We start from the raw sequence: 114872 nt of genomic DNA on the forward strand, positions 1-114872 counted from the left end.
CGCAGCTGGCCAAGAGTTTTCACGTCACGCGCGGGGCGATGACCAACACGCTGAGCAAGCTGGAATGGGCGGGTTATGTGCATATCCGGCCCGACTGGGACGATGCGCGGCGCAAGATGGTGTCGATCAGCCCGGCCGGTACACGCGCCCGGGATGCCGCGATTTCCGCGATCATGCCGCTGATCACCGAGGTGGTCGCAGAGTTGGGCGAGACCAATGTGCGCGCCACCCTGCCCGTTCTGCGCGAGATGCGGGCCAAGCTGTCGGACGAAAGCTAGACCCTAATTCAGGGTTTTATGCTGGTCGTGACGTAATTCACGGCAAGGTCGCGATCCGACAGGGACCAGGACCAGCTGATGGGACTGAAGACGAAGCCCTTGCGGTCGACCGGGTCGAGGCCTGCGTCGCGCAGAAGGTCATAAAGCTCTTCCGGGGTGATGAACTTGTTCCAGTCGTGAGTGCCTTTCGGCAGCCAACGCATGATGAACTCCGCGCCGACGATGGCGGCGGCAAAGCTTTTGGCGGTGCGGTTGAGGGTAGAGCAGATGTGCAGGCCGCCCGCTTTCAGCAGGCGCTGGCAGGCAGTGAGGTAGGTGGCGGGGTCGGCCACATGCTCGACCACTTCCATGTTCAGAACGACGTCGAACTGCTCGCCCGCCGCTGCCAGGTCCTCGGCGGTGGTGTTGCGGTAGTCGATGTCGAGGCCGGATTGCGCGGCGTGGACCTGTGCCACGGGAATATTGCCTGCCGCGGCGTCGGCGCCGACGACCGTCGCGCCAAGGCGGGCCATTGGTTCGGCCAGCAAGCCGCCGCCGCAGCCGATATCCAGAAGGCGCAGGCCGGTGAACGGTTTCGACGTTTTCAGGTCGCGATCGAATTCCGCCGCGATCTGGGAGGTAATGTAATCCAGCCGGCATGGATTGAGCATGTGCAGCGGCTTGAACTTGCCGTTCGGGTCCCACCATTCGGCGGCCATCGCCTCGAACTTGGCGACTTCTTCGGTGTCAATCGTGGTCGAGTTGGGTTGCATTCCGCGTTCCATGTGCTCAATGTCTCAGACGGTCTATATAGGACATTCATGGACAAGTTTTCGAGCCAAAAGAGCGCAGCGCAATTCCTGTATCCGTCGATCGAGCCGTTCGACCGGCGAATGATGGACGTGGGCGACGGGCACACGATCTATGTCGAGCAGTCGGGCAATCCCGACGGCACGCCCGTCGTGGTGCTGCATGGCGGACCCGGCGGCGGGTGCAGCCCGGCGATGCGGCGGTATTTCGACCCGAACCATTACCGGATCGTGCTGTTCGACCAGCGCGGCTGTGGCCGGTCGAAGCCGCATGCGAGTGTCGAGGACAACACGACCTGGCACCTTGTGGCGGACATCGAGCGGATCCGCGACGCGCTGGGCATCGAGACGTGGATCGTCTTTGGCGGAAGCTGGGGCGCGACGCTGGCGCTGATTTACGGTCAGAGCCATCCCGAGGCGGTGGCGCATCTTGTGTTGCGCGGCGTCTTTACCATGACCCAGCGGGAGCTGGACTGGTTCTATGGCGGCGGCGCCGGGCGGTTCTGGCCCGAGACATGGGCGAAATTCCGGTCGCTGATCCCCGAGGATGAACAGGGCGACATGATCGGGGCCTATAACAAGCGCCTGTTTTCCGGTGACCGGGCCGAGGAGGTCCGGTTCGCCAAGGCGTGGAGCGCGTGGGAAAACGCGCTGGCGACGGTCAATTCCAACGGCCAGAGTGGTGACAGCCCGGCGGATTACGCGCGCGCTTTCGCCCGGCTGGAGAACCATTATTTCCGGCATGGCGGGTTCCTGGGGCAGGACGGCTATATCTATGACAACATGGACAAGCTGGCGGATACGCCCGGCGTGATCGTGCAGGGGCGGTACGACATGATCTGCCCGCCGGAGGCGGCGCACCGGCTGGCGGGGCTGTGGCCCAAGGGTGATCTGCGAGTTATTCCGGTGGCGGGGCACGCCTTGTCGGAGCCGGGGATCAGTGCCGAGCTGGTGAAGATCATGGACCGGATGGTAACCGGGCGGTAATAGGCGGGGTCTTGGAGTGCCGTTACCCTCTGGCTTGACCAGAGGATCTCTGACCGCGCGAGATCACCGATCAAGTTGGTGATGACGTGCGCGGGAAGGGCTGACATGTGCGCAACCTGCTTTCCCCCTTGCAGACTCAGCCATCGAGTCGTATATCCCCTTTCAACAGCGGCGCGCTGGGGTCCACACCCGACGCTCCACCGGGAAAGACCGACGGGCCGCGCGCCCGTTTTTTTGTGTTTGAAAGACCCATGAGCAACGACCTGATTGCAAAATCCTCGATGGATCGGCGGCTGGCCGAGATCGTCACCCCTGTCATAGAGGACATGGGGTTCGAGCTGGTGCGCGTGCGTCTGATGGGCGGCAAGACCGCCACGCTTCAGATCATGGCCGAGCGGCCCGAAGGCGGCATCGAGGTGGACGAGTGTGCCGAGATTTCCACCGCCATCAGTGCCGTGCTGGATGTGGAAGACCCGATCGTCGATGAGTACACGCTGGAAGTGTCCAGCCCCGGCATCGACCGGCCCCTGACACGGCTGAAGGATTTCGACGAGTTCGAGGGCTACGAGGCGAAGCTGGAGACCCACGAGCTGATCGACGGGCGCAAGCGGTTCAAGGGCGTTCTGGCCGGGACCGAGGGCGGCGAAGTGCTGATCAACGTCGAGGAAGGCACCATCGGGCTGCATTTCGACTGGCTGGCGGATGCCAAGCTGGTTCTGACCGATGAGCTGATCAAGGACATGCTGAAGGCGCGCAAGGAAGCGGGCGTTCTGAACGAAGACAATTTTGACGACATAGAGACTGACTCGTCCGAGGAGACCTGAGACAATGGCTATTACCTCTGCCAACCAGCTTGAGCTTTTGCAGACCGCCGAGGCGGTGGCGCGGGAGAAGATGATCGACCCGAGCCTCGTGATCGAGGCGATGGAAGAAAGCCTCTCGCGCGCGGCCAAGAGCCGGTACGGCGCCGAGATGGACATCCGCGTCAGCATCGACCGCAAGACCGGCAAGGCGACGTTCACCCGCGTGCGCACCGTGGTCGAGGACGAGGAGCTGGAGAATTACCAGGCGGAGTTCACCGTCGAGCAGGCCAAGCAATACCTGGACGATCCCAAGGTCGGTGACACCTTCGTCGAGGAAGTGCCCCCCGTGGACATGGGCCGGATCGCCGCGCAGAGCGCTAAGCAGGTGATCCTGCAGAAGGTGCGCGAAGCCGAGCGTGATCGCCAATACGAGGAATTCAAGGATCGTGCCGGCACGATCATCAACGGTGTGGTCAAGCGCGAGGAATACGGCAATGTCATCGTCGACGTGGGTGCGGGCGAAGCGATCCTGCGCCGGAACGAGAAGATCGGCCGTGAAAGCTATCGCCCGAATGACCGGATCCGCTGTTACATCAAGGATGTGCGCCGCGAGGCCCGGGGGCCGCAGATCTTCCTGAGCCGTACCGCGCCGGAATTCATGGCGGAACTGTTCAAGATGGAAGTGCCGGAAATCTATGACGGCATCATCGACATCAAGGCCGTGGCGCGCGACCCGGGTAGCCGCGCCAAGATCGCGGTGATTTCCTATGACAACTCGATCGACCCTGTCGGCGCCTGCGTCGGTATGCGCGGCAGCCGCGTGCAGGCCGTGGTGAACGAGCTTCAGGGCGAGAAGATCGACATCATTCCGTGGAACGAGGACCAGCCGACCTTCCTGGTGAACGCGCTGCAGCCCGCCGAGGTGAGCAAGGTGGTTCTGGACGAGGAAGCCGAGCGGATCGAGGTCGTGGTGCCCGAGGACCAGTTGAGCCTGGCCATCGGTCGCCGGGGTCAGAACGTGCGGCTGGCGAGCCAGCTGACCAACCTCGACATCGACATCATGACCGAGGCCGAGGACAGCGAGCGCCGTCAGAAGGAATTCGAAGTGCGCACGAAGCTGTTCATGGACACGCTGGACCTGGACGAATTCTTTGCCCAGCTTCTGGTGTCGGAAGGCTTTACCAACCTCGACGAGGTTGCCTATGTCGAGATCGACGAACTGTTGGTGATCGACGGCGTCGACGAGGACACGGCCAACGAACTGCAGGCGCGTGCGCGTGACGTACTGGAGGCACAGGCGAAGGAAGCGCTGGAAAAAGCCCGCGCGTTGGGAGCCGAGGACAGCCTTATTGAATTCGAAGGCCTGACACCCCAGATGGTACTGGCGCTGGCCGAAGATGACGTGAAAACGCTGGAAGATTTCGCCACCTGCGCCGACTGGGAATTGGCAGGCGGCTGGACCACCGTGGATGGCGAGCGCGTCAAGGACGACGGTGTGCTTGAACCCTTCGAAGTATCGCTGGACGAGGCGCAGGACCTTGTGATGACCGCGCGGGTCATGCTGGGCTGGGTCGACCCGGATGATTTGCAGGCTGACGAGGAAGCCGAGGACGAAGACGGCGCTGAAGGCGACACCGCAGAGGAGGCCGAGGCCTGATGCGTCAGGTCTCGTAGGCGTTGATATGGGGCGCGGTGGACAGCCCAAGGACCGGACGAATGGTCCCGAGCGCAAGTGTATTGCCACGGGTGAGGTGCGTCCGAAGCACGGGTTGATCCGGTTCGCCATCGGTTCCGAGGGTCAGGTGGTGCCGGATATCCTGGAGAAACTGCCGGGGCGGGGCATCTGGGTGAGCGCCTCGCGGCAGGCGCTGGAAACGGCGGTGAAGAAAGGCCTGTTCTCGCGCAGTGCGAAGCAGAGCGTCACGGTGCCCGACGGGCTGGTCGAGCAGGTCGAGGCGATGCTGGCGCGGCGGGTCGTGGAGTTGCTGAGCCTGGCGCGGAAAGGTGGCCAGGCGGTGGCCGGATACGAGAAGGTCAAGGACTGGCTGGCCAAGGAAGAGGCCGAGGTTCTGATCCAGGCCAGCGACGGGTCCGCGCGCGGGAAGACGAAACTGAGCACGCCCTATGGCGGTAGCTGGATCGGCTGGATCACTGCCGATGAGCTGGGCCAGGCCTTTGGGCGTGAAACAAGCATCCACGCAGCACTCGCTGCTGGCGGTTTGTGCGAGCGTGTTGTAGAGGAGGCGGCAAGACTCAAGGGCTTGCGCGTCACGGACGGGGACCGACCCCGCCGGAAAGGAAGTTGAGATAGATGAGCGACAACGACGGAAAGAAAACTCTGGGTGTGCGTGGTGGTGGCGGTCCTCGGTCGGGGAACGTCAAGCAGAGCTTTAGCCATGGCCGCACCAAGAACGTCGTGGTGGAAACCAAGCGCAAGCGCGTCGTGAAGCCCAAACCGGGTGCTGCGGCGCCTGCGCCGGGTGGCGCCAAGGCGGGTGCGCCCGGATCTGCATCGAAACGGCCGGCGGGGATCTCTGACGAGGAGATGGAACGCCGGATGAAGGCGCTTGCCGCCGCCAAGGAACGCGAGGCGGAAGAGGCCGCCCAACGCGAGGCCGAGGCGAAAGACCGCGAGGAAGAGAAACAGCGCCGCCGCGAGGAAGCCGAGGCCAAGGAGCGCGAACAGCGCGAGGCCGAGGAACGCGCCAAGGCGAAAGCCGACGAGGAAGAGCGCAAGAAGCGCGAGGAAGCGGACGCTGCCAAGCAGGCTGCTGCCGCTGCCGCGGCACCGCCGGCAGAAGAGACGCAGGCGCGTGCCTCCAAGCAGGCGCCACGCAGCAAACCGCCCGAGCGCGACCAGCGCGGTGACGATGGCCGTGGCAAGGGCAAGGGCCGTGGTGGCGACGATGGTGGCCGCCGGTCCGGCAAGCTGACGCTGAACCAGGCGCTGTCGGGTGGCGAAGGCGGCCGGCAGAAATCCATGGCCGCCATGAAGCGCAAGCAGGAACGCGCCCGGCAAAAGGCCATGGGCGGCACGCAGGATCGTGAAAAGGTCGTGCGCGATGTGCAGGTGCCCGAGGCGATCGTGGTCAGCGAGTTGGCCAACCGGATGGCCGAACGCGTGGGCGATGTGGTCAAGGCGCTGATGAACAACGGCATGATGGTCACGCAGAACCAGTCGATCGACGCCGATACCGCCGAGCTGATCGTCGAGGAATTCGGTCACCGTATCGTCCGGGTCAGCGATTCGGACGTGGAAGACGTGATCGATTCGGTCGATGACAAGGAATCTGATCTTCAGCCGCGTCCGCCGGTGATCACGATCATGGGTCACGTGGACCACGGCAAGACATCGCTTCTTGACGCGATTCGCGACGCCAAGGTCGTGGCAGGCGAGGCCGGTGGCATCACCCAGCATATCGGCGCCTACCAGGTGACGACCGATGGCGGGGCTGTTCTGAGCTTCCTCGACACACCGGGTCACGCCGCGTTCACCAGCATGCGCGCCCGCGGTGCGCACGTGACGGACATCGTGGTTCTGGTGGTGGCTGCCGACGATTCGGTGATGCCGCAGACGATCGAGGCCATCAACCACGCCAAGGCCGCCGAAGTGCCGATGATCGTGGCGATCAACAAGTGCGACAAACCCGAGGCGAACCCCGACAAGGTGCGCACCGAACTGCTGCAGCACGAGGTGATCGTCGAGGCGATGTCGGGCGACGTGCAGGATGTCGAAGTGTCTGCCCAGACGGGTCAGGGCCTGGACGAGCTACTGGAAGCCATCGCGCTGCAATCCGAGATCCTGGAGCTGAAAGCGAACCCGGACCGCGCCGCCGAAGGTGCGGTGATCGAGGCGCAGCTGGACGTGGGCCGTGGCCCCGTGGCGACGGTTCTGGTGCAGCGCGGGACGCTGAAACAGGGCGATATCTTCGTCGTGGGCGAGCAGTACGGCAAGGTCCGTGCGCTGATCAACGACCGCGGCGAGCGCGTGAAGGAAGCCGGGCCGTCGGTGCCTGTCGAGGTTCTTGGCCTCAACGGCACGCCGGAGGCGGGTGACGTTCTGAACGTGGTGAAATCCGAAGGCCAGGCGCGTGAGATTGCCGAGTACCGCGAGAAGGCCGCGAAGGAAAAACGCGCGGCTGCCGGTGCGGGTACGACGCTTGAACAGCTTCTGGCGCAGGCCAAGGAGAACGAGAACGTCAAGGAACTTCCGATCCTGGTCAAGGCCGACGTGCAAGGCTCTGCCGAGGCGATTGTTCAGGCGATGGACAAGATCGGCAATGACGAGGTGCGGGTGCGTGTGCTGCACTCGGGCGTTGGCGCGATCACCGAATCCGATATCGGCCTGGCCGAGGCATCGGGTGCGCCTGTGATCGGCTTCAACGTGCGGGCCAATGCGCCGGCGCGGAATTCAGCGAACCAGAAGGGCGTCGAGATCCGCTATTACAGCGTGATCTATGACCTCGTGGATGACGTGAAGGCGGCCGCGAGCGGTCTGCTGGGTGCGGAAATTCGCGAGAACTTCATCGGTTACGCCGAGATCCGGGAGGTCTTCAAGGTCACGGGCGTCGGCAAGGTTGCGGGCTGTCTGGTGACCGAAGGCATCGCCCGCCGGTCGGCCGGTGTGCGCCTGCTGCGCGACGACGTGGTGATCCACGAAGGCACGCTGAAGACGCTGAAGCGCTTCAAGGACGAAGTGTCCGAGGTGCAATCCGGACAGGAATGCGGCATGGCGTTCGAGAAGTACGAGGACATCCGCGAAGGCGATGTAATCGAAATTTTCGAGCGCGAGGAATTCGAGCGCAAACTCGATTAAGCCTTGTCAGAGACTGTTTTGGAAAGGGGCGGCCTGTTTGGTCGCCCTTTTTCGTGCGGCGCGCCAAATCTTTTATGAAAAGATTTGGCAAAAGCTTTGTGAAAGCTTTTGCCGTCGTCAGAGCCAGTCGCGGAGGATCGGAATGAGGGGGATGTCCGCGGGTGGCATTGGGTAGTCGCGCAACGCGTTGGGACGGACCCATTTCAAAGCCTGTTCCTCACGCGATTGGGGCATGCCCTCCCACTTGCGGCAGGCAAAGAGCGGCATCAGCAGGTGAAAATCGTCGTAGCTGTGGCTGGCGAAGGTCAGCGGCGCGAGGCAGCTTTCCCAGGTGTTGATGCCAAGCTCTTCTTCCAGTTCGCGGATAAGCGCGACCTCGGGCGTTTCACCCGGCTCGACCTTGCCGCCGGGGAATTCCCAGAGGCCGGCCATGGATTTGCCCTCGGGGCGTTGCGCCAGAAGGATGCGGCCATCGACGTCGATCAGGGCGACGGCGGAAACCAGAACGGTCTTCATTGCCGCAATCCCGGACGGAAAACCGGAGCCCACTTTTCCTGTGATTGCTTCGGTTTCAAGACCGATAATCCGCGTTGATCGAGATGTAGCCGTGGGTCAGATCGCAGGTCCAGACGTGGGCGGTGCCGCCGCCCAGACCGAGATCGACATGGATCGTGATCTCCTGGTTCTTCATGTGGGCGGCGCCGTCTTCTTCGCGGTATGAGGGACTAACCCAGCCTTTTTCGGCTACGAGCGTGTCGCCGAACCAGATCGACAGCGTGTCGCGATCGGCTGGCGCGCCGGATTTGCCGATGGCCATCACGATCCGGCCCCAGTTGGGGTCTTCGCCGGCGATGGCGGTTTTCACCAGCGGTGAGTTCGCGATGGCGAGGCCGTGGGTCTTGGCGTCATTGTCACTGGAGGCGCCGGTGACGGAGATGGTGACGAACTTGGTTGCCCCTTCGCCGTCGCGGACAACCTGGTGGGCGAGGTCGAGCATGACGCCGCGCAGCGCCTCCATGAAGCCGACGCTGTGATCGGTGACGCGCACGCCCGAGGCGCCGGTGGCGGCGACCAGAAGCGTGTCGGAGGTGGAGGTGTCGCTATCTACGGTGATGCAATTGAAAGTCTTTTCATTCAGCGCCGAGACCATCTGTTGCAGGTGCTCGCGGTCGATGGCGGCGTCCGTGAAGATGTAGACCAGCATTGTCGCCATGTCGGGCGCGATCATGCCGGAGCCCTTTGCGATGCCGGCGATGCGCACCTCCTGCCCCTCGAACATGAGGGTCGCACTGGCCCCCTTGGCGAAGGTGTCGGTGGTCATGATCGCGCGGGCGGCGTCCTCGATGCCGTCGGGGGAAAGCTTGTCATTAAGTTCGGACAGTTTCGCGGTGATGCGGTCGTGTTTCAGAGGCTCTCCGATGACGCCGGTAGAAGAACTGAAAATACGCGATTCCGGCAGGGATAGGGTCTGTGCGACGGCATTCGTCACCGCCTTGACCGATTCCACCCCGTTGCGCCCGGTGAAGGCGTTGGAGTTGCCGGAATTGACGATGATCGCCGCGCCCTCCGCGGACTGGAAGGCGATCTTTTCCTGGCAGTCGAGCACCGCGGCGGAGCGCGTCGCGGACCGGGTGAAGACCCCCGCCATGGCCGTGCCCGGCGCCAGCCGCGCCAGCATCACGTCCGTGCGACCGGCATAGCGCACGCCGGCCTCGACGCTGGCGAATTCCACGCCGCCGATGGCGGGAAGCTCGGGAAATGTGGCAGGCGCCAGTGGCGACACGGCGAGGGTCTTGGCCATTGTCAGTTCTCCAGGAGTTCGAGCGCGTCGATCACGGTGGGGTCTATTTCCTCGAGGTCGATCCGGTCGATCTCGGCGTTGGACTCCAGGCTTTCGATATGGGCTTCGAGTGCGCCCTGTTGAAGCTGCGCTGTCAGTTCCTCGCGCACGGTCTCAAGCGCAGGACGTTCCTTGTTGCGAGTCTCGGCCAGCGTGATCACGTGCCAGCCGAACTGGGTTTCGACCGGGTCGGACACTTCGCCGGGTTCGAGCGCGGCGACGGCATCGAAGAACGGTGCGACCATGTCGCTGGCGCCGAACCAGCCGAGATCACCGCCGGAGGCGCCCGAGGGCCCGGTGGATTTTTCGCGGGCCAAAGCGGCGAAATCGGCATCGCCTTCGAGCGCGGTCACCAGTTCCTGCGCCTCTTCCTCGGTTTCCACCAGGATGTGCGAAGCGCGGTATTCGGTTTCCTGCACATCAGCGGGGTATTGCTCTTCGTAGGCCGCTTGCAGGTCCTCGTCAGAGGGGGCCTGCTGCATCACGCCGGCCATGACCTCGCCGGCGATGATGGCGCGTTCCTCGTTCTCGATCGAGACCTGGCTGCGCAGGGAAGGCTCGCCCTCCAGCGACTGGTTCAGCAGGGTATGCTGGATCAGTTGGTCGACGATGCCCTGCAACAGCAAGTTCGGAGGGAACTGGTTGTATTGCTGCGGCAAGGTGGCGCGGAGCGCTATGACGTGGGCCAGCGTGATCTCGGTGCCGTTGACCGTGGCGACGACCTGGCCGACATCGGCGTCCGGTGCCGCGTCAGTCTCTGTCTCGGCTGCATCTTGGGCCAGGGCGCCATGAGCGAGCATGGCGGTGGCGCAAGCGGCGGTCAGAAGCGACTTAATCGGATGTGACATGGAAAACCCTTTGCTTTCTCGCGCCAAGACGTGGCGCGTTGTGACGTTGACAGTCCATGAGCGGCCCCTTACATCGCCTTATGATCAAAGGCAGGGCCGTCCCCTTGGGCCCGTTCTAGGGCGGTGCGGCGGACGGGGCAAGCGATTGCCTTTCACGAGATAGTCAAAGACCGGAACGGATAGGATATGCTGGGTATTGGAACGGTTGCCAGAAAGGTTTTTGGCACTCCGAACGACCGAAAGGTCAAGACGACCCGCCCGCTGGTGGAAAAGATCAACGCCCTGGAGCCCGAGTACGAGGCTCTTGACGACGCCGGGCTGATCGCCAAGACCCAGGAGTTCAAGACGCGTATCGCGGACGGTGAGAAACTGGACGCGATCCTGCCCGAAGCCTTCGCCAACTGTCGTGAAGCCGCCCGACGGGCGCTGGGCCTGCGGGCCTTCGATGTGCAGTTGATGGGCGGGATCTTCCTGCATCAGGGCAACATCTCGGAGATGAAGACGGGTGAGGGCAAGACCCTTGTGGCGACCTTTCCGGCCTATCTGAACGCGCTGACCGGCAAGGGTGTGCATATCGTCACGGTGAACGATTACCTCGCCAAGCGGGATGCCGAGTGGATGGGCAATGTCTTTTCCGCGCTGGGGATGACTACGGGCGTCGTCTATCCGCAGCAGCCGGATGACGAGAAGAAAGGCGCGTATGCCGCCGACATCACCTATGCCACCAACAACGAGCTCGGCTTCGATTACCTGCGCGACAACATGAAATCGAGCCTCGAGGAAATGGCGCAGCGCGGGCATAATTTCGCCATCGTCGACGAGGTGGACAGCATCCTGATCGACGAGGCCCGGACGCCGCTGATCATCTCGGGCCCGGCGCAGGACCGCAGCGAGCTGTACGTGACCATCGACGGGCTGATCCCGAGCCTGGAAGAAGACCACTACAAGATCGACGAAAAGACCAAGAACGTCACCTTCACCGACGAAGGCAACGAATATATCGAAGAGCTGCTGCACCAGAAGGGTCTGCTGGAAGAGGGTCAATCGCTTTACGATCCCGAAAGCACGACCATCGTGCACCACATGAACCAGGGCCTGCGGGCGCATAAGCTTTTCCTCAAGGACAGAGACTATATCGTCCGCGACAACGAGGTCGTGCTGATCGACGAGTTCACCGGGCGGATGATGGCCGGACGCCGGCTGTCGGATGGTCTGCACCAGGCGATCGAGGCCAAGGAAGGCTGCGAGATCAAGCCCGAGAACGTGACGCTGGCGCAGGTGACGTTCCAGAACTATTTCCGCCTGTATGACAAGCTTTCGGGCATGACCGGGACGGCGACGACCGAGGCCGAGGAGTTTGGCCAGATCTACGGGTTGGGCGTGGTCGAGGTGCCGACGAACAAACCGATTGCTCGCGTGGACGAGGACGATGCCGTCTACCGCACCGCGCAAGAGAAATTCGACGCCATCGTCACGTCGATCAAGGAGGCGCACGAGAAAGGCCAGCCGATTCTTGTGGGCACGACGTCGATTGACAAGTCGGAGATGCTGAGCGAGTTGCTGAAGAAGGCGGGGGTGAAGCACAATGTGCTGAACGCGCGCCAGCACGAGAAGGAAGCGCAGATCGTCGCGGATGCCGGCAAGCTGGGCGCGGTGACGATTGCCACCAACATGGCCGGGCGCGGCACCGACATCAAGTTGGGCGGCAACCTGGATTTCCAGATCATGGAAGCGATTGCCGCCGATCCTGAAGCCGACACCGAGGAGCTGCGCAAGCGGCTGGAAGCCGGGCACAAGGATGACGAGCAGGCGGTGATCGATGCCGGTGGTCTGTTTGTTCTTGCCACGGAACGGCACGAAAGCCGCCGGATCGACAACCAGCTGCGCGGCCGGTCGGGCCGCCAGGGCGACCCGGGGCGGTCGGCGTTCTTCCTGAGCCTGGATGATGACCTGATGCGCATTTTCGGGTCTGAACGGCTGGAAAAGGTCCTGTCGACGCTGGGCATGAAGGAAGGCGAGGCGATCATTCACCCGTGGGTGAACAAGAGCCTGGAACGCGCGCAGGCGAAGGTCGAGGGGCGCAACTTTGACATCCGCAAGCAGCTTCTGAAGTTCGACGACGTGATGAACGAGCAGCGCAAGGTGATTTTCCGGCAGCGTCTGGACATCATGGAGGCGACCGACCTGTCGGAGACCGTCAAGGACATGCGTGGCGAGGTGATCGACGACCTGATCGACCAGTACATGCCGCCCAAGACCTATGCCGACCAGTGGGACATGGAAGGGCTCTATGCCGCGGTGATCGAGCGGCTGAACCTGGACGTGCCGGTGATGGCCTGGGGCGACGAGGAAGGCGTGGACGACGACGTGGTCGCCGACCGGCTGGAAGAAGCCGCCGACGAGATGATGGCCGAAAAGACCGAGGCGTTTGGGCCGGAACAGATGCGGATGATCGAAAAGCAGGTCCTGCTTCAGACCATCGACAGCAAATGGCGCGAGCACCTGTTGACGCTGGAACACCTGCGCAGCGTCGTGGGTTTCCGTGGCTATGCGCAGCGCGACCCGCTGAACGAGTACAAGAACGAGGCGTTCCAGCTGTTCGAGACCATGCTGGACAGCCTGCGGCAGGACGTGACCCAGCAGCTGGCCCGGATCCGCCCGATGACGGACGCGGAACAGCAGCAGATGTTGCGTGACCTGCAGGCGAAACAGGCCGCGATGGCACCGAATCCGTCCGAGACGGAAGAGCGCGAGCCCGGTGCGGTGACGCTCGAAGACCCCACGGGCGCCGCCCTGCCCGGGTTCGACGAAAACGACCGGTCTACCTGGGGCAACCCGGGGCGGAACGAGGCCTGTCCCTGCGGTTCGGGCAAGAAATTCAAGCATTGCCACGGGCGGCTGGGCTGACGCCGGACGCCACAACACGGCCCAAATGACACCCACTGGTTGCCTTCAAGCAGCCATGTTCATCGACTAGCGATCTTTTGACCTATGAAGGTGTGGGAGATCGTTATGATCAAGTTGGGGAATTCGAAACGTATCGCCATGGCCGGCGTGACCTTGGGCTGCGCCCTTGGGATTGGCTATTTCATGCAGTTGTCGAGTGGCGATCGCAACGTGCCTTCGGCGCAGGCATCCGCGATTGATCCCGCGTCTGCCGATGCGTTCGCGCAGGCGTTCGTGGGAGCGACACCCAAACCGGCAGATACGGCGCAGTCGCCTGTCACGGTTCCTGTCGAAGAAAAGATTGGAGTGACCGCGCGGGCGGAAGAGCGCGAGGCGCCGGTCCTTGCCGCCGACGCCGGGAAAGATGAGCTTTTGCAAAAGGCTGTTATGGTGACCGGGCAGAGCTTTGAGGCGGATGGCCTTGAAGTTCAAAGCGTCACGCTGACGTCGGCCGAGCCGGTTCCACCGGCCGCGGCTCCGCAGCCCAAGGCGCTGCCCGATGCGCCGCTGCAATTGGCCGCGTTGCAGGACGCGCCGATCCGGACCTTCCCGAAGGAAGAAAAGGCCCCGGCTCTGGCGGCGTGTGAAGGCGAGATCGAGATGGTCGCGCGCCCCGACGCAGCAGCGATGGTTCAGCTGGAGCTGACCGCGCCTTGCCATGCGGACACGCAGTTCACTCTGCACCACAATGGCATGATGTTCAGTGCGATCACCGATCTCGATGGCACATGGTCGATGCAGGTGCCAGCCCTGACGCAGAGCGCGGTGTTCATCGCGGCCTTCGACAATGGCGAAGGTGCGGTGGCGCAGGCCGATGTCGATATGCTGGATTATTACGACCGTTACGTCGTGCAATGGCAGGGCCGCAGCGGGCTGCAGATTCACGCGATGGAATACGGCGCGAACTATGGCGAGCAGGGCCACGTCTGGCGCGATGCGGCTCGGGATGTATCCAGCGCAGCGACAGGCGAGGGCGGTTTCCTTCTGCGCCTTGGCGACGGGGTGATCGAGGAGACGACCCTCATGGCAGAGGTTTACACCTTCCCGACGCAGAACGCGCTGCGCGAGGGCGATATACAGGTGAGCCTCGAAACCGAGATCAACGCGGCCAATTGCGGCCGGGATATCGCGGCGCAGGCATTGATCAAGCCCGGGGCTGGGGAAATCTCGGCGCGCGACCTGACGATGGCGATCCCGGATTGCGATGCGGTGGGTGACTTTCTGGTGTTGAAAAACCTGTACGAAGACTTGAAGATCGCGCGCAACTGACGCTGCGATCCGAGGGCATCCATGAAAATGCTACGTGCGGCGGCTTACGCCGCACTTTTCCTTTTTGCGGGCGCGTTCCCGGTCAGCGCGCAGGATGTGACGCTGACGTCGCGTGACGGAAATGTCGAGATTACCGGTAACCTTCTGGGATTTGATGGCGAGTTTTACCGGGTCGATACGGTCTATGGCGAGCTGACGGTAGACGGCTCGGGCGTGGATTGCGCAGGGCCGGGCTGCCCCAATCTGGATACCTACGTGGCGCAGGTGGTGTTTTCCGGGGCGCCGACGATCGGACGGCTGTTGATGCCGGCGCTGGTCGAGGCCTTCGCCATCCGCGAAGGTTATGAAATGAGCCGCGAGACGCTGGAGGACGGCAGCTTGCTGTTGTCGATCCACGACCCGGCCGAGGCGCGCGTCGTGGGCGAGTTCCAGTTCCGGTTGACCAATTCCGACGAAGGTTTTGCCGACCTGATCGCGGATGTGGCGGACATTGCCATGTCGATGCGCGAGATCCGCCCCCGAGAGGTGCGGCTGGGCAAGGATGCGGCGCTGGGCGACATGTCGGCCAATGGGCGCGGGCGGGTCATGGCGCTGGAGGCGCTGGTGCCGGTGGTGGCGCCGTCGAACCCGGTGCAGCAGGTGACGCTGACGCAATTGGCCGAGGTTCTGTCGGGCAAGATCGATAATTGGAACGCGCTGGGTGGGCCGGACGCGCCGATCGCGGTACATCTTTTCGATGCGCGGTCCGGGCTGGGACAGGCCAGCGAGGATCTTGTGGTGCGCCCGGCGGGCGTGAGTTTTGCCGAGACCGTCACCCGCCATGCCGACGGCGTGTCGCTGGCCGAGGCGGTGGCGGAGGACCCGTTCGCAATGGGCCTGATGGCGCGGGCCGAGACGGGGAACACGCTGACGCTGGCGCTGAGCGGAGAATGCGGGTTCGCGTTGCGCGCCACGCGGCGGGCGGTCAAGACCGAGGATTATCCTTTGACCGCACCGATGTTCCTGTACCTGCCGGCGCGGCGCCTGCCAAAGCTGGGGCGGGAGTTCCTGGCATATCTGAAGGACCCGTCGGCGCAGCTGGTGATCCGGAGGGCAGGTTTCGTGGATCAGGCGCCGGAGGAGATCGGGATCAACGAACAGGGCGACCGCTTTGCCAATGCGATTGCGCAGGCGGGCGAGGAGCTGGGGCTGGAGGAGCTGCAGCGCATGGTGTCGGCCCTGACGTCGCTCAAGCGGCTGACAACCACGTTCCGGTTCGAGGCCGGGTCGGCGCGGCTGGATGCACAGTCACGCTCGAACGTGGCACAGCTTGCGCGGGCGATGGAAGTTGGCAAGTACGATGCGCGGCGGCTGGTCTTCGTGGGGTTCAGCGACGGGGCGGGTCCAGCCGACAACAATCGGCGGATCGCGCTGCGCCGGGCCGAGGCGGTACGCAGTGCTGTTGTCGCGGCGGCGGAGATGGCGAACATGGATCGGATCACGACAGAGCTGGAAGCCTTTGGCGAGGCGATGCCGATGGCCTGTGACGGTACCGGCTGGGGCCGGCGGATCAACCGGCGGGTCGAGGTTTGGGTGCGGTAGCGCCCTAGATCAGGCCTTTGCTGCGGAAACTGGTTTCGCAGGATTTGCCGATGATGATGTGATCGTGCAGCGTGATGCCAAGCGCGCTTGCCGCCGTCTCGATCTGTATGGTCATGTCGATATCGGACTGGGAGGGCGTGGGATCGCCCGATGGGTGATTGTGCACGAGGATCAGCGCGCTGGCGTTGAGATGCAGGGCACGTTTGACCACTTCGCGCGGATAGACCGGCACGTGATCGACGGTGCCGCGCGCCTGTTCCTCGTCGGCGATGAGCGTGTTGCGGCGATCCAGGTAGAAGACGCGGAACTGTTCGATATCCCGGTGCGCCATGGCCGTGTGACAATAGTCCAGCAGGGCATCCCAGCTGGAAACGATGGGGCGCTGGGCGACGCGGGACCGCGCGAGGCGGTGGGCGGCGGCCTCGACCACCTTGAGTTCGCAGATCACGGCCTCGCCCACACCCGGAACGGTGCAAAGCTGATCGAAGGGGGCGGAGATCACGGCGTTGAAGCTGCAGAACTGTTCAAGCAGGGCATGCGCCAGCGGTTTGACATCGCGCCGAGGGATTGCGCGGAAGAGCACGAGTTCGAGCATCTCGTAATCCGGCAGCGCTTCGGCGCCGCCGGCCATGAAGCGGTCACGCAGGCGCTTGCGGTGGTCGCGGATGTAGGAAGGTTGTTTGCCGGGCACGTTCGCGGAAACGGGAACCTCGTCGCTGTCGAAGAGCGGCAGGGACATTTCCTTGAAGGCGCGCGAGTCGGGCATGGCCCGAAGGTGACGCGGGAAGGTTAGTGAATGGTTAATGCCGGAAGAGAGGCCCCGGGTCAGGCCCGGGGCGGGGCTTTGCGTTGGCGTGACGCCATCCCGGACCTGATCCGGGATCTCATGCAGTCAGAGATCCGCAGGTCAGACCCGAGGATGAGGTTTGCGCTTTAGCTTTTCATCGAGTCCCAGAAGCCCTTCACCGATTTGAAGAAGCTCTTGGTTTCCGGGTTGTTGTCCTCTGACAGCGTGTCGAACTCCTTGAGGATTTCCTTTTGCCGCGAGGTCAGGTTGACGGGTGTTTCCACCGCCAGTTCGATGAACATGTCGCCGTGACCGCCGCCACGCAGGGCGGGCATGCCCTTGCCGCGCAAGCGCATCTGGCGCCCCGATTGCGAACCCTCGGGGATCTTGACCCGGCTGCGGCCGCCGTCGATCGTCGGCACCTCGATATCGCCGCCGAGCGCGGCCTTGGCGACCGAAACGGGGACGCGGCAGAAAAGGTTGGTGTCCTCACGCTCGAATATCTTGTGCGGCGCGACCTCGAGGAAGATGTAAAGATCGCCTGCCGGACCGCCGCGCATTCCGGCCTCGCCCTCGCCGGCGAGGCGGATGCGGGTGCCAGTTTCGACGCCTGCGGGAATGTTCACCGAAAGCGAGCGGTCCTGTTGCGTGCGGCCCTGGCCGCCGCAGGTGTTGCAGGGGTTCTTGATGATCTGGCCGAGGCCCGAGCATGTTGGGCAGGTGCGTTCGACCGTGAAGAAGCCCTGTTGCGCACGAACCTTGCCCATGCCCGAGCAGGTCGGACAAGTCGTCGGTTCGGCGCCGCCTTCGGCCCCGGACCCGTCACAGGAATCGCATTTGACCGAGGTGGGCACATTGATGGTCTTTTGCAGGCCACGATACGCGTCGTCCAGATCGACGCGCAGGTTGTAGCGCAGATCGGCGCCACGCGCCGCACGCTGGCGTCCGCCGGGACCACCACGGGCACCGCCGCCCATGAAATCGCCGAACAAGTCGTCGAACACGTCGGAAAACGCGCTGGCAAAATCGCCCTGACCGGGACCGCCTGCGCCGCCGAACCCGCCACCGGGTCGCGCACCGGCACCCGTGCCGCCCTCGAAGGCCGCGTGACCGAAACGGTCATAGGCCGCCTTCTTCTCGGCGTCCTTCAGGATGTCGTAGGCCTCGCCCGCTTCCTTGAACTTCTTCTCGGAATCGGGGTTGTCCTTGTTGCGGTCGGGGTGAAGCTCTTTGGCCTTGGTGCGGTAGGCTTTCTTGATCTCGTCGGCACTGGCGCCCTTGGACACGCCAAGAACCTCGTAATAATCGCGTTTGGCCATCGGATGTCTCCTTTATATCGGAGAGCAGGGGGCGCGGATGCGCCCCCTGCCTGTCCGTTTGACGCTTAAGCGCGTTTATCGTTGTCGAGGTCCTCGAAATCGGCGTCGACGATGTCTTCGTCGTCTTTGCCCATTTCGTCGGCGCCCGCAGGTTCGTCATCGCCGTCGTCCTGGCTGGCCTTGTAGATCGCCTCGCCCAGTTTCATGGCGGCCTCGGTCACGTTCTGGATGCCGGCCTTGATCTTGTCGGCGGTGGCATCCTCTTTCTCGAGGTCGTCCTTGAGGGCCGAGATGGCCAGTTCGATGGCCTCGATGGTGGACGGATCGACCTTGTCCGAATGCTCTTCCATCGACTTCTCGGTCGAGTGGATGAGGCTTTCGGCCTGGTTGCGGGCCTCGACCAGGGCGCGGCGTTCCTTGTCCGCGTCGGCATTGGCCTCGGCGTCCTTGACCATCTTGTCGATGTCCTCCTCGGACAGACCGCCCGATGCCTGGATGGTGATCTTCTGCTCCTTGTTCGTGCCTTTATCCTTGGCGGAAACAGAGACGATGCCGTTGGCGTCGATGTCGAAGGTCACCTCGATCTGGGGCATGCCGCGCGGGGCCGGCGGAATGTCCTCGAGGTTGAACTGACCCAGGATCTTGTTGTCCGCGGCCATTTCACGCTCGCCCTGGAAGACGCGGATCGTCACGGCCGACTGGTTGTCTTCGGCGGTGGAGAAGATCTGCGACTTGTTGGTCGGGATCGTGGTGTTGCGGTCGATCAGGCGGGTAAACACGCCACCCAGCGTTTCGATGCCGAGCGAGAGCGGGGTCACGTCGAGCAGGACAACATCCTTGACGTCACCTTGCAGAACGCCGGCCTGAATGGCGGCGCCCATCGCGACCACCTCGTCGGGGTTCACGCCCTTGTGCGGCTCCTTGCCGAAGAACTTGGTCACTTCCTCGACGACCTTGGGCATACGGGTCATGCCGCCGACGAGAACGATCTCGTCGATGTCGCCAGCCGAGAGACCCGCATCCTTGAGCGCGGCCTTGCAGGGCTTGAGCGAGTTGGTGATCAGGTCACCGACCAGGCTTTCCAGCTTGGCGCGGGTCAGTTTCATGACCATGTGCAGCGGCGAGCCGTCGGAGCCCATCGAGATGAACGGCTGGTTGATCTCGGTCTGGGACGAGCTGGAAAGCTCGATCTTGGCTTTCTCGGCCGCCTCTTTCAGACGTTGCAGCGCCATCTTGTCCTTGGTCAGGTCGACGCCGTGTTCCTTTTTGAACTCGTCGGCAAGGTAGTTGACGATGCGCATGTCGAAGTCTTCACCGCCGAGGAACGTGTCGCCGTTGGTGGATTTCACTTCGAAAAGGCCCTCGTCGATTTCGAGGATGGTCACGTCGAACGTACCGCCGCCAAGGTCATAGACCGCGATGGTGTGCGTGTCTTCCTTGTCGAGGCCATAGGCCAGCGCGGCCGCGGTCGGCTCGTTGATGATGCGCAGCACTTCGAGACCGGCGATCTTGCCGGCGTCTTTCGTGGCCTGACGCTGGGCGTCGTTGAAGTAGGCGGGCACGGTGATGACGGCCTGCGTCACTTCCTCGCCGAGGTAGCTTTCGGCGGTTTCTTTCATCTTGCCGAGGATGAAGGCCGAGATCTGGCTGGGCGAATACTTGTCGCCCTTGGCGCGCACCCAAGCGTCGCCATTGCCACCGTCGATCACTTCGAACGGCATGTTCTTCTTGTCCTTGGCCAGATCGCTGTCGTCCGCACGACGACCGATCAGGCGCTTGACGCCGAAGATGGTGTTTTCGGGGTTGGTGACCGCCTGGCGTTTCGCCGGCTGGCCGACAAGGCGCTCGTCGTCGGTGAAGGCGACGATCGAGGGCGTGGTGCGTGCACCTTCGGAGTTCTCGATGACGCGCGCTTGCGAGCCATCCATGATGGCGACGCAGCTGTTGGTGGTTCCGAGGTCAATACCAATGACTTTGGACATGTTTTTCGATCCCTTCTGTTCTTAAGGCGATTGAGGGGCGACCGGACCCGTCAAAGGCATCTGGCCACCATGTGAGTTACAGATACCGAAAGCGGTCTCTGCGCTTCGGACGGTATATAGGCAGGGGACTATGACCCTGCAAGCGGTTGAAAAGCGGTGAATCGCAGGATTCGGGTTTTAATTTGACGGATTCGATGGAATTCGGGGTACATGGCACAGGAGACGCTGGAGATACGCGGTTTCCGCATTTTCAAGGGATTCCTTGAAGCGGCGGAGCAGGCTGCGCTGGTGGAGGCGCTGCGGGGCGTGGTGCGCGCCGCGCCGCTGTTTTCGCCGATGACGCCCTATGGCAAGCCGATGCGGGTCAAGTTGACCTCGGCCGGACGCTATGGCTGGGTGTCCGACAGGCGGGGATACCGGTACGAGCCGCGGCATCCGGACGGTATGGCGTGGCCGCCGATCCCCGAAGAGGTGCTGCAGATTTGGCGCGATCTGGTGAGCAGTGAGCGCATGCCGGATTGCTGCCTCGTAAACTTCTACGATGCAGATGCGCGGATGGGGATGCACCAGGATCGGGACGAGGCCGATTTCAGCTGGCCGGTGCTGTCGGTATCCTTGGGGGACGAGGGGCTGTTCCGGATCGGGAACGCGACGCGGGGCGGCAAGACGGAATCGCACTGGCTGCAATCGGGGGACGTGGTGGTGATGGGCGGTGACGCGCGGCTGACCTATCACGGGATCGACCGGATCAAGCCGGGCACCTCGATGCTGCTGGAAAAGCCGGGGCGGATCAACCTGACATGCCGGGTCGTGGATTAACGCCGGAAGTTGGTCAGCGTGCAAGGTTGCAGCAGCCTGTGAGGTAGGTGACACCGGACTCTTCGGTGACGAAGAGATCGACGCTCATTCCATAAAAACGGTCGGACATGCCGTCGGTGCAGGCGTCACGCTGGAACATGAAGGTAAAGACCTGGGTTTGCGCCTGGCCGAAAATCGCATAGCGGTCGGTGCGGTTTTCAGAGGTGACGGGATCGAGAGTCGCGACAGAGATGGGATCGTCGTCCATGCGGTCGAGCGTGGCCGTGGAGGTCCTGGCAACATCGAGCGACCAGAACGGCTCGGTTCCGGCGCACATCAGCGGGCGGGGCAGCTGATCGTCCGGCTGATCCGGGCGTCGGTCCAGGAAGCGCAGGGCGACCCAGCCCGACGTCTCTTCCACATTGACGCGAGCCCATTCTCGGCTTTCGTCGAATGCGACGACTTCGATGAAGCGGGCGTCGGCGGTCAGCTTTGCGACGATGGAGTTTCCGACGCCGGGACCTGCGCGGACATTCAGGACGTCGTCAGGTGCGACGCCCGAGACATCGTAGAAGGCAGGTAGCGCCTGAGCATGGGCGAAGGTGGCGCACAGTAGAAGGGCACAGGTCGCGAGAAGTGTTCTCATCTGCGGGCGTACCAACTGCTGGAGGCGAATTGCCGGGTGTAGAATTCCGCCAGTAGCCCGATGACGAGAAGAACGCAGCCTACGATAACCGCGTATTCGACACTGGTGTTGCGCGGGAAGTAGTTGGCGAAGACGTACCCACGGCACTGATCGATGGCGTGAAAGAGCGGGTTCCAATCGAACATCGCCAGCATGTAGCCGGGCAGCGTATTGGCGACGAAAAGCTTGCCCGAGGCGATCATGTTGGCCCGGGTATAGACGATCTGGATCAGGTTCACGGCGGTCGGGAACCACGGCTTGGCCGCCATGACCAGCAGACCCACGCCGCAGCCGGTGAACCAGGCCAGCAACAGCATTCCGAAGGCGCCGATGGGATCGGCGATCTCGATCCGTTGAAAGGCGGTGTGATAGATGAACAGGATCACCAGGGCCGACAGGACCTGTATGTAAAGGGAGCCAAGCGCGGCGGAGGTGATCGATATGATCGTGTTCATCGGCGCGTGCTGCATCATCGGCGATGACGGGCCCGCCGCACCCGCCACGGCGCCCAGCGCCTTGACGTGGGTAAGGTAGAGAAACACGCCGGACATCATGTAGAGCAGGAAGTCGCCGCGCAGCTTGGCCCCGCGCAGGCCAAGGACCGAGAACATGAAGTAGAAGGCAAGAACGAAGATGATCGCGGTGCTGATGTTGAGGAAAAGCGCCATGAACGCGTTGCCATGCGCGCTGCGCACGTCGCGGACCGTAGTATGATAGATCAGCTCGCAAATCGTCATGATGGACGAAAGAACCGATTTCTTGCGCGTATTCTGGAACATGACCTGTCTGAAGCAACCGCCTTGTTGTGAAATTCTCGCACGGAATTCTTGCTGTCCCGTTAGTGACATATCATAAGGGGCGCGCATCAGTCCCGCAACAAACGCCTTTGTGCGTTGGACAAAAGAATTGGAGCAGGCATTGGATTACGACAATCTTGTCACGGTCATGCGGAGGCTGGCGCTGGAAGCCGGCGACCGGATCATGGAGATCTACGACATGGACGATTTCGACGTGAAGGTGAAATCGGATGACAGCCCTGTCACCGCGGCGGACGAGGCGGCGGACAAGATCATCTCGGACGGCCTGCGGGCGACGTTTCCCGATGTGGCCCTGATCACCGAGGAACAGGTCGCGACCCATGGCGAGCAGGCCGACACGTTCCTGATCGTCGATCCGCTGGACGGAACCAAGGAATTCATCCATCGGCGCGGCGATTTCACCGTCAACATCGCCTATGTCGAGAACGGCGTGCCGACGCGCGGCGTGGTCTATGCGCCGGCCAAGGGACGGATGTTCTTTACCCGCGCCGACGGGGTTTCGGTGGAGGAAACCGGACCCTTCGCACGGCACAGGTCGGGCGCGCTGAAAAAGATCAGGGTGTCCGATCCGGACAACGCGGCGCTGATGGTCGTGGCCAGCAAGTCGCACCGCGACCAGGCGACGGATGATTACATCAACAAATATGCCGTGAGAGACATGAAAAGCGCCGGATCCTCGCTGAAGTTCTGCCTGATCGCGACGGGAGAGGCAGACATCTATCCGCGCCTTGGCCGGACCATGGAATGGGATACCGCCGCCGGGCACGCGGTGCTGTTGGGCGCCGGGGGCCAGGTGGTGCGATTCGATGACCAGACACCGCTTCGCTATGGCAAGGAGGCTTACGCCAACCCGTTCTTCATTGCCTATGCGCCCAAGGTGGAGCTGAAGCCCGCCTGATGAGTGTGTTGGTGGTCATCCCGGCACGCTATGCCTCGAGCCGCTATCCGGGCAAACCGTTGGCCGTTCTGCGTGGTGCGGATGGCACGGAAAAGAGCCTGATCGAACGCAGTTGGCTTGCGGCCACGAGTGTCTCGGGTGTCGACCGGGTGGTCGTGGCCACGGATGACACGCGGATCGAGCAGGCGGCACGCGGTTTTGGTGCCGAGGTCGTGATGACCTCGCCGGACTGCGCCAACGGGACGGAACGCTGTGCCGATGCGCTGCGAAATCTTGGTGGCGATTACGAGATCGTGGTGAACTTGCAGGGTGACGCGCCGCTGACCCCGCATTGGTTCGTCGAGAACCTGATCGCGGGAATGCGCGAAAACCCGGAAACCGATGTGGCCACACCGGTGCTGCGCTGCGACGGCCGGGCGCTGAATGGTTTCCTGGAAGATCGCGCGAATGGCCGGGTCGGCGGCACGACGGCGGTTTTTGGCCAATCGCGCCACGCGCTCTATTTTTCGAAGGAAGTGGTGCCCTATACGTCGCGTGTGTACGGCGACGGGGAAGAGACGCCGGTGTTTCACCATGTGGGGGTCTATGCCTACAGGCCCGATGCATTATATGCTTACGGCACTTGGCCGGCTGGCCCTCTGGAGACGCTGGAAGGGCTTGAACAACTACGCTTCCTCGAGAACCGGCGGTCGATCCTGTGTGTCGAGGTCGAGGCGCGCGGCCGACAATTCTGGGAACTTAACAACCCGGAAGATATTGAAAGGATAGAAGGCATGATGCGGGATATGCACATGTCATGAGCAGATCGAAGAAAAGGCGCCGCCTAGTGTCGGTTTGCCGCTTCGGACCGCTTGTGTTCCGGTCTGAGACGTGGGCCTTTTCGATTGTGTTGCCAGGAAAGCGGCAAAGGAGTTCTAGATGCGCAAGAAACTGACAAAGGCGATTTTTCCCGTCGCGGGGCTGGGAACGCGATTCTTGCCGGCAACCAAATCGGTTCCGAAAGAGATCATGACGCTGGTCGACCGCCCGCTGGTGCAATACGCCATCGACGAGGCGCGCGAAGCAGGTATCAAGGAATTCATCTTTGTCACGTCCCGCGGCAAGGGCGCGCTGGAGGATTATTTCGACAATGCGCCGCAGCTTGAGCAGGAGTTGCGCAAGAAGGGCAAAGACGAGCTTCTGGAAATTCTGAAGTCGACCAACATGGACAGCGGCGAGATCGCCTATACCCGGCAGAACAAGGCGCTGGGCCTGGGCCACGCCGTGTGGTGCGCGCGGCGCCTTATCGGCAACGAGCCTTTCGCGGTGATCCTGCCCGACGATGTGATCGCGGCGGAAAAGTCCTGCCTGGCGCAGATGGCCGAGGCGTTCAAGGAAACCGACGGCGAGAACAACATGGTCGCCGCCATGGAGGTGCCCGAGGACAAGGCGTCGGCCTATGGTGTGCTGGACGTGAAGGAGGATATGGGCCGGATCGTTTCGACCAAGGGCATGGTGGAGAAACCCGCCCCCGGCGAGCAGCCATCGAACCTGGCCGTGATCGGGCGCTATATCCTGACGCCGACGGTTTTGCAGAAACTGAACAAGAAACAGACCGGCGCCGGCGGAGAGATCCAGCTGACGGATGCCATTGACGCGGCCCGGGGCGAAGGCGAAGAGGTCCTGGGGTATCGGTTCGAGGGTGAACGGTTCGACTGCGGCTCGAAGTCCGGGTTCCTTCAGGCGACAGTGGCCTTTGCGTTGAACCGGCCCGAGTTGCGCGACGACCTGCTGAACTATATCACGGATGTGGTGCAGCCCGCCAAGGCCGCGCAATAACGAAGGAGTGCGGCGCCCCTTGCCTAATGTTCTTGTCACCGGCGGCGCGGGCTATATCGGTTCGCATGCCTGCAAGGCGCTGGCAGGTGCCGGCTATACCCCCGTTACCTATGACAACCTGAGCACTGGTTGGGCGGACGCCGTGAAGTTCGGCCCGTTCGAGCAGGGCGACCTGCGTGATCGGGCGCGGCTGGACGCGGTGTTTGCGGCCTACCAGCCCATCGCGGTGCTGCATTTCGGGGCGCTGAGCCAGGTGGGCGAGAGCATGCGCGAGCCGGGCCTCTATTGGGATAACAACGTCACGGGCTCGTTGGTTCTGCTTGAGGCGGCGGTGGCGGCGGGCTGCGAACGGTTCGTATTTTCCTCGACCTGTGCCACCTATGGCGATCAGGATAACGTCGTGCTGAACGAGGACAGCCCGCAGGCCCCGATCAACGCATATGGCGGGTCGAAGCGGGCGATCGAGAACATGCTGCGTGATTTCGAGGCGGCACACGGGTTGCGGCACGTGATCTTTCGGTATTTCAACGTGGCCGGGGCGGACCCCGAGGCCGAGGTGGGCGAGTTCCACCAGCCGGAAACGCACCTTGTGCCGCTGATCCTGGACGCGATCGACGGCAAGCGCGACGCGCTGACGATATTCGGCACGGATTACGACACGCCCGACGGTACGTGCATACGCGATTACGTGCATGTCTGTGACCTGGTGGATGCGCATGTGCTGGGCTTGAAATGGCTGGAGGACGACAAGGGCAGCCGGGTGTTCAACCTTGGGACCGGAAGCGGTTTCTCGGTGCGCGAAGTGGTGGAGCATGCGCGCAGCATCACGAACAAGGAGGTGCCCGTTGTCGAAGGTCTGCGGCGGCCGGGGGACTGTACCAAGCTGGTGTCGGGCTCGGAGCGGGCGGTGTCGGAGCTGGGCTGGACTCCGGGCCGCTCGACCCTGGACGAGATGATCCGCGATGCGTGGCGGTGGCATCAAACTGGACATTACGAAAAATAACGCCGACCCTGAGGTCGAAGGAAGGGTCAGGCAGGACGAATGAGCGTGCTGTTGCAAGCATGGGAGGCGTACAGGCTTCGGTGGAAGCGCCGGCGCCTGTTGTTTCGCGCGCTGCGCAAGCGGCGGCAGTTGCGCCCGGTTGTGGATCGCACCGACCGGATCGCGCCGGGAGACATCCTGTGCTTTTCCACCGTGCGGAACGAGGCGGTGCGCCTGCCGTTCTTCCTGCAGCATCACCGCGCGCTGGGCGTGCGACATTTCCTGTTCGTGGACAATGACAGCGACGACGGCACGCGCGACTATCTGAAGGCGCAGGAGGATGTTTCCCTGTGGTGGACGCAGGCCAGCTACAAGCTGTCGCGCTTTGGCGTCGATTGGCTGACATGGTTGCAGATGCGGCACGGGCACGGGCATTGGTGCCTGACGCTGGATGCAGACGAGATCCTGATCTATCCGCATCACGAAACGCGCCCTTTGCCTGCGCTGGTCGAAAGGCTGGAGCAATCGGAGCGTGACTCGTTCGGGGTGCTGATGCTGGACATGTATCCCAAGGGGCCGCTGGCGCAGCATGACTATGCTGCCGGGGCAGATCCGTTCGAGCGGCTGTGCTGGTTCGACGGCGGGAATTACATGATCCAGAAAAAGCCTGACCTGCATAACCTCTGGATCCAGGGGGGTGTGCGGGCGCGGAAGTTCTTTGCCGACCGGCCCGAGCGGGCGCCGACGATGGGCAAGATGCCCTTGGTGAAATGGAACCGACGCTATGCCTATGTCAGCAGCGCGCACTCGCTGTTGCCCCGTCGGCTGAACCGAGTTTACGACGAGGACGGTGGCGAGCGTCTGTCGGGGGTCTTGCTGCATACGAAGTTTCTGAACACGGTGGTGGACCGGTCCGCCGAGGAAAAGCAGCGGCAGGAGCATTTTGCCAACAGCGACCTTTACGACAGCTACTATGACGCGCTGACCGGGAACCCCGATCTTTGGTGCCCAGCCTCGACGCGGCTGATCGGATGGCGGCAGCTGGAGGCGATGGGCCTGATGTCAAAGGGCAATTGGATCTGAGGGCCAGAATTGATTGCGTTTTGGAAACAATCTCTTATACCGATTGAAGGGGAACGGAACCGGCCTTTGCGGCGGTGTACCATTTTGGAAAAGAATGTATTAACACGATGCGTGTATGGTGGCGGCTGGTCAGTCCGGTGGCCCAGAGGATGTGAGTAGTGAGTTTGTTGCAGTCATATGCCATGCGGCTGCGCCGGAAGCGGCACAGGGTGCGCGCATTTCGCAAACATTTCTCGCTCAAGCCCGTGGTGGATCGCACGCGAAAGATCCGGCCTGGCGACATCCTTCTGTTCAGTACGATGCGCGACGAGTTCGTGCGCCTGCCGTTCTTTTTGCAGTATTACCGCAACCTTGGCGTTTCGCATTTCCTGATCGTGGACAACGACAGCACCGATGGCGGGCGCGAGTTCATGGCCGACCAGGAGGATGTGTCGATCTGGACCACCAAGGCCAGCTACAAGGGGTCAAAGTTCGGGGTCGACTGGCTGAACTGGTTGCAGCGCAAGTATGGCCACGGGCACTGGACGCTGGTGGTCGATCCCGACGAGCTTTTCATCTATCCGTTCTGCGACACGCGCCCCATTCGGGCGCTGACCGACTGGCTGGACACCAGTCAGGTCAAATCCTTTGGCGCGATGCTGTTGGATATGTATCCCAAGGGGCGCATCGACGACGTGCGATATTTGCCCGGACAGGACCCGTTGGAGGTTGCGGGATGGTTCGACCCCGGCAATTACGTGATCCAGAAGAATCGGCAATACGGCAACCTGTGGATCCAGGGCGGGCCGCGCAGCCGGGTGTTCTTTGCCGACCGGCCCAAGAAGGCGCCGGCGCTGAACAAGACGCCGCTGGTGCGGTGGGACAAGCGGTACACCTATATCAGCTCGACCCACACGCTTTTGCCGCGGGGGCTGAACCTGACCTATGATGAATGGGGCGGGGAAAAGGCCAGCGGGATCCTGCTGCACGCGAAGTTCCTGAACACGTTTACCGCCAAGGCCGAGGAAGAGTTGCGGCGCGGTCAGCACTATGCCGGAAGTGTCGAATACAAATCATACGCCGAGAAATTTCAGGACAGTCCTGACCTTTGGTGCAAATGGTCGGAAAAATATATAAACTGGCGGCAATTAGAAATTCTTGGGCTGATGTCCAAGGGGAACTGGGCATGAGGATGGGCAGAGGGTGAGCGTCGGCATCATAATGCTGGTCCACACGGCCTTTGACCGGGCCGAGCAGGTGGCGCGCCATTGGGCCGCCTCGGGCTGTCCTCTGGTCATTCATGCCGACCGCAACGTGCCCAACGCGACCTACCGGAAATTCGTCAACGCCCTGTCGGACCTCGATCAAGTGGAATTCGCCAGGCGCCACCGCTGCGAGTGGGGGACATGGGGGCTGGTGGCGGCGACGCAGGAAGCGTCGGAAATCATGCTACAGAGTTTTCCGGATGTGCGGCACGTCTACCTTGCCTCCGGCTCCTGCTTGCCGCTGCGCCCGGTGCAGGAGCTGATCGACTATCTGGCAGAGCGGCCTCAGACGGATTTCATCGAAAGCGCGACGACGGCGGATGTGCCTTGGACGATCGGGGGGCTGGACCACGAGCGGTTCACCCTGCGCTTTCCGTTTTCGTGGCGGCGAAATCGCAAGCTGTTCGACCGTTATGTCCGCCTGCAACGCAAGATCGGTTACAAACGGCGCATTCCAAACGGGATCGTGCCGCATATGGGCAGCCAGTGGTGGTGCCTGACGCGGCAGACCCTGTCGGCGATCCTGACGGACCCGGAGCGGGCGACCTATGACAGCTATTTCAAGCGGGTGTGGATCCCGGACGAAAGCTATTTCCAGACGCTGGCAAGGCTCTATTCCCGGCAGATCGAAAGCCGGTCACTGACCCTGTCGAAGTTCGATTACCAGGGCAAGCCGCATATTTTCTACGACGATCACCTGCAACTGCTGCGGCGGTCCGATTGCTTCGTGGCGCGCAAGATCTGGCCCTTTGCCAATCGGCTCTACAATGCGTTCCTGACCGACGCGGCAGGCGCGATGAAGCGGACCGAGCCCAACCCCGGCAAGATCGACCGGATCTTTGCCAAGGCCGTGGAACGGCGTACCCGCGGGCGGCCCGGCCTGCTGATGCAGAGCCGGTTCCCAGTGGAGGGGCGCGAGAACGGGCTGACCTGTGCGCAATACTCGGTGTTCGAGGGGTTCAGCGACCTGTTCGAGAATTTCGAGCCGTGGCTGGCCAAGGTCACCGGCACGCGGGTGCACGGCCACTTGTTCGCACCGGAGCGCGCCGAGTTTTCCGACGGCCAGACCGTGATGAACGGCGCGCTGAGCGACAGTGCGAAGTTGCGCGATTACAACCCTCAGGCGTTCCTCGCGAGCCTGATCTGGAACACGCGCGGCGAGCGGCAGTGTTTCCAGGTCGGACCGCGCGACCACATCGAGAAGATCGAGTGGTCGCTAGCCAAGGATCAGAACGCTCAGATCTCGGTGATTTCGGGCGCGTGGGCGGTGCCGCTGTTCAAGTCGAACATGAACTTCGCCGATATCCGGCAGGAGGCCGCGCTGTTGCAGCAGGTCGAAAGCAAGCACCTGGACGTTCTGCGGTCGCAGTGGGGCAAGGCGCGGGTGCGCATCTGGACCATGGCGGAATTCATCGAGGCCCCGATGGAACCCTTGCAGACGATCATCGACGAGATCGGCAAGCAAAGCGTGCATGGCCTGGCCGAGGTGCCCAAGATGGCCGACCTGACCGGGTTCGGGCAGTTCCTGCAGAACCTCAAGAATCAGGGGATGCATCCCTACCTGATGGGCGATTTCCCGGTGGAGCATCGCCTGCATGAGCCGCAGGGGCAGACGCGCAAACCCTACCTGGTGCGATAGATGGCAGGCCAATTCGACTATTTCGTCGTGTTTGCAGAGATGCGCACCGGGTCCAACTTTCTCGAGGCGAACCTGAACGCATTCGAAAACTTCGAGTGCTTCGGCGAGGCGTTCAACCCGCATTTCATCGGCTATCCCAACCGCGACGAGATCGCGGGGGTGGCGCGGCACACGCGCGATGCCGATCCGATGCAGCTGATCAAGGCGGTGCGGGACGTGCCGGACAAGATGGGCGGGTTCCGGTATTTCCATGACCACGATCCGCGCATCCTTGACGTGATGCTGGATGATCCGCGCTGTGCCAAGATCATCCTGACGCGCAATCCCCTGGACAGTTATGTCAGCTGGAAGATCGCGCAGGCGACGGGCCAGTGGAAGCTGACCAACGTCAAGCAGCGTAAGGACAGCCAGGTGCGGTTCGACAAGGCCGAGTTCGAGACGCACGTGACCAAGCTGCAGGAGTTCCAGGTGTTCCTGCTGAACCGGCTGCAAGCGTCGGGTCAGGCGGCGTTCTACATCGCCTACGAGGACCTGCAGAACCTTGATGTGCTGAACGGTCTGGCGAAGTTTCTGGGCAGCGACGAACGGCTGGAGGCGCTGGACGCGTCGCTGAAAAAGCAGAATCCCAGCGGGCTTGAAGACAAGGTGTCCAACTTCAGGGATATGGAACAGGCCTTTGCCGGTCTGGATCCGTTCAACCTGACCCGGACGCCGAATTTCGAGCCGCGCCGGGGGCCGGCGGTGCCCGCTTTCGTGGCCGGGGCGCATGCGGCACTCCTGTATATGCCGATACGGTCGGGGCCGGAGGCGGCGGTATGCGACTGGCTGGCCGGGCTGGATGGCGTGGCGGTGGACGACCTGCCAACCAAGCTGAACCAGAAGGAGTTGCGCCAGTGGAAACGGCGCAAGCCGGGGCATCGCGGCTTTACCGTGTTGCGGCATCCGGTGGCACGTGCCCATGCGGCATTCTGCGACAAGATCCTGCAAACCGGGCCGGGATGCTTCTTGGACATCCGCAAGACGCTGCGCAATTTTCACAAGCTGCCGCTGCCGGGGAAGATGCCGGACGAGGGGTATGATCGCGAGACGCACAAGCTGGCCTTTGCCGCGTTTCTGCAGTTTCTGAAGGCGAACCTTGCCGGGCAGACGAATATCCGGGTGGATGCGCATTGGGCCACACAGTCGTCCATCATGCAGGGTATGGCACAGTTCAGCCTGCCGGACATCGTGCTGCGCGAGGACGAGCTGGCCGAGGCGCTGCCGCGCCTTGCGGCGTCGGTGGGATATGACGCGGCCGCGGCGCCTGCGAGACCGGCGCCAGATCAGCCATTCTCGATCGACGAGATCTATGATGAAGAGATCGAGTCGCTGGTCAGCGACATCTACCAGCGGGACTACATGATGTTCGGGTTCCGGGCCTACGCCGCCTGAACCGACTGCGATTCCGTTATGATCGTGTGCAACGTCGCCGGGTCGTCATTGGCGCGCAGCTTGGCGCAGATCGAAGGATCGCGCAGGGTTCGCGAGACAAGCGCCAATGCCTTGAGATGCTCTACACCGGCATTCTCGGGCGCGAAGAGGGCGAAGGCGAGGTCGACCGGCTGGCGGTCGACCGAGTTGAAATCGATGGGCGTGTCCAGAAGCACGAGCGCACCGACGACCATGTCGATGCCCTCCAGCCGCGCGTGCGGCAGGGCGACGCCATGCCCCACGCCGGTGGGCCCAAGGTTTTCCCGTTCGATCAGGGCATCCACCACCTTTTGCGGATCGAGGCCATAGACGGACTCGGCAATGCTGCCGAGTTCGTGCAACAGCCGCTTCTTGCTGGACACGGAGGAGTAGACCCGGACCGCGTCAGGCCGCAAAATCTGAGTGAACTGCATTCAGCTATGCTCCATCGGCGGCCGGCGCCGCCTTGCTTGCTCGATAATTTAAGGGTCGATCCATCCGATATTGCCATCATCGCGGCGATACACGACGTTCAACCCTTCTTTCCCTTCATTTCGGAACACGAGCACCGGTGCGCCGGCAAGCTCCATCTGCATGACTGCTTCGCCGACCGACAAAGAGGGAATATGATGTTCCATCTCTGCAACGATAACGGGCTGGAGGCTTTCTGGTTCCGATTCTTCCCCTTCGCTTTCGGAGGCGAGGATATAGGCGGATGCCTGAGAAAGTTCAATAGGTTCCGCCCGCTCTCGGTGATGGTCCTTCAATCGGCGCTTGTACCGGCGCAACTGCTTTTCCAGCTTCTCGCTGCAATCGTCGAAGGCGGCGTAGATTTCATGCGCATGGGCCTTGGCCGTGGCCGTCATGCCCGTGGACAGGTGAATCGTCGCTTCGCAGACGAATTCGCTCGCGCTTTTTGAAAAGAAGACATGCGCGTCCGTGGGGCGTTCGGCGTATTTTTCCACAATGGAGGTCAACTCGTTCTCGACATGAGTCTGCAAAGCCTGGCCGACATCGATTTGTTTTCCACTGATTTGATAGCGCATTCAGAACCTCCAAGATGCGGACAGAAGTGACCTTCGGGGCGGTGTTTCGCCCTGATCTGGGTCAATTCTGTGAGGGATAAAATGACGTTTTCTGTGTGCTCGGCCTCGGCCCAAGTGATGGGTCGCACGGTTCGAACAGTGCAAAAACCGAAAGCGTCATACCTCATTTGATCCGCGATATGGGCGTCTTGTCAATGGAGATTGCGTTAACGTGTGGCGTAACATCGCTCAGGATATACGAAAATTTTCGCCGAGGTAGACGCGGCGGACGTTTTCGTTCGACACGACCTCGTCCGGGGTGCCAGACATCAGGACTTGGCCGTCATGCAGGATATAGGCGCGGTCCACGATTTCGAGCGTTTCGCGGACGTTGTGATCGGTGATCAGCACGCCGATGCCGCGTTTCTTGAGATCCGCGACCAGGTGGCGGATGTCACCGACCGAGATCGGGTCGACCCCGGCAAAGGGTTCGTCGAGCAAAAGATACTTGGGCCGAGCGGCAAGGCAGCGGGCGATTTCCACCCGGCGGCGCTCCCCGCCAGACAGCGCCAGGGCAGGGGCGCGGCGCAGGTGTTCAATGGAGAATTCCGACAAAAGCTCTTCGAGCCGTTTGCGGCGTTTGTGCCGGTCGTCCGTGGATATATCGAGGATGGACATGATGTTGTCCTCGACCGACATGCCGCGAAAGATCGACATCTCCTGCGGGAGGTAGCCCACGCCAAGCTTGGCGCGGCGGTACATGGGCAGGGCCGTGACATCGCGTCCGTCTATCTTGACGTGGCCGCCTTCGGGGTAGATCAGGCCGGCGATGGCGTAGAAGGTCGTTGTCTTGCCCGAGCCGTTGGGGCCAAGCAGGGCCACAACCTCACCCTGCCGCAAGGACAGGCTGACATCGCGGATCACGACGCGCTTCTTGTAGCTTTTGCGCAGGTTCTCGACCGACAGACCGGTGCTTTCGTGGGCAATATGCAGGTCGGGACGTGCCATTTACTGATCGCCATTCTCGGGTTGCAGGATGGTCTTGACCCGGCCGGTGACGCGGGCGGTGCCCGCGCGCGTGTCGACGAACATCTTGTCGCCGGTCAGTGCGTTGGGGCCCTGCACGAGAAGCACGTCGCCCTGCATTTCGATCAGGCCAGTGTCGACGTTGTAATCGGCCTGCGACGCCTCGGCGGCATCCTCACCGCTGACGAGGGTGACACCTCCGGTTGCCTGAAGCTGCTCGATCCCGCTTTGATCATCCTTGTACACCACAAGGACGCGCGGCGCGGACAGACGCATTTCACCTTGTCCGATCAACACATTGCCAGTGAAAACAGCGGAGCCGTCTTGCTGGTTCACGTCGAGGTTGTCGGCGGTAACCTCGACGGGAAGCGTGCTGTCCTGCGCGGTGTTGCCGAAGGCGATCTGCGCTCCTTGGGCCAGAGCGGCAATCGGATGGCACAACAGGATGAGTGCGATCAAAATGCGAAACGAATGGGTCACTGTTCAATGTCCTCGGCGGGCTGAGGCGTATATATCAGCTTCACACCGTCGGTGAAAACCAAATGTGCTTCACCGGTTTCCTCGTCCCCGGTCAGCACCATGCGTCCAGCCGTAAGGTCACCGGGCGGACCCTTGCCAGAGACCTGGCCCGGCGTTTCGGCGTACAGCACATCCAGCCTGGCATCGAGGCGTTCGGTCGTCATCTTGTAGCCGGTGGAGGTGTCGACGTTAACATTGCCGATCAAAGAGGCGTTCAGATCGGATTGGTGCACGTCGCCACGGTCCGAGGTCACCGTCACGACGCTGCCTGATACGAGGTGCATTTCAGCGGTGACGTCTTCGGCATTGATCAGGCGGGGATCATCCGGCGCAGGGCGGGCGGTGTCAGCGGCGATCTTCACCTCGTCCCCGCCGCGGGTGACGCCGGCGAAGGCCGCGTTGGTGGCGCCCTGTTCCTGCGCGCGCTGTTCCAGGTCGATCTCGGCGATGGGTATGGATTTCGTGGGGTCGATGTGGCGCGATATCAGGAACAGGGTGGACAAGATTCCAAGCGCGGTCAGAGGCAGGATGATCTTCATCCATGCCACCAGCCGTGAATAGAAATTGTCCGTTGCTGCCATGATCAATGCGCGAAGATGTCCGTTTCGGGCCAGCCGGCAAGGTCCAGACGCGCGCGCGTCGGCAGAAAATCAAAGCAGCTTTCGGCAAGCTCCGTACGGCCTTCGCGCGCCAGGCGGGCGTCGAGTTCGGTTCGCAGCTGATGCAGGTAAAGTACGTCGGACGCTGCATAGTCCAGCTGTGCCTCGGTCAGATCGGACGCGCCCCAGTCCGACGATTGCTGCTGTTTCGAGATATCGATGCCGAGCAGTTCCTGAAGCAGGAATTTCAGGCCATGCCGGTCGGTATAGGTGCGGATCAGCTTGCTGGCGATCTTGGTGCAGTAGACCGGCGCGGCCAGGGCACCGAAAGCGTTGAACATCGCGGCGATATCGAAGCGGCCAAAATGAAACAGCTTCAAAACGCTGGCGTCCGTAAGAAGGCGTTCGAGGTTGGGTGCGCTTGTCTGACCCTGCATCACCTGGACGATATGCGCGTCTCCGTCACCACCCGAGAGCTGCACCACGCAGAGCCTGTCCCGGTGCGGATTCAGCCCCATCGTTTCACAGTCGATGGCGACGACAGGACCGAGGTCGAGGCCGTCTGGAAGATCGGATTTGTAGAGATGGTTGGCCATGGTCCGCCGCAGTTGTTTCAGATCTATATAGTGCGCTGCCGCGCAATTTGAGCCTGCTTAAGCGAAAAGATGCGAACGCTCAACGAAAAGCCGGACAATACTGCCGTCAGCAAAGCTGGGCTGCCGTGCCGGGAGATCCAGCGTTCGTGTCTCCATGTCAGAATGCCCATTTTTATCTCGTCCTGGGGCAAGTTCCTGTTTGATGCTCCGGCGAGAATTTATTTTCCGGCCCGTTTTAAGCCGTGATACAGGATTGCATGATAGTGGCTAACCTGCTGTCAAAAAACGAATATTTAGTCGACGGTGCCAAAGCTGGACGCTCGGGGTCGCCTTGGCGCGCTTTGTAATGCATCATTGACAGGCCAAAAGGTTGAACGCAGCCTAGACGAAATCACGAGATATTAAGGAGATTGAATATGGCTAGATACTCGCACACTTCCATGGCGATGGCCGTTGCAGGCAGCATGATGTTGAGCGCGAGCGTTGCTCAGGCAGACACTTGGCGCTACGCCTTTGAGGAGGCGCTTGACGAGGTGCAGGGCGTCTATGCTCAGAAGTTCAAGGAAGAGGTCGAGGCCAATTCCGACCACACTGTCCAACTTTTCCCCTATGGCACGCTGGGCGAATCTGCCGACACGATGGAACAGGCGCAGACCGGCATCCTGCAATTCGTCGATCAAAGCCCGGGCTTCACCGGTTCGCTGATCCCCGAGGCACAGGTCTTCTTCGTGCCCTACCTCTTGCCGCAGGACACCGAGAAGCTTGGCGAGTTCTTCCGCACCTCCAAGGCCATCAACGAGATGTTCCCCGAACTTTACGCCGAACAGGGGCTGGAACTGCTGACCATGTTCCCCGAGGGCGAGGTCTGCATGACCACGCAGGAACCCGTGACCGGGCCGCCTGACCTCGACCAGGTCAAGTTCCGCGTCATGACCAACCCGCTTCTGGTGGAAAGCTACAAGGCCTTTGGCGCGACGCCCACGCCGCTGCCCTGGGGCGAGGTCTACGGCGCGCTTCAGACCGGCATCATCCAGGGCCAGGAAAACCCGATGTTCTTCATCGAGTCGACCAAGATGTACGAGGTGACCGAAGTCATCACCTGTGCCGGCCACAACAACTTCACCACTGCGGTCATGGCCAACCAGGAATTCTATGAAGGCCTGTCGGAAGAGGACCAGACAGTGATCCAGAACGCGATCGACGTCGCCTTCGACCACATCATCGACTACCAGAAAGGTCTTCACGAAGAGAGCATCGAGAAGATCAAGGAAGCCAAGCCTGACATGCAGGTCAACACGCTCAGCGAGGAAGAGCGTCAGCCCTTCGTCGAGGCGGGCGCGTCGGTCGAGGACACGTTCCTTGAAATGACCGGCGACGGCGGCAAGAAAATCCTCGATCAGCTCAAGGCCGACCTGGAAGCCGTGCAATAACGAAATGGCTCTTCGGCGGCTGTGCCAGTTGGGCATGGCCGCCGTTGCACGCAACGGACGTGGGGACAGGTTATGTCAGACGAACACGGCTCTCAGCTACAGTCGCAGACCGACACGACGGGGATGGATGACGAACCCACGGGCGAATACGTCTCCACGCTACCCGGATTTCTCGGCACCATCGACATCCTGATAAGCAAGATCGAGGCGGTAATGCTCGCCGTCGGTGTCCTGCTGATGGCGGCCAACACCATCGCCAACGTGGTCGGGCGCTTCGTCTTTCAGAACAGCATCTTCTTTTCCGAAGAACTCAACCGCATCCTCATCATCCTGATCACCTTTGCCGGGATCAGCTATGCCGCCCGCCACGGTCGGCATATCCGCATGTCGGCAATCTATGACACCATGCCGCCCAAGGCCCGCAAGCTGATGATGATCGTCATCACGCTGGTCACCGCGGTCTTCATGTTCGGCCTGGCCTACTACGCCTATACCTACATCCTCACCCAGTCGGGCCGCGGCCGCGTCCTGCCGTCGCTTCAGATCCCGGTCTGGATCACCCTCGTATGGGTGCCCGTCGGCTTCTTCATGACCGGGGTGCAGTACCTGCTGACCGCGATCAAGAACATCATCGACAAGGATATCTACCTCTCGACCGCGGTGCTCGAAGGGTATGACGACACCGAGAAGGAGGTCTGACAGATGGCCCTTACCATCTTTTCCGTCATGGTCGTCCTTCTTCTGTTGGGCTTCCCGATGATGATCCCGCTGATCGTCGCCGCCTTCATCGGCTTCTACACCATGTTCGGCGGCTTCGGTCAGCTTGAAACCATGATCCAGCAGATCATGGCGGGTATCCGGCCGGCCTCGCTGATCGCGGTGCCGATGTTCATCTTTGCGGCCGACATCATGACACGCGGCCAGTCCGCCAATCGCCTGATTGACCTGGTGATGGCGTTCGTGGGGCATCTCAAGGGCGGGCTTGCGGTGTCCACCGCGGCCGCCTGCACCATGTTCGGCGCGGTATCCGGCTCCACCCAGGCGACCGTGGTCGCCGTCGGCTCGCCACTGCGCCCCCGGATGCAAAAGGCGGGCTACAATGACAGCTTCATTCTTGCGCTCATCGTCAACGCCTCGGACATCGCCTTCCTGATCCCGCCCTCGATCGGCATGATCATCTATGGCGTCGTGTCCAACACCTCCATCGCCGAGCTTTTCATCGCCGGCATCGGGCCGGGCCTGCTGATCCTTTTCCTGTTCTCGATCTACGCCTGGATCTACGCGGTCCGCAACAACGTGCCGACAGAGCCCAAGTACAGCTGGGGCGAACGTTTCAACGCCGGGCGCAAGGCGCTCTGGCCGCTGGGTTTCCCGGTGATCATCATCGGCGGTATATACGGCGGCATCTTCAGCCCGACCGAGGCGGCGGCGGCCTGCGTGCTCTACGCGCTTGTGCTCGAGGTCATCATCTTCCGCGAGATGGACCTCAAGGGCGTCTATGAGACGGCCAAGTCCACCGGCCTCATCACCGCCGTCGTGTTCATCCTCGTCGGCGTCGGCGCGGCCTTCTCGTGGGTCATTTCCTTCGCCCAGATCCCACAGGAAATCCTGGGCTCCATCGGCATTGACGAGATGGGCCAGATCGGGGTGCTCTTCGTGATTTCCGTTGCCTTCTTCGTCGGCTGCATGTTCGTGGATCCGATCGTGGTGATCCTCGTTCTGGTTCCGATCTTTGCGCCGGTGGTCGAATCCGTCGGCCTCGATCCGGTGCTGGTCGGCACGATCATCACGCTTCAGGTCGCCATCGGCTCGGCCACGCCGCCCTTCGGCTGTGACATCTTCACGGCGATCGCGGTGTTCAAGCGGCCCTACATGGAAGTGATCCGCGGCACGCCGCCCTTCATCTTCATCCTGCTGTCGGTCGCCGTACTGCTGATCTTCTTCCCACAGATTGCCCTGTTCCTGCGGGACCTGGCCTTCGACAAGTAACCGGAGGAGAGACATGTACAAATCCATACTGGTGCCCTTTGACGGGTCGCCCAATTCAGAGTTGGCCGTCGACAAGGCCGTGGAGATGGCCGCGCTTTGCGGCGGGGCCGCGCTGACGATCCTGACAGTCTATCGCCACCATTCGATGCTGGAGGCATCGCTGTCCATGGTCCGGCCGGACGATCCGGGCAACATGGACGACGCCATGCGCACCCACGCCGAAGAGGTTGTCGGAACCGCCAAGGAACGCGCAAAGTCCGCGGGCAAGACCGACGTCCGCGCCTTCGTCAAGGCCGGTCCCACGTCGCGCAATATCGTGAAGTTCGTCGAGGAGCACGGCATCGACCTCGTCGTGATTGGCCGCCGCGGCATGGGATCAATGGAAGGCTATCTTCTGGGCAGCGTTTCGCAGAAGGTCACATACCTGTCCCCGGTTCCCGTGCTGATCGTCTGACCAGATCGGGTACGGTTTCGACGCTCACCTGCGGGCGCTGGCTGAGACTCGGCGCGCGGAGCCGGGTGGCATAGCCGGTCTTGAGTGATTTTGAGCAAAGGCCGCTCAAGCTAGCTAAAGGTTGCTGTCAGCGACGAAGGAAGCGATCGCACAAGAATTTCGGCACCTTACGAATTTAAGAAGCCGCAGGAGCGACAACGCAAGGGTGGATGTTCAGGTGGATAGAATTAGGCAGCCTGCAAACAGAAACTGATCTTCAGTCGTTTGCATAAGTTTCGTGGTGCCGCTGAAGGGACTCGAACCCCCGACCCCATCATTACGAATGACGTGCTCTACCAGCTGAGCTACAGCGGCCCCGTGGAGCGCGGCTATAGCACTCCAATTCGTATCCGAAAAGAGCTATTTTTCGGTCTTTTCGGGACCGGTGTCCTCGACGATCTCCGCGTCGGCGACCTCGGCGTCGGTGATCTTGTCGCTGTCATCTGACTCGTCCGGGGTATCCGCACCATGATCCTCGATGGAGCCGATGATCAGGGGCAGCATCTCGATCCCTGTCGAAGAGGATACCGACGACGCCGGAGGCGCGCGCCAGCTCAGGGTGTCGAACGCGTCGCAATTGTCGCAGGACGGGGCCCATTGCGCGTGAATGTGCTGGCAGTTCTCGCAAACCCATTGCGGTCCGCGGGGTGCCGAAAGCGCACGGGCGAGCCAGCCCTTGACCACGCTGTCGGACGCGCCTTCGCCGCGCTCGATGGCGGCCATGATGGTCAGCGCGCGGGCGTCGGGATCTACCTCTGCCAGATCTCCCAGCGCACGGCGGGCTGCCGGGAAATCCTCGGCGGCAAGATGCAGTTCGGCGTCGATCAGGCGGGTTTCGCGGTGATCGGGATGGATCTTGAGAAGCTTGGCGAAGCGCTTGATGCGGGCCTGCGGCGTCTCTTCGGGTTCGATCTCGGCGAAGGCGGCCGCGAGGTCGGGATGGGGTTGGGCATCCCATGCCTTTTTGATCACGCGGGTGGCGTTGCGCTTGTTGCCCTGCTCGATGTAGCCGCGCGCTGTCAGGACGGCGGCGGGCACGAGGTCGGGCGAGAGGCGGTTCGCTTCGATCGCGGATTCGCGCGCTTCGATGCTTTTGCCTTCCTCCAGAACATCGCGCGCCTCGGACAGGGCCAGAACGGCGTCGCGGCGGCGGTGGACGGCACGCGGCAGGTTGCCGGATTTCAGCTTGGCGCTCAGCGTTTCGCGTGCGCCTTTCCAGTCGCCGGTCTGAGCCTGAAGTTTCAGCAGCGTGTCCTGCACCTCTTCGTGCTTGGGTTTCAGCGCGAAGGCGGTCTTTGCCAGCTTCAAGGCTGTCTCGGTTTCGCCGTTCGCCAGTTTCTGGCGCATGATGCCGCGCACGCCGACGAAGCGGGTCTTCTCGTTGGTCAGCAGCCGCTTGTAAGTCTCCTCGGCCTTGCGACGATTGCCGGAGATCTCGGCCGCCTGCGCGGTGATCAGGTTGGTCAGCGCGGGCTTGTTGAGATACCGTTCGGCCTTGCCGGCCTTGGCCATTGCAAGCTCTCCTTCGCCCGATGCGAGAGCCATCAGGCCCTCGGACAGCGCCTGATACCCCTTTTCCTGACGATTGCGCTGGAAATAGCGTGACAGCGCGGTGTCGTCGCCGTTGATAAAGTGCAGTACGGCCACGAGCAAAGACACGAGCTTGAGCAAGAGCCAGACCGCGACGACCAGGAGGACCAGTACGATGACAGCCATAAGCGGGGTCAAGTTGAATTCCTGCCCGGCCATGACGATGCGCACCCCGCCGTCAAGTTCCAGCAGGTAGATCGCCCCCCAACTGGCCGCGGCGACGAGGCCGATGAAGAGGATAATCTTGATTACGGACCACAGCATTCTCTGAGTTCCCCCGGCGTTAATTCAATGTCTCGCTCAGCGACTGGGCCGCGCCCACCGCCTCGCGCCGTTGTGCCGCTTGACCGGCCCAATCGGAGAGTTCGGCGCGGCCCTCTTCGGGGAGCGCCTCGATTTCCGCCAGAGCGTCCTGAAGCCGACCATCGCGGATCGCCGCTTCGGCGCGGGACAACACTGCGTCCGGATCGCTGCCTTCGCGCGGCTCGAGCGACCGTGCCCCAAATTGACTGCGCAGGAAACCTGTCAGCCCGGTGCCTTCGCCGGTGGCGTCGCGAGACGTGTCGAGCGCGGCGCGGGCAGCCTCGGGAAAGCTTTCCTGCAAGCTGGAGAGTGTCGGCACACCGGCGTCGGCGGAGGACACCAGGACTTCGGGCACGTCGACGCCGGTATCCTGAAGTTCGGCCACGGAACCGGCGAAGCCTGCGCCGTTGTCCAGAGCGGCCAGGATACGGCTGATCGCGGCCCGTTGCATTGCGGCGACCGCTGCTTCGTCGGCTGCGGTTTCGGTGTTCATCGCCTCGTCGATGAGGGCCTGCAGGTCTTCGCGCTGCGCGGCAAGTTCCTCGCGGGCGGCGTTCAGTTCGTCCTCGTAGGCGGCGATGGTTGCGGCGTCGGCACTTTCGGTGACCGGGCGCTGTTCGACGTCGCGCAGCCGCGCATCGATCGCTTCCAGGGTGTCCTCGGCCTCGGTGACGCGTTCTGACAGGGTGCCAAGCGCCTCGATCTGCGCCTCGAGCGCGGAGTCGTCGGTGTTGGCGATGCCGCCGACCTTTTCAGTGAGCGCGTCGATTGTATCGGCCTGTTCGTCGAGACGGCGCGCGGCTTCGCTGACTTCACCGACGAGCGCTTCGTCACGTGGGGGTGGATTTTGCGTCAGGCCGAAGTAGGCTGCGGCGAAACCGATTGCGCCTGCGACGATGCCACCCAGAATAAGCGCGCCTGCGCCGGGACCTTTCGCCGGTTGCGGCGTTGTCGCGGGGACAGAGGCGGACATCGGCGCGTTGGGCGCGGAGTCGCTCGTTGTATTTTCGTCGGGCTGCGCGTCCTGCGGCTCGTCCGCTGCCGCGTCGGCAGACGTTTCGGTTTGCGAATGTTCTGCCGCGTCGTCAGGGGTATCAGGCGCATCGTCAGGAAACGCTGGCGTGTCGTCGGAAGACTCTTCGTCCGCCTTCGTGTCGTCAGGCGTCTCGCCGGGCGTGACGGTCCCGCTATCGTCCTGCGGCGCGTCCTCGGAGCTCTCGGTGGCTTTGCCCGCCTCGTCGGCGGTTTCGTCCGTCTGCGATACATTCTTGTTTAGCGAGATATTCGCCTTGGACGGTGGTTTCTTTGCCACTTGAAAACCTCTTTCGAATCTTGCCACTAGTGCCTGGCGTGCCAAGCTTACTGTGGCCTGTCTCTGCCCTCAAGCCGGTTGGCATGGGACCATAGTCTTGCAACGCACGCGAGCATTGCCGGCCCGTCGGGCGTTTCCGCGACCTCTATCCTATGCGCCTTGGCCGAAGGGATAACCTCCGCCACGGCGTTGCTGATCGCCGCGATTTGCAAGTTAGTGCCATTTGGCAGCGCATCTAGCAAAAGCTGCGCGCTGCGCGGTGAAAAAACCGGAACGACAATGGTGTGCGCCTGGAGGACACGGGCAATGACGTCGTCCGGCAAGGGGAGAGGAACCTGTTCGTAGATGATGGCATCATGCGTCTCTGTTCCCGCGGAATTCAGGCAACCTGCGATATCAAAGGCCACGTGATCGCCCCGAAGATGAAGGCAGGGCGTTGCTGGCGCATCGTTCCGGATGCGTATGGCCAACTCTCGGCCGGTGCCCGGGCCGACAATGGGGGACAAGCCGCATGCGCTGGCTTTTTCGCCCGTCGCCTTGCCCACAGCGTAGCAGGTAAAGTCACGGCACGTTGTGGCCTGAGCGAAAGCGTCAACCGCGTGGGAGGAGGTAAAAATCAGCGTGCGGTAGACCGACAGCGCGGGCAGGTCCGGCAATTGCCGAATTTCCATAAGGGGCGCGAGAAGGATTTCGGCTTGGGGTCCCAGCTCCGCTGCCAGACGGGCGGCAAAGCTATTGGCCGCCTCGATGGGTCTGGTGATCAGGATCAGCGGCGGCATGAACGCTCCGGAGTTGTCTGAGTGTCTCCGCGGTGTTACCTGCGACGAGGGCTTGGCGCAACGGGCGTGACATGACGGACAATCTGGTGATCCTTGGATTGGAAAGCAGCTGCGATGATACGGCTGCGGCAGTGGTATCCCTGTCGGGGGACAGCGCCGAGATCCTGTCTTCGGTCGTACTGGGGCAGGATGCGCTGCACGATGCGTTTGGCGGCATCGTGCCGGAAATTGCGGCCCGCGCCCATGCCGAGAAACTGGATATCTCGGTGAAACAGGCTCTGTCGCAGGCGGGAGTTGGGCTTGGCGATGTCACCTTGGTGGCGGCGACCGCAGGGCCGGGGCTGATCGGCGGTGTGCTGTGCGGGGTGACGACAGGCAAGGCCATCGCCGCCGCGCGCGGCATTCCTTTGGTCGGAGTGAACCACCTTGCGGGACACGCGCTGACGCCGCGGCTGACCGATGGTCTGGCCTATCCTTACGTGATGCTGCTGGTTTCTGGCGGGCATTGTCAGTTCCTTGTGGTCGAGGGCTGTGACCAGTTCACGCGTCTGGGCGGCACGATTGACGATGCACCGGGCGAGGCGTTCGACAAATCGGCCCGGCTGCTTGGCCTGGGCCAGCCGGGAGGGCCGGCGATCGAGTGCGCTGCGCGCGACGGTGACCCGGGGCGTTTTCGATTTCCTCGCCCGCTTCTGGACAGGCCGGGATGCGATATGTCTTTTTCCGGTCTCAAGACCGCGCTGTTGCGGGCCAGGGGCACGGTGATCGCAGAAAAGGGTGGCCTGACGCGGCAGGATCGGGCCGATCTCTGTGCAGGGTTCCAAAGGGCGGTCGCAGATGTGCTGCAGGAAAAGACGCGACGTGCCCTCACCGAGGCGCGCAGGCAACTGGCCGAACCACCCGCACTGGCCGTGGCGGGCGGCGTTGCGGCGAACACCGAAATAAGGACTGGACTAGAGACTGTTTCAGGCGAATTCGGCGTGCGGTTCGTGGCGCCGCCCCTGGCGCTTTGCACTGACAATGCCGCGATGATCGCTTACGCTGGTGGGGAACTCTTTCGTGCGGGGCGCATTGACGACATGACGTTGGCCGCGCGTCCGCGCTGGCCGTTGGACAAGCGCAGTCCGGCCTTGCTGGGCGGTGGAAAGAAAGGGGCAAAGGCATGATCTTGGTGATCGGCGCCGGTGCATTCGGCACGGCCCTTGCAGTATCGCTGGCGCGCAATGGTCCGGTGGCACTTTGGGCGCGGGACGAAGAGCACGTGCGGGAGATGAACGCGACCCGGGAGAATGCGCGGCGATTGCCGGGGGTCGCTTTGCCGGAGAATGTAAGCGTTTCAGCAGAGTTAGAGACTGTTTCAGAGGCGGAAATCGTTCTCTTGTCGGTCCCGACACAGAAACTTCGCACGTTTCTGGAAACGCACGGTCGGTCGCTGGCGGGAAAGCCCTTGGTCGCCTGTTGCAAGGGGATGGAGCGCGGCACCGGGCTGAGACCGACACAGATCATCGCGGAGCACGTCCCCGACGCCGTCCCGGCCATGCTGACAGGTCCGTCCTTTGCCCATGACATTGCGCGGGGTCTGCCGACGGCGCTGACCTTGGCCTGTGCCGATGAACGCGTAGGCGAGAGCCTGCAACAGCGGCTGACGACGCCCAATATCAGGCTCTATCGCACTATGGATGTAACAGGTGCAGAGCTGGGCGGCGCGCTAAAGAACGTGATTGCGATTGCGTGCGGCGTGGCGATTGGCGCCGGGTTGGGCGAAAGTGCACGTGCGGCGCTGATGACTCGTGGTTTTGCCGAACTGGTCAAGGTGGCGGAAATGCACGGCGCCAGGGCAGAGACGCTGGCAGGGCTTTCGGGATTTGGTGACCTGGTGCTGACCTGCACCTCCGAGCAATCGCGCAACTACCGCTACGGCCAGAGCCTGGGACGCGGAGAGACATTCGATACGGGCGTGACAGTCGAAGGGGCCGCGACGGCGCAGGCGCTGGAAAAGATGGCGCGGGAGGCGGGGCTGGACCTGCCGATCACGCGCGTGGTGACCGGATTGGTGCGCGGTGAATTGAACGTTCGCGACTCGATGGATATGCTGCTTCAAAGGCCATTGAAGGAAGAATGATGCTGATCGCTTTGATTGCCCGGGACAAGCCCGGCGCCTTGCAAACCCGTCTCGACAACCGTGACGCGCACGTGGCCTACCTGAAGGAGACGGGCGTCGTGAGCCAGGCGGGTCCTCTGCTGGATGCGGATGGTGACATGATCGGCTCGCTGGTGGTGCTGGAGGTCGAGGATATGGCGCAAGCCGAGGCCTGGGCCGCAAAGGACCCGTACAAGGCGGCGGATCTGTTCGAAAGTGTCGAGCTGATCCCCTGGAACAAGGTAATCTGACCGATGCGGTATTGGCTGTTCAAGTCCGAGCCGTCGACATGGAGCTGGGATCAGCAGGTCGCGCGGGCGGAGGCCGGCGAGGAATGGGACGGCGTGCGGAACTACCAGGCGCGGAACTTCATGCGCGAGATGGCGGTGGGCGATCGGGGCTTTTTCTACCATAGCCAGACGGAAAAGGCGGTGGTCGGTACCGTCGAGGTGATTGCCGAGGCGCATCCCGACAGCACGACCGACGACGATCGCTGGGACTGCGTGGATATCAAGGCGGTGGAAACAGCGAAAACGCCGGTGACGCTCGATATGATCAAGCAGGATCCCCGCCTTTCGGAGATGGTGCTGGTGCGCAACTCACGTCTGTCGGTGCAGCCTGTAACCGCTGAAGAATGGAAGATTGTCTGTGAAATTGCGGGTCTGACGGCGTAGCCGCTTCAGCATTTCGGCGGCGATAATCCCGTGAGTTCGTACGGAGGGTATCGCGCGTATCGGCCGATACCCTCCGTTGCCCCACGTGCTCCCTACGCACCACACGTGTCTCTGGAAATGGTTTCGGCCATACTGGCGCGATCATGAGTTGGATATCACTTTCTCGCCCGATTCACAAAAACCGAATGCCCGGCATTTCACTAAAATGCAGTGGTTGCCCCGCGGCGATGCGCGACCCGATAAAGCGGACAAATTGATCTGTTAACAGCCGAGTAAGACCTGGTCTGCTAACGATCGTTTCGGGTGAGTGAATAGGTGGTGAGATGAGTGCGTCTGGTGACAATGCCGCGCCAGTCATCATCAAACGGAAAAAGGTCACGGGCGGTGACGGGCATCATGGCGGTGCCTGGAAGGTCGCGATAATAGCATAGTCCTTTTGCTGCGACGCTTTTGCGCCGATACATGTCCACCGCCCCGGGGCGGTGGTTTCGAAAGTCGTTCTGACGTTTGCGATGCACGTTGTCGGCATCGCGCCATCCACCTTGGGATGCAGGCCGAGAAATGCCTTGAAAGTACTAAGAGAGTCCTAAAACGGCTGTGGGTCTGTGACTGGCATTTGAGACAAATTCTCTTGAAAAAAGTCCCGGGAATTATGCTCGCTTTTCCAACTGCCGCGTGACCTGGGCGTCGATCGTCTTCTTCTGTCCGTCCTCGCCGTAGGTCTCCAGCGAACGGCGCACCTTTCTCACGGCGGCAAGCCGTGCGGAGGCCCGTCTTATTCCCTGCAGCGCGCCATCGAGCAGCACCTGGTTCCGGGCAAGTTTGTCCTGAACTTCCGATATCGCGGCGGCATCTGCCGCGTCGAGTTCGCTCAGCGCGTCGATCAGGCTCTCTTTGCGCGCCAGCAGTCGTGACATGTCGTCGAGGTTGCCGCCGAGGACGGCCTCGCGCTCGGCCTCCAGCAGATTGTCCAGTTCGTCGACCAGGTCTTGTGCGGAATGTTTAGTCATTGCTTGTCTCCAGCATCGCGTTCAGGAAATGTTCGGAAAGGCCGATGCCCCCGGCCTCCGCGATCTTATCCGCGACCGCCTGACGGTGGAACGAGGCGAACTGATCTTCGCCGGTCCCGCCGGAAAACGAGTTCACCTGTTCGCCGAAACCGGCGGCCTTCAGCATCTCGGCGAGAAACGTCGCTTCCAATTTCTGTGCCGCCTGCTGCGCAGCGTGCAGTGACGTGCGTGCAACAGGGGGCGGCAAAGGGCTCACGCCCAGCTTGGGTTTCATCGGTAAATGATCGGTCACCAGAATCCCTCGAATGCTGTGAACTTTTCGGGATAGGACACCAAAGCGGTAAAGAACTGGTAATCACGATCTGCGAAGTTCGACGGGCTGAGGAAGAAATCCCGGAGCTCAAGAATGTTTTACACGGTCACAAGCGAGACGTCTGCCGCACAGACAAACAGCGGGAATGGGGTAAGGAATGTGCCTGCCGCGGAGGACGGCAAAGCCGAGGGCAATACGCACCGCCCCAGCTTTGCTTCCGTGTTTGTCGAGGCAGTACCGCGTCCCTCTGAGGCCGACTCTCCCAAGCAGAAAGCGAAAATCGATCTGCAAGTGGAGGATCCCGACGCGCACACAGAGGCATCGGGCGAGGCCATCGAATCCGACAGTGGTGAAACCGATGCACCGGTTGAGGATGAGCACCCGACCGCCACGGAGGCCGCAGAAGAGTCTCGCCTTGTCGCCGGGGTGAGCGAGGCGGAAATCGAAGAGCAGAATGCCGCGCTGAAACATGAATCGCTTCACCAGGACAGAACGGCACTGACAGCGTCCTTGCCTTCGAAACCGGCCATAGCGTCGGACGGGAAAGGTGAGGTCTCTTGGGCGGGCAACGCCCGGGACCACAAGGTTGAGGGCCGGAACGCTGCGCCGCAAGCGAGGCACCAGGCTCCGGCTGAGCCATCGCAGAACCCGGTGCGCAGCCCTGATGGTTTCGGTGCCGAGCGTGACCTCGCTCAGGGCAAAGGCCCATCGGATCCGGCGGGCCGGACAAGTTCTGCTGCGCCTTCGCCGGGGGCCGCGAAGTCTGCAGAGTTTCTTGCCACAGCGGGCGTGAGACCTCAGGTCGGGTATTTCGCTCCTTCGGCAGACGGCGAGTTTCGTGCGGACGAAGCGCTGACACGAAGTCCGACAGTCAATTCCAGGCCAGAGAATTACATGCTGGTACCCCAATCTGGCGACAAAAGACCCAATCAGGCTGTTGTGATTTCATCGGATCAAGCGGGCGAGGCCGACAATACCGTCTCCAGGCAAGAGCGGGATATTCGCTCGGTTCCGAATGTCCAGAATCGCGTCGGCGCTGGCACGCTATCCCAGTTCGTGGTGCCAGACGGCGGGGTCGCCGCGCCGCCAACGCAAAGCATCGTGAAGTCCGAACCTTCGGTCGGCATGGGTCGTGGATGGTCATCGGCCGTTCCGGCATCCGATACATTCGCGCGTCAGATCGCGATGTCGAAGCCCGCGGCCGAAGTGCAGCAGGTCCCGAACTCGGAACCGGCCGACTATCGCAGGCTGTCCGCGGCGGAGGCGCGAACAGCCAACCAGGGCACTCTACAGCCGGACCTCGCGCCAGCCTACGGCAGCAAGCCGGTTTCCAGCCCCCCGATTGTCACATCCGCAGTCGTTCCCGAGAACTTGGATGCGCACAGCAAAGGCGAGGATTGGGCTAGGACATTCGAACCGGACAGTAGCCGCATGAATACCGTCGGCGCCTTGACAAGCCAGGTCGAGACCAGCGCGCCGTTGCGCACAAGTCTTGTTGGCTTGGCGCGAATGCCGGATCTTCCGCGCCATGTTTCGGAACAACTGGCAGCGGGCTTGCGCCGGGCGACGGAACAATCCGCCGAAATTCGCTTGAACCCGGCCGAGCTTGGGCGGGTCCGGATCAACCTGCACACCAGCGATACCGGCGTCATCGTGAGCGTATTGGCTGACAGGCCGGAAACGCTGGACCTGCTGCGGCGAAACTCCGACATCCTGGCACAGGAGTTCCGTGAGATCGGCTATGGCGCGGCAGAATTCTCGTTCGGACAAGGCGGCGACCCGCAAACCGGTAAGAAGAGTGACGCGGATCGCGGCTCGTATCGGCATGACGTGGCCGAACCGGATGGTGATGCGACGCCCGACGTCGCGCCACTGGATGTATCGACCCGGATAGCGCTGGACCGCGTCGATATTCGGCTCTGATCTATTTCAAAGGACAATATCATGGATATCTCTGCTCTTTCCGCAAACACCGCTGGTGCGTCCGCAAGCGGGGCCGCAACTACTGCAAGCGGCTCATCCACACTGAGTTCGGATTTCGAGACGTTCATCCGCATGCTGACAGTGCAGATGGAGAATCAGGATCCGCTCAACCCGATGGAGTCGACGGAGTTCGCGACACAGCTTGCGACCTTCTCTGGCGTGGAACAACAGGTAAAGTCCAACGACCTGCTGTCGGCCCTCGGAGCGCAAATGAGTCTTCTGGGCGTGTCGCAAATGTCGGGCTGGATCGGTATGGAGGGCCGCGCGATCGCCCCGGTCAGGTTTGATGGAACTCCGGTGAATTTGACAATCTCGGGCGACAACCTCGCTGATCGGCACGACCTGGTGGTTCGTGATGGCTCAGGCAACGAAGTTCAGCGCCTTGCCGTCTCCGGCGAGCGGCAAGAGATTGCCTGGCTGGGCAGCGATCCTGAAGGTAACCAACTGCCGCCCGGAACATATGACCTGAGCGTCGAGTCTTTTACCGGGGAAGAGATCGTCGAGACGACACCGGTGCAGGTCCATGGCAGAATTGTCGAGGCGAGGAGGGAGTCAGATCAAACCGTACTGGTGATGGAGAACGGTCAGGAAGTGGGGGCCTCCGACATTCTGGGGCTTCGTTTGCCGAGGTAAGATGAAAATATTGGCGAATTGGCCACATTCGGGCGCTAATAACCGGATTCTTTTCGATCTCTACGGATTGGGTTTTATTCTCTTTAAAATTGTGGGATATAAGGGTGAATTCGGTGCATTGGCATCACGCAACCATATGATTGGAGACTGTCATGAAGAAACTTACGACACTTATCGCAGCAAGCGCTGTCGTTGCAGCTTCGGTTGCGCCGGCCATTGCACAGGAAGCGACCTCGACCAATGATCCTTTCGTTTCGACGCAAGCGACTGAAGGTTCGATGCTGCAAATCGGCGGCGTGACCTATGTTGTTGTCGGCGTCGTCGCTGCAGGACTTATCGTTGCTCTTGCAGACGGCTCTTCCAGCACGACGAGCCTTGTGACGCAATAACTGGCTGACATCGCAAGCAGGTTTCAGCGGGCCTTTCCGGGCCCGCTTTTCTTTTGTTTGAAGCAAGGCGCCTGCTCGCATGCATGGATGGAATGGGCACGCCCGCTACGTGCCTGACGGTTCCTTGGCAAAACAGGTGCTTTTTCTTGGAACGACCTGCTTAGCGCAGGTGGCTAAGCACGAAATACCCAAGGCCCTCGCCAAGCCAGGTGCGCGACTCGACGATCCGACCACTGTCGCTGACCAGATAGTAGTTGTCGAAGGTGCCAGTATCCGTCTTGCAGAAAACATCGACACGCGTCACCTGCAGAGCGAGCGCGCCGGCCTGATAGGCTTGGCGCTGATCCGGGGTAAAGGCACAGTAGGCTTCGGTTTCCTCGATCTGGTTTTCGCCGTCCAGGTGACGCAATACCTGCTTCGTAATTCCGTCTTCGCGCCGCGATAGCATTCCAAGCAAGCCGTTGACGCTGGAAGACATAAGATCGGTGCCAAGGCCGCGCGTTGATGTGATCACGCCGCCGCGCGTCGATACGCTTCGCCTTTCGGAGGTGCCCCATGCAGACCATGTACTGTAGGGACCGTTGGTTTCGATCACCCGCAAGACGGCAACGCTACCTGTTCCCTCGATCCGCATCAGCGCAAATGGACCGTCACTCGAATTCAGCGCACGGCGGATCTCCCGCTGAACAACCGCGTCAGGAATCTCCCTGGTTGGCTCTCTTTGAGAGCGCCTGGAATCGATCAGCGTCTTGCCGACAGACAGCACGGAAACGCCCTCGCGCGTATTCGTACAGCCTGTGACAGCCAGAGCGGACAATACCCAGACCGCGAAAATAAGCATTCTGCTCGGCATCATCTCCAGTATTTCCCCCAGCTTTTGGCAACTTCCGGCCGGTGCGATCCACGGATGGTTTCATAGAGCCGACCGTCGACCTCCAACCGTTGACCACCGTCGCGGGTAAGGGGGCGCAGGACACCGCTCGCTTTCTGCTTGGTCGGTTTGCCCACCAACCAGGACAGCGGAACGGTGAACCGGAGGCCCTTGTCGAAAGACCCCTCGCCGAATTGGCTGGCCGAAACGTCGGTGAACGTGGCGAATGCGCCGATTTTCCAGCCGTTTGCGAACTCTCGGTCGATGGTGATCGTGCCACCCCAATCCCCGGCGAGATAGCGCCCGGCGTCGATCTGGCCGTGAAAACCGTTGCCAAAATCGTAATACGCGGACACGTGGCCGTTGAACTCGGGGATCGTACCCCCGGGCGTTACGCGGGAGCGAAGGCCGAACTGCTGATCGAAGTCGCGCGGATGCGTATAGTTGACCTCGGCGCCAAGCGCCAACCGGCTGTTCACGGGCTTCCAAAGGACTTCGCCGGAAATGCCGGCATACATGCGTTCAAGATAGCCTGCGGTGACGCGGCTGTAGAAATCAGGCCCGAGCCGCCCGTATTTCGCCACCGTGAGATTCTCCAGGAACGGCTCATCCGTTCGGTTGTAGAGGGCGACGTCCGAGCGGACCCGCGGTAGCTGAGAGTTGTTTGGCTTGACCGCGCTATCGAGATTGCCGATCACTTTTTGCCCAAGAGACCCGGACACGATCCAACCCGAGCCGAGGTGATATTTTCCCTTGGCGCGGATGCCGATATCGCCCCGAAGCGGATCGCCAGGATCAAACAGCGACGTGCGCAGATAGGGGCCGATTGACCATTCGAAGCGCGGATAGTTGCCTGGCAACGGTTCGGGGTAGTCGCCAAAGCGCAGCGTGTCGGTGAACTGCGCGGCGGCTAGCGCCTCGCGCGCCGGCCGGTGCTCCAACCGCTCCAGGTCGGTGCGGCTGAGTGACATCGTGCTGGCCGGGATGCCGTTCTCGATCAGGGTGACGTGAAGCATCTCGACCGATGCAGGCAGTTCACGGCTCATGCTGCGCAGGGTGCGGCCCAGTGCCTGAGACGTGGCGTCATATTTTTCGTTTCGGATGCGCACATGCGCGGAGCGCCCGCTCAGGGTGATGCCTTCAAAATCGAGATCGGATTGCTCAAGGCTACTATCCAGCGAAGCCGTGATCGCTTTTTCGCGGCCCGGCTGAGTGGTCCAGCCCAGATCCTCGGCGCTGCGCGGACCGCGGACCGCGACGGGCAAGGGCGCAAGTTCGGTGCCGCCTTTTATCGAGGGCGACCTGGGATTGAGATTGAACGTGAGCGCCGCGCCGAATTCCTCGCCATGCAGGGCAAAGGCCCGCAGCGAGGTGTTCTCGCTGACCTGGTAAGTCGCCGCAAAGTTCCACGGTATCGACCGCTTAAGGATGCCGGCAGATTGCGCGATGTCGTAATTGTCCGAGGAATACTCCGCGCTCAGCAACAGCTTGTCGGTCACCTGATAGCTTGCACCGCCAAAAAGCGCGTAGTCGCCCTGGAACCAGTCATCGATGTTGAACTGCCCGCCCGTGCCGACCCCGGCAAAGCTGAAGGGTGCACGCGACCCGATGCTGCCGTCGCTGCCGTAGCTGCCCAGACGCCCGAAACCCAGACCACCGGTCACACGCAACCGATCCCCGATGGATTTCGTGGCGACGACATACTCGCCGGACAGAATTCCCGTCCCGACGAAATCGCGCAGGCCAATGGAAACCGCCGGGGTGAAGTCTGTTTCGTCAAACAGGCGAAAGCGCAGATCGAAGCTGCGGTCGTAATACGTGGAGAAGGACGGCGTCAAATCCTCGGTGCCTGCATAGCGGAAGCTACCGGAAAGCCGGTCGGTAATCTGAAAACTCAACGTCGCGCGAAAGAAACCATCGAAATACGTGACATTGGTTGTCAATTCACCGTCCGGTGCCGACTCGGCCGTCGGCATGTCGATCAGACCGCCGGGCGTGCCATAGTTGTTGGTTGTCCGCGTTTTCAGATTGTCGGCGACTGCCAGGCCGGGAAGGCCAAGCAATCCAAGCGTGATCAGAACGCGTGTCGGTATGCGGATCACTGCGCGTTTCCCTCCATTGACGTCCCGTCGACGTTAGCCAAGCACATGTGATTCCGACACCGCCCGAAGCGTTGCGTCATTCGATAGATAGCAGGAGTCACATCAAAACCACGTCTTCAGAAAAACATCGTTGCCAGCAAAGTTGCCATGGCACCAAGCGTGATGCCCATACCCAGCCATAGCACGGATTTCCAGCGCAGGCCGCGCGTTGGTTCCGGTTCGGGCGACGATTGGCGGATCAACGCGCTTTCGACGATCTTTGGCAGGCGCGGCCCATACCGCGACAGCACCATCAGCGTGCGGCGCAGGTCGCGCACCGCGGCGCCGGGGCCGATGTTCTTGCGAATATAATCCTCGACCACGGGCTTGGCGACCTGCCAGATGTTGGTCTGCGGGTTCAGGCTTCGCGCGACACCCTCGACAACGACCATCGTGCGTTGCAGAAGGATAAGCTCGGTGCGGGTCTCCATCCCGAATCTTTCTGTCACTTCAAATAGATAGCTTAACAGCCCGCCCATCGAGATCTTAGAGGCATCCATGCCGAAAATCGGCTCGCCGACGGCTCTCAGCGCACGGGCAAACTCGTCCACGTCGCGGTCGGGGGGGACGTAGCCGGCCTCGAAATGCACTTCGGCGACACGCTGGTAATCGCGCTTGATAAAGCCATAGAGGATCTCGGCATAGACCCGGCGGGTGTATTCGTCGATATGCCCCATGATCCCGAAATCATAGGCGATGATATCGCCGTTCGGCGCGACCTTCAGGTTGCCCTGGTGCATGTCGGCGTGAAAAAAACCGTCTCGCAGGGCGTGTTTCAGGAACAGTTGCAGCACCCGTTCGCCAAGCTCCGCCCGGTCGTGGCCGGCGGCGTCTATGGCGGCGTTGTCGCCCATCGGCGCCCCGTCGGCCCATTCCATCACCATCACGCGCCGCCCGGACATATCCCAGTTGACGGCCGGCAGGCTGAAGCCTTCATCCTCGGCGGTATTGGCGGTGAACTCGCTGGCAGAGGCCGCTTCGAGACGCAGGTCGAGTTCTCCGTTAACCACGCCCTCGAAATGGGCGATCACGTCGCGCGGTTTCAGGCGGCGCGCGGACGGAGACAGCACCTCGATCATGCGCGCCGCGAAATAGAACGCGTCGATGTCCCGGCGAAAGGCCCGCTCGATTCCCGGGCGCAGCACCTTGACCGCCACGTCCTGTCCAGTGTCTCGCAGCCGCGCCTTGTGCACCTGCGCGATCGACGCGGCGGCAATCGGGTCGCTGAACTCCGAGAAAACGGCATCGACCGGCTGACCCATCGAGCTGGCGACACTGGCCTTGGCCACCTCCGCATCGAAAGGCGGCAGCTTGTCCTGCAACACCCGCAACTCCTGGGCCAGCGCATCACCGACGATGTCGGGCCGGGTCGAGAATACCTGCCCGAACTTGATATAGGCCGGGCCCAGCGCGGTCAGCGCGCGTAGCGCGGGCGGCATATTGGTGTCGCCCTTGTAGCCCAGCCATTGAAACGGCCAGGCCAGGAATCGCATGGTGCCGCGCACCAGCGGCGGCGCGTCCATCGCATCCATGATCAGGCCCATGGCGCCGGTGCGTTCCAGCGTGGCGCCCGTGCGGATCAGGCGCAGGATGTTGTGCGGTCCGCGCATGGCTCAGATCTTCCAGCCGGAATGCAGGCAGGCTATTCCCATGCTCAGGTTGCGGTACTTGGCCTGCTCGAACCCGGCTTGCCGCACCATGCCCAAGAACGTTTCCTGGTCGGGGAACTTGCGGATCGACTCAACAAGGTACTGATAGCTGTCGCGATCCCCGGCGATGGCCTTGCCCATCTGCGGAATGATGTTGAAGGAATACAGGTCATAGACCTTCTGCATCAGGTCGTTCGGGATCTGGCTGAACTCCAGCACCATCAGCCGCCCGCCGGGTTTCAGCACGCGAAAAGCTTCGTTCAGGGCCTCCTGCGGTCGGGTGACGTTCCGGATACCGAAACTGATCGTGTAGACATCGAAACTGTTGTCGGCAAAGGGCAGCGCCATCGCGTCGCCCACCACCCAGTCAAGGCTTTCGGCCATCTGTTCCGCCTCGGCCCGCTTGCGGCCTTCGACCAGCATTGGTTCGGTCAGGTCCAGAACCGTGGCGTGGCCCGATCCGGCGCGTTCGAGGAACCGAAAGGCAATGTCCCCGGTGCCACCCGCCACGTCCAGCAGGCGCTGGCCCGCGCGCGGCGCCAGCCAGTCCATCATCGCGTCTTTCCAGACGCGGTGGATGCCGAAGGACATCGCGTCGTTCATCACGTCGTATTTCGACGCGACCGAGCCGAACACGCCGCGCACGCGGCCCGCCTTTTCCTCCTCGGGGATGTCCTCGTATCCGAAATGCGTTGTTTTCCCGGTCATTTATCCCCGCGGCCTTGCCGTTTGATCCTCAAGTCCTTCTTATAGGTCGCCGGGGGCGGGTTACAATGCGCCCGTTTGGTCGCAGAGGGGGCAGAATGCCGGAATTGCCAGAGGTCGAGACAGTGCGCCGCGGGCTGGAGCCCGCGATGACCGGTGCCGTGATCGCGTCGGCACAGGTCAACCGCCCCGACCTGCGCTGGCCCTTTCCGCCGGGCATGGCCACGCGGCTGACCGGACAGCGTGTCCTGGGTCTGCGGCGGCGGTCGAAATACATCCTTGCCGACCTGTCCTCGGGCGAGACGCTGTTGATCCACCTTGGCATGTCCGGCCGCATCCTGATCTCGGGAGATCCGCTGGGGCAGTTCGTGCACGATCATCCCGCGGCGGAGAAACATGACCACGTGGTGCTCGACATGGCCAACGGCGCCCGCATCACTTTCAACGACCCGCGCCGCTTCGGCGCGATGGACCTGATGGCCACCGACAACGCCGAGGCGCATCCCCTGCTGGCCAAACTGGGCCCCGAGCCCTTGGGCAACCAGTTCGACGAGCCTTATCTCGTCGCAGCGCTGCAGGATAAGAACACGCCGATCAAATCGGCCCTGCTGGATCAACGAATCGTGGCGGGGCTGGGCAATATCTACGTCTGCGAGGCGCTCTTCCGGGCCGGCATCTCGCCCCTGCGCCGCGCCGGACGAATCTCGGCCAAGCGGGTCGCGGCACTGGTGCCGATCATCCGCGCCGTGCTGAACGACGCGATTCTCGCTGGTGGGTCTTCGTTGCGCGATTTCCGCCAAGCCGATGGCGAACTTGGATATTTTCAGCACAGCTTCGACGTCTACGACCGCGAAGGCGCCCCCTGCCGCCGCCCCGGCTGCCCGGGAAATGTGCGCCGCGTCGTTCAATCGGGCCGGTCGAGCTTCTATTGCGCGACCTGCCAAAGATAACCTTGATCCGACTGACCCAAATGGTAATGACTCAAATCTGACAGAAACAAGCGAAAGCAGATTTCATGGCCTATGAGACGATCATCGTCGAAGTAGAAGACCACGTCGCCAAAATCACCCTCAACCGCCCCGATGCCCTGAATGCCCTCAACGATCAGTTGCTGGGCGAACTTGTCGATGCGTTGCAGGATGCCGAAGGCAACGACAAGGTGCGCTGCATCGTCATCACCGGCTCGGAAAAGGCTTTCGCCGCCGGCGCGGACATCAAGATGATGTCGGAAAAGTCCTTCGTGGACGTCTTCGCCGGTAACCTCTTTGGCCCCGAGGCGGACGCCATCGTGCGCATCCGCAAACCGATCATCGCCGCCGTGTCGGGCTATGCGCTGGGCGGCGGGTGCGAGCTTGCCATGATGTGCGACTTCATCATCGCCGCAGACAACGCCAAGTTCGGCCAGCCCGAGATCAACCTCGGCGTGATGGCCGGGATGGGCGGCAGCCAGCGCCTTACCCGTTTCATCGGCAAGTCGAAATCCATGGACATGAACCTGACGGGCCGCTTCATGGATGCCGAAGAAGCTGACCGTTCGGGCCTTGTCAGCCGCGTCGTTCCGGCCAAGAAGCTTGTGGAAGAGGCCATGGCCGCCGCAGGCAAGATCGCCGAGAAGTCCATGATCACCGTCATGGCGGTCAAGGAAGCGGTCAATCGTTCTTACGAGGTGCCTTTGGCCGAGGGTCTGTTGTTCGAGCGCCGCGTGTTCCACTCGCTCTTCGCGACCGAGGACCAGAAGGAAGGCATGGCCGCCTTTGCCGAGAAACGCGAAGCGCAGTTCCGCGACAAGTGAGGGGCAGGGGCCTGTCTGCCCCCGCTCGATTTCAGATCACGAAATGCAGCGTGTCGAACCGCTTGCGCATTGACTGAGTACGCGGCGCGACCGCCTCTGGATCTTTGGTCAGGCCTTCGTGGATCAACGCGGCAAGCGCCGGAGCGTCTTGGGCCGTGACACCCCATCGCACCAATTCTGGCGTGCCGATGCGCAACCCGTTCATGTCGCCCGGAACCTCCGCGATGGGCAGGCCGATCCCGCAAGCCAGGAAGCCGGCTTTGCGCAAGGTCTTTGACGCGGCCTGACCACCGCCGAAACTTGCTGCCTCGATCGCGAACTGGTGCGAATTGGTGTATCCGTTGGGCGTGTTGAAAACCGGAACGCCATTGGCGGCCAAGGATTCTGCCAACGCCTTGGACAGGTCGATCATCGCCTGCGCATAGGCTGGTCCATGTTCGCGCCAGTCCAGCATCGAGACGGCGAGGGCCGCCGACTTGGCAGCATCGAAGTTCGCGGTCATGCCCGGAAAGGCGATGCCGTCCAGACGTGCTGCCAACTCTGCCTCGTTGGTGACGATCACGCCGCCTGCCGGGCCGCCCAGGCTCTTGTAGGTGCTCATCGTCATCAGGTGCGCGCCTTCGGCCAACGGGTTCTTCCACGCGCGCCCGGCGATGATCCCGCATTGGTGGGCCGCGTCGAACATGACCTTCGCGCCCACGCCGTCGGCAATGGCTCGAACCTCCGCGACGGGATGTTCGAACAGGTTCAGCGAGCCGCCCACGGTGATCAGCGCGGGCTTTTCCTGCTCTGCCATCGTGCGCAGCGCGTCTATGTCCAGCGTGTAGCCATCGGGGTTGACCGGCGCCGGCACGGTGCGCAACCCGAACAGCCCGGCGCAGCCGTCAATGTGATGCGTCACGTGCCCGCCGATCGTGGCCGGGGGCGCGATGATCGTGTCGCCCGGTTTGCACGTCGCCATGAAGGCATAGAGATTCGCCATCGCGCCCGAGGCCACGCGGATCTCGGAAAACCGCGCCTGAAAGATCTCGGCAACCAGCTCGGCGGCGACAACCTCGATCTCTTCGATCGCCTCCAGCCCCATCTCGTACTTGTCGCCGGGATAGCCCAGCGACGGGCGCGAGCCGATGCCGGACGATAACAGGGCTTCGGCCCGTGGGTTCATCACGTTCGTGGCCGGGTTAAGGTTGAAACAGTCGCGTTCGTGGATCTTGCGATTTTCCTCGGCAAGGGTCGCGATCCGCGCCGCGATGGTTTCGCTGTCCTGCGACGCCGTCCGCGTGGCGATGGTCTGAACAAGCGTTTCGCTGGGGGCGGGCACCCAGTCGCGATGGGCAAGGGTCATGGTCGGTACTCCGATTGATCTGCCCGGGATCATGCCGAGGCTCGACGCTGGGCGCAAAGCAGAATAAGGAATAATGAGGTTAGAAAAACTAAGGCTAGTTTAAGTGCCCGTGTCGCCTCCCCGCCCCAAGGGTCCGCCGCTCAATGCGCTGCGCGCGTTCGAGGCCGCCGCCCGACTGGGCGGATTCGCTCTGGCGGCGGAAGAACTGTGCGTGACGCCGGGCGCGGTGTCGCAGCACATCAAGACGCTGGAAGACTGGGCCGGAACACCGCTGTTCGAGCGCCGTTCTCACGGTGTGCGCCTGACCAAGGCCGGGTCCAGCCTGTTGCCGAAATTCACGGCCGCTTTCGACCAGCTTGGTCACGCCACGCGGGCCTTGCGCGGTGTCGCGCCGGCCAAGACGGTTCAGATCGCGGCGCTGCCCTCCGTCGCCCAGCTTTGGCTGGCGCCGCGGTTGCCGTCGCTGCGCGCGGTTCGGCCAGAGGCGCGCATGTCCGTGACGGCACTCGAAACGCCGCCCAACCTGTCGCGGGACATGTTCGATCTCAGCCTGTTCATCGCAGTGCCAAGCAAACTCGAGGCGCAGCACGCGCTTGCCCGCGACGAAATTTTCCCGGTCTGCGCCCCGGATCTGGCGCGCAAGATCCGAACGCCGGATGACCTTGCGGCGCAGACCCTGCTTGTCGACGCGGCCTGGCCCGAGGATTGGTCGCTCTGGGCCACGCAGGCTGGGGTGACGCTTCCCGGCGATTTCGGCAGCGCGTCCTTTTCTCTTTACGCAATGGCATTGGAAGAGGCGCGTGCGGGTGCAGGCGTGTTGATGGCGCACCGTGTGCTGGTACAAACCGCGCTGGATGCAGGCCAACTTGTCTGTCCGTTCGACATCGCGGTCCCTACGGGCAAGGCCCTCGTCCTGACCGCCGCACCGGGGGCCGAGGATCTGGCGGCCGCGCTGCTGGAGGCAGGCTGAAGGCGCTTTGCGGGCACAGGGCCGGATATGTGGAACTTTGCTGTTTGCTTTCGCGGCATTTGCGGCTATACGCCTGCGCCATACATGCGCGTGCGGCCCGCTCTGGCCAGAATCATTCCGGCCCTTGGCCTGCCGGAACGGGCTCGACCTCGTGCACATCTGAAACGAAATGACAGACCCGAAAAGGTTCACAACATGGCCAATACTCTCCAGTCCAAGAAGCGCGCGCGCCAGAACGCCCGCCGCCTCAGTGTCAACAAAGCGCGCCGCTCGCGGATTCGCACCTTCCTGCGCAAAGTCGAGGAAGCCATCGCCTCCGGCGACAAGGAAGCTGCACAAAATGCGCTCCGTGCCGCTCAGCCCGAACTGATGCGGGGCGTATCGAAGGGAGTGTTTCATAAAAACACCGCTTCACGGAAAATGGCGCGCCTGTCTTCGCGGGTGAAATCGCTCGGCTGAGCCACGGCCCTAAGCTATTGAAGGAAAAGGTGCCGAATCGCGCGGCACCTTTTTTTTATGGCTATGAACGACTCGGGTTCGTGTGACTTTTTCGCGGCAAAGACCGAGTCAAGCGCTAAGATCAGTTGCCGTCTCGCTGACTCAATTGCTAATTTGCCAGAGCGATTCACGCTTGGGGGGACAGGCGCTCGCACCGGACACGGATCAACTGCTCTGATCATGCCGGTGTATCCGACCGATGTCGGGAGCCATATTGTCCAACGGATTGGCGCGATCCATGCGGCTTGGTCCACGCTTGTGGGGACGAGACAGGGCCAGCGCTGGGTGGCGCTCAGATACAGGCCAAACGGCTTTTCTCCCGGTACTCCGTGTCGGGTGATGGGTTGTCGTTTGCCTATTGCCGACCGAACCGCGAACGCAATTGTAAGGGGTATGCCAATCGGGGGCGTGCTGGATGGAAACGATAAGACCGCGGAACGGGATAAAAATGACAAGTGATCAATGGGGCCAGATCAAGCAAGACCTGCTCAAGACAATCGGCAAGAACAACTTCACCAACTGGATCGAGCCGCTGGAGCTGACGGCGATCAACGATGACGTTGTGACCTTCAAGGTTCCGACGACCTTCCAGGGCAATTATGTATCCCGCAATTTCGGCGAGCTGATCCTGTTCAAGGTGAACGGCTACGCCCCCTCTATCCGCCGGATCGATTTCCAGGTCGCGGCGAATTCCTCCCAGAAGCCGCAAGCGACCGTAACCAACGCATCGGAAACAAAGAAAGATACGCCCTCCGCGGCTCCGGCGCGCCGTTTGACCGACGACGTCCTGTCTTCCGCGCCGCTGGATGAGCGCTTCACCTTTGATCGTTTCGTGGTGGGCAAGCCCAACGAGCTTGCTCATGCCGCGGCCAAGCGTGTGGCCGAGGGCGGCCCGGTCACCTTCAACCCGCTTTTCCTCTATGGCGGCGTCGGCCTTGGCAAGACACACCTCATGCATGCCATCGCCTGGGAGCTGCAGGCAGCGCAGCCAGAGCTGAACGTGCTCTATCTGTCCGCAGAGCAGTTCATGTACCGCTTTGTGCAGGCATTGCGGGACCGCCGCATGATGGATTTCAAGGAGCTTTTCCGCTCGGTCGACGTGCTGATGGTCGACGACGTTCAGTTCATCGCCGGCAAGGACAGCACGCAGGAAGAATTCTTTCACACGTTCAACGCGCTCGTGGATCAGAACAAGCAGATCGTCATTTCAGCCGACCGCGCCCCGGGGGAGATCCAAAACCTGGAAGAGCGCATCAAGTCGCGCCTGCAATGCGGCCTGGTGGTGGACCTGCATCCCACCGACTACGAGTTGCGGCTTGGAATCCTTCAGTCCAAGGCGGACCGCTTTGCCGAGCAGTATCCGAGCCTCGAAATGGCCGATGGGGTGCTGGAATTCCTCGCGCATCGCATCTCGACCAACGTGCGTGTCCTCGAAGGCGCGCTGACGCGGCTTTACGCCTTTGCCTCGCTGGTCGGTCACCAGATCACGATGGAACTGGCCCAGGACTGCCTTGCGGATATCCTGCGCGCGTCCGAGCGGAAGGTTTCGATCGAAGAGATACAGCGCCACGTCTCGGAGCATTTCAACATTCGTTTGAGCGATATGGTCGGGCCGAAAAGAGTCCGCACTTTTGCCCGCCCCAGACAGATCGCGATGTTCCTGTGCAAGCAACTGACCTCGCGGTCTCTTCCTGAAATTGGCCGGCGGTTTGGCGGCCGGGATCACACCACGGTGATGCATGGCGTGCGCCGGATCGAAGAACTCAGCGCGCAGGACGGGCAACTCGCCGAAGACCTCAGGATTCTGCGCCGCGCGCTCGAGGGCTGAGGGGCAATAAAAGGCTTGAGCATAAGGCGAAACTTGCTAACGTGCCGGTCCCAGTGCCCGGCAGAGGCACGCACGCAGGGAGCGAGGGCATGAAACTCAGCATCGAACGCGGAACGCTGCTCAAGGCGGTCTCGCAGGCCCAGTCCGTCGTCGAACGGCGCAACACGATTCCGATCCTCGCCAACGTGCTGATCGAGGCCGAGGGCGATGCGGTGCATTTCCGCGCCACGGATCTGGATATCGAGGTCGTCGACAAGGCCCCGGCCCAGGTCGAGCGCGCGGGCGCCACGACTGTTTCCGCCGTGACCCTGCATGAGATTGTGCGAAAGCTGCCCGACGGGGCACTGGTGACGTTGACCGACGATGGTGCCTCGGGGCGCCTGACGGTCGAGGCGGGACGCTCGAACTTCTCTCTGGCGACCCTGCCCAAGGAAGATTTCCCGGTGATGGCCTCGTCGGAATATTCCTGCAATTTCTCGGCCAAGGCTCCGGTGCTGCGCCGGCTCTTCGACAAGTCGAAATTCGCGATCTCGACGGAAGAGACACGCTATTACCTCAACGGCGTCTACATGCACGTCTCGGACGCCGAGGGCGGCAAGGTGCTGCGCTGCGTCGCGACCGACGGTCACCGGCTGGCCCGGATCGACGCCGACCTGCCCGACGGCGCCGAGGACATGCCGGGCGTGATTGTTCCGCGCAAGACCGTGGGCGAGCTGCGCAAGCTTCTGGACGATGATGACATGGCCATCGCGGTGTCGGTCAGCGAAACCAAGGTGCGCTTTGCCACGCCCAATATCACGCTCACTTCCAAGGTAATCGACGGCACGTTCCCCGATTACACGCGCGTCATCCCGCAGGGAAATACCCGCAAGATGGAGGTCGACGCCAGCGAGTTTGCCCAGGCCGTCGACCGTGTCGCCACCGTCAGTTCCGAACGCTCCCGCGCGGTGAAGCTGGCGCTGGACGAAGACCGCCTGATCCTGTCTGTCAACGCGCCCGACAGTGGCGCCGCAGAGGAAGAGCTGGCTGTGGCCTATGGCGACGAGCGACTGGAAATCGGGTTCAACGCCAAGTACCTGCTGGAAATCGCCAGCCAGGTCGATCGTGAAAACGCCGTCTTCATGTTCAACTCCTCGGGTGATCCCACGCTGATGCGCGAAGGCAATGACACCTCGGCGGTCTATGTCGTCATGCCGATGCGCGTGTGACGCCCGTCGGTGCCTCCGGCGGGGATATTTTTGGCCAGAGGAAAAGGGCGTGAATGCCCGGATTGTACCTGTCTTCGCTCAGCCTGTCGCATTTCCGGTCGCACAAGGGCGTGCGGATCGATGCGGACGCACGACCTGTCGCGCTCTACGGTCCGAACGGGGCGGGCAAGACCAATATTCTCGAAGCGGTCTCGCTCTTTTCACCCGGACGCGGTTTGCGCCGGGCCGCGGCACAGGACATGGCACGGCGGCCGGATGCAATCGGCTGGAAGCTGACCGGCGTTCTGCGGTCGATGCACCAGGTCCACGAAGTCGAGACCTGGTCCGAAGAAGGCGGCGCGCGGCAGCTCAGGATCGACGGCAAGACCGCGTCGCAGGTGGCACTGGGGCGGATTGCCCGGGTATTGTGGCTGATCCCGTCCATGGACCGGCTGTGGATCGAGGGAGCCGAAGGGCGGAGGCGGTTCCTGGACCGCATGACGCTCAGCTTCACGCCCTCTCATGCCGACGCGACGCTGGCGTATGAGAAGGCCATGCGCGAGCGCAACCGCCTTCTGAAGGACCAGGTGCGGGACGGGCATTGGTACGTGGCGCTGGAGCGGCAGATGGCCGAGGCGGGGACGGCGATCCATGCGAACCGCGTCGCCGCGCTGGAGCAATTGGCAGAGGCGCAGGCGCAAGCCGAGACCGCTTTCCCGGTCGCGGAGTTGGAACTGACTATGACCGAAGGGGAGATGCCCGGCACCGAGTCCGATTTCCGCGATGCCCTGTCCGAAAGCCGCTTTCGCGACATAGCGGCCGGGCGAACGCTTGTCGGGCCGCACCGGGCGGACCTCTATGGCGTCTACGCGGCCAAGGGGGTTCCGGCCGCGGACTGCTCGACAGGCGAACAGAAGGCTTTGCTTGTGTCGCTGATTCTCGCGAACGCGCGGGCGCTGGCCCGGGACTTTGGCGCACCGCCGATCCTGCTCTTGGACGAGGTCGCGGCGCACCTGGACGCGGCGCGGCGGGCGTCGCTTTACGATGAAGTCTGTGCCTTGGGGGCGCAGGCGTGGATGACGGGAACGGGGCCAGAGCTGTTCTCGGAACTGGGCGAGCGTGCGCAGGTTTTCGAGGTGACGGAGGATGATGCGGCGTCGATCGTGAATGCCCGCTGAAATCGGGAAAATGACACCGACGCGATGCGACCCGGATACCGACACGATACCGATATTAAGATCCTGATCGTTAAACACAAAATCTTGTGTCTATCGCGTGACATTCCCCGCTGAGAATCGTATAAAATATGAAACTGAACGAAGGATAATCTGCATGGCAGAAGCCGCCGCGTCCCCCGAAGAATATGGTGCCGAATCTATCAAGGTTCTCAAGGGGTTGGAAGCTGTTCGCAAGCGCCCTGGCATGTATATCGGCGACACCGACGACGGGTCGGGCTTGCATCACATGGTCTACGAGGTTGTCGACAATGGTATCGACGAGGCCCTCGCCGGGCATGCGGACCACGTAACTGTCTGTATTCACAAGGATAGTTCTGTATCGGTCAGCGACAATGGCCGTGGCATTCCCGTGGAAATGCACGAGGAAGAGGGCGTTTCCGCCGCCGAGGTCATCATGACCCAACTGCACGCCGGGGGCAAATTCGACAGCAATTCCTACAAGGTTTCCGGGGGCTTGCATGGAGTGGGCGTATCGGTTGTCAACGCATTGTCGGACTGGCTGGAATTGCGCGTCTGGCGAAGCGGCAAAGAACATGTCGCGCGGTTCGAGAAGGGCGAGACGGCCAAGCATCTGGAAGTGGTCGGTGACGCCGCAGGAAAACGCGGGACCGAAGTGAGGTTTCTGGCGTCACTCGATACATTTTCGAACCTTGATTACAGCTTCGACACTTTGGAAAAGCGTCTGCGAGAACTGGCGTTTTTGAACTCCGGCGTGCGCATCATCCTGCGTGATGAGCGTCCGGCTGAACCGCTGGAAACGGAGTTGCATTACGATGGCGGCGTGCAGGAATTCGTGCGCTACCTCGATCGCAGCAAATCTCCGCTTATGACTGACCCGATATTTGTCACAGGAGAGCGTGACGAAATCGGTGTCGAGGTCGCGATGTGGTGGAATGATAGCTACCATGAGACTGTCTTGCCGTTCACGAACAATATTCCGCAGCGCGACGGGGGTACGCATATTGCCGGGTTTCGCGGGGCACTGACACGGGTTTTGCAGAAGTACGCTGCCGAAAAAGGGATCGCGAAGAAAGAGAAGGTCACCTTCACCGGGGATGACGCGCGCGAGGGTCTGACCTGCGTGCTGTCGGTCAAGGTGCCTGACCCGAAATTCTCGAGCCAGACCAAGGACAAGCTGGTGAGTTCCGAGGTGCGTCCGGCCGTCGAAAGCTTGGTGAACGAAAAGCTGGCGGAGTGGTTTGAAGAGAACCCGAACGAAGCCAAGATGATCGTTGGAAAGATCATGGAGGCAGCCATGGCCCGAGAGGCGGCGCGCAAGGCGCGGGAATTGACGCGCCGAAAAACCGCGCTCGACGTCAACTATCTTGCCGGAAAGCTGAAGGATTGTTCCGAGAAAGACCCTTCCAAAACAGAGGTTTTTCTCGTCGAGGGGGACAGCGCTGGAGGATCGGCTCAGACCGGTCGGGATAGGTCCACGCAGGCGGTTTTGCCCTTGCGTGGCAAGATCCTTAACGTGGAACGGGCTCGGTTCGACCGGATGCTTTCAAGCCAGGAGATCGGCAACCTGGTGATGGCACTTGGCACCGGCATCGGGCGCGACGAGTTCGACATATCGAAACTGCGTTACCACAAGATTGTCATCATGACTGATGCCGATGTGGACGGTGCGCATATCAGGACTTTGCTGCTTACATTCTTCTACCGCCAAATGCCGGAGTTGATCGAAGGCGGCTATCTCTACATCGCGCAGCCGCCGTTGTTCAAAGTGAGCCGTGGAAAGTCCGAGGTCTACCTCAAGGATACGCCTGCGCTTGAAGACTACCTGATCGCGCAGGGAACCGAAGACGCGGTTTTGCGGCTTGGAACAGGCGAGGATATCATCGGGCAGGACCTCGTGCGCGTGGTCGAGGAGGCGCGGCAGGCAACCCGCATCCTTGAGGCCTTTCCGACGCATTACCCCCGCCACATCCTTGAGCAGGCAGCGATCGCGGAAGCGTTCGAACCAGGGCGCGTGGACGCAGATATCCAATCGGTCGCGGACAGCGTGGCGAAACGCTTAGACCTGATCGCACTTGAGTACGAGCGGGGTTGGCAGGGTCGTCAAACTCAGGATCATGGCATTCGCCTGACCCGTATACTGCGGGGCGTTGAAGAGGTACGCACCCTGGATGGGCCGATATTGCGTGGTGGCGAGGCAAAGCGTCTGGGCCAACTGACAAAAGGATTGCGCGAGATCTATTTCGAGCCAGCAACATTGCATCGCAAGGACCGGTCACAAGCCATTTATGGTCCGCTCGACCTGTTGGATGCGATCTTGAAAGAGGGCGAGAAAGGTCTTGCCCTGCAGCGTTACAAAGGCTTGGGCGAAATGAACCCCGATCAATTGTGGGAAACAACGTTGGACCCGGAGGCCCGCACGCTTCTCAAGGTGAAAGTAGATGATGTGGCGGAAGCCGACGACTTGTTCACCAAACTGATGGGCGACGTAGTGGAGCCGCGGCGCGAGTTCATCCAGCAGAACGCGCTGAGCGTTGAAAACCTAGATTTCTGAGACCTTGAAAGGTTTCCTGCACCCTGGGTGCACCCGGTTTGCCGTCTTCGCCGGCGCTGCAGCCAAGCACGTCGATGGTCAGGTAGCTGCCCATTATAAACTTTTGTTCAGCATATGCGCGATCGCGTTCGGTATCATAAGGGATGACGAGGTTCTGCGTTTCACCGTCAACCGTGATGCTAAAAGTGCCCGTCTGCTCGTAGCGGTTATCAAGCTCTGTTGCATTAATTGGTGCAGCCAGCAGAACGGCAGTCAACAACTATACTAAACGCTTCATATGGTTCTCCCATACTTGCAGAATAACGTCCCCAAGCCGATATCTGCGCCCCGTTTGAAATGGACACGTGCGGCAAGTCCGAGGTTGAAAATCCGAAACCGCCATCCCGCGAACCCAGGACCAACACGTGCTCCCTCACCTGCCATTCCGACGAAGAGAGCGCGCCATGTCACGCTTCCGGCGTATGCGAAGTTGGCAGAAATTCACCGCCGTCCATTCTTCAATCCACAATCTGTTTAACGCGGAGCGCAGCTTCTCCGCCCTCATTTCCTGAACGGAGCCAGCGGCGCGCGCGGTTGCGATCAAACCTTCGGCGAATGATGTGGTCAGATGATCTCGACCCCCGCTGTTCGCAAACCGTCGAGCTGTACGTCGGACGCGGCCCGGTTTGTCACAAGCGCTCCGATCGTCTCCACTTCCCAGGAACGCACTCGGCTTGTGCCTCCCAGCTTGGAATGATCCGCCAGCAAGACCGCCCGACCTGCCTGCGCTGCCATTGCGGCAGAGATTTCGGCCTCTTGCAGGTCGTAGAAATATGTCCCCTTCTCGGGATGCAGAGCCACCGGCGCGGAAAAGCACAGATCCACCTCGAAACGCCGTATTTCCGAAAGGGTAAGCTCGCCCACCGTGGCAGGCACGTCAGCTGCGATCCGACCGCCCAGAAGGAGTACATCCATGTTTGCGGCCTGTAACGTCGCGGCGATATCCAGCGAATTTGTGATCACCGACACGCCGGGCACCTTCGCAAGCTCTCGGGCGAACACGGCAGTGGTCGACCCGGCATCCACCATGATCGTTTGCCCCGGCTGGATCAGGCCGACCGCTTTCTTCGCGATCTCGGACTTGGCTCGGATCTGGCTCGTCATGCGGTTTTGAAACGGATCCTCTGTCCGCGCCTCAGGCAGAACGGCACCGCCATGTACCCGCGCCACCTTTCCCGCCTCTTCAAGGTCGAGCAGGTCGCGCCGCACGGTCTCGCGCGACACTCCCATCATCTCGGCCAAATCGTTTGCGCTGACCTGCTGGTTGGCCGCCAGCATCGACACGATCCGCTGATGACGCTCCTTCGCCCACATCAGGCCGTCCCCTTGTTCCCGCCACGCCGTCGCAAAAGCGCCAGTATCACCTTCATAGACAGGACGGCCAAGCAAACAACCGCCATTACACAAGTCGAGAAGGCCGCTGCCTGCGACGTCAGCCCGGCATCGTCCAGCCGCATGATCGTCACGGCGGCCACGCTCAGGTCCGGTGTTGTCAGAAAGACGACCGCCGACAGTGTCACCATGGAGCGCATGAAGAGAAAGAAGAAAACCGACACCAGCATCGGCGCGATGAATGGCGCCACGATGTCCCGTGCCGTCCTGCTCAGCCCGGCACCAAGACTATTGGCCGCTTCCTCCAGCGCCAGAGGCAGCTGTCGGAAACCAGTCATCAGCGTCAGGAAGCCTTGTGTGTGGTAGTGGTAAAAATTGACGATCGCGATCAGCGCGGCGGTACCGTAGAGCAGGTAAAGCGGCGTCGCCGTGGAATTGAACGTCAGAATATAGGCCAGACCCAGGACCATCCCTGGTACAGCGGCCGGCATCGCGGCCAAGATCTGGATCGGTTGCGCCACTGCCTTGGGCAGGCGTCGCAGGCCAAGACCCAGAAGGAAAACCGCAACGGTCCCGCCCGAAGCGGCAGCCAGCGAGATGAAGATCGTCATCCAAAGCGATGAATACCCGCCCGCCAGCGTGATATCGTAATGCTTGGGCGACAGCGCCATGTTGTAGGGCCACAGTGTGACGAAACTGGCATAGACCACGATCCCGATCACCGAAAGGATCCCGGCGCAGATAAGCAATGACAGCGCCGCCATGCTGATGTCTCGCAGCGGAGCAAAGCTGGGCCGATAGGGCTCTTGCCCGGTGATTTGTCCGGCCTGCTGCCGTTTCATCGCCTGCCGCTCGATACTGTAGGAGATCACCGTGGGCAAAAGCAGCATGATGCCAACAACGGCGCCCATATTGAAGTTTCTCTGCCCCACGACCTGGCTGTAGATCTCGGTCGCCAACACCGAGTAATCGCCGCCGATTACCGCCGCATTGCCGAAATCGGTTATGGTGATGGTAAAGCAGACGAACGCTGCGTTCAGGATACCGAACCGCGCGGCGGGCAGGGTCAGGTCGCGGAACTGTCTCCACGGCGGCGCTCCCATGACCTCGGCGGCCTCGTAGGTGCGGGCGTCCAGAAGCACCAACGCTGCGCCGATGATCATTACGGCCTGTGGCAGCGCGTAGAGGGTGTTCGCGATCAACAGGCCCCAGAAACCGTAAATCTCGATTTCGACCCCAAGCATACGACTGATAACGCCGTTGCGGCCCAGCAGGAAGATCAGCCCGAGCGCCTGTACCAGCGAGGGGGCCAGCAGAGGCAGAACAATGACGCTGCGTATCAGCCACTTGCCGCGAAATGCACAGCGGTAAAGGCCATGCGCGATGATGAACCCCAGCAACACACTCAGCACCGTGGTCGCGCCCCCCATCGCCAGCGAATGCCGCGTGGCCCGCCAGAACCCGGATGAGCCCAGCACTTCGGTGTAGTTGCCCAACCCGTAACTGTCGCCAACCGTGATCGAGCGCAGGAATACGATCACCATCGGGTAAGCGAAGAACAAGATCAGGCCCAGCAGCGGCAACCCGATGCAAGCCAGCGTCAGCAGGCGGTCGGCGTCAAATCGGCGGCGCATACGGGCACGGGATGACGTCTCGGCGAGGCTCATGCCGACACCGCCTCGGTTCCAACAGTGTCGTCAACAACCCATGTGCAGGCTTTGGGTGCGATGCTCAGCTCAACGCGGTCGCCCGGGTGATATGGACTACCGCCATGCGTTTCGACCAAAAGCGGCCCGGTGGGGCTTTCCACTTCCAGGCGCCGCAGGTTGCCCAGGAAACTGATGCTGCGGACGACGGCCCCACCGTTTTCGGAAGGGGTCACCTCGATCTGCTCGGGTCTGATACAGGCAAGATAGCTGTCTTCAGAGGCGGGACGAGTCGGCACCAAGTCGGGAAAATGCCGCGCGACCGTGTCGGCAGAGAGCAGGTTACTGATCCCCATGAACTCCGCGACAAAGCGCGTAGCGGGTCGGTGGTACAGATCCTCCGGCGTGCCCGCCTGCACCACGACCCCGTGGTTCATGCAGATAATCTTGTCGGCCAGCGCCAGCGCTTCTTCCTGATCATGTGTTACCATCAGCGTTGGTATGCCCAGCGAGCGCTGCACCTGTCTGATCTCGTCGCGAAGCACCGCGCGGACCTTGGCATCGAGCGCCGATAGCGGCTCGTCGAGCAACAGGACGCGCGGATCCACAGCAATGGCCCGCGCCAGCGCGATGCGCTGTTGTTGGCCGCCCGACAGTTGCCCCGGCAGGTTATCGGCCACCTGAGGCAGTTTAACCAGCGCCAGCAACTCCTGCACCCGTGCGGCGATGTCGTCTTTTCGAACGCCCCGGATCTTCAGGCCGTAACCGATGTTCTCGGCCACCGTCATGTTCGGAAACAGCGAGTATGACTGGAACACGATCCCGAACCCCCGCTTGCGCGCCGGAAGATCCGAAAGGGTCGCGCCCTCCAGCGTGATCGTTCCTCCGTCCAAGTCGGTCAGCCCTGCGATCAGCCGCAGCAAAGTCGTCTTGCCGCATCCCGACGGGCCCAGCAAGCAGACGAACTCGCCTTTCTCGATCTCGATCGACACGCGGTCGAGCGCGGTGAAATTGCCGTAGGTCTTTGTGGCGTCGCGTACGGTCAGGTACATGTGGGGCGTGCTTTCTCATTCGTTGGGCAGGTTCGCGACCGGCCCGTCAAGTGTCGGGGCGGCCAAGGCCGCCCCAGTCTCGGGCTCAGCGCCCGAATTTTTCTTTCCACTTATCTTTTACGGCCATCTGATCCTCCGCCGCCTTGACGAAGTCAACATCCGCCAGGATCGTCGAGATTTCAGCCGGAAGGCCGGCTTTCTCGGCCGCCTCCGATGCATCGACACCCGGCACAGTGATCAGCGCCTTGTAGGTCTGGTAAAGGCCGATCGCCTCGTCGGACATGGTCCAATCAAGGAAGGCTTTCGCCGCTTCTTTGTTGTCCGAGCTTGCCATCAGTCCCGACGCTTCCAACTCGTAGCCCACACCGCCCTCGGGAAAGACCATCGCCAGCGGGTAGCCTTCCTCGATCGACTGCATCGCGGTGAATGCCAGCGAAATGCCGACTGTATATTCACCCACGCGGGCAGATTTGCATGGTTTTGAACCCGAAGAGGTGTATTGCGCCATGTTGGGATCGACCGCGTCCAGCTGTGCCCAGCCGGCCTCTTCGCCCATGCTTTGCAGCACGGCGTTGACGTGCAGGTAGCCGGTGCCCGAGGAGTTTGGATCGGGCATCAGGATCTCGTCTTTGAATGCAGGGTCTTCCAGGTCGGCCCAGCTTGACGGCATCGGCAGGCCCTTTTCCTCGAGCCGTGCGGTGTTCACGCAGAAGGCGCCCATATAGCCGATTGGGGCGAACCACTTGCCGTCGCCACTGCGGAATTTCTCGGGCAGCACGTCGGAGCCGGCAGCCTCGTAGGGTTCCAGCATTTCAAGGATCTGCGGGTCCATCATCGCACTGACAGCCCAACCCCAGATCACGTCAGCCTGCGGATTCTCGGCTTCGGCGAGCAGCCGCGCACCAAGCTTGCCAGTGGACAAGCGCAGGACATTGATCTCGGTGTCCGGCATGGCGGCCTGTGCCGCTTCCACGTAGGCCGCGATTTCTTCTTCCTCGAGGGCAGTGTAGACGGTCAGTTCATCGGCCAGCGTTGGTGCGGCAAGGCAAAGCGCCGCGATCGACAGCGCGGTGGTCTGTGTCCAGGTGTTCATGGTGATCTCCTTGTTGGTTCAGTTCTGTTGGTCCGGGCCTGTATCCGGAAGACTGCGGACCCTTGCGATGGTCCGTTCTGGTTGCCCGACACGGAATTCGAGTCTGGGGTTATTTGTGTAGTCTTGCGTTTTTGTGGCATTTGTCTACGATAAATTTTCAAAGCGCACCTTCGCAGCCCCCCGTTCCCCGCATTTGAGGAAAAATCATGCAGTCTCTTTCCACCTTTCCGGAAACGGACCGGCTCGCACAGTTCGCTGAAGGTTTGGCCGACGTTACGGACGCCATGGCCATGACCTACTTCCGCAAACCGCTGGAAATCGAGGCAAAGGACGACGACTCGCCTGTCACACAAGCCGACCGCGCCATCGAGGCCGAGATGCGCCGGCAGATCACGCAAGCGTTCCCGACTCACGGCATTCTGGGAGAGGAACAGGCGAGCGCGCGACTGGAGTCCCCGCACATCTGGGTCATCGACCCGATTGATGGCACCAAGAGCTTCCTGTCCGGTATGCCCACCTTCGGCACGCTGATCGCCTGCCTCTCCGATGGCACGCCAGAACTCGGGGTGATCTCGATTCCGCCCACCGGCGAACGCTGGATCGGCCAGCGCGGCCAGGGCACAACACTCAACGGCACGCCCTGCCAGACCAGCGGGCGAACGGCCTTGGGCGAAGCGATCCTCTACACGACCAGCCCGGACAGTTTCGACACGGCCGGACTGGCGCAGTTCGAGAAGCTATCGGAAAAGGCTGCCATGCGACGGTTCGGCGGCGATTGCTACGGCTACGGCCTTTTGGCCGCGGGCCATGTCGACCTGCTGTTCGAGATGGACTTGCACCCCTATGACTACATGGCGCTCATCCCGGTGATCGAAGGGGCGGGTGGTGTGATCACCGACTGGCAAGGCGAGCCTCTCACATTGGCATCGGACGGCAAGGTTATCGCCGCCGCCAGCGCTCCCCTACACGCAGAGGCCCTGGCCGCTCTGAGGACAACACCATCCTCCCCATGACCTGCGCAAGCAAGTTGGAATGTTATTGGCCGCAGAAGCCGCTTGCGGCAAAAGGCTGGTCCAAGCCCAAACTGACCCGGGCGTGTCTTGTCCACGTCGCGCGCGCAACGAGGTCCGCATCGACAAGGACGGCCCACAGCTGACCTTAGCCGGGATGGTCAACGCTGCGATGTGGCTTCCCTGAAGCGGTCGTCCGTGACCTCGTGCAGGATGCACTGGAAGGCCAAGGTCCGCAGTGTGGGAAACAGCAAAGATCTGGACAATCAATCATAGCTTTTTACTCTCTCGACATGATTGGCTCGGAGGCTCGTGAACTCGAGTACGTGACAGAAGCGGGACGTCTCGCCATTCGCTCGGATCACCTCTCCGCTCGCAGCGCCAACTCTACCGTGGGAGATTGCGTGTTCGACGATAACCTTCGCCGGAGCTCGTTCAGTTGGCAGGGCTTCCAAAACGGCTGTTCTCCCGACGATCCGCCGGGTGGATGAGGTTTCCCATGTTACCGCGGGATCGAAGGCTTCTGGGTCGAATATGCCGGTTTCCAAGGCGATCGCGATATCTTCAACGAAGCGATTCTTCGGAGAGTTCCCGCAGTCCGGGCTGCGGATAATTCGGGGCATTGTGACCTCTTTTCTCAGTTCGCGCCCTGCAAGGCCGCTTTGATGCCCGCGATATCTATCTTTTGCATCTCCATCATCGCGGCCTGCGCCCGCGCCGAAGCGTCCCGGTCCTGATGCGACAGCGCCTCCATCAGGACTCTCGGAGTAATCTGCCAGCGATAGCCCCAGCGATCCTTGCACCAGCCGCACATGATGGGCTCTCCGCCATTGCCCACTATGGCATCCCAGAGCCGGTCCGTCTCGGCCTGGTCCTCGGTATAGACCTGCAGCGAATAGGCATCGTTGGGTTGCACATGCGGACCGGCATTAAGCAGCGCATAAGGCAGGCCGAGAAGGGTCATCTCGACTACCTGAACGGTCCCGGCTGGCGCGCTCGGCGCTCCTTCGGGCACGCGGATCACGTTGTCCACATGGCTGTCCGGGAAGGTGGCGGCATAGAATTCCGCCGCCGCTTCAGCCTCGGTATCGAACCAGAGGAACACAGCCGCCTTTCGTTTCGTCATCGTCTTTCTCCTTTCAAGGGGCAGTTTCGACAGTGCATCGGAGCGTCACGCCGGTATCTGCGGGAGCCGTCCGACACCCGGTCAGAACTGCTGCCCGTCAATTAGCCAGACCTTGCATTTATCACAGTTCAGGCACTGTCCTCGAATATCGGGGTAAAGCCGCCCCACATCATGCGCTTGCCATCGAAGGGCATGTCCATGTCCTGCCAGCGCGGGTCGGTCTGCATGCTGGCGCCGCATTTGTCATGCGTTTCCTTGTCCGGCCAGATCATCCACGAAAAGCAGACGGACTCACCGTCCTCCAGGGCCACCGCGCGATTGAAATCGGTGTGTTTGCCTTCGGGAATCTGATCGCCCCAAGTTTCCATGATCTGCAAGGCTCCGTACTCCCTGAAAAGCGGCCAGGCCTTGCGGGCGCTTGCGATATAAGCCTCCTTGTTCCCGTTCGGGACGGGGGTGAGGAATCCAGCAATATAGGTCATGTCGACTCTCCTTGTATGGCTTGAAGCTCCGCCATCCATGCGTCGAAACCGGGCGGCGGATTACCCGTGAAATCGGCCATTTGCGCGGCCAGTGCTCTCTGAAAGGCGGGCCGTTCCGTGCCCCGCGCAACATAGTCGGCGAGATTGGGGAAGGTTTCGATCAAGCCTTCGCCTTCGATGATCCGAAGAACGCTGACCATCATCAGGTCACCCGCGCTGAAGCGGCCCGTGAACCACTCTGCCGCCCCGAGCCGATCCGACGCCCCCTGCAACCGTTCCGCGATCCTCGTGTCAATCCCCGGCAAACGCGGCGCCGACCAGGTTTCGGTGGCCTCGAAGATCGTCGCCATGGAGCGATCCATGATTGGCGGCTCCAGTGTGTTTAGCGCGGCGAAAAGCCATTCAAGCGCGCGCGCGCGCCCGGCGGGGTACTTGGGCATGAGGCCGGGAAACCGTTCGGCGATATGCCAGACGATGGCGCCGCTTTCAAACAGCGTCAGGTCGCCCTCTTCGTAGGTTGGCACCTGCCCGAACGGTTGCAGAGCACGGTGCGCGGCCTCCTTCTGCTGCCCCTGCGGAAGGCAGCGAACGGAATAATTCTGACCGACCTCTTCCAGCGCCCAGCGAACACGCAGGTCACGGACCTGCCCCTTGGCGAAATCCGGTACCCAATCGAAGGCGGTGATCGTGATCGGGGCGTCCGCCTTAATCGGCATGGGACATCTCCGCCGGCCCCTTCTCGACCGCCTCAGCGCTCATCCACATGGGCTCCCAGATATGTCCGTCAGGATCGGCAAAGCTGCGGCCGTACATGAACCCGTGCTCCTGCACCGGACAAGGATCGCCCGCGCCGCCCGCAGCCACAGCTGCGTCGGTGATGGCATCCACCGCCTCACGGTCCGCACGGCTGATACACAGCAGCACCTGCGCTTCGGTCGCGGGGTCGACCCGGCGCCGGTCGGTGAAGCTCGACCAGAATTCATGGGTCAGCAACATCACCCGGATCTCGTCCGATAAGACCATGCTCGCAGCGAGGTGATTGGTAAATCTGGTATCCTTGGTGAAACCGATCGCCTCGTAGAACGCCATGGAACGCTCGAGGTCTGCCACGGGCAGGTTTATGAAGATCATCTGTGACATCGCGTTACCTCCTGAGTCGCGTCGTCGATATGGACAGGGTACGAGAATGAGATTATAAAAAGCAACCATGAAGTTACAAAAAGAAACCAAATCGGCAAAAAACCCCCATGGCCGCTGGTACGGCGATGCCTGCGGAACGGCTTTCGGCCTTGAGCTTCTGGGAGAACGCTGGTCGCTTCTGATCGTGCGCGAATTGATGTTCGGGCCGCGGCGCTTCAGCGACATTCGCACAAACTTGCCAGGGATCAGTGCCAAGGTGTTGACCGAACGGCTCGCTGGGCTCGAAGCAAACGGCGTGGTCCTGCGCTCGACCGCGCCCGAACCTGCACCTGCACAGCTCTACGGCCTGACCGAATGGGGCTACGCCGCGGAACCGATCATTCAGGAACTGGGCCGGTGGGCCGCCGCCTCACCGTTGCACGATCCAACGCTTCCCCTGTCACCGGCTTCCTTCATGCTGTCGCTGCGAACGATGCTCGATGCCGAGGTGGCGCGAGACTTGGAAGCGGAAGTGCTCTTTACCATCGGGACCGCGCAATTCACCGCCCGGCTTGCCAACGGTGCGATGCCCGTAACGCGTGGTGATGCGAGAGAACCCGACTTGCGGTTCGAAGCCCCCGCCGCTCCCTCCCTTGCGGCGGTCTTCTATGGTGGAGCGGCCCCCGAACCGGTTAGTGTGCAGATCACGGGCGCCCCGGACATGGTTCGCACGTTCATTTCATGCTTCAATCTACCCCCCAAGCACGACCCCGCATAAATGCCAAATGTGTAAGGTGCGGTTGCTCGCGGGACATCCCGTTCGTTAATTATAGCTTCTCTCTGAGCGCTTCGTAAGGCGTCTTGGGTGTGCTTTTTGTAAACTGGATTGGGCGTCCCACGATAAGTGTCGCCCTCGATGCCGCGTCGGGGGCCACACTGGGCTTGGGCATCACACTTGATGGTCGATGTGCGCTACGACCTAACCGATATACGGGCTATCGTTTTCCTGCATGACGTGGAAGGTGTCAAAAAACCCGCTGATTTTTCCGGCGAAGTCTGAATGTATGCGGGGCGGGTCGAGGGTGGGACTGATGCGCTTGCCGACCGTTCTCCTCGGCCCGGGTCAATCCGGAGTCGCATACCAAATGATGTCCGTGAAGCCATTTTAGAGTTCGCGCTCGACCACGAAGATCTGACGCCGTGCGAACTGGCGGTCAAATACACCGACGAAAAGCGGAATTTTGCCTCCGGGTCATCAGCATATCGTATCCTCAAAGCCGAAGGTCTGATCACGGCACCAGCCCATGTGGTGATCAAGGCGGCTGACGAGTTCCACGACAAGGCCAACCGCCCGAAGGAGCTCTACTCTCGGTAAATTGCTACGTAATGGCCTGTCGGGCAAAGGCCTGACCGATGTTACCTATTTCAAAGCCATCGCTGGGGTTGGCTCTGTCGCCTACGAAATCGCCTGATCCGTTTTCTTACCTGACTCGCGGGCACAAGAAAGGAATCTGTCAAACAGCTCGACGAAGTGCAAGCGTGCCCCGGGGTCCTGTCAACTTATCTCTGATCAAGCGTCGGCATCCGAAGCAGAAGCTGTCCCGTTGTTTGAGCGAACAACTTGGTGCCATCGTCCGCACACCGCACCACCACGGCCCGCTCGCGTTGCATGAGTTGAACGTCGCCTACGGAGCCATCGCAAGCCTCGACAAGGCTAAATATCAGTGACCCGTTCTCGGTGTTTCGGCCCTGTACTGTGCCGGTGTCCTCACCGGTCAGGAACCAGCTGCCGTCGTCTGCGAAGGCCGCCGCTGTCACGATGCCCTTGCTCGTATTGATGGCACGGGTGCGGAGCACTTCGCCTTCGCCGCCGCTCTGCACCAATTTCGCGTGTCCGGTGGGGTCCCGCTCTATCCGGATCATCCCGTCACTGCTTTGGGCCAACAGCGTGGGGTCCTCCGAGGGCGTGAAATCAAGCATATCTTTCAAGCCGAGCCCGGACGTGATCGTATTGTCCCACACCCGCAGGACCCCGTCGCCCGAGGTGGTGACACGCCAGCGACTGTCGCGCGCAGTGGCTAGTCGGCTCCAGCCCGTGGCGTGGCCGTAATAGGCGCCGGCCAGCGCGCCGCTGTCGCGGGCGTGAAGCAAGACGCCTTGCGTGGTGTCCCCGACAGCGGTCGCGACAAGGTCGCTGTCTTTCAGAAAGGTCTCGTCCACAGCGATGCGGCCCTTCAGCTCCGCACGGCTGCGCCAATCTTCGGTGCTGACGAGGAGCGTGGGCGCGGAAGAGCCCCAGAGTTCGATCGCGAGATCTTGGCCATCGGGAGAAAAGACCATCCGCAAGACCCTGTCCTCGACCTTGTGCAGCAGGGTTCCGTCCGTTGCCGCGTAAATGCCGGCGCTGTGCTCTGACCAGGCAACCGCCACCTGCGTGCCATCGGGCGAGAACACGACAAGCTCTGCCCGCGCGGTGCCCGTCGGACCCTCCAGCCGGGTGATCGGGCTGCGCGTTATCGGGTCGATCAGGCTGACCGCGCCCGGGACGGGCTGGGCAACCGCTGAGAAATCCGGTGCGATGGCGTAGGCGTCGGAACGCGGGTCAGCATCGGGAAAGGAGGCCAGCACCTGGGCACTGTCGGCATCCAGCAGGGTGGGCGGGCCAAGCTCGGGAAAGAGCGCGAAGCGGGAGCCATCGGCGGACCATTGCACGTTCGCGACGTCGCCCTCATTTTCGAGCCGCGCGGTCCCTGTTTCGGCATCCAGTACGACCGCGCCGCCACCTTCCCGGGTGGCCAGGATTTCCGAGCCGTCGGGCCGGATCGCCAGGTGGCCCTTGAATCCATCTTCCAGACGGAAGCGTTCGGCCCAGCCGTCGGTGTCGGTGACCAACAGCATTCCCGTCCAGTCGACCGACACAAGGTAACTGGCATCGGGCGCAAAGCGTATCGTCTCGACCCGGTCGGCATGGGTGTCGATGGTGGTGTGCAAGCCTTCGAGGGCGGCCGCGTTCCAGCGTGCGGCCAACTGGTAGGCGGGCGGCAGCACGTCGGTCAGGTCGCGCCACGCGCGGTCGGCGGCCAGGGCGTCGCCGCGCGCACCGGCGATGCGGCCCAGTTCGATTCGCTGCCGCTCTTCGATGGACAATGCCTCGGGGCTGTCCTGACCGGCCCCGGACTGGTCCAGCAGCGCCTGGAAGGCGAGGGTTTGCCACTGTCCTTTCGGCAGGTCGCTTTCGGCGCCGGGGCCCCAGGGCGTCTCCGCTTCGATAGCGGCGATGACGGCGTCTTGGGGCACGTCGGGCTGGGGCACCTGCCAAAGGCGGGCCGGGCCGCGCCCCGAGGCGGTGGCGAACCATTGCCCGTCCGGCCCCGCGGCCATGCGGACACGCAGCCCGGCCGGGCCGTCGAAGGCCGCGATGGTGGCGCCGGTGGCGGGTTCCGACAGGTTGATCCGCCCGTCCCGCGACAGGGCCGCGACATGACCCGAGCCGGGTAGGAACGTCACCGCCTCGACCGGCGCGGCATGGGCGTCGAGCCGGGCCACAAGCTGGCCGGTCTGCGCGTTCCAGACCGACGCCGCGCCATTGCGGGCGCCGGTGGCCAGCAACGTGCCGGTCTCGTTCGTGGCGATGGCGGTGACCGGCGTGTCATGCGCCTGAAAGATCAGCAGGTCACTGCCGGTGTGACGCAGGACTTCGACCTCGCCCGTGGAAAGACCGACGAAGAAGCGGTCCCCCGAGGCAAGGTAGGCGATGGCGGGATCCTCGTCTGTGACGATCCGGTGGCGGCGCTCGCCGTTCCTGCGATACCACAGGCTCAACCCGGCCTCGTTCTCGCTGAGAAGATATTCGGGGTTGGTGCTGAAATACGAGCGGGCCACCGAGGTTTTGTCGCTGTGGGCGCTTTTCTGAAGGGTTGCGCCGTCCGCCGGATCAAGGATCACCCAGGCGCCGTCAAAGGACTGGTTCAGCTCGCGCGAGCGCATCCCCGCTACCAGTTCGGCGCCGTCGGGCGAGAACCCGACGCTGGTGGCGAACATGCCTTGCCGGACGCTGTGCGACCAGAGCGTTTCGCCGCTTTGAATATCGAGCAGCACGACATCCGAGCCCCCGGCCACCGCGACGCTGCGGCTGTCGGGAGAAAAGGCGATGGCTTGCACGCGCTCGCCGCGCGGGATGACGTCGTGGATTTGGTGTGGCGTGCAGCTTTCTGGGTCCATGAGATGGAGCGTGCCGTCCGCATCGCCCGCTGCAACCAACGCGCCGTCGCCCGAGAATGCGACCGCGTGGCCCGGCCCGTCGGTCAGGGTGCAGGGCTGGACGGTGGCTAGGTCCCAGAAGGTCACCGTGCCGTCGCGGGCGCCGGTGACCAGGCGCAGCGAGTCGGGACCGAAGGCCAGCGTGGTGCCGGCGGTGTCGTGCCCACTGATCGTGGCGATTATCCGTCCGCTGGCGGCATCGGAGATCGACACGTCCCCGGCATCGTCGAGCGCGGCGATCAGGGCGCCATCCGGCGACAGCGCGGTGCCGGTCAACCGCCGGCGGGGCATTTCGGGTGCGGCTTGCAGAACCTGCCCGTCCTGCGGGGACAGCACGACCATGCCGTGATCGGTGCCCAGAAGCAGCGCCTGGCCGCTGTCATCCGACGACACCGAACGTGCCGACCGCTCGGCCCGCCAGGCGATCTCGGGGTCGTCGTCCAGGCGCGCCACGATCACCTCGGCGGCGTCCGTGATAACCGCCAGCGCCCCAGTCGCGCCCAGAAGCGTCGCGCCGGTAACACGGCCCGCGTCACCCAGTTGCTGTCGGGCGGCGCGGGCGCCGGTGCTGTCATCCCACAGCGTCAGATAGCCGTCGCGCGAGACCGTCACCACCTGGCCCCGGTCCGGCAGGAACCGCGCGAAAACCGGCGGCGCGGTGGGCTCGACCAGTTCCAGCACCGAGCTCTCGCTTGCAAGGTTCCAGATCCGCGTGGTGTTGTCGTCGGAGGTCGAAGCCAGCCGGGTGCCGTCGGGTGAATGGAGCAGCTGCGTCACGGCCTGGTAATGGCCCGTCAGCGTGCGTTCCTGGCCGGTTTCGATATCGTGCAGCAGGATCTCGCCGCTGTCGCCCGCGGCGGCCAACCCGGTTCCATTGGGCGACAACGCCAGTGCGCGCACCGCGGTGCCGGGCATGGCGGTGGTGGCGACCGGGGCGCCGGTGGCCTGGTCGCGCAGCGCGATTGTGCCGTCCGGCGCGGCCGAGGCCGTCAGCCCGTCGGAGCCGGTTACGATCACGCTGACCGCATCGGTATGGGCGGGCACCGAGCCCGCTCGCATCGAAGCCAGATTCCGCGCCTGCGAAAAGAGCGCGCCACTGCGGGCGTCGCCCGAGCGGGCATAGGCCGAACCGAGGATCAACATTGCGTCCTGCGGCGCGCCGCCCAGGATCGCCTGGCGGCCCCGTTCAAGGAAAAGCTCGTTCAGGCGGCTGTTCGCGGTGGCCTCGTTTTCGGTGGCGCGGGCGCGTTCGAGTTCCGCCGTGTTGCGTTCGGCCTCGGCGATATCGGCGTTGCGCATGGCCAGCGCGCGCTGGTCGTTGGCCACCCAGGCGGCGCCCATGGCAAGACAGGTCAGCACCGCGAGGCTGGCCATGGCAAGTTGCTTGACCCGGCGGGCGCGTTTCTGGCGGCGTCCCGAACGGACGATGAAGTCGCGCTCATCCTCTGTCAGGTCGAAGCCGCCCTCGGTTTGGAGCGACTGTGCCTCGTCCAGGGCCCGGCCGGGCGGCAGCAGAAGCTGCGTGTCCCGCGACGCCTCTTCCCAGCGGCGCGCGGCATAGGCGAGGCGCGCGCGCATCCGCAAGAGCTCGCGGTCCCGTTCCAGCCACTCGACCAGCCGTGGCCAGGAGCGCAACAGCGCCTCGTGCGACATGGCGACAACAGGCGTGCCCGCGTCATTGGTGCCCGCCACGAAGAGCCGGGCGGCGGTGAAGGCATCGACGAATTCCCGCGCTGGCGTGTCCTCTGCAAAGCGGTCCAGCGCCGCCGGGCGCTTGGTGGCGGCGCGGCCATCCTGAAGGCCGGCATCGACCAACAGGCGCATCACGCGGGGCAGGGCGTCCTGTGCCGCCGGGCTAAGCGACTGAAAGATATCCTCGGCCCGGCGTCCCAGCGCCCCGGCCACGCCGCCGAGGCGGTCATAGGCCTCCCATGTCAGGGCGCCGTTCGGGGCGCGTTCGCGGTAGAGCTCTTCCAGCGTAAATTCCAGCAGTGGCAGGCTGTCGGGCTCTTCCGTGGCCACGTCGCGCAGCGTGTCGTCCAGCCGGGCGCCGGTGTCGGGATGTTCCTCGAAATGCAGCCCGGCGCGGCGGGCGGGCATGCGGATGATCTGGCCGATCTCGGCCGCCGTGGGCGCCGCGAGATCGTATTGGCCGGCCTCGCCCTTCAGCTCGGCCAGCGCGGGATAGGACATGGCGTGGTGATAGAAATCGCTGCGCAGCGTGGCCAGCACGAAGACCCGACCGGTCCGCGCCAGCGCCGCCATGGAAACCAGGAATGCTGTGCGCTCGGCATCGCTGATGGCGCTGTCCGAAAAGAGCTCTTCCAGCTGGTCGGCAAGAAGGACGAGGCGGGCTTGGGGTGGGGCCGAGACGATGGCCTGACGCGCGGTGTCGCGTTCCTCTTGCGGGGCACCCTGCATCCCGTCCAGCACTGTCTGCGCGTCGTCATAGGCCGCCGCCTGCGCCGCCTGTGACAACGCCCCCTTGATCAGCGGCGCGGTCGCGGACGGTGCATCGCGCAGCATCTGGCCCAGTTCCTTGACCGTTGTGCCGTCGCTGGTCAGTTCTGGCAGCGCATGGGGGGCGACAAGGGCTGTTGCGAAGGCGTCGAAGAGGTCGCCGCTGGCCGCACTGGGCCGAAAGATCGCGCGGCGCCAGAGGCCCACGCCCTCGATCACGCCCGGCTCGACCAGCAGGGGCAGCACGCCCGCGCGCACCAGGCTGGACTTGCCGCCGCCGCTGCGCCCCAGCACCAGCGCGAAGGCCTGGCCGCTGGCCGATTGCCGGCGTAGGTTGGCCAGCACCTGCGAAATCGCTTGGGTACGGCCATAAAAGACCGGCGCATGTTCGAACTCGAAGGTTTCCAGGCCCCGGAAAGGCGAGCCTTCCCAATCCGGCGCGTCGCCGGTGCCCAGGTCGGCCGCCATCGCCGCGGCGGCGTCGGGGTCGAGCCCCATGTCGCGCAGGCGGCGCTGGATCAGCTTGTCGAGATGCATCTCGAACGCGTCCTCGAACTCGGCACTGTTGCCGAAGGAATGGAACGCGGCCATCAGCGAGCCATCCTGATCGTGGAACCACTTCTGGATGAACCCGTCGAGTGCGCGCTTCTGGCGCAGGCGTTCCTCGGCCTCGACATCGTTGGCCAGGCTGATCAGCGGTTCGGACATCTTGCGATAGACCAGCAGGTCGGGCCGGCCCGTGCGCTTGAGGGCCTCGAAGGCGTCCTCGAACTCGAACTCGGTGCCGCTGTCGTACCGGGTGCCGTCGTCGCGGGTGATATGGGCGGGCAGGCGGGTGCCAAGCCGGGACCACAGCACACAGACCACGATATCGGTGGCCGACGGCTTTTCGATCTGGTCCTGAAAGGTGCTGGAGGCCAGTAGCGGCTCGTGTTCCCAGATCACCGGCGTGATCCGGGCCACCGGCGCGTAGCGGTCTGTCAGGCGCGCCAGCACCCTGTTGGCCAGCACGCGTTCCTCGTTGACGTCACCGGGCGAGGACAGAAAGATTTTCAGTTCGGGCCGCGCCTCGGCGCTGGTCGTGTCTTGCATGGTCCGTTTCCCGGGGTCAGAGGCTGAAGTCGATGCCGGCGGGCTGAACGAGCGACAGCAGCGCCTGGAAGGATTGCGTCACGCGCAGGGCCATGGCGTGGCCCGCGTCGCTTTCGACGTTCTCGATCTCGCCCGACGCGTCGTATTCCACGTCGATGGCACCAGTGCCCAGGATCTCGATCCGGATGGGCTTGCCCGTCGCGTTGTAGGTAAAGCGCATGACTTGGCCATCCTGGTCGATGATCCGGTCAATCCGGTCCTCGCGGGAATATTCCAGTTCGACGGTTCGCCCATTGTCGTCCGAAGCTTTGACGAGGTTGCCGCGGTAGTCATAGCTGTATTCCGAGCGGGTTGTGCGCTCGGTGCGCTCGTCAAAGGTTTCGACGGAGGCAATCTTGTCGCTGCGCGGATCGTAGGTCAGCCGGGTCTCGACGCCATCCTGCCGCTTCATCGTCATCTGGCAGCGGTCGTTATAGTCGAACTCGGCCATCCGGTCGCCGCGCCGCTTCAGCGTGGGCTGGCCGCAGGCGTGATAGCGCCATTCGGACTCTACCCCGTTCTGCGCGATCAGCTGGCGGGAGGTGTATTGTTTGCCAAAGGCGTCGGCGCTGATCTCCCATTCCTCGCGGCGGGTGCGGGATGGGGTCTCGGCATCGCCGGAGGCGTAGGTCCGTGTTTCGGTGTAGTAGCTTTCCACGACATCGGAATCGCGGATGGGCAGGTCGCCGTAGTCGTAGCGCGTCATCGTGCCGTTACGCTCCACGGTGCGGGCGACGTGGCTGTCGTCCGTGTAGCCGATGCGATAGCTACTATCGTCGGTGTAGAGAATGGCCGTCATGTTGTCGCGCTCATCGTAGTCGAAGCGATAGACGTTGCCTGCCATGTCCCGGCTGCGGATCAGCCGGCCATCGGTATCATAGTTGTATTCGGTGTAAGCTGCCTCGTCGCCTTTGCCCTGGCGCAGGGAAAGAATCCGGCCTTTGGAATCGGTTTCCGCCCGGAACGGGTCGAAACCAACGGGAATGATCTCGCGCAGGTGTCCCTTGGCGTCATAGCGAAGGCGGAAATGATAGGGCTCGCCGTCATTCGTGCTGGCCCGTTCCTCGATCAGGTTTCCCTGCAGGTCGAAGCGCATCATCTTTCGGTTCGACCGATAGTAATAGCCGGCGGTTTCGCGGGTGATGACCGCGCCGGCCTCGCCCATGTCGCGCGAGCGCAGCTCGGTGCCGACGGGGATGTCGGCTGCGGGAACCAGCCCACGCTGCAGCAGGTCTCGGTAGCGCGTCCGGCGCGTTTCGGAATCGCGGGCCAGCATGCTGCGGGCGGCGCGGGCGGCATTGTCCGAGGCAAAACGTCCGGTCCGCTCGTAGGCGGCGAGCATCGTGTCCAGCATCGCGTCGAGGTCGGTATTGGAGCGGTATGGCGACGAGAAGATCTTGGTTGAGCCAGACCCGATATAGGTCAACTCCACGCTGCCATCTCCGAGAATCTGCAACCGGGTCTCCAGTTCGGAGCCCCAGCCGGAGCCGAACCATCCGCTGCCCGAGGCGCGTGAATTGTAGGTTCGCGTCAAACTGTAGGCCCCGTCCCCGAGGTAAATATCGGTGTAGCTGATGTAGAAATTGCCGTTTTTCAGGTTCACTCCGGCTTGCGCCAGCGTGGCGCCAAGGGCGATCAGAAAGGAGGCGGCAAACGATAATAGTTTTAACTTCATACTAACTTTCCCCGGCGAGAAAACGATTTGCACCTTGGGGACCCCGACCGGAACTTGCATGGCAAATGCGGATCGTGTCAATGTCCGCTTCGATTTTTAACGAAAACGGTGCGGTGCGCACCGATGCAGGAACGATGACGGGCCAAGCCGCAGGGATCACGATCGGGGTGACCGGACACAGGCCGAACCGGCTGCCCGCGGGATGGGAGTCCGCGTTGGCGCCCGCACTCGGCGCATTGCTGGACCAGGTGCGGCCGCAGGGCGGATTCGAACTGCTGACCGGGCTTGCGGCCGGGACCGACAGCGCGGCCGCCCGCGCCGCACGGGACCGGGTCGGGCGCGTGCATGCGGTGCTGCCGTTTCCGGCTGCCGTCTATGCCGAGGATTTCGCGCAAAGCGCGGAACGCGACACGTTCGACGCGCTGCTGGCAGAGGCCGACCGGGTGACCGAACTGCCCGGCACACGTGACCGCGCGCAGGCGGCTTATGCGGCGCTCGGTGCGTACCTGGTGCGCCATGCCGATCTGCTGCTGGCGGTCTGGGACGGGCAGGCGGGCCGGGGCCCCGGCGGCACTGCGGACGTGATCGACCACATGCTCAAGGCCGGCCGTCCGGTCCTGCATCTGCGCCCCGGCGCGCCGGCCTCGGAGGCCACGCTGCTACACCTTGCGCCCGGGCAGACCCCGCCGCATGTCACCGAGCGGCCAGTCGCCAGCCTGTCGCCCGCCGATTTCCAGGCGCTGCTGTCCGCCTCCGCCGGGACCTGAACGCTTCACCTCATTGCACCGACCAGAGCCGCCGATGACCAACGCCAACGCTGTTTCCCTGTCCGCCAGAAACCTCGTCATCTGGGCCGTCGACACGTCCGATGACGACCCCATTCTGGCCTTTCTGCGCCAGGCCGTCGAAGGGCGGGGGTTCGTTGCCGTGGTGCGGTCCGCCTCCGCTGCCGAGGCAGGGAACGACCCGGCAGAGATGATCGCGCGGGCGGACTGCATCGTGGCGCCAAAGGGCTGGATGCCAGGCGAGGGCGGGTTGATGGATGCCGTGCCGACGCTGTTTCACGCGGCCCTTCATGCCGGGATCATGATGTTCGCCCGCGCGGGCGACGAGGACCCGGCGCAGATGCCCTGTTTCTGGCGCGGCATGATCGCCCAGAGCCGCCTGCCGCAATCCGATCCGCGCCAGTACCGCACCAACGCCGCCACCGGCATCGGCGCGCTGCTCGACAGCCTGACCGTCGTTACCGACGAGAAAGAGGCCGAGACCGGCTATGCCGCTTTCCAGACCTCGCGCGTGCCGGCTTTGATGCTGCGCCTCGAATACCAGTTGCTGATGTGGCTGACTGTCGGCCGAATTCCGCGCCGGTCCGAGCTGTTCCCGCGGGCGGGTGCCAGGAACCTCGCGCTGCAATCGGACAGCGAACTTGGCGTGTTCGACGTGGCCGGAGCGGCGGCCAAGACCGACCTCATGGCGAATGTCTATGCCCAGAAATACCGCTCGTCCTCGGTGGGCCGCTTCCTTTTGTCGGCCTTTGCCGCCATCGGCGCCGCGCTGATCGCGCTGCTCTATCCAGTTGCCCAAAGCCTGGCGTACGTGATCGAGATCGCCGCGACGATTTCCATCGTCGTCAGTTTCGTCATCGCCCGCAAGCAGGACTGGCAGGGCAACTGGCTACAACTGCGCTTTATCGCAGAGCGCCTGCGACTGGTGGACGGCCTGCCGCAGGTGTCGGGCGTTCTGCTGGCCGGCCGGCGCGACCGGATCGACGAGCAGACGGGCTGGCCCGAGCTGCTGATCGACCGGATCGCCCGGCAACGGCTGGATGTGGAAGCACTATGGGCACCGGGCTGGCAGGCGGAATTCCTGGAGCGGCTGAAGACGCTGACCCGCTCGCAGATCGACTATAACCGGGCCGTCGCCCACCAGCTGTCGCGGATGGACACGCGGCTGGGTGCCGTTGGGATCGTGTTCTTCGTGATGTCGATGAGCCTCGCGGCCACGGCGCTGACGCTCAACTTCACCGCGCCCGAACTGCTAGAGCAATTCCGCGTTCATATCGCCGCCGCGCTGGCGTTCTTCCCCGCCGCCGGTGCGGCACTTTTCGGCATCCGCGTGCAGCTGAACTTCAAGTTCGAGACAATCCGCGCGAAACAGGCATTGCAGCGGCTGGGCACGCTTGAGGACGATATGAAAGAGACCACCGACATCGCGCCGGTCGCGGCACTCGGCCTGTCCTGGCGCCTGGTCGATATTCTGAGCGGTGACCTGCAGGCTTGGAAAGGCGCCCAGACCGCGCGGGCCATGGACCTTCCCTGACCGCTCGCGGCGCGCCTTTGCGTTGACACGGGCGGCGCGGTGCGGTCGAAATCAACCGGAGCAGTCCGAGGAGCAGGCATGCAGACCACGAGCCAGACCGAGGCGGCCCCGGGCCGCGCCCGCGCGATCCTATCGCTGGACGGGGGCGGCGTGCGCGGCACCATATCCGTGGCGTTTCTCAAGCGCATCGAAGCGTTGCTGCGCGAGCGCGACGGCACGCCCGATGCCCGGCTGTGCGACTATTTCGATCTTGTCGGCGGCACCTCGACCGGCGCGATCATCGCCACGACGCTCAGCCTCGGCTACGAAGTGCGCGACATCGAGATCTTCTATCACGAGCTCGCCCCGCGCGTTTTCCAGAAGTCGCGCTTCCGCCTGATCGGGCTGCAGGCGGTGTTCAACGAGCGCAATCTGAAACGCGAGATCGCCACGGTCTGCGGTGACCGCACGCTGGGCACCGAGGACCTGAAAACGCTGGTCGCCATCGTGATGAAACGCATGGATACCGGCAGCGCGTGGATGTTGATGAACAACCCCGAAAGCGCGTTCTGGGAAACCCCCGCCGATGGCAGTTTCATCGGCAACAAGCATTATCGGCTGGGCGATCTTGTCCGCGCCTCGACAGCAGCACCGCATTACTTCGCCCCCGAGGCGATCTCGATCATCGACGCGGAGCCGCCCGGGCTTTTCGTCGATGGCGGGGTGACGCCGCACAACAATCCGGCGCTGGCGCTGATGCAGATGGCCTTCGTCAAGGGCTATGGCCTGAACTGGGCGCCGGGGACCGACAACCTTCTGATCGTGTCGGTGGGCACCGGCACGTTCCGCCCCACGCTCGATGCGGTGCGGGCTCGGCGTATGGCCGCGGCGGGGCTGGCGATCAAGGCGCTGGCCGGCATGATCTCGGACGCGGGCACGCACGTCATGACCCAGATGCAGATGCTCGGCTGCACTGACACACCATGGAAGATCAACTCGGAAATCGGCGACCTGCAGGACACGTCGCTGCTGCCCGAACCGCTGTTCACTTTCCAGCGTTACGACGCCCTGCTGGAGCATGACTGGCTTGAGCGCGAACTGGGCATCAAGCTTAGTGACCGGGCGCTTGAGACCGTGCGCAAGATGGAAGATCCAAGCGGAATTTCCCTGTGTCGCGAGATTGGTGAGGCTGCGGCTGAAAAGATGGTCAGTTCGGAGCATTTTCGTCTGCTCACAGGCAGGGCAAACGTCGAGACAAACACGGCGCGCACATAAAGCGATTGGAAGTCAAAGTCTGCCCAAAGGTGTCTCTTCATAAGGGACTTTTGCATTCATCCGGAGAGTGTAAGTAAAAGATCCGGTGTCACCAGAAGTTATGCCGCGGCGTTGAAGAGGCCGTCGATGAAGGCAATTTCGCTCATGACGCCTGGTTGCTTGTGATGGGCCCTTTGCATTGACCGTGATACCTCGCTCCGCAAGCATATCCCATATGTCCCGGTACGAAAACGGGTAGCGGCAGTACCAGCGCACCGCCCGCAGGACGACCTCGCGCAGAAACCTGTGCCGCTCGAACGGGTTACGCCGGATCATCGCTCCCTCCTTAGCTAGGGTAGAGAGTTCTCTGATGTCCCAACGGTTGATGCAACGGCCCCGCCTCATACGAAGCGAACGTGAATAAATCACGGCCTTGATTGCCCAATGTTTGAAAATCGCTAAGCGTGCCGGGAATTTCGGCAATACTGCCGAAGAATTAACACGTTGGCTTTGCCATTAAAGTACTTTTATATCATATGTTTATGAGGTGAAAATCTAACGCTGCCCAGCCACTCTAGCTCTCCCGCTAAAGGGTGCCTCTATACTTGTCGAATTCATGCGGTTCTGATTGCAAAGCCCAAATCCAGAACGCCTTCACCCATGGGCAAATAGAAATCCTGGTAATATATCGCCTCGCCAATCAGTGGGAATGACAGCACGTTCAGCACCGGAGAGATACCTCCGGCTGGAATGCCACAGCTCTGTGCTACGTGATCCGGAGTCGGCACAAAACTGAGTCGTTGGCGGACCTTTTGGGTCGGCGATTTGTATTTCGCCGCTATCAGTTTTTTGAAGTTGAGCCCATTCAACTTGTCCTGCGGCAATTCGAGAAACTCGGGGAATCTAGAAGTCAACGCGTAGAATTCCGAATAAACATTGATCCCGCCGCTTAGAGCGAAAATGCGGTCTATTTTTGTCACGCTACCGCCGGTCTCGCCTAGCTCTTCATTCCAAGGCCCCTGCTCGAAAATTTCTTTGCGCGATACGATCCGAGTGTGCAGTTCAAGATATTTGTCCGGGCTGTCCTGAGAGGCGACGTAGCGTATGTGCCATGGATCTGAGAGTCGACCATCGAGATCGACGACGACCGAACCGCTACCTCGACGGCGGTCGATAAGACCGTCGCTTGATAAACCGCGCAAAGCTCGCTGCACGGTGCCGAGACTGCACGGGGTATAACGCGCCAGTTCGGCCTCGGTAGGTAACCTCATGCCGGTCAGCCAAAAGCCTTCTGCAATGGCCAGAGTAAAGGCTTGTTTCAACCGCTCATGCTTGGGCTGATTGCTGTCATCGTTCCAGTATCGGTCAATGAAGTCTTCAGTATCATTTGGTTTCGATCGCAAAAATGTCCCTTTCTTCAGTGGGTTGGATGAATCTCATCAAATTATGACAGAGAAACATTGACCAGGCAAGATTACTATGATGTTTTTACTATATAGCGCTTTCCTGAAAACTGGATGGCTGCATTAATTTCTGGGAGGAGAAATCATGCTTAATAACTGGATCACTGCAGCGGCTACAGCTGCCGCAATTGCGGCGTGCGGCAGTGCCGTGTCGGCGTCGGAACGACTTTCCCTGTCCACCTGGGGCAGTCCGAAGCACTATCAGGTCGAACAATTCGTTCCCAAGTTCGAGGAACTGCTTGACGAAAAATCCGGCGGTGAATTTCGTCTTAAGACATTCGAGGCCGGCGAGATGCTGAAACAGCAATTTGTGGCCACGGCAATTCCGCAGGGGACAATGGATATCTCCCTGACCACTCTCGACAACTGGTCGGGCCGGATCTCGGACGTGGGCATCCTGACGACACCGCTGTGGGATCACTCGATGGAGTGGACGTTGGAGAACCTGAAGCCGGGCATGCCGGTCTTCGAGTACTTCAACGATCAACTGAAGGACGAGGGTGCTGTTCTTCTGGCTATGTTCGATATCGGCGCGCCGGTGGTCAGCACCAATTTCGCCATCGATGGGCCGGAAGCTCTAGAGGGTCGCTCGATCCGGGCCTATTCGAAGGGGTCTGCGGAACTTCTGCAATCCCTGGGTGCCGTGCCGACGATCTTGGGGGTAGGCGAGATTTATTCAGCTTTGCAGCGCGGTACGGTCGAGGGTGCAATGGGCGGCCTTGGCGGTGCCGTTGGACTGAAGCACTACGAGGTGACGTCGAACATGTTTGTACCGAATGGCGTCATGGGCACCCTGATCCACGCCTACGTCATGAACCGCGATAAGTTTGAGTCCATGTCGCCCGAGAACCAGGAAATCGTGATGGAAGCGGCGACTGAGGCGCGCGACCACATGCAGCAATACGCGATCGACGCGCTGGCGGATCTGCTGGACGAGGTGCGTGAGAACGGCAACGAAGTCACGGTCGTCGAGCCGGATAGCGAGATGTGGAACGCTTTCGCGGCACAGCTTGAATCACTGACGGACAAGGCGAAAGAGACCTATTCTCCCGAAGTGCAGGCAGTCGTTTCCGGCGCGGCAAACTGAATACGCAAGGCGGGCTGCAGGGCGGCCCGCCAACCCATCACCCAAGAATTTTACCCTTTTTGCGACCTTGCGGAGGTAAGGCCCATGATAAGACTCGCCCAGATGATCGGCTTAGGCATGACCTATGTCTCGCTGGCCCTGATGATATTGCTCAGCGTTCCAATTGCCTATGAAGCAATCGCGCGCGCCTTTGGCGCTCCAACGATTTGGGTCTTCGAAACCACGCTCTACGCATTCATTTTCCTTGGTTTCATGGGAAATGCGTTGGCAGTGAAGTCCGGTGCGCATTTTCGCGTCACTCTGCTTAAAGACGCAATGCCGCATCGTGCATGGCTCTTTAATCTGATCGCGGATCTTTCGACTTTGGCCTTTGCGCTGCTGATTATCGCCGCTGGAGCCTACTTCGTCGCCGACCTAGTCAAAAACGAAGTCGTCTCGGCCTCGCTTTTGGAGGTTCCGCTGTGGATTCCCGCGCTTGCGATCCCGCTCGGAGGCTTCGGTCTCTTCCTGCAAACTTTGGTGAAGGTCATGCAAGGCGACGGCGATCTCGACCTGCATCTGTCGGGGGACTGAACAATGCTTCAAGACTTCTTTTACGATTATGCCGGCTATATAGCGATCTTCCTGCTGTTCTCTTGCATGCTGCTGACCATCCCGGTCTTTGTGTCTATGGGGTTGGCGGCATTTGGCGCAGCCTTGCTGATTGAAGACCCGTTCCTGGCTTTCAAAACGCTGATCAACACGGCGTGGCAGGGGGCGTCGATCTTCGAACTCATTGCTCTGCCGCTGTTCATCTTTACCGGGACGATCATGCAGAGAACTGACGCAGGGCGCGACTTGTTCGAGGTGACGAAGGCCTGGGCCGGGTCGATCCCGAACTCGCTGGGCGTGGCGACGATCATCGCCTGCGGTATCTTCGCTGCAATCTCCGGCTCTTCCGTGGCAACTGCAGCCACCGTCGGACTGGTCGCCATACCGCTCTTGATCGAGGAGAAATATGGTGAGGCCCGCGCCGGCGGTTTCGTTGCCGGAGGCGGCACATTGGGCATCATTATCCCGCCGTCGATCCCGCTGATCCTTTACGGTGTTATCACCGAGACCTCGATCGGTCAGCTGTTCATCGGCGGCGTGATCCCCGGCATGATCATGATGACGCTGTTCATGGCCTACGTGTTCCTGTCGCGTCCCTCGGTTCGCATTGTGCACGACATTCCGTTCGAGGAACGAGTGAAGACGACCTTCAGTTCGCTGGGCGTGGTCATTCTGCCCGTGGTCATCATCGTGGCGATCTACACCGGCCTCTTCACCCCGACCGAGGTGGGCGCACTTAGCGTGATCTACGTGACCGTTCTGGGACTATTTCAGGGACGTCTGAACCTGAGAAAGCTCAAGGACGCGGCCTTGGCAGCTACCGCGACGACCTCGATGTTGTTCATGCTGATCGTCTTCGGCCAATACTTTGCGCACTTTCTGACGTTCGAACAGGTACCGCAATCGATAGCGTCGGCCATCATCGACAATGCAAGTGGTGTATGGGCGATTACTCTGATCATCCTGGCCTACATCGTTCTGGGCATGTTTCTAGAGAGCGCGGCGATGCTGCTTATCTCCATCCCGATCTTTTTTCCGGTCGCGATGGAGCTGGGCATGGACCCGGTAGCTTTCGGTATCTTTGCTGCCATTGCGATGGAGATCGCGCAGATATCGCCACCGATCGGCGTCAATCTTTTCACGATCCACGGCATTTCGAAGATCAACCTGTGGAAGCTGGCACGCGGTGCATTTCCGTTTCTCCTGATCCAGGTCGCGATGCTCTACCTCGTCTATTTTTTCCCGGAGGTTGTCACCTGGTTGCCGGGGCAGATGAAATAACAAACAGAACTAAAGGAGTGCAGTGATGCGCCTAACAGACGAAGAACAGGCCATGTTGGCCGGGGAGATGGGAAAGGCCCAGCAGTGGGCTATTGACCATCAGATCAAGGTAGGCGGGATGTTCGATGCCAAAGATCTGGTTCCCGTCAGCCAAGCCCATATGATGGGCGACCCCGAAGCGGTCGGTGAGGCCGGGGCGGATTTCCTCGAGGGGCTGGCCCGAGACGGTGCCAAAGCGAAAATTCCGACGATCACGGATCCGCGCGGCGTCGACCTGAGCTATTACGAGCCAATGGGTCAGACCGAAGAGATGGCCAGCCTTGAGCGCCGGATCATCGGTGCGCTGGAAAAGATGGGCGTGATGATGACCAACACGTGCATCAACTACCAGACGATCATGCCGCCGATCCGTGGCGATCACGTCGCCTTTGGCGATACTGGAGTGGTGATCTATGCCAATTCTGCCTGCGGAGCCCGGTCAAACTTCGAGGGCGGTCCTTCGGCGCTGGCCGCCGGCCTTACGGGTCGCACACCGCGCTACGGTCTACACCTCGATGAAAAGCGCCAAGCGACGCGCCGTCTGCGCGTCAGCGAACAGCCAAAGGGGCTGACCGATTGGGGTATCCTTGGCGCGGTCGCAGGCAAAACCGTCGGTTCCTACTGGGAAGTGCCGGTGATCGAGGGATTGGAAGTCGTGCCGACCTCGGACGAGATGAAGCACCTTGGCGCGGCGATGGCCAGCTATGGTTCAACTCCACTATTCCACTTGGCTGGGATAACGCCGGAGGCACCGACCCTTGAAGCGGTCGGCGGAGAAAAACTTACAACCGAGGTTCTGGACGCCGATGCCATGAACGCGATGCGCTCGCGCTTTGGAGGCAAGGGTGACAAGCTGGACGTGGTGGTATTCGCGGCACCGCAGCTGTCGCTCGTCGAGATGGAGCAGGTGGCCTCGCTTTGCAACGGCAAGAAGATGAAGGTTCCGCTGTTCGCTTGCGCCGCTCCGCAGGTCTATCCTGACGCACAGCGCATGGGCTTCGTGGAAAAGATTGAGAACGCGGGCGGCAAGGTTCTTGTCGGCACATGTTTCTACAACGGTTTCGCGCGCGAAGTGGGCGAGGCCAATGGCTGGAAGCGGCTGTTGAGTAACTCGGCCAAGATCGTGAACATTCTGGGCGGCTACGGCTACGAGCCGGCGCTCGCAAGCATGGAAGATTGCGTATCTTCCGCAATCGCAGGGGAGATCGTCTAATGATCGTGCTGAATTGCCATAAGGGTATCGGAGAGAGCGTGCAGGGCGAGGCGCTTGTTGCAAAGGATAATTTCTCGGCGCGCTATGATCTGGATAGGATCAAGGGTGTTTTCTCGCGGCCGGACCACGCGCTTGCCGGGCAGAGCTATGACGGCAAAATCCTTGTCATGAACACGTCGAAGGGCGGCGTCGCCTCGGCCTGGATGCTGCACGAGATGAAGGCCCGAGGGGTCACGCCCAAGGCGATCCTGTTCAACACCGCCAACACGATCCTCGCTCAGGGCGCGGCGCTGGCCGGGTTGACCATGTGTGACCGGTTCGAGAGAGGCGACGTCACGGATTTGATTCAGAACGGTGATGTGCTGGAAATTGATCCCGAGGCCGGAACGGTGACGATTACCAACAGGGATTGAATTCTCCCGACACCCGTGGCTGGGGAATCCGAAGTGACATCACGTTACGTTTCGGTCCTCGCCACGGGATTGTTTCTGGCCGGCGAATAGCATCCGTCGCGGTGAGATGGGGCGGATATGCCTCGGTTGTATTCCGAGTCGTTCAGACATCTCGAAACGCCACGCTCGAACCGTGGCCGACAGACCTTTGAGGTCCGACGATTGACCCTATGAAGAGACTTTCCGTTCTACCCGCTGTGGAGTGGCTGCGTGCCAGCACTCGGTCTACTGTAAAGTCCGACATTCTGGCCGGGCTCACCAATGCGGCGATTGTTCTGCCGCAGGGCGTGGCCTTTGCCACGATTGCCGGGCTGCCGCCGGAATACGGACTTTATACTGCGATGGTGACCGCAGTTGTCGCGGCTCTATTCGGGTCTTCAATGGTGATGGTCTCGGGCCCGACGACCGCGATTTCCGCGCTGTTGTTCGCGACGCTGGACGGAATGGCAGAACCAGGCAGTGCGCGGTTCGTAGAACTCGCCCTGCTGCTGACCCTGCTCGTCGGAATCTTCCAAATCATGGCCGGTCTGGCGAGGCTCGGCGGGCTAGTGTCCTTCGTGTCTCATTCCGTGATCGTTGCTTTCACTGCCGCCGCTGCACTTTTGATCGGCGTGAGTCAGCTTGCGGGTGCTCTGGGCGTGTCGATCCAGAGTGGCGGCAACGTCGTCGAGCGGCTGGTGCGCTTGGCCGAGTCGACGCACGAGATGAACATTGTGGCGTTGTTGATTTCCGGCGCGACCTTCGTGACGGTCGCCGTTTTCCAGACTTTTCTGCCGCGCGCGCCAGGGTTCCTTATCGCGCTGTTTGTGGGTGCCGGTCTGGCTGCGACGATAGGTGCCGAGGAAAAGGGGGTCGAGATGCTGTCGGCAATCCCCGCTGCGCTGCCGAGTTTTTCGGCGCCGCATATCACTTGGGCGGACGTGGTGCTGCTGGCGCCCGGTGCCGCGGCCGTGGCGCTGGTAGGCTTGCTTGAGGCCATCTCGATAGGACGCACCTTTGCACTACGGCGGAGAGAGAGCTTCGCTCCGAACCAGGAGATCGTGGCGCAGGGACTGTCAAACACTGTTGGAAGCCTATTCCAGTGCTATGCGGGGTCGGGTTCCTTCACGCGTTCGGGTGTGAATGCGGAGGCCGGAGCGAAAACGCCGCTGTCGGCGATATCAGCGAGCCTGTTTTTGGCAGCAATCCTCGTAGCTTTCGGAGGCTACATGACGGTCATTCCGAAACCGGCGATGTCAGGTTTGATCCTGTATGTCGCGTGGCGGTTGATAGATCGCAAGGAGGTCCGCCATATCGTAACGAAATCACGGCCCGAAGCGGTAATCCTGGTGTTGACGCTGGCTTCGGGGCTGTTCCTGGAACTGGATTATGCGATCTATGTCGGAGTCATCGCTTCGCTTTCGGTGTTTATTTACGAGAGCGCGCATCCTTCGCTTCTGGTCAGCGCGCCGGTTGAGGCGGCCAACGGGCGCAGGAAGTTTCGAAATGCGGTTTTGCTGGGGTTGCCTGAATGCCCTCAGGTCGTGACCGTCCGGCTGGACGGTCCTCTTTATTTCGGATCGGTCGAGCATGTTAAGGCTGAGTGGAAAGCCATTCGCACACAACGCCCGGAGCAGAAGCACGTCATTTTTTACTTGAAGGGGGTCGGCAAGATAGACCTAGCAGGGGCGGATTTTCTGATACACGCGATCCGTGATACCCGCGGCCAGGGCGGTACGTTCCATATAGTTGCAATGTTTCCGCCCTTATTGGAATGCCTGCGTCGCTTTCACGTTATCGAGGAGATCGGCGAGGACCATCTACATATTTCCAAGGGGGATGCCCTGTCATCGGTTATAGTAGAGATATCTCCGTCAATCTGTGCTGTCTGCACCAAGCGGGTGTTTTCGGAATGTGACTACCTCCCGGGCGCAGAGTGAACTGTCACTGGGGAGTGAAAGAACTTGGGGGGCGCATGAAGGTGAAATCTCTCCGGATCAAGCCATGCCAAGTTCACGCTGTGCTGAACCCCAAAGCTCTCCACCGTCGCCGCTAAATCACCTTCTGCCGGATCGTGCGACGCCGGAAATGCAAAAGCTATAGGCCGAACTTGGAGCGCGTCACTCGTTTCGGGAGGCCGCTCTTATTATGGCGCAACTGCCCTTTGTCGCGCGACAGTGCTGTCTTGATACCTGGAAGCTGATCGCGGAATTCTTCACGTACGTTCCAGTGCACGCAGGCCGGACGTGCCTTCATCAGTCCTGCGCGCGCGATGCCGAAGGTAGGCGGAGCGCACCAAAGGCAAGATCCGAGTCAGATCGTAAAGTTATATATAGGTATCAAGGGAGGCTGGCCGATTCGCTCTGGTATATTCTCTGAAATTACGAATTTTCGTCTATTTAAGCTACATCAAGGAGCTTTTTCGAGGGGGGGCGTGGCCGGAGTTTGTCAGTTTGCACGCACGAGTATCGCTTTAAAAAATTGCATATAACTTAAATTCTGCACAAATTTTGCCAGGCTTTGAGTTGGAAGGTGGTCGAAACCTATAAGAGTTTTGTGGGAATCGAATAATACTATATAGAAGAAGGAAAAGGAGACGATCGTATGCAGGAAGCTGAAGTGCGGGGGCGTCGCAAGGCCAAGTATAAACTGGCAAGTGAAATCCTTCTTGATCAGATCGAAAAAGGAGATCTGCGGCCGGGCGATCAGCTTCCGTCCGAAGGTCAGCTGGTGGCGCAGCTTGGATACAGTCTCGGTACTATACAGCACGCGTTGAGGCATTTGTCGGCAATGGGTGCCGTAGTGCGCGTGCATGGGTCCGGAACCTTCGTGTCTGGCGTCCGTCCTCCGGATGAACATCTGCGTCACTTCCGATTCAGGTCGGAAGAAAATGGCGACCTGTTGCCGGTTTTCTTCGAAACCGAGAGCATCGAGCACACAGAGGCGCAAGGCCCGTGGTCCCGTTTTCTGCAGAGCGAGTCAAAAGGATACGTCAAAATCCAGAGGCTGATAAGCGTCAACCGTGAGTTTGAAATTTTCAGTGAGCTTTACCTGCCTGCCTCGCGGTTTCCTGATCTTCTGGCGATGGAGCCGTCAGATCTCGATGGGGTCTCAGTGCGCGACTTGCTTGCCGACAAGCTGAATACGCCCACGGTGCATACTGAGCAAACGATGCTTTGCGGCACATTTCCCCCAAGGGTCACACGACGGATCAACATGCCTTTCGGTGTGACCGGTCTGACTCTGACGATCCGCAGCGAAACGTTTCGTCAGACGCCAGTTATCTGGCAGCGCGCCTTTGTTCCCCCGAGCGACCGAGAGATGGAATTTCTAGACACCGCGCCCAACCCGGCGCGGCGGAAGTAACCGCCGTGGACAAGGCGGGATTGAATAAAAGAAACGAATGTACACAACAGGGAGCTTTCCAATGTACTATCCTCCTCAAGAACGCCATCCCGCAGCATTGCGCACTTTCCGCCAGATGATCCGATCTGCCGTGGCGGTGGTCGCGACGAGCCTTGCGCTGAACGGTCCGGCCATAGCTGCCGACTTCCCGGAAATGACACTTAAGTTCGGCCATCCCTACAACGAGACGCATCCTCTGGCGCAGGGCGCTCAGCGTTTTGCCGATACGGTACAAGAGCGTAGCAATGGCAACATTACCGTTCAGGTGTTCCCGAATTCGACCATCGGGTCGTCCAAGGAGTTGGTCGAGGCGATGCGCGTCAACGTGGTAGACATCGCGCTGGTGCCGACGACCAACGTCGCCAGCTTCTACCCCAAACTCGACGTGTTTTATCTGCCCTTTGTGTTCCGCGATCGCGAGCATGCCTATGCTGTGTCGGACGGCGAGGTCGGCCAATCCATGTTCGAGGACATGAGAGAGAAGATCGGCATTCGAACCCTTGCCATGTACGAAAGCGGGTTTCGTACAATCACCACGCGCGACACCAAGGTCGAAGCACCTGAAGATATGCAGGGCATCAAGTTTCGTGTGATCAACAACCCGCTAAACGTCGCGACGTTCGATGCACTGGGCGCGAATTCAACCCCGATGCCGATATCGGAGGTTTTCACCGGCCTTCAACAGGGCACCGTGGATGGTCAGGACAATCCCGTCGGCAATGTCCGCGCTTTCGGCTTTGACAAGGTGCAGGGCAACATCACCCTTTCGAACCACCAGTGGGCCGGGATCATGTTCCTGATCAATGACGGCAAGTTTGCGGGCTTCGACGAAGCGACGCAGGAGCTGATCGCCAGCGTCGCCAAGGAGACCGAGGCCTGGGAGCGCGAAGAGATCAATCGTGTCGAGGGCGAGTTGCTTTCAGAAATGGAAGCGGACGGTATGGTCGTGACCCGTCTGACCCAAGAGCAGTCCCAAGCCTTTCAGGACAAGATGTCGGCTGTCTGGGAAGAGTACAGCGATCGCCTGGGCCAAGACCTGATCGACGCTGTGGTGAACGCAGAGTAAGCCGGTCCGCCGCTGGAAACACAGGAAGGATTGATTGAGATGAGCGGTCTGAAAACTCTCATGGACTCGACTGAAAAACTTCTGGCGGCGGCCTGCGTCCTGGCCTTTGCGGTAATGCTGGGGCTGGGGGTGCTGACTGTGTGGTACCGGTTCGTCATTCAGGACTCGCTTTCTTTTCCTGACGAGCTGATCCGGTATCTGTTCGTCTGGCTGGTCGCGTTGGGCACGGCCATCGGGTTGCGACGCAATATACACGCGGCCATCGGGGTGTTTGTGCAGCGCCTTCCGGCGCCCTTGATGCGCGGTGCACTTGTGTTCTCGTCGCTATGTGTGATCGGTTTCCTTGCGGTTGTTTTTTACACCGGCTGGCATGCGGCAGAGAGCGCCGCGAGCCAGATATCACCGGCGATGCAGATCCCGCTGATCTGGCTTTTCGCCGCGGCCCCGGCAGGAGCGGCCTTCGGCATCCTGTTCACGCTCGAACAGCTTGTAAAACAGGCAACCCTGCCCTTGGCCGACCTGTCGGCCGACGATCACTGACGCCGTCCCGCGGACGATCCAGGTAAAGGACCAGATCATGATTATCGCATCCATATTCGTAACGCTGGTCGTGTTGATGGTGCTGCGGGTGCCGATCGCGGTGGCACTCGGTCTGGCGACCGTGGCGGGCCTTCTGGTCAGCGGCATCAACCTAGAGATCGTCGCGCTCAAGATCGTGGGATCGAACGACTCTTTCCCCTTGCTGGCGATTCCCTTCTTCATCCTTGCCGGCGAGGTCATGTCCACCGGGGGCATGTCGCGGAGGCTGGTGAATTTTGCGCAGTCGCTGGTCGGTCACATGAGCGGCGGGCTGGGCGCGGTAGCGATCTTGGCATCGAGCTTCTTTGCTGCGCTGTCGGGCTCGAACGCGGCTACGGTCGCGGCCATCGGGGGCGTAATGAACGACCCGATGACGGAGAAAGGCTATCGCCCTGCCTTCATCGCGGCAACGATTGCCGCAGCGGGCGTGACGGGGATGATTATTCCACCGTCGATCCTGCTGATCCTTTACGGTGTGGTCACGGGCGTATCGATTTCCGACCTGTTCCTGGCCGGATTCCTGCCGGGGGTGCTGATCTGTATCAGCATGCTGATCCTGAACTACCTGATGACCAAGCGCGAACCGCAGATCGAGAAGGTTCCTTTCGAGGGCGGCGGGGCAGTGCTGGCGTCGTTCAAATCCGCCTTCTGGCCATTGATGATGCCGGTCATCATCCTGACCGGGATCTACGGCGGCGTTTTTACCCCGACCGAAGCCGCCATCGTGGCAGTGGCCTATGGGCTTGTCGTTGGCCTGGCCTTTCGCGAGCTGAAGGTGAAGGCGCTTTACAACGCGTTCTTCAAGGCGGTGCTGTCGTCGTCGGTCGTGATGTTCATCATGAACAGCGCGCATGTCTTTGCATGGTTGCTGACCATTAACCAGATCCCGCAGGGGATATCGCAGTACCTTGCGGAGACCGCGAGCACACAAGTCATCTATATCCTGTTCGTCAATATCTTCCTGCTGGTGGTGGGTTGCATGATGAACGCCGCCGCGGCGATCGTGATATTTACCTCAATTCTTTACCCGGCTGCGATGACCTTCGGGATCGATCCGCTGGTGTTCGGCATCATCATGGTGGTGAACCTGTCCATCGGGACCGTCACGCCGCCGTTGGGTGTCGACCTTTTCATAGCCTCGGCGATAACCGACGTGAAGATCGAGGATATCGTCCGCAATGTCTGGCCATTCATTTTGGTGCTGACCTTCGACTTGATGTTGATCAGCTATTACCCCCCCCTCTCGACCTTCCTTGTCGAGACCTTCGGCTAGATCGACGCCTCCCAAGCTCAACAGAACAAAAAGCAAAGGACGTAATCCATGTCTGCGACTGACTCTGCCACACCCTGGACCGACATGAACAGCGGGGTCGTGCGCGACGCGATTCCCCTCGATCAGCTCGGCGCCGCGTCAATCACACCTGACGGAGATTTCGAAGCAGGCTCCTACGCGTCCTTTACCCTGACTTACACGGCCGGGCTCTACGGTATCGACGACTCCGGCAGTCTGCGAATCTGTTTCCGGTTTGCATCGGACCAGAGCAATCCGCAGTTCGACGACCCGAAGGGGGCGAACTACACTGTGGTCGAGGCGTCGAATGGCGCTGTGCTGCAGGTCAGATGGGACCCCAAGGCCAATGTGCGTCCGTGGGACCGCACGCTCTGGATCAAGGTGGTCAAGGGGTACCTGACCGAAGGCGAAACCATTACCGTGCGGTTTGGTGTGACCGATCACGGTGGCCCGGGGATGCGGTTGCAGACATTCTGCGAGGACACGTTCGAGTTTCGCGTGTTGGCCGACCCGATCGCGACGTTCAATTTCCAGCCTCTACCGGTGCAGCCGATGATCGCGATCGTGCCCGGTGCGCCGGAACGGTATGTCGCCGTGCTTCCGACCCGGCGGCGCGTGGGGCAGGCATTTGCGTTGAAAATGAAGGGCGAGGATGCATGGGGCAACCCGTCCGACAAGTGCGATACGACGCTGACCATCGAGGCGGACGGCCAGATAGAAGGCCTGCCCGAAACGGTCAAAATGGCACGTGGCCAGCGGGCGACAGTGATCGACGGGCTGTCGGTAACAAATCCGGGCCGTGTTTCGGTCCGCCTGAAGGACGCGGAAGGCTCGGTGGTGGCCGAGACGAACCCCCTGCTGATCGAGGACACCGACCTGATCCATTTCTGGGGCGACATGCACGGCCAATCCGAGGAAACCATCGGCACGGGTTCGGCCGACCAGTATTTCAGCTTTGCCCGCGACTTGGCCTTTGTCGATGCCTGCGGGCATCAGGGCAACGACTTCCAGATCACGGATGCGTTCTGGTCTGAGCTTAATCGCCTAACCGCTACCTATGATCAGCCCGGCACCTACGTGGCGCTGCCGGGATACGAGTGGTCGGGGAACACGTCGCTCGGAGGGGACCGCAACGTCTATTTTCCGACTGACAACCGGACGATCCGACGCTCGTCCCACGCCCTGATCGAGGGCGGCGACGTAAACGGTTCGGACGCACTTACCTGCGAAGCACTGTTCGCGGACCTTGCCGACGCCGGTGAGTGGGACGTGGTGATGTATGCCCATTGTGGCGGCCGTTACGCGGACATCTCTGTTGCGCATGACGGGCGTTTCGAGCGGTCGGTCGAGGTGCATTCGTCGTGGGGTACGTTCGAGTGGATTCTGCATGACGCCTTCCGGCTGGGATATCGCGTGGGGGTCGTCACCAATTCTGACGGACACAAAGGAAGGCCGGGCGCCTCTTATCCCGGTGCCGGCAAGTTTGGAGCGATTGGCGGGTTGTCCTGTTTTCTGATGGACAAACTGGACCGCGAGACTTTGTTGGACTGCCAGCGCAAGCGTCATCACTACGGAACGACAGGTGGCGCAAACGGGCGAATGATTGTGGATCTTGAAGGCCGATTCACGGAAAATGGTCTGCTCTATCACGATGATCCATCGCTGTTTGAGAATGCTGAAGGGACCGTAGCGGATCGCGCGATGATGGGTGATATCGTGCACCTGCCTTCGGGCGAGATGGAACTGTTCGTTTCAATCGAAACAACGGCGCCAATTGAACGGGTCGACATCTTCAACGGTCTGGAACTCGCTGAGACGGTCCGGCCTTATGGCAAAGACGACCTAGGCCGTCGTATCCGGGTTCATTGGGAAGGGGCAGAGTATCGCGGGCGTTTCCGCGAGGTTATCTGGGATGGTTCAGCCGATGTCTCCGGCAACGCGGTCACCGATGCAACGCCACTAAATTTCCTGAACCGGGACAAGTCATTGGGAGTCGATGGAAATAGCTTGTCCTGGAAGGCTCTGACCACGGGGAACTACGGCGGATTTGACATATCGCTCGCCGACGAGGATTCGGGCAGCCTGAAGTTGCAGACGCCGCTGGTGTCCTTCGAACAGAAGATTGCCGAGATCGGATTGGAAGACACGATATATGACGTATCGGGCGAACTTCCGCGCTTCGTGAAAGTGTTCCGCCTGCCGGATGAAAGTTCCCACCGCGCGCTGAGCTTCGCCCGCAAGATCATGCTGAAAGACGATGGGGACAATCCAATCTATATCCGTCTCACGCAGGAAGACGGCACCCGTGCCTGGACCAGTCCAATCTATGTTTACAGGTAGTTGGCGGATTGCAGGTGAGATCGATGCCACAAGGCGCAGCAGACCGGAAGCAAGAAATCAGCCAAGTTTGGCGGCGGAAAATCTTGTCCAGCGTTCTCATCCCGCCTGCGAAGATCTGTGCATGGACATCGCATACCAAAAGTAAACGCAAACAGCCTGAAAGGTGCGGAGACTACAACGCAAAGCTTATTGTTTTGGCCAATGGCAAACTCCACGGGGCGCAATCATGAAATCGGCATCGGCGCGCGATAAAGACTCTATCCTTCCTCTCATCGAGTATGCAGCAACGTTTGAAAGCAGAAATGTACCCGAAGCCGTTTTGAAACATACGGCGGACCTCTTTACCGACACCATGGGGTGCATTCTTGCAGGCAGTAGCGCCAGAGGGATCAATGAATTACGGGAAACATTGGCCTTCTGGGGAGGAAGTGGCCACGCCACCGTTTTTTCGTTCGGGGAAAAAACCAGCCCTCTCTCTGCAGCGCTGATCAACTCGGCAATGGGTCACGCCAACGATTTCGATGATACACACGATGATGCTGTGAACCACGGCTGTGTCACCCTGGTTCCCGCACTTCTGGCTACGTGTGAAGTTTTGAAACCTCCAGAAAGCTTCGGCAAGCCGAGCTGGGTTCGTTCCAGAAAAATCAGCGGCCGAGAGTTTATTGCAGCGCTGGCCATAGGCTTGGATATCTCCAATCGGCTAGGCATGGCCTTTATCCGCCACCTTCATGTGGGCTGGCTTCCGACAACCCTATGGGGGCCATTCGCCTGCGCCGGTGCATGTGGACGATTGTTGAAACTTGACCGAGATTCAATGTCGAACGCGTTCGGCTTGGCGTACTCTCAAATTCATGCAAACAGACAGGGTTTGGTTGACGGAGTTCTGGCCAAGAGAATCCAACCCGGCTTCAGCTCTTCGGCCGGTGTTCAATCAGCATTCCTTGCTGCCGGTGGCATCACAGGAGCGAAGAATATCGTAGACGGTCAGTTTGGATTGCGAGAATTGTATGCGAACGGCCAATGTGACCCGACGCACTTGCTCGACCGCATAGGTCTCGATTTTGAGACCGCGAATGTCAGTGTGAAGCCATACCCCTGCTGCCGTTGCTCCCATCCAGTTATCGATGCGGCCCTCCATCTGAGCGCCAAGCATGGCTTCAAATGGCAAGATATCGAAAGTGGGACGATTTTCTTACCGCCTCAATCGATGGGCCAGATCGGTCACACCTTCGTCATTCGAGATAACCCCACAGTAGATGCTCAGTTCAGTGCGCAATACACGGCTGCACTGGCTTTCACGAAGGGTTGGCCGAAAATTGATGATTTCGAAAAGATTAAAATACTGGAAAGAAAAGATGTTATCGGTCTGGCCAAAAGGTTTTCCGTGGAAGAGTTTGAAATGGACGCCGCCAGCGTTGTTCCCGTTGAAATGGAAATCGTGCTTAAAAACGGAAGTAGTTTCCAAACGCGGATTGCAGAGACAAAAGGCAGTCCGGGCAACCCTCTCACGGAAGAAGAGCTGAACTTCAAGTTTCGCGACTGTCTATTTCAGTCTGCAAAAAGTTTTTCCAGTGCGGATTGCGATAGGATTCTGAGCTGTCTCAACAAAATCCTCGAATTCGACGACATCACTGATGTAATCGAGTTGTTTTGACGGGACTTTTGCATTCGCCCGAAGAGTGTAAGTGCAGGCCCTCGTGTCACCAGAAGTTATGCGGCGGCGTTGAAGAAGCCGCCGATGAAGGCGACTTCGCCAATACCGCCTGTTTGCTTGTGATGGATTTAGCCAAGTTTGATGGTCCGGATTGTTGCTATTTCGCTTAGCGTCGCTTTGTCAGCTCAGGCCCGAACTTCTGAACCCAGCGATACACTTTCGATCGATCAACTGTGATGCCGCATGCTCAACCTCAAAAGTCTGAGCTTGGTAAAACCGTTTTTTTATGCATCACTTCCCATAACTGGTCGGCTTGTCAAAATCCGGATCTCAGTTTCCTCGCCAGGTTTTAGTTACTCGTGCCGGTCAATCCTTCTGGTTGACCTGTAACAACGAACGTTAACCTGTTGGGATTAAGACGTTCACGGGCGACCCGATTGATCTCCTCCAATGTGACCGCGTTCAACTTGTCATTGCGGTTGGCGATGTATTCCGTGCCAAGGCCGTCCATCTGCATTCCAACGGCTATGTTGGCTATTGTTCCGTTCCCATCAAACCGAAGGGGATAGGCGCCCGTGAGATAGGTCTTGGCGTCTTCAAGTTCCTCTTCAGTGACGCCGTTCTCGCGCAAGCGCTTCCATTCGGCGGTGATAACTTCAACCGCCTCGGCCACACGGTCATTGGCGGACGCGACGCTGCCCATCCAGACCTGGGCATCATCCCGATCTGCGAGATAGGAATAGACGCCATAGGTCAGCCCCCTTTTTTCCCGGACTTCGGTCATCAGCCGGCTTTCAAAACCGCCGCCACCAAGAATGTGATTCAGGATGAAAGCCGCAAAGAAATCGGGGTCTTCCCGTTCCAGGCCGGGTTGGCCAAAGAGAGCGATAGACTGCGGGGTATCGTAATCCACCACCTTTATGCCACCTGGCAGGTTGAGCGTGGCGTCGTCGGGCAGCGGCGCGCCGGTTTCGGGCAGATCCGACAAGAGCTTATCGAGCAGCGCCGACAGTTCCTCGCTGGTGATGTCGCCCACGGCACTGACATAGAGCCGATCGCGTGCCATGGTTGCCGCGTGTGCTTCAACAATGTCGCTACGGGTCAGTGCAGATACGGTTTCAACAGTTCCATTTTCATCGCTGCCATAAGGATGGTCGCCGTAGACGAGTGAGGAAAAACTGTTGCCAGCAATTTCCTGAGGGTCCTTCGCATCCGACTGGATAATCGAGATGATCTGCGCGCGAACCCGCTCTATCGCTTCCTCGTCGAAGCGCGGATTGATGAGGGTATCGCGCAAAAGCGCCATCGAGGCTTCGCGATTTTCGGTCAGAAACCGGACTGACACCCCTAGCGAGTCGGGTCCCGCGTCATAGGAAAACGAGGTGGCCAACGTTTCGGTTGCACGGGAGAACGCCCGAGCGTCCAGGTCTCCGGCACCTTCCTCGAGAAGACCGGTCATCAGGTTGACGGCGCCACGTTTACCCGGCGCATCCAGCGACGTACCCCCGCGAAAGCGCAATTCGAGAGCGACGAAGGGAATCGAATGATCTTCGACCAACCACGCGTCGATACCGCCCGGTGTGGTAATCTCCTTGATATCTACTTCGGCGCTGGCCGGGAGCCCGGCCAGCAGAACGACAGCAGACAAGATGATTGCGGCAAGGCGGTTCATTGGGTCACCTCCTCTGCAGAAATGTAGCCGGTGACGGAATTGTTGTCCTGAGCGAACAGGTCACGTGCGGCTTTCATCACGTCCTCTTCCGTTACGGCCTGAAGGATATCGGGCCAAGACTGAATATCTTCGACCGTCAGCCCCTGAGTCAGGCCGCGACCATAGAGGTTGGCCAAGGAGCCGACATCGTCGCGCGCATAGATTTGCGCTGCGCGGATGCTGGTCTTGATCCGCTCGAGGCGTTCCGCGTTGAAGCCGTCTTCAAGAAAGGTGGTGATCACATCATCCATCGCCTGCTCGGCTTGTTCGAGGGTGAAGCCGGGTGCGGGTACGACCGTAAGATTGAACGTCGTGTCATCCAGCGCCGTGCCGCCGTAGTACGCTCCGGTATAGACAGCCGTGCGTGTGTCGAATTGGAGCTTCTCGTTAAGGATCGAGGTGGTGCCGTCGCCCAATACGTCGGCCAGGATGGTCAGGGCCGCCGCGGTCTTTTGGTCGCCAGAATCCCGCTCGGGAGCCAAGTAGGACCGTTGAAGGTATGGTTGCGCAACGCGAGCGTCCTGAAAGAGTATCCGTCGCTCGGCCAATTGGCGCGGCTCCTGCGGGCGGTTTCGTTCGGGCAGCGTCGGATTGGCCGGGATGGGTTCATAGTATTCCTGGGCAAGGTCGCGCACTTCGTCGGGCGTTACGTCTCCTGCAACAACAAGGATGGCGTTGTTGGGGGCGTAGTAGGTCTTGTAATAGTCCAGCGCGTCGGCAAGCGACAGATCAACCATCTCGTGCTGCCAGCCGATAATCGGAACGCCATAGCGGTGGTTGAGGTACTGTGCTGCGCCTTGCTGCTCACGGAACAGGGCGGATGGATTGTTTTCGATCCGTTGGTTGCGCTCTTCGATGATGACATCGCGCTCTGTCAGGATGTCTTCCTCGTCGAGCTGGAGGTTGACCATGCGGTCACTTTCCATCTTCATCATAAGCTCAAGCCGGTCGGCGGCCACGCGCTGAAAATAGGCGGTATAGTCATAGCTCGTAAACGCGTTGTCGGAACCCCCGTTGCGGGCAACGGTGGAAGAGAACTCTCCCGGTGCCATGTTCTTGGTTCCCTTGAACAGGAGATGCTCGAGAAAATGCGCCACGCCCGAGACCCCCGGGTTCTCATCAGCGGAGCCTGCGCGGTACCAAACCATGTGCATCACGACAGGTGCGCGGTGGTCCTCGATGACGACGACATCCATGCCGTTTTTCAGTGAAAACGTGGTGACCATGTCATCAGCTGCGGCCGATGCGGCAGACATAACGAAAAGGCACACGCCGGATAGCCAATTGCGCATGGGGGACTCCCTTAAAGAATGCGAACACATTGCAGGGTAGATACGCCGCCCACGAGACGATTCAACAGTTCTGACCTTGTTGTGAGCGGTCGGCTGGTGTCAGCGCCTTGTACCAGCCGGCGGATATGAGGGTGTGGGAACCCCGATCCGGCGCAAGCGAGTCGCCTCGGCGCTCGAATCCAGCCACTGGCGCTTATACGCGAGGTTATAGTCATCATTCCTGCCGATATTCAGGATGTTGACACGGCCGCGCTGGCGGCGGATCTCGACATCCTCGCGCGCGAGGGTCTGGCGGATGCCCGGCACGACGCCGAATCGGTTGGCATAGTTCACGAGGCCACCGTCGGCGCGTCCGATCCCGGTGTTGGCCAGCGCAGCGGGATTGCCACCAAGCGCGGCCACGCTGTCACCGCGCGGTGTGGGGTCGGTGATGTTGGTGCCGCCAGGCGTGGGTGCGGGCAAGGCGCGATAGCTATCAGGAGCCTGGAGAGGCTTTCCGGGGACGATGTTGAACTCTTCGGGTCCGTTGCCCGTGTTCTTGATCCGCGAAAGCGTGATGTCCCTGTCACGACCACCACAGGCGGAGACCGCCATCGCGAGGGTCAAGACCAAAATCGCCGGAAGTTTCATTGCCCACTCCTGCTCCGTTCCGTCAGACTTACCCTATTCGCTCCGGAACGTCACGCCGCCTTTTTACTGTCCGAGCTGAAGATTACCATGCCAAAGGCACCAATGAAAACCGCGATATCGGCTACGTTGAACGAGGTCGGGTTAGTGAAGCCGCAACATGACATGTTCAGGAAGTCCGCAACGGCGCCGTAGATAAGGCGGTCGATGACGTTGCCGAGAGCCCCCCCCACCAAAAGACCTGCCGAAATCTGCTGCCAGCGGCCATGCGGGTCGGTCCAGACCCACCACAAAACCGCCCCTACAATCACCAGAGCGACCACAATCCAGATCCAGGGGCTGGCCCCGGCGAAGGCGCCGAAGTTGATGCCGGTGTTCCAGGCCATTTCGAGGTTCAGATAGGGCGGCAGGACCTCGATCGAGCGCACTGTCTTGAGGTCCAGGATCTGGACGATCCAGTATTTAGTGATCTGATCGAGTACGAAAATGATACCCGCGACCCACGCAAGCGTGCGCATACTGCTCTCCTTCAAGGCCCGCTTGCATGTGCCGGCCGCTTATCGTTTCGGTTCTTAGTGCCGGAAATGGCGCATGCCGGTCAAGACCATGGCGAGCCCGGCCTCGTCGGCGGCGGCGATCACCTCGTCGTCACGCATAGAACCGCCCGGTTGGATTACTGCGGTCGCGCCGGCCTCGGCGGCTGTCAGCAAGCCGTCGGGAAAGGGAAAGAACGCGTCGGACGCCACCACGCTGCCCTGGGTGAGCGGCGCGGAGAGACCCAGCTCCGCAGCCATATCCTGCGATTTGCGGGCGGCGATGCGGCAACTGTCGACGCGGCTCATCTGGCCCGCGCCGACGCCCACGGTCGCGCCATCCTTGACGTAGACGATGGCGTTGGATTTCACGTGCTTGGCGACCTTCCAGGCGAACAGCATGTCAGCCATTTCCTGGTCCGACGGCGCGCGCTTGGTCACAACCTTGAGGTCGTCCGCCGACACCTGCCCGCTGTCCTTGTCCTGCATGAGGTAGCCGCCCGAGACCTGCTTGAGCATCAACGCGGCCTGGGCCGGGTCGGCAAGGCCATCGGTGGTGAGCAGGCGTAGGTTTTTCTTCGTGGCGAAAACAGCCCTGGCGTCGTCGTCGGCGCCAGGCGCGATCACCACTTCGGTGAAGATGCCGGCAATCTCTTCAGCGGTTGCGCCATCAAGCGGCTGGTTCAGCGCGATGATGCCGCCGAAGGCTGAAGTACGGTCGCAGTCAAAGGCGCGCATGTAAGCCTCTTTCAGCGTGCTGGCGCGGGCCACGCCGCAGGGGTTGGCGTGTTTGATGATGGCGCAGGCGGGGCCGTCGACGGGGGCGAACTCGCTGACCAGCTCAAACGCTGCGTCGGTGTCGTTGATGTTGTTGTAGCTGAGTTCCTTGCCCTGCACCTGTTGTGCCGTCGCGACGCCGGGACGGGCGGAGCCGTCGGTGTAGAACGCCGCACTTTGATGCGGGTTCTCGCCATAGCGCAGGGTTTGCGCCAGCTGTCCGGCCACGGCGCGGCGGCGCGGAGCGGTCTCGTTCAGGGCTCCGGCCATCCAGCCCGAGACGGCGGCATCATACGCGCCGGTGCGCGCATAGGCGTTGAGCGCCAGTTTTTGGCGGAAAGCATAGGTTGTCTGACCATCATGGGTGTCCAGCTCGGCCAGCAGGGCCTTGTAATCCTGAACATCCACGACGACGTTGACGAAGGCGTGGTTCTTGGCCGCCGCGCGGATCATGGCCGGGCCACCGATGTCGATATTCTCGATGCAGGTGTCATAGTCGGCGCCCTTGGCGACGGTTTCCTCGAACGGGTAGAGGTTCACCACCAGCAGGTCGATGGGGCCGATGCCGTGCTCGTCCATCGATGCCCGGTGGTCGTCATTGTCGCGCAGCGCCAGAAGCCCGCCATGCACCATCGGGTGGAGCGTCTTGACGCGTCCGTCCATCATTTCTGGAAAGCCCGTCACTTCGGCCACATCTTTTACGTCGAGTCCCGCGTCGCGCAGCGTTTTGGCGCTGCCGCCGGTGGACAGCAACTCCACATCGCGTTTGGCTAGCGCATGGCCCAAATCGACCAGACCGGTCTTGTCGGAAACGGAAAGCAGCGCGCGGCGCAGGGGGGCGAGATCGGTCATTGGGCAACCTGTCCTTGTGGCAGTCTATGGGTATCGTTCAACTGAGCGCCACTGGTTTTCGTCCGTCTTCTGCCAGATCGCGCACGCCGATCGGAGAGTCCTGCGGTTTGGCCAGTGACCACCTTGTGCGCGTCGCATACTCCATTGCGCGGCCGGATAGAACGATTTGTTTGGTCGCACGTGGCTTCAGCCTGCCGGATTCCAGATAAACGCTTGATTCTACGGACAGGCTGGTGCTGCCATCACCTCGGAAGATCCATATTTCACCGCTTTTCAACGCCATCGAGACGGCAGTTCCACCCATATCGACAGAGACATCGACATCGGGATGCAGGTGAAACCGGATGTCAAACGGAACGCCCCTTAGCTTCATCGCATCGATGGCACGATCAAAAAGCTTTTTGTCTGAGTCCTCCAAGGCAAGAAGCATATCCTCGCCCGCGATGCCGCGTCCGTCAAACGTCATTTCCAGCTTGCGCACGTGTGTAAGTCCGTATCCCCGGACATAACCGTCGTGACCGCCTTCGAATGTCAGGCCATCCGGCGCGTGGTTCACCCTGATCGGAACGTCCCGGGGGCCTTCGACCAGATAGTCCTGCTTTTGCGGTCCCTTCCCGAGGCGGCTGCTGGATTGGCCGTTAAGCACAAGGGTCGAATGTGACGGCGTGGCCCGTCCGGCGCGACGCCAGGCAGTACCGAAAGTGGCACCGCTACCGCAATTCACGATCAACGGCCGCCGCCCTGCCGTCAATTCAAACGCGAGTGTGGAGGCATGCGCGCTGGCAGACGCCTTCGCTTGGGGTGGAACGGCGGCGTCGATGATCAGGGAGCTGCGCCCCGCGCTGAGCCGAGCAAACCCCATGGACAGGCCGTTTGCATGGCGCCCTTTTATCTGGCTTGCCGCAAGCGCGGCATCGAGCCGACCGTCAATTCCCCGCCCTCCGCCGTGAAAGCAGGCAAGCCCGCCGTCGGCATGGCGAAGGGTGCGCAGCGTGGGGCTGATGCGTTCGATGGCCGTCCAGTGCGCGGGCAAGGGGTTTTGCCCGGCCTCGGTCAAGGTTTCGGCGGCCCAGGTCAGCAGCGTGAAGACTTCTAGCAGTTCTTCAGGGTTTCGGGTAGGCAGACCACCCTGTTCATCAATCTGACGCGCGCACTCACGGGCCAAGGCGACCGACGCCGGGACTACATTCGCCGATAACCCCTCAAGGGAAAGGCCGGCGTAGACAAGGCCGGTCAGAGCCTCGAACCGGGGAAGCCCGGGTGCGGTTGCACGCCAACGCCGCGAAAGGAACTGCGTTTGCTGCGAGAGCGATCGCAAAAATAGATCGGATTGCGCCTGTGTTCGACCCGACAGCAAAAAGATCGCATGATTGATCCAGCGGATGACGCGCCGCCCTGCAAGATCAGGTGTCCAGCCGGGGCCACGCCCGCGCCCATAAAGTTCGATCCAGCGCCAGAGCCAGTCTTGCGCACAGGAACGTGCCTTGGCATCCCCGGCCGCCGCAAGGTCGTCCAGCCATGTAAATCCATGTACTTCTCGGGAAAAGGCAGTGTCCGGAGGGTGGATATCCCACGGCGACTTTTCGGAGTCCCGCACAAGGGTGCCCGCAAACAGGAAGTTCCCGGCGCAAAGCTGCCGGCCCCGGGCGAAGCTGCCGATGGTACGTGGGTCGGGCTGTGACAGGAATGCAGTTATTCGGCCGCCGAACGTTGCCCGGCGAGCCGCCAGACGATTGAGCAGCCGCGTTACGCGCGGTATATCTTGATCGGGTGTCGACATCGGTTCCCAGCCTCGGCACGCTCTTTTTGGCGCTGTTTGGCAAGTATACTCTGCCCAGCAGCTCAAGTCACGGAGGAACGCGACAGGCTTGCCTAGTCCCGGTGCAGTACCGCGACATAAAACCCGTCCATTCCGCCAAGATCGGGCCAGTAGTCCGGTCGTAGGCGAAGGCCGCCTTCCTCGGTACGCCAGTCAGTCTCGATGCCGGGCAAGTCGAGCGCCGAGCGGTCTGTCTGCAGGCCGGAATGACGGGCAAGCGCGTCCTCGATCTGGACCTCACCTTCGTCCGGCAGAAGCGAGCAGGTGCAGAAGACCAGCCGGCCACCGGGCTTCAGAAGGGTAAGCGCGTGATCGATCATTTTCGCCTGCAATTCGATCAGCGCGCCGAACTCCGAGCCGTCCTTGGCGTAGGGCAGATCGGGATGGCGGCGGATCGTGCCTGTAGCGGAACACGGCGCATCGACAAGGATGGCGTCAAAAGGAGCCTGTTGGTACTCAAGAGCATCGCCAACGACCAGATCGGCGACAAGCTGGGTTCTGCTGAGATTTTCAGACACGCGTTCCATCCGCTTTTCCGAAATATCCAGCGCAGTGACTTGCGCGCCTGCCGCAGCGAGTTGCAGCGTCTTGCCGCCAGGTGCGGCACAGAGATCGAGAACGCGCTCACCCGCCTTTGGCGTGAGAATACGCGCGGGCATGGCGGCTGCAACGTCCTGCACCCACCAGGCGCCATCCGCAAAACCGGGAAGGGCAGAGACCTGACCCGGGTCCGTCAGTCGCAGTGAACCGCTCGGCAAAACCGCCGCGCCCAGTCGCTCGGCCCATTCGTGAGGGTCTTCGTCTGGTTTCAGTGTCAGGTCGACGGGGGCACCTGCAAACTGCGCATTTTCCATCGCCGCGACCGCACCGTTGCCCCACGCTTGGACGAGTGGCTCGCGCAACCAACCGGGCATGCGAGGGATGCGCAGGTCTTTCCAAGGCTTGCCGGCGTCGCCCGCCATCTGTCGCAGAATTGCATTTACCAGCCCGCGCAAGCGCTTGTAGCGTGGATGCGTTCCAACGAGCGAGACCAGTTCGTCCACCACGCCGTGTGCGTCCCCGCCCATGCAAAGTTCGACCGTGCCGAGGCGGAGGATGTTCATTACGTGCAGTTGCGGTGTCTTGCGCAACTGGCGGGCCAACAGACGGTCGGCCCGGTCGATACCGCGCAGCGTGTCGCTGGCCAGACGTAATGCGCGCGCGCGATCCGCAGGTGAAAGGCGCGAGAGCGGAGCGTTGAGCTCAGCCAGAAGGCGGCCTTCCCCCATGACCTTATCAAGCAGGGCCACGGCGGTACTGCGGGGGGTGGGCGAGGGCATGTCAGTTCCTTGGCCTTTGAACAGAACGCGCCTATATCAGGCGTACCCAGAGGAAGGAAGCCCGGCCATGACAGACGAAAGCAAGGACCTGCCCCCCGAAGCGAAACGCGCCTTGGCAGAGGCCGAGGAACGTCGCAAGGCGGCTGAAGAAATCAATATGCCGACCGAGTTGGGCGGGCGGAAAGGCCCCGAACCAGTGCGCTTCGGGGACTGGGAGAAGAAGGGCATTGCCATCGACTTCTGAGCAATACCCCGCCTAACACACTAACGCAGGTTTAGATCTGCATACTCTCCGGCGCCTTGGTCAGAGATGAAACGGACCGTG

The 114872-nt window shown here is 61.4% G+C and carries 102 protein-coding genes, 1 tRNA gene and 3 pseudogenes (2 of these 106 only partly in view); 58 read left to right on the forward strand and 48 right to left on the reverse strand.

Annotated elements, in window-relative coordinates:
• Positions 1 to 278: the 3' portion of a MarR family winged helix-turn-helix transcriptional regulator gene (locus C2I35_RS08565; protein ID WP_245890454.1), read on the forward strand. The gene continues 178 nt to the left of window position 1, outside the view; 278 of the gene's 456 nt are visible here — the last part of the coding sequence; its start codon lies beyond the left edge, outside the window; it ends in the stop codon at positions 276 to 278.
• A gap of 8 nt (positions 279 to 286) precedes the next feature.
• Here the strand turns inward: C2I35_RS08565 and ubiG are convergent, their stop codons facing one another.
• A complete protein-coding gene (gene ubiG, locus C2I35_RS08570; protein ID WP_103762991.1) occupies positions 287 to 1030 on the reverse strand; it encodes a bifunctional 2-polyprenyl-6-hydroxyphenol methylase/3-demethylubiquinol 3-O-methyltransferase UbiG in 744 nt (247 codons plus the stop codon).
• Positions 1031 to 1078: 48 nt separating this feature from the next.
• On the opposite strand from ubiG, the gene pip reads away from it, so the two are divergent.
• From pip to infB, 5 genes are all read left to right on the forward strand, one after another.
• The gene (gene pip, locus C2I35_RS08575) at positions 1079 to 2053 is read left to right on the forward strand and encodes a prolyl aminopeptidase (protein WP_103762626.1); all 975 of its coding nucleotides are present in this window, start codon (positions 1079 to 1081) and stop codon (positions 2051 to 2053) included.
• A gap of 251 nt (positions 2054 to 2304) precedes the next feature.
• A complete protein-coding gene (gene rimP, locus C2I35_RS08580) occupies positions 2305 to 2877 on the forward strand; it encodes a ribosome maturation factor RimP (RefSeq protein ID WP_057795417.1) in 573 nt (190 codons plus the stop codon).
• A gap of 4 nt (positions 2878 to 2881) precedes the next feature.
• A complete protein-coding gene (gene nusA, locus C2I35_RS08585) occupies positions 2882 to 4513 on the forward strand; it encodes a transcription termination factor NusA (protein WP_103762627.1) in 1632 nt (543 codons plus the stop codon).
• Positions 4514 to 4538: 25 nt separating this feature from the next.
• Positions 4539 to 5162, forward strand: a complete 624-nt coding sequence (locus tag C2I35_RS08590; protein WP_103762628.1) for an RNA-binding protein — start codon at positions 4539 to 4541, stop codon at positions 5160 to 5162.
• A gap of 5 nt (positions 5163 to 5167) precedes the next feature.
• Entirely contained in the window at positions 5168 to 7672 is a 2505-nt protein-coding gene (infB, locus tag C2I35_RS08595) for a translation initiation factor IF-2 (RefSeq protein WP_103762629.1), read from the forward strand.
• Positions 7673 to 7789: 117 nt separating this feature from the next.
• Here the strand turns inward: infB and C2I35_RS08600 are convergent, their stop codons facing one another.
• From C2I35_RS08600 to C2I35_RS08610, 3 genes are read right to left on the reverse strand one after another with little or no spacing between them, the layout of a single operon-like run.
• On the reverse strand, positions 7790 to 8188 hold the full coding sequence (locus C2I35_RS08600) for a (deoxy)nucleoside triphosphate pyrophosphohydrolase (RefSeq protein ID WP_103762630.1): 399 nt from the start codon (positions 8186 to 8188) through the stop codon (positions 7790 to 7792).
• 55 nt (positions 8189 to 8243) lie between these two features.
• Positions 8244 to 9473 (reverse strand): bifunctional glutamate N-acetyltransferase/amino-acid acetyltransferase ArgJ, encoded by a 1230-nt coding sequence (argJ, locus tag C2I35_RS08605; protein ID WP_103762631.1) that lies wholly within the window; start codon positions 9471 to 9473, stop codon positions 8244 to 8246.
• A 2-nt stretch (positions 9474 to 9475) separates the two neighbouring features.
• Positions 9476 to 10360, reverse strand: coding sequence for a peptidylprolyl isomerase (locus tag C2I35_RS08610; RefSeq protein WP_103762632.1), 885 nt, complete (start codon positions 10358 to 10360; stop codon positions 9476 to 9478).
• A 186-nt stretch (positions 10361 to 10546) separates the two neighbouring features.
• Between C2I35_RS08610 and secA the strand changes: the two genes are divergently transcribed.
• The 3 genes from secA (at position 10547) to C2I35_RS08625 (ending at position 16156) form a co-directional block, all read left to right on the forward strand.
• Positions 10547 to 13267 carry a preprotein translocase subunit SecA gene (gene secA / locus C2I35_RS08615; protein ID WP_103762633.1) on the forward strand — a complete coding sequence of 907 codons (2721 nt, stop codon included), beginning with the start codon at positions 10547 to 10549 and terminating at the stop codon, positions 13265 to 13267.
• 105 nt (positions 13268 to 13372) lie between these two features.
• Positions 13373 to 14575 carry a hypothetical protein gene (locus C2I35_RS08620; RefSeq protein WP_146049990.1) on the forward strand — a complete coding sequence of 401 codons (1203 nt, stop codon included), beginning with the start codon at positions 13373 to 13375 and terminating at the stop codon, positions 14573 to 14575.
• A 21-nt stretch (positions 14576 to 14596) separates the two neighbouring features.
• Positions 14597 to 16156, forward strand: coding sequence for a phosphate ABC transporter substrate-binding/OmpA family protein (locus C2I35_RS08625; protein WP_103762635.1), 1560 nt, complete (start codon positions 14597 to 14599; stop codon positions 16154 to 16156).
• 4 nt (positions 16157 to 16160) lie between these two features.
• On the opposite strand, the gene radC is transcribed toward C2I35_RS08625, so the two are convergent.
• The 3 genes from radC to dnaK all read right to left on the reverse strand — a co-directional run bounded on the left by radC (position 16161) and on the right by dnaK (position 20244).
• Positions 16161 to 16922: a RadC family protein gene (gene radC / locus C2I35_RS08630; RefSeq protein WP_103762636.1), complete on the reverse strand. Its 762-nt coding sequence runs from the start codon at positions 16920 to 16922 to the stop codon at positions 16161 to 16163.
• A 167-nt stretch (positions 16923 to 17089) separates the two neighbouring features.
• Positions 17090 to 18262, reverse strand: coding sequence for a molecular chaperone DnaJ (gene dnaJ, locus C2I35_RS08635; RefSeq protein WP_103762637.1), 1173 nt, complete (start codon positions 18260 to 18262; stop codon positions 17090 to 17092).
• 65 nt (positions 18263 to 18327) lie between these two features.
• On the reverse strand, positions 18328 to 20244 hold the full coding sequence (gene dnaK, locus C2I35_RS08640; protein ID WP_103762638.1) for a molecular chaperone DnaK: 1917 nt from the start codon (positions 20242 to 20244) through the stop codon (positions 18328 to 18330).
• A 210-nt stretch (positions 20245 to 20454) separates the two neighbouring features.
• Here dnaK and C2I35_RS08645 point away from each other — a divergent pair, with 210 nt between their 5' ends.
• The gene (locus C2I35_RS08645; RefSeq protein WP_103762639.1) at positions 20455 to 21063 is read left to right on the forward strand and encodes an alpha-ketoglutarate-dependent dioxygenase AlkB family protein; all 609 of its coding nucleotides are present in this window, start codon (positions 20455 to 20457) and stop codon (positions 21061 to 21063) included.
• 13 nt (positions 21064 to 21076) lie between these two features.
• Here the strand turns inward: C2I35_RS08645 and C2I35_RS08650 are convergent, their stop codons facing one another.
• Both C2I35_RS08650 and C2I35_RS08655 read right to left on the reverse strand, forming a co-directional pair.
• Positions 21077 to 21688, reverse strand: coding sequence for an SH3 domain-containing protein (locus C2I35_RS08650; protein WP_103762640.1), 612 nt, complete (start codon positions 21686 to 21688; stop codon positions 21077 to 21079).
• On the reverse strand, positions 21685 to 22506 hold the full coding sequence (locus C2I35_RS08655; protein WP_103762641.1) for an ABC transporter permease: 822 nt from the start codon (positions 22504 to 22506) through the stop codon (positions 21685 to 21687). The genes C2I35_RS08650 and C2I35_RS08655 overlap by 4 nt, the downstream gene beginning before the upstream one ends.
• Positions 22507 to 22645: 139 nt before the next feature.
• Between C2I35_RS08655 and cysQ the strand changes: the two genes are divergently transcribed.
• From cysQ to C2I35_RS08695, 8 genes are all read left to right on the forward strand, one after another.
• Positions 22646 to 23443 carry a 3'(2'),5'-bisphosphate nucleotidase CysQ gene (gene cysQ, locus C2I35_RS08660; protein WP_103762992.1) on the forward strand — a complete coding sequence of 266 codons (798 nt, stop codon included), beginning with the start codon at positions 22646 to 22648 and terminating at the stop codon, positions 23441 to 23443.
• A complete protein-coding gene (locus C2I35_RS08665) occupies positions 23443 to 24243 on the forward strand; it encodes a 3-deoxy-manno-octulosonate cytidylyltransferase (protein ID WP_103762642.1) in 801 nt (266 codons plus the stop codon). The genes cysQ and C2I35_RS08665 overlap by 1 nt, the downstream gene beginning before the upstream one ends.
• Positions 24244 to 24361: 118 nt before the next feature.
• Complete coding sequence (locus C2I35_RS08670; protein WP_103762643.1) at positions 24362 to 25261, forward strand: UTP--glucose-1-phosphate uridylyltransferase; 900 nt, start codon at positions 24362 to 24364, stop codon at positions 25259 to 25261.
• A 19-nt stretch (positions 25262 to 25280) separates the two neighbouring features.
• Positions 25281 to 26264, forward strand: a complete 984-nt coding sequence (gene galE / locus C2I35_RS08675; RefSeq protein ID WP_103762644.1) for a UDP-glucose 4-epimerase GalE — start codon at positions 25281 to 25283, stop codon at positions 26262 to 26264.
• A 39-nt stretch (positions 26265 to 26303) separates the two neighbouring features.
• The gene (locus tag C2I35_RS08680; RefSeq protein ID WP_103762645.1) at positions 26304 to 27326 is read left to right on the forward strand and encodes a glycosyltransferase family 2 protein; all 1023 of its coding nucleotides are present in this window, start codon (positions 26304 to 26306) and stop codon (positions 27324 to 27326) included.
• Between the two features lie 182 nt (positions 27327 to 27508).
• On the forward strand, positions 27509 to 28495 hold the full coding sequence (locus C2I35_RS08685) for a glycosyltransferase family 2 protein (protein ID WP_103762646.1): 987 nt from the start codon (positions 27509 to 27511) through the stop codon (positions 28493 to 28495).
• A 13-nt stretch (positions 28496 to 28508) separates the two neighbouring features.
• Complete coding sequence (locus C2I35_RS08690; protein WP_103762647.1) at positions 28509 to 30209, forward strand: DUF5927 domain-containing protein; 1701 nt, start codon at positions 28509 to 28511, stop codon at positions 30207 to 30209.
• Complete coding sequence (locus tag C2I35_RS08695) at positions 30210 to 31640, forward strand: sulfotransferase family 2 domain-containing protein (RefSeq protein ID WP_103762648.1); 1431 nt, start codon at positions 30210 to 30212, stop codon at positions 31638 to 31640.
• Here C2I35_RS08695 and C2I35_RS08700 read toward each other — a convergent pair.
• From C2I35_RS08700 to C2I35_RS08725, 6 genes are all read right to left on the reverse strand, one after another.
• Positions 31628 to 32092, reverse strand: a complete 465-nt coding sequence (locus C2I35_RS08700; protein ID WP_103762649.1) for a PTS sugar transporter subunit IIA — start codon at positions 32090 to 32092, stop codon at positions 31628 to 31630. The two genes, C2I35_RS08695 and C2I35_RS08700, sit on opposite strands and share 13 nt — an antisense overlap.
• 48 nt (positions 32093 to 32140) lie before the next feature.
• Positions 32141 to 32704, reverse strand: coding sequence for a ribosome hibernation-promoting factor, HPF/YfiA family (gene hpf / locus C2I35_RS08705; protein ID WP_103762650.1), 564 nt, complete (start codon positions 32702 to 32704; stop codon positions 32141 to 32143).
• A 228-nt stretch (positions 32705 to 32932) separates the two neighbouring features.
• Positions 32933 to 33691 (reverse strand): LPS export ABC transporter ATP-binding protein, encoded by a 759-nt coding sequence (gene lptB, locus C2I35_RS08710; protein WP_103762651.1) that lies wholly within the window; start codon positions 33689 to 33691, stop codon positions 32933 to 32935.
• Positions 33692 to 34189 (reverse strand): lipopolysaccharide transport periplasmic protein LptA, encoded by a 498-nt coding sequence (lptA, locus tag C2I35_RS08715; protein ID WP_103762652.1) that lies wholly within the window; start codon positions 34187 to 34189, stop codon positions 33692 to 33694.
• Positions 34186 to 34809, reverse strand: a complete 624-nt coding sequence (gene lptC / locus C2I35_RS08720; RefSeq protein WP_103762653.1) for an LPS export ABC transporter periplasmic protein LptC — start codon at positions 34807 to 34809, stop codon at positions 34186 to 34188. Before lptC ends, lptA begins: the two co-directional genes overlap by 4 nt.
• Before the next feature lie 2 nt (positions 34810 to 34811).
• Positions 34812 to 35423, reverse strand: a complete 612-nt coding sequence (locus C2I35_RS08725; protein ID WP_103762654.1) for a ribonuclease D — start codon at positions 35421 to 35423, stop codon at positions 34812 to 34814.
• 416 nt (positions 35424 to 35839) lie between these two features.
• Here C2I35_RS08725 and C2I35_RS08730 point away from each other — a divergent pair, with 416 nt between their 5' ends.
• From C2I35_RS08730 to C2I35_RS08745, 4 genes are all read left to right on the forward strand, one after another.
• Complete coding sequence (locus C2I35_RS08730; protein WP_103762655.1) at positions 35840 to 36853, forward strand: TRAP transporter substrate-binding protein; 1014 nt, start codon at positions 35840 to 35842, stop codon at positions 36851 to 36853.
• A 123-nt stretch (positions 36854 to 36976) separates the two neighbouring features.
• On the forward strand, positions 36977 to 37552 hold the full coding sequence (locus C2I35_RS08735; protein WP_421998540.1) for a TRAP transporter small permease: 576 nt from the start codon (positions 36977 to 36979) through the stop codon (positions 37550 to 37552).
• Positions 37553 to 37555: 3 nt separating this feature from the next.
• A complete protein-coding gene (locus C2I35_RS08740) occupies positions 37556 to 38842 on the forward strand; it encodes a TRAP transporter large permease (protein ID WP_103762657.1) in 1287 nt (428 codons plus the stop codon).
• A 13-nt stretch (positions 38843 to 38855) separates the two neighbouring features.
• Positions 38856 to 39296: a universal stress protein gene (locus C2I35_RS08745; RefSeq protein ID WP_103762658.1), complete on the forward strand. Its 441-nt coding sequence runs from the start codon at positions 38856 to 38858 to the stop codon at positions 39294 to 39296.
• Between the two features lie 278 nt (positions 39297 to 39574).
• On the opposite strand, the gene C2I35_RS08750 is transcribed toward C2I35_RS08745, so the two are convergent.
• From C2I35_RS08750 to C2I35_RS08765, 4 genes are all read right to left on the reverse strand, one after another.
• Positions 39575 to 39650: transfer RNA gene (locus C2I35_RS08750), tRNA-Thr, on the reverse strand.
• Between the two features lie 45 nt (positions 39651 to 39695).
• Positions 39696 to 41189 carry a heme biosynthesis protein HemY gene (locus C2I35_RS08755; protein WP_103762659.1) on the reverse strand — a complete coding sequence of 498 codons (1494 nt, stop codon included), beginning with the start codon at positions 41187 to 41189 and terminating at the stop codon, positions 39696 to 39698.
• 19 nt (positions 41190 to 41208) lie between these two features.
• Positions 41209 to 42540, reverse strand: coding sequence for a hypothetical protein (locus C2I35_RS08760; RefSeq protein ID WP_103762660.1), 1332 nt, complete (start codon positions 42538 to 42540; stop codon positions 41209 to 41211).
• Between the two features lie 47 nt (positions 42541 to 42587).
• Positions 42588 to 43319, reverse strand: coding sequence for a uroporphyrinogen-III synthase (locus tag C2I35_RS08765; RefSeq protein WP_103762661.1), 732 nt, complete (start codon positions 43317 to 43319; stop codon positions 42588 to 42590).
• 71 nt (positions 43320 to 43390) lie between these two features.
• Here C2I35_RS08765 and tsaD point away from each other — a divergent pair, with 71 nt between their 5' ends.
• From tsaD to C2I35_RS22440, 5 genes and pseudogenes are all read left to right on the forward strand, one after another.
• A complete protein-coding gene (tsaD, locus tag C2I35_RS08770; protein WP_103762662.1) occupies positions 43391 to 44485 on the forward strand; it encodes a tRNA (adenosine(37)-N6)-threonylcarbamoyltransferase complex transferase subunit TsaD in 1095 nt (364 codons plus the stop codon).
• Positions 44482 to 45441 carry an NAD(P)H-dependent glycerol-3-phosphate dehydrogenase gene (locus tag C2I35_RS08775; protein ID WP_103762663.1) on the forward strand — a complete coding sequence of 320 codons (960 nt, stop codon included), beginning with the start codon at positions 44482 to 44484 and terminating at the stop codon, positions 45439 to 45441. Before tsaD ends, C2I35_RS08775 begins: the two co-directional genes overlap by 4 nt.
• Complete coding sequence (locus tag C2I35_RS08780) at positions 45441 to 45710, forward strand: YciI family protein (RefSeq protein WP_103762993.1); 270 nt, start codon at positions 45441 to 45443, stop codon at positions 45708 to 45710. The genes C2I35_RS08775 and C2I35_RS08780 overlap by 1 nt, the downstream gene beginning before the upstream one ends.
• Before the next feature lie 3 nt (positions 45711 to 45713).
• A complete protein-coding gene (locus C2I35_RS08785; RefSeq protein ID WP_103762664.1) occupies positions 45714 to 46133 on the forward strand; it encodes an EVE domain-containing protein in 420 nt (139 codons plus the stop codon).
• 323 nt (positions 46134 to 46456) lie between these two features.
• Positions 46457 to 46552 (forward strand): annotated as a pseudogene (locus C2I35_RS22440) (chemotaxis protein MotB); the annotation flags it as partial.
• 231 nt (positions 46553 to 46783) lie between these two features.
• Here the strand turns inward: C2I35_RS22440 and C2I35_RS08795 are convergent.
• On the reverse strand, positions 46784 to 47143 hold the full coding sequence (locus tag C2I35_RS08795) for a flagellar protein FlgN (protein ID WP_103762665.1): 360 nt from the start codon (positions 47141 to 47143) through the stop codon (positions 46784 to 46786).
• Entirely contained in the window at positions 47136 to 47435 is a 300-nt protein-coding gene (locus C2I35_RS08800) for a rod-binding protein (RefSeq protein ID WP_245890455.1), read from the reverse strand. Before C2I35_RS08800 ends, C2I35_RS08795 begins: the two co-directional genes overlap by 8 nt.
• Before the next feature lie 114 nt (positions 47436 to 47549).
• Here C2I35_RS08800 and C2I35_RS08805 point away from each other — a divergent pair, with 114 nt between their 5' ends.
• The 3 genes from C2I35_RS08805 (at position 47550) to C2I35_RS08815 (ending at position 50461) form a co-directional block, all read left to right on the forward strand.
• Positions 47550 to 49379 carry a flagellar hook-length control protein FliK gene (locus C2I35_RS08805; protein ID WP_103762667.1) on the forward strand — a complete coding sequence of 610 codons (1830 nt, stop codon included), beginning with the start codon at positions 47550 to 47552 and terminating at the stop codon, positions 49377 to 49379.
• A 21-nt stretch (positions 49380 to 49400) separates the two neighbouring features.
• Entirely contained in the window at positions 49401 to 50072 is a 672-nt protein-coding gene (locus C2I35_RS08810; protein WP_103762668.1) for a flagellar hook capping FlgD N-terminal domain-containing protein, read from the forward strand.
• A gap of 152 nt (positions 50073 to 50224) precedes the next feature.
• Positions 50225 to 50461, forward strand: coding sequence for a hypothetical protein (locus C2I35_RS08815; protein ID WP_103762669.1), 237 nt, complete (start codon positions 50225 to 50227; stop codon positions 50459 to 50461).
• Between the two features lie 160 nt (positions 50462 to 50621).
• Here C2I35_RS08815 and C2I35_RS08820 read toward each other — a convergent pair whose 3' ends face one another.
• From C2I35_RS08820 to ubiE, 4 genes are all read right to left on the reverse strand, one after another.
• On the reverse strand, positions 50622 to 51302 hold the full coding sequence (locus C2I35_RS08820; RefSeq protein WP_170067164.1) for a YjbF family lipoprotein: 681 nt from the start codon (positions 51300 to 51302) through the stop codon (positions 50622 to 50624).
• An 11-nt stretch (positions 51303 to 51313) separates the two neighbouring features.
• Positions 51314 to 53434: a YjbH domain-containing protein gene (locus C2I35_RS08825; protein ID WP_245890456.1), complete on the reverse strand. Its 2121-nt coding sequence runs from the start codon at positions 53432 to 53434 to the stop codon at positions 51314 to 51316.
• A gap of 116 nt (positions 53435 to 53550) precedes the next feature.
• Positions 53551 to 55083 (reverse strand): 2-polyprenylphenol 6-hydroxylase, encoded by a 1533-nt coding sequence (gene ubiB / locus C2I35_RS08830; RefSeq protein ID WP_103762671.1) that lies wholly within the window; start codon positions 55081 to 55083, stop codon positions 53551 to 53553.
• Between the two features lie 3 nt (positions 55084 to 55086).
• Positions 55087 to 55830, reverse strand: coding sequence for a bifunctional demethylmenaquinone methyltransferase/2-methoxy-6-polyprenyl-1,4-benzoquinol methylase UbiE (ubiE, locus tag C2I35_RS08835; protein ID WP_103762672.1), 744 nt, complete (start codon positions 55828 to 55830; stop codon positions 55087 to 55089).
• A gap of 95 nt (positions 55831 to 55925) precedes the next feature.
• Here ubiE and mutM point away from each other — a divergent pair, with 95 nt between their 5' ends.
• Positions 55926 to 56777: a bifunctional DNA-formamidopyrimidine glycosylase/DNA-(apurinic or apyrimidinic site) lyase gene (gene mutM, locus C2I35_RS08840; protein WP_103762673.1), complete on the forward strand. Its 852-nt coding sequence runs from the start codon at positions 55926 to 55928 to the stop codon at positions 56775 to 56777.
• 65 nt (positions 56778 to 56842) lie between these two features.
• The gene (locus tag C2I35_RS08845; protein ID WP_103762674.1) at positions 56843 to 57619 is read left to right on the forward strand and encodes an acryloyl-CoA hydratase; all 777 of its coding nucleotides are present in this window, start codon (positions 56843 to 56845) and stop codon (positions 57617 to 57619) included.
• Positions 57620 to 57650: 31 nt separating this feature from the next.
• Here C2I35_RS08845 and C2I35_RS08850 read toward each other — a convergent pair whose 3' ends face one another.
• Positions 57651 to 58964 (reverse strand): serine hydroxymethyltransferase, encoded by a 1314-nt coding sequence (locus C2I35_RS08850; protein WP_103762675.1) that lies wholly within the window; start codon positions 58962 to 58964, stop codon positions 57651 to 57653.
• A gap of 103 nt (positions 58965 to 59067) precedes the next feature.
• On the opposite strand from C2I35_RS08850, the gene C2I35_RS08855 reads away from it, so the two are divergent.
• From C2I35_RS08855 to gyrB, 6 genes are all read left to right on the forward strand, one after another.
• Positions 59068 to 59934, forward strand: coding sequence for a LysR family transcriptional regulator (locus tag C2I35_RS08855; RefSeq protein ID WP_103762676.1), 867 nt, complete (start codon positions 59068 to 59070; stop codon positions 59932 to 59934).
• A 195-nt stretch (positions 59935 to 60129) separates the two neighbouring features.
• Positions 60130 to 60393, forward strand: coding sequence for a 30S ribosomal protein S20 (rpsT, locus tag C2I35_RS08860; RefSeq protein ID WP_103762677.1), 264 nt, complete (start codon positions 60130 to 60132; stop codon positions 60391 to 60393).
• Between the two features lie 487 nt (positions 60394 to 60880).
• The gene (dnaA, locus tag C2I35_RS08865; RefSeq protein ID WP_103762995.1) at positions 60881 to 62260 is read left to right on the forward strand and encodes a chromosomal replication initiator protein DnaA; all 1380 of its coding nucleotides are present in this window, start codon (positions 60881 to 60883) and stop codon (positions 62258 to 62260) included.
• An 89-nt stretch (positions 62261 to 62349) separates the two neighbouring features.
• Positions 62350 to 63468: a DNA polymerase III subunit beta gene (dnaN, locus tag C2I35_RS08870; RefSeq protein ID WP_103762678.1), complete on the forward strand. Its 1119-nt coding sequence runs from the start codon at positions 62350 to 62352 to the stop codon at positions 63466 to 63468.
• A 53-nt stretch (positions 63469 to 63521) separates the two neighbouring features.
• Positions 63522 to 64625, forward strand: a complete 1104-nt coding sequence (recF, locus tag C2I35_RS08875; protein WP_103762679.1) for a DNA replication/repair protein RecF — start codon at positions 63522 to 63524, stop codon at positions 64623 to 64625.
• Between the two features lie 154 nt (positions 64626 to 64779).
• Positions 64780 to 67197: a DNA topoisomerase (ATP-hydrolyzing) subunit B gene (gene gyrB, locus C2I35_RS08880; protein WP_103762680.1), complete on the forward strand. Its 2418-nt coding sequence runs from the start codon at positions 64780 to 64782 to the stop codon at positions 67195 to 67197.
• On the opposite strand, the gene C2I35_RS21850 is transcribed toward gyrB, so the two are convergent.
• Complete coding sequence (locus C2I35_RS21850; protein WP_146049991.1) at positions 67154 to 67453, reverse strand: hypothetical protein; 300 nt, start codon at positions 67451 to 67453, stop codon at positions 67154 to 67156. The genes gyrB and C2I35_RS21850 overlap by 44 nt on opposite strands.
• 157 nt (positions 67454 to 67610) lie before the next feature.
• On the opposite strand from C2I35_RS21850, the pseudogene C2I35_RS22445 reads away from it, so the two are divergent.
• Positions 67611 to 67736 (forward strand): annotated as a pseudogene (locus tag C2I35_RS22445) (IS6 family transposase); the annotation flags it as partial.
• Positions 67737 to 67800: 64 nt separating this feature from the next.
• Here C2I35_RS22445 and C2I35_RS08895 read toward each other — a convergent pair.
• The 4 genes from C2I35_RS08895 to C2I35_RS08910 all read right to left on the reverse strand — a co-directional run bounded on the left by C2I35_RS08895 (position 67801) and on the right by C2I35_RS08910 (position 72359).
• Entirely contained in the window at positions 67801 to 68550 is a 750-nt protein-coding gene (locus C2I35_RS08895) for a DeoR/GlpR family DNA-binding transcription regulator (protein ID WP_103762682.1), read from the reverse strand.
• Positions 68550 to 70235 (reverse strand): ABC transporter permease subunit, encoded by a 1686-nt coding sequence (locus C2I35_RS08900; protein WP_103762683.1) that lies wholly within the window; start codon positions 70233 to 70235, stop codon positions 68550 to 68552. The genes C2I35_RS08895 and C2I35_RS08900 overlap by 1 nt, the downstream gene beginning before the upstream one ends.
• Positions 70232 to 71266, reverse strand: coding sequence for an ABC transporter ATP-binding protein (locus C2I35_RS08905; RefSeq protein ID WP_103762684.1), 1035 nt, complete (start codon positions 71264 to 71266; stop codon positions 70232 to 70234). Before C2I35_RS08905 ends, C2I35_RS08900 begins: the two co-directional genes overlap by 4 nt.
• 85 nt (positions 71267 to 71351) lie before the next feature.
• Positions 71352 to 72359 carry an ABC transporter substrate-binding protein gene (locus C2I35_RS08910; protein WP_103762685.1) on the reverse strand — a complete coding sequence of 336 codons (1008 nt, stop codon included), beginning with the start codon at positions 72357 to 72359 and terminating at the stop codon, positions 71352 to 71354.
• 206 nt (positions 72360 to 72565) lie between these two features.
• On the opposite strand from C2I35_RS08910, the gene hisN reads away from it, so the two are divergent.
• Positions 72566 to 73372 (forward strand): histidinol-phosphatase, encoded by an 807-nt coding sequence (gene hisN, locus C2I35_RS08915; protein ID WP_103762686.1) that lies wholly within the window; start codon positions 72566 to 72568, stop codon positions 73370 to 73372.
• 263 nt (positions 73373 to 73635) lie between these two features.
• On the opposite strand, the gene C2I35_RS08920 is transcribed toward hisN, so the two are convergent.
• From C2I35_RS08920 to C2I35_RS08940, 5 genes are all read right to left on the reverse strand, one after another.
• Positions 73636 to 73992, reverse strand: coding sequence for a hypothetical protein (locus C2I35_RS08920; RefSeq protein WP_103762687.1), 357 nt, complete (start codon positions 73990 to 73992; stop codon positions 73636 to 73638).
• A gap of 14 nt (positions 73993 to 74006) precedes the next feature.
• On the reverse strand, positions 74007 to 74495 hold the full coding sequence (locus C2I35_RS08925; protein WP_103762688.1) for a VOC family protein: 489 nt from the start codon (positions 74493 to 74495) through the stop codon (positions 74007 to 74009).
• 128 nt (positions 74496 to 74623) lie between these two features.
• Positions 74624 to 74977, reverse strand: coding sequence for a DUF1428 domain-containing protein (locus tag C2I35_RS08930; RefSeq protein WP_103762689.1), 354 nt, complete (start codon positions 74975 to 74977; stop codon positions 74624 to 74626).
• Positions 74974 to 75693 (reverse strand): glutathione S-transferase family protein, encoded by a 720-nt coding sequence (locus C2I35_RS08935; protein WP_103762690.1) that lies wholly within the window; start codon positions 75691 to 75693, stop codon positions 74974 to 74976. Before C2I35_RS08935 ends, C2I35_RS08930 begins: the two co-directional genes overlap by 4 nt.
• Positions 75683 to 76117 (reverse strand): VOC family protein, encoded by a 435-nt coding sequence (locus C2I35_RS08940; RefSeq protein ID WP_103762691.1) that lies wholly within the window; start codon positions 76115 to 76117, stop codon positions 75683 to 75685. Before C2I35_RS08940 ends, C2I35_RS08935 begins: the two co-directional genes overlap by 11 nt.
• Positions 76118 to 76184: 67 nt before the next feature.
• Between C2I35_RS08940 and C2I35_RS08945 the strand changes: the two genes are divergently transcribed.
• Together C2I35_RS08945 and C2I35_RS08950 are read left to right on the forward strand one after the other, a co-directional pair.
• Positions 76185 to 76874 carry a winged helix-turn-helix transcriptional regulator gene (locus C2I35_RS08945; protein ID WP_103762692.1) on the forward strand — a complete coding sequence of 230 codons (690 nt, stop codon included), beginning with the start codon at positions 76185 to 76187 and terminating at the stop codon, positions 76872 to 76874.
• Between the two features lie 282 nt (positions 76875 to 77156).
• Positions 77157 to 77471 (forward strand): helix-turn-helix domain-containing protein, encoded by a 315-nt coding sequence (locus tag C2I35_RS08950; RefSeq protein WP_103762693.1) that lies wholly within the window; start codon positions 77157 to 77159, stop codon positions 77469 to 77471.
• A gap of 185 nt (positions 77472 to 77656) precedes the next feature.
• On the opposite strand, the gene C2I35_RS08955 is transcribed toward C2I35_RS08950, so the two are convergent.
• Both C2I35_RS08955 and C2I35_RS08960 read right to left on the reverse strand, forming a co-directional pair.
• Positions 77657 to 83908: an nSTAND1 domain-containing NTPase gene (locus C2I35_RS08955; RefSeq protein WP_103762694.1), complete on the reverse strand. Its 6252-nt coding sequence runs from the start codon at positions 83906 to 83908 to the stop codon at positions 77657 to 77659.
• Positions 83909 to 83924: 16 nt separating this feature from the next.
• Positions 83925 to 85622, reverse strand: coding sequence for an RHS repeat domain-containing protein (locus C2I35_RS08960; RefSeq protein WP_170067165.1), 1698 nt, complete (start codon positions 85620 to 85622; stop codon positions 83925 to 83927).
• Between the two features lie 80 nt (positions 85623 to 85702).
• Between C2I35_RS08960 and C2I35_RS08965 the strand changes: the two genes are divergently transcribed.
• The 3 genes from C2I35_RS08965 (at position 85703) to C2I35_RS08975 (ending at position 89195) form a co-directional block, all read left to right on the forward strand.
• Positions 85703 to 86389: a hypothetical protein gene (locus tag C2I35_RS08965; protein ID WP_146049992.1), complete on the forward strand. Its 687-nt coding sequence runs from the start codon at positions 85703 to 85705 to the stop codon at positions 86387 to 86389.
• Between the two features lie 34 nt (positions 86390 to 86423).
• On the forward strand, positions 86424 to 87941 hold the full coding sequence (locus tag C2I35_RS08970; protein ID WP_103762697.1) for a hypothetical protein: 1518 nt from the start codon (positions 86424 to 86426) through the stop codon (positions 87939 to 87941).
• A gap of 78 nt (positions 87942 to 88019) precedes the next feature.
• Entirely contained in the window at positions 88020 to 89195 is a 1176-nt protein-coding gene (locus C2I35_RS08975; RefSeq protein ID WP_103762698.1) for a patatin-like phospholipase family protein, read from the forward strand.
• A 177-nt stretch (positions 89196 to 89372) separates the two neighbouring features.
• Here the strand turns inward: C2I35_RS08975 and C2I35_RS08980 are convergent.
• Positions 89373 to 89510: pseudogene (locus C2I35_RS08980) on the reverse strand (IS6 family transposase); the annotation flags it as partial.
• 278 nt (positions 89511 to 89788) lie between these two features.
• A complete protein-coding gene (locus C2I35_RS08985) occupies positions 89789 to 90577 on the reverse strand; it encodes a GntR family transcriptional regulator (RefSeq protein WP_170067166.1) in 789 nt (262 codons plus the stop codon).
• Positions 90578 to 90722: 145 nt separating this feature from the next.
• Here C2I35_RS08985 and C2I35_RS08990 point away from each other — a divergent pair, with 145 nt between their 5' ends.
• The 12 genes from C2I35_RS08990 (at position 90723) to C2I35_RS09045 (ending at position 105617) form a co-directional block, all read left to right on the forward strand.
• Positions 90723 to 91724, forward strand: a complete 1002-nt coding sequence (locus C2I35_RS08990) for a TRAP transporter substrate-binding protein (protein ID WP_103762700.1) — start codon at positions 90723 to 90725, stop codon at positions 91722 to 91724.
• A gap of 84 nt (positions 91725 to 91808) precedes the next feature.
• A complete protein-coding gene (locus C2I35_RS08995) occupies positions 91809 to 92297 on the forward strand; it encodes a TRAP transporter small permease (RefSeq protein ID WP_103762701.1) in 489 nt (162 codons plus the stop codon).
• 3 nt (positions 92298 to 92300) lie between these two features.
• Positions 92301 to 93596, forward strand: a complete 1296-nt coding sequence (locus tag C2I35_RS09000) for a TRAP transporter large permease (protein ID WP_103762702.1) — start codon at positions 92301 to 92303, stop codon at positions 93594 to 93596.
• A gap of 25 nt (positions 93597 to 93621) precedes the next feature.
• Positions 93622 to 94848 carry an aconitase X gene (locus C2I35_RS09005; protein ID WP_103762703.1) on the forward strand — a complete coding sequence of 409 codons (1227 nt, stop codon included), beginning with the start codon at positions 93622 to 93624 and terminating at the stop codon, positions 94846 to 94848.
• Entirely contained in the window at positions 94848 to 95261 is a 414-nt protein-coding gene (locus C2I35_RS09010; protein WP_103762704.1) for an aconitase X swivel domain-containing protein, read from the forward strand. Before C2I35_RS09005 ends, C2I35_RS09010 begins: the two co-directional genes overlap by 1 nt.
• A 209-nt stretch (positions 95262 to 95470) precedes the next feature.
• Positions 95471 to 97219, forward strand: coding sequence for a SulP family inorganic anion transporter (locus C2I35_RS09015; protein WP_103762705.1), 1749 nt, complete (start codon positions 95471 to 95473; stop codon positions 97217 to 97219).
• 664 nt (positions 97220 to 97883) lie between these two features.
• Entirely contained in the window at positions 97884 to 98645 is a 762-nt protein-coding gene (locus C2I35_RS09020) for a GntR family transcriptional regulator (protein WP_103762706.1), read from the forward strand.
• A gap of 130 nt (positions 98646 to 98775) precedes the next feature.
• Entirely contained in the window at positions 98776 to 99750 is a 975-nt protein-coding gene (locus tag C2I35_RS09025; RefSeq protein ID WP_170067167.1) for a TRAP transporter substrate-binding protein, read from the forward strand.
• 39 nt (positions 99751 to 99789) lie between these two features.
• Positions 99790 to 100290, forward strand: a complete 501-nt coding sequence (locus C2I35_RS09030) for a TRAP transporter small permease (protein ID WP_103762708.1) — start codon at positions 99790 to 99792, stop codon at positions 100288 to 100290.
• A 37-nt stretch (positions 100291 to 100327) separates the two neighbouring features.
• Complete coding sequence (locus tag C2I35_RS09035; RefSeq protein ID WP_103762709.1) at positions 100328 to 101602, forward strand: TRAP transporter large permease; 1275 nt, start codon at positions 100328 to 100330, stop codon at positions 101600 to 101602.
• 48 nt (positions 101603 to 101650) lie between these two features.
• Positions 101651 to 103960 (forward strand): PHP domain-containing protein, encoded by a 2310-nt coding sequence (locus C2I35_RS09040; RefSeq protein ID WP_211286127.1) that lies wholly within the window; start codon positions 101651 to 101653, stop codon positions 103958 to 103960.
• A 226-nt stretch (positions 103961 to 104186) separates the two neighbouring features.
• Positions 104187 to 105617 carry an MmgE/PrpD family protein gene (locus tag C2I35_RS09045; RefSeq protein WP_103762711.1) on the forward strand — a complete coding sequence of 477 codons (1431 nt, stop codon included), beginning with the start codon at positions 104187 to 104189 and terminating at the stop codon, positions 105615 to 105617.
• Between the two features lie 349 nt (positions 105618 to 105966).
• Here the strand turns inward: C2I35_RS09045 and C2I35_RS09050 are convergent, their stop codons facing one another.
• The 7 genes from C2I35_RS09050 to C2I35_RS09080 all read right to left on the reverse strand — a co-directional run bounded on the left by C2I35_RS09050 (position 105967) and on the right by C2I35_RS09080 (position 114547).
• Positions 105967 to 107289 (reverse strand): M16 family metallopeptidase, encoded by a 1323-nt coding sequence (locus tag C2I35_RS09050; RefSeq protein WP_103762712.1) that lies wholly within the window; start codon positions 107287 to 107289, stop codon positions 105967 to 105969.
• The gene (locus tag C2I35_RS09055; protein ID WP_103762713.1) at positions 107286 to 108620 is read right to left on the reverse strand and encodes a M16 family metallopeptidase; all 1335 of its coding nucleotides are present in this window, start codon (positions 108618 to 108620) and stop codon (positions 107286 to 107288) included. The genes C2I35_RS09050 and C2I35_RS09055 overlap by 4 nt, the downstream gene beginning before the upstream one ends.
• Before the next feature lie 99 nt (positions 108621 to 108719).
• Positions 108720 to 109250: a DUF3035 domain-containing protein gene (locus C2I35_RS09060; protein WP_103762714.1), complete on the reverse strand. Its 531-nt coding sequence runs from the start codon at positions 109248 to 109250 to the stop codon at positions 108720 to 108722.
• A 50-nt stretch (positions 109251 to 109300) separates the two neighbouring features.
• Complete coding sequence (gene lspA / locus C2I35_RS09065) at positions 109301 to 109765, reverse strand: signal peptidase II (RefSeq protein WP_103762715.1); 465 nt, start codon at positions 109763 to 109765, stop codon at positions 109301 to 109303.
• Between the two features lie 54 nt (positions 109766 to 109819).
• On the reverse strand, positions 109820 to 111409 hold the full coding sequence (gene purH / locus C2I35_RS09070; protein ID WP_103762716.1) for a bifunctional phosphoribosylaminoimidazolecarboxamide formyltransferase/IMP cyclohydrolase: 1590 nt from the start codon (positions 111407 to 111409) through the stop codon (positions 109820 to 109822).
• Positions 111410 to 111446: 37 nt separating this feature from the next.
• Positions 111447 to 113189, reverse strand: coding sequence for a heparinase II/III family protein (locus C2I35_RS09075; protein ID WP_103762717.1), 1743 nt, complete (start codon positions 113187 to 113189; stop codon positions 111447 to 111449).
• Between the two features lie 92 nt (positions 113190 to 113281).
• Positions 113282 to 114547, reverse strand: coding sequence for an RsmB/NOP family class I SAM-dependent RNA methyltransferase (locus C2I35_RS09080; protein WP_103762718.1), 1266 nt, complete (start codon positions 114545 to 114547; stop codon positions 113282 to 113284).
• Positions 114548 to 114614: 67 nt separating this feature from the next.
• Here C2I35_RS09080 and C2I35_RS09085 point away from each other — a divergent pair, with 67 nt between their 5' ends.
• Positions 114615 to 114791, forward strand: a complete 177-nt coding sequence (locus tag C2I35_RS09085; RefSeq protein ID WP_103762719.1) for a DUF1674 domain-containing protein — start codon at positions 114615 to 114617, stop codon at positions 114789 to 114791.
• Positions 114792 to 114811: 20 nt separating this feature from the next.
• Here C2I35_RS09085 and C2I35_RS09090 read toward each other — a convergent pair whose 3' ends face one another.
• Positions 114812 to 114872: the final stretch of a dihydrodipicolinate reductase gene (locus C2I35_RS09090; RefSeq protein ID WP_103762720.1), read on the reverse strand. Its footprint extends 293 nt past the window's final position; only the last 61 of its 354 coding nucleotides appear in the window; its start codon lies off the right edge, out of view; its stop codon occupies positions 114812 to 114814.

This window comes from Roseovarius confluentis (assembly GCF_002917925.1).
GTDB classification, from domain to species: Bacteria; Pseudomonadota; Alphaproteobacteria; order Rhodobacterales; family Rhodobacteraceae; genus Roseovarius; species Roseovarius confluentis.

Coding starts and splice junctions, on each gene's coding strand:
- C2I35_RS08920 (WP_103762687.1), bottom strand. CDS start 73,992: ATGCCCCGAATTATCCGCAGCCCGGACTGCGGGAACTCTCCGAAGAAT.
- C2I35_RS08960 (WP_170067165.1), bottom strand. CDS start 85,622: ATGAAGTTAAAACTATTATCGTTTGCCGCCTCCTTTCTGATCGCCCTT.
- dnaK (WP_103762638.1), bottom strand. CDS start 20,244: ATGTCCAAAGTCATTGGTATTGACCTCGGAACCACCAACAGCTGCGTC.
- C2I35_RS08685 (WP_103762646.1), top strand. CDS start 27,509: ATGCGGCTGCGCCGGAAGCGGCACAGGGTGCGCGCATTTCGCAAACAT.
- C2I35_RS09020 (WP_103762706.1), top strand. CDS start 97,884: ATGCAGGAAGCTGAAGTGCGGGGGCGTCGCAAGGCCAAGTATAAACTG.
- C2I35_RS08795 (WP_103762665.1), bottom strand. CDS start 47,143: ATGACTAAACATTCCGCACAAGACCTGGTCGACGAACTGGACAATCTG.
- C2I35_RS08930 (WP_103762689.1), bottom strand. CDS start 74,977: ATGACCTATATTGCTGGATTCCTCACCCCCGTCCCGAACGGGAACAAG.
- C2I35_RS08775 (WP_103762663.1), top strand. CDS start 44,482: ATGATCTTGGTGATCGGCGCCGGTGCATTCGGCACGGCCCTTGCAGTA.
- C2I35_RS09035 (WP_103762709.1), top strand. CDS start 100,328: ATGATTATCGCATCCATATTCGTAACGCTGGTCGTGTTGATGGTGCTG.
- C2I35_RS08925 (WP_103762688.1), bottom strand. CDS start 74,495: ATGACGAAACGAAAGGCGGCTGTGTTCCTCTGGTTCGATACCGAGGCT.
- gyrB (WP_103762680.1), top strand. CDS start 64,780: ATGGCAGAAGCCGCCGCGTCCCCCGAAGAATATGGTGCCGAATCTATC.
- infB (WP_103762629.1), top strand. CDS start 5,168: ATGAGCGACAACGACGGAAAGAAAACTCTGGGTGTGCGTGGTGGTGGC.
- C2I35_RS08895 (WP_103762682.1), bottom strand. CDS start 68,550: ATGTGGGCGAAGGAGCGTCATCAGCGGATCGTGTCGATGCTGGCGGCC.
- C2I35_RS08970 (WP_103762697.1), top strand. CDS start 86,424: ATGACCAACGCCAACGCTGTTTCCCTGTCCGCCAGAAACCTCGTCATC.
- rpsT (WP_103762677.1), top strand. CDS start 60,130: ATGGCCAATACTCTCCAGTCCAAGAAGCGCGCGCGCCAGAACGCCCGC.
- C2I35_RS09010 (WP_103762704.1), top strand. CDS start 94,848: ATGATCGTGCTGAATTGCCATAAGGGTATCGGAGAGAGCGTGCAGGGC.
- C2I35_RS08995 (WP_103762701.1), top strand. CDS start 91,809: ATGATAAGACTCGCCCAGATGATCGGCTTAGGCATGACCTATGTCTCG.
- C2I35_RS08625 (WP_103762635.1), top strand. CDS start 14,597: ATGAAAATGCTACGTGCGGCGGCTTACGCCGCACTTTTCCTTTTTGCG.
- C2I35_RS09085 (WP_103762719.1), top strand. CDS start 114,615: ATGACAGACGAAAGCAAGGACCTGCCCCCCGAAGCGAAACGCGCCTTG.
- mutM (WP_103762673.1), top strand. CDS start 55,926: ATGCCGGAATTGCCAGAGGTCGAGACAGTGCGCCGCGGGCTGGAGCCC.
- tsaD (WP_103762662.1), top strand. CDS start 43,391: ATGACGGACAATCTGGTGATCCTTGGATTGGAAAGCAGCTGCGATGAT.
- C2I35_RS09015 (WP_103762705.1), top strand. CDS start 95,471: ATGAAGAGACTTTCCGTTCTACCCGCTGTGGAGTGGCTGCGTGCCAGC.
- C2I35_RS08600 (WP_103762630.1), bottom strand. CDS start 8,188: ATGAAGACCGTTCTGGTTTCCGCCGTCGCCCTGATCGACGTCGATGGC.
- nusA (WP_103762627.1), top strand. CDS start 2,882: ATGGCTATTACCTCTGCCAACCAGCTTGAGCTTTTGCAGACCGCCGAG.
- lptB (WP_103762651.1), bottom strand. CDS start 33,691: ATGGCACGTCCCGACCTGCATATTGCCCACGAAAGCACCGGTCTGTCG.
- C2I35_RS08645 (WP_103762639.1), top strand. CDS start 20,455: ATGGCACAGGAGACGCTGGAGATACGCGGTTTCCGCATTTTCAAGGGA.
- rimP (WP_057795417.1), top strand. CDS start 2,305: ATGAGCAACGACCTGATTGCAAAATCCTCGATGGATCGGCGGCTGGCC.
- C2I35_RS08670 (WP_103762643.1), top strand. CDS start 24,362: ATGCGCAAGAAACTGACAAAGGCGATTTTTCCCGTCGCGGGGCTGGGA.
- C2I35_RS08845 (WP_103762674.1), top strand. CDS start 56,843: ATGGCCTATGAGACGATCATCGTCGAAGTAGAAGACCACGTCGCCAAA.
- C2I35_RS09080 (WP_103762718.1), bottom strand. CDS start 114,547: ATGCCCTCGCCCACCCCCCGCAGTACCGCCGTGGCCCTGCTTGATAAG.
- C2I35_RS08620 (WP_146049990.1), top strand. CDS start 13,373: ATGATCAAGTTGGGGAATTCGAAACGTATCGCCATGGCCGGCGTGACC.
- dnaN (WP_103762678.1), top strand. CDS start 62,350: ATGAAACTCAGCATCGAACGCGGAACGCTGCTCAAGGCGGTCTCGCAG.
- C2I35_RS09030 (WP_103762708.1), top strand. CDS start 99,790: ATGAGCGGTCTGAAAACTCTCATGGACTCGACTGAAAAACTTCTGGCG.
- C2I35_RS08820 (WP_170067164.1), bottom strand. CDS start 51,302: ATGCTTATTTTCGCGGTCTGGGTATTGTCCGCTCTGGCTGTCACAGGC.
- C2I35_RS09075 (WP_103762717.1), bottom strand. CDS start 113,189: ATGTCGACACCCGATCAAGATATACCGCGCGTAACGCGGCTGCTCAAT.
- ubiG (WP_103762991.1), bottom strand. CDS start 1,030: ATGCAACCCAACTCGACCACGATTGACACCGAAGAAGTCGCCAAGTTC.
- C2I35_RS09055 (WP_103762713.1), bottom strand. CDS start 108,620: ATGCGCAATTGGCTATCCGGCGTGTGCCTTTTCGTTATGTCTGCCGCA.
- purH (WP_103762716.1), bottom strand. CDS start 111,409: ATGACCGATCTCGCCCCCCTGCGCCGCGCGCTGCTTTCCGTTTCCGAC.
- C2I35_RS08610 (WP_103762632.1), bottom strand. CDS start 10,360: ATGTCACATCCGATTAAGTCGCTTCTGACCGCCGCTTGCGCCACCGCC.
- C2I35_RS09060 (WP_103762714.1), bottom strand. CDS start 109,250: ATGAAACTTCCGGCGATTTTGGTCTTGACCCTCGCGATGGCGGTCTCC.
- C2I35_RS09050 (WP_103762712.1), bottom strand. CDS start 107,289: ATGAACCGCCTTGCCGCAATCATCTTGTCTGCTGTCGTTCTGCTGGCC.
- C2I35_RS08680 (WP_103762645.1), top strand. CDS start 26,304: ATGAGCGTGCTGTTGCAAGCATGGGAGGCGTACAGGCTTCGGTGGAAG.
- lptC (WP_103762653.1), bottom strand. CDS start 34,809: ATGGCAGCAACGGACAATTTCTATTCACGGCTGGTGGCATGGATGAAG.
- C2I35_RS08700 (WP_103762649.1), bottom strand. CDS start 32,092: ATGCAGTTCACTCAGATTTTGCGGCCTGACGCGGTCCGGGTCTACTCC.
- C2I35_RS08725 (WP_103762654.1), bottom strand. CDS start 35,423: ATGGCCAACCATCTCTACAAATCCGATCTTCCAGACGGCCTCGACCTC.
- ubiB (WP_103762671.1), bottom strand. CDS start 55,083: ATGCGCGGACCGCACAACATCCTGCGCCTGATCCGCACGGGCGCCACG.
- C2I35_RS08765 (WP_103762661.1), bottom strand. CDS start 43,319: ATGCCGCCGCTGATCCTGATCACCAGACCCATCGAGGCGGCCAATAGC.
- C2I35_RS08810 (WP_103762668.1), top strand. CDS start 49,401: ATGGATATCTCTGCTCTTTCCGCAAACACCGCTGGTGCGTCCGCAAGC.
- secA (WP_103762633.1), top strand. CDS start 10,547: ATGCTGGGTATTGGAACGGTTGCCAGAAAGGTTTTTGGCACTCCGAAC.
- pip (WP_103762626.1), top strand. CDS start 1,079: ATGGACAAGTTTTCGAGCCAAAAGAGCGCAGCGCAATTCCTGTATCCG.
- C2I35_RS08785 (WP_103762664.1), top strand. CDS start 45,714: ATGCGGTATTGGCTGTTCAAGTCCGAGCCGTCGACATGGAGCTGGGAT.
- C2I35_RS08815 (WP_103762669.1), top strand. CDS start 50,225: ATGAAGAAACTTACGACACTTATCGCAGCAAGCGCTGTCGTTGCAGCT.
- C2I35_RS08965 (WP_146049992.1), top strand. CDS start 85,703: ATGTCCGCTTCGATTTTTAACGAAAACGGTGCGGTGCGCACCGATGCA.
- C2I35_RS08900 (WP_103762683.1), bottom strand. CDS start 70,235: ATGAGCCTCGCCGAGACGTCATCCCGTGCCCGTATGCGCCGCCGATTT.
- C2I35_RS08665 (WP_103762642.1), top strand. CDS start 23,443: ATGAGTGTGTTGGTGGTCATCCCGGCACGCTATGCCTCGAGCCGCTAT.
- C2I35_RS08650 (WP_103762640.1), bottom strand. CDS start 21,688: ATGAGAACACTTCTCGCGACCTGTGCCCTTCTACTGTGCGCCACCTTC.
- C2I35_RS08910 (WP_103762685.1), bottom strand. CDS start 72,359: ATGAACACCTGGACACAGACCACCGCGCTGTCGATCGCGGCGCTTTGC.
- C2I35_RS08695 (WP_103762648.1), top strand. CDS start 30,210: ATGGCAGGCCAATTCGACTATTTCGTCGTGTTTGCAGAGATGCGCACC.
- hpf (WP_103762650.1), bottom strand. CDS start 32,704: ATGCGCTATCAAATCAGTGGAAAACAAATCGATGTCGGCCAGGCTTTG.
- C2I35_RS09040 (WP_211286127.1), top strand. CDS start 101,651: ATGTCTGCGACTGACTCTGCCACACCCTGGACCGACATGAACAGCGGG.
- C2I35_RS08735 (WP_421998540.1), top strand. CDS start 36,977: ATGGATGACGAACCCACGGGCGAATACGTCTCCACGCTACCCGGATTT.
- C2I35_RS08945 (WP_103762692.1), top strand. CDS start 76,185: ATGAAGTTACAAAAAGAAACCAAATCGGCAAAAAACCCCCATGGCCGC.
- C2I35_RS08935 (WP_103762690.1), bottom strand. CDS start 75,693: ATGCCGATTAAGGCGGACGCCCCGATCACGATCACCGCCTTCGATTGG.
- C2I35_RS09005 (WP_103762703.1), top strand. CDS start 93,622: ATGCGCCTAACAGACGAAGAACAGGCCATGTTGGCCGGGGAGATGGGA.
- C2I35_RS08730 (WP_103762655.1), top strand. CDS start 35,840: ATGGCTAGATACTCGCACACTTCCATGGCGATGGCCGTTGCAGGCAGC.
- hisN (WP_103762686.1), top strand. CDS start 72,566: ATGCAGTCTCTTTCCACCTTTCCGGAAACGGACCGGCTCGCACAGTTC.
- C2I35_RS08940 (WP_103762691.1), bottom strand. CDS start 76,117: ATGTCACAGATGATCTTCATAAACCTGCCCGTGGCAGACCTCGAGCGT.
- C2I35_RS08850 (WP_103762675.1), bottom strand. CDS start 58,964: ATGACCCTTGCCCATCGCGACTGGGTGCCCGCCCCCAGCGAAACGCTT.
- C2I35_RS09000 (WP_103762702.1), top strand. CDS start 92,301: ATGCTTCAAGACTTCTTTTACGATTATGCCGGCTATATAGCGATCTTC.
- C2I35_RS08990 (WP_103762700.1), top strand. CDS start 90,723: ATGCTTAATAACTGGATCACTGCAGCGGCTACAGCTGCCGCAATTGCG.
- C2I35_RS08975 (WP_103762698.1), top strand. CDS start 88,020: ATGCAGACCACGAGCCAGACCGAGGCGGCCCCGGGCCGCGCCCGCGCG.
- C2I35_RS08590 (WP_103762628.1), top strand. CDS start 4,539: ATGGGGCGCGGTGGACAGCCCAAGGACCGGACGAATGGTCCCGAGCGC.
- C2I35_RS08655 (WP_103762641.1), bottom strand. CDS start 22,506: ATGTTCCAGAATACGCGCAAGAAATCGGTTCTTTCGTCCATCATGACG.
- dnaJ (WP_103762637.1), bottom strand. CDS start 18,262: ATGGCCAAACGCGATTATTACGAGGTTCTTGGCGTGTCCAAGGGCGCC.
- dnaA (WP_103762995.1), top strand. CDS start 60,881: ATGACAAGTGATCAATGGGGCCAGATCAAGCAAGACCTGCTCAAGACA.
- C2I35_RS09045 (WP_103762711.1), top strand. CDS start 104,187: ATGAAATCGGCATCGGCGCGCGATAAAGACTCTATCCTTCCTCTCATC.
- C2I35_RS08755 (WP_103762659.1), bottom strand. CDS start 41,189: ATGCTGTGGTCCGTAATCAAGATTATCCTCTTCATCGGCCTCGTCGCC.
- C2I35_RS08805 (WP_103762667.1), top strand. CDS start 47,550: ATGTTTTACACGGTCACAAGCGAGACGTCTGCCGCACAGACAAACAGC.
- C2I35_RS08780 (WP_103762993.1), top strand. CDS start 45,441: ATGCTGATCGCTTTGATTGCCCGGGACAAGCCCGGCGCCTTGCAAACC.
- radC (WP_103762636.1), bottom strand. CDS start 16,922: ATGCCCGACTCGCGCGCCTTCAAGGAAATGTCCCTGCCGCTCTTCGAC.
- argJ (WP_103762631.1), bottom strand. CDS start 9,473: ATGGCCAAGACCCTCGCCGTGTCGCCACTGGCGCCTGCCACATTTCCC.
- C2I35_RS08905 (WP_103762684.1), bottom strand. CDS start 71,266: ATGTACCTGACCGTACGCGACGCCACAAAGACCTACGGCAATTTCACC.
- C2I35_RS08745 (WP_103762658.1), top strand. CDS start 38,856: ATGTACAAATCCATACTGGTGCCCTTTGACGGGTCGCCCAATTCAGAG.
- lspA (WP_103762715.1), bottom strand. CDS start 109,765: ATGCGCACGCTTGCGTGGGTCGCGGGTATCATTTTCGTACTCGATCAG.
- recF (WP_103762679.1), top strand. CDS start 63,522: ATGCCCGGATTGTACCTGTCTTCGCTCAGCCTGTCGCATTTCCGGTCG.
- C2I35_RS08955 (WP_103762694.1), bottom strand. CDS start 83,908: ATGCAAGACACGACCAGCGCCGAGGCGCGGCCCGAACTGAAAATCTTT.
- C2I35_RS08950 (WP_103762693.1), top strand. CDS start 77,157: ATGTATGCGGGGCGGGTCGAGGGTGGGACTGATGCGCTTGCCGACCGT.
- C2I35_RS08740 (WP_103762657.1), top strand. CDS start 37,556: ATGGCCCTTACCATCTTTTCCGTCATGGTCGTCCTTCTTCTGTTGGGC.
- ubiE (WP_103762672.1), bottom strand. CDS start 55,830: ATGACCGGGAAAACAACGCATTTCGGATACGAGGACATCCCCGAGGAG.